This window comes from Nocardiopsis listeri NBRC 13360 (genome assembly GCF_001570765.1).
GTDB lineage: Bacteria > Actinomycetota > Actinomycetes > Streptosporangiales > Streptosporangiaceae > Nocardiopsis > Nocardiopsis listeri.
On the sequence record NZ_BCSH01000014.1, the window covers coordinates 1 to 97,558 of the forward strand.

Consider the following 97,558-nt stretch of genomic DNA (forward strand, 5'->3'; position numbering starts at 1 on the left):
AGGGTTGCCCGGCTTGGCGCGAGCGAGAACGGGAGCGCCGGTGTTGGAGGGGTACCACTGAGGGTGAGGGCGGTGGGGCCGGCTCACCCTCACCATCCCCACCGGATCCGGCTTCTCGGCGGGGTGCTGCTCCCAGATCTACCGATTCACCTTGGCCTCACCCTCGCCTCCACCCCCGGGGATCACTCGTCCAGGGGCTCAGAACTCCACGGTCACGCAGGCCAGCCGGTCGCCCGCCGTGCCCGCGTGGCCCTCGTGGGTCGCGGTGTGCTCGTCGTGCAGGACCAGGGAGTTGGCCTCCCCCTCGCGGAACTCCCAGTCGACCGTGGTGGTGACGTAGGCGTTGCCACTGGAGTCGGTGGTCATGTCCAGCCATACCTCGTTCTCCGGGTTGGCATAGGCCGGGTCGGCGGAGGGCTCGTCCTCCGTCGCGGCCGGGTCGACCTCGTCCTGGTAGTGGGGTCCGGCGTCGGCGGGGTCCTCGCCACAGGGCTTGGTGTGCACGTGGGCGCCGAAGTCCCGGTCGGCCTCCAAACCGGTTCCGGTGAACTGCACGTACGTGGACCCGTCTTGGACGCGTACTTGGACGTCGGCGGTGGCGCCTTCGGGCACGGCGGTCTCGTCGTAGGTGACAGCGCCGGTGCTCTCACTGGGAGGAAGGAAGATCGACGCCGTCACGCTGGGCTCGGCGGTGGGCTGGGCCGAGGGGCCCGCGTCGGAAGTGGAGCCGTCGTTGGTCGTGGGCGCTCCCTGGGCGCACCCGGCGACGAGGAAGGCGGTCAGTGCCAGGCCCACGGCGGGTGAGGTGGTGCGCATGTCGGGACTCCCGAGTGATAGTCGCTTGATGTCCGCCACGTTACCCAATGTGTGTACCTGATAACGGCGGGTGCGGAAATTCTGATGTGCCAGGAGGAACGAAGCGCTCGCGCAGGATGAACGCGTCGAGTCGGGTCCGTTGCCCTGTGGGGGTTCCAAGCGCGTCCCGGCATACTCCGGCGAAGGGGACCGTACCAGTCCGAGGGGCTCGGTCAGGCCCGGGTCGAACGCCACGAGCGCGGCCATGCGCATGGTGGTGGGCGCTGTTTCCACCCCCTCCCAACGGCGAAGACCTCGGGGCGTCGGGTTCGTCCCGAAAGCCGGCAGACTGTGCGTCGAACCCATGACCTCTGCTGAACAGGCGACATGCGAACGATCAGACGCGGCGGCGAACATGAGATCGAGATCAAGAAGTCTCGGTTCATCTGCGCCATGGCCAGAGTGGACGGCGAGGAGGCCGCACGCGCGTTCATCGCCGAACGTCGCAAGGAGCACTGGAACGCCAACCACAACTGCACCGCCTACGTGCTCGGAGAGGACGGTGGGATCCAGCGTTCCAGCGACGACGGCGAGCCCGCCGGGACCGCCGGGGTGCCCATGCTCGAAGTGCTGCGCCACCGGCGCATCACCGACACCGTCGCGGTCGTCACCCGATACTTCGGTGGCACCAAGCTCGGTGCCGGCGGCCTGATCAGGGCCTACGGCAACTCCGTGTCTGCGGCGGTGGAGGAGTTCGGTCTGCTGGAGCGTCGGTCGTTGCTGGTGGTGGACGTCCACGCCGACTACGTCCTCGGTGGGCGGTTGGAGAGTGACCTGCGCGACTCTTCGCTCAACGTTCGCGGCGTCGCCTACGAGGAACGGGTCCGTATCGAGGTGGCCCTTCCCGAGGACGAGCTTCCCGCGTTCGAGGTGCGTCTGGCCGAACTGACCGGGGGCCGTGCCGAGTTCGAGGTCCAGGGGACCACCGTGATCGAGGTGGAACCCGACTCGAACGCCTGAACGTTCGGTGCTCACGTACAGGTAACGAGTGGTGGGCTCCGTGTATCCACCTGACCGCTTCGCGGCTTAGGATTTGCCGTAATCATCATCGTTTCATGGGGAGAGACCGTCAATGCGCAGCTCACGCGTGCCCCAGGCCCTGACCTGTGGTCTCGTGGTGCTGATGGTCGCGGGATGCACCGATGATCCGGAGCCCCCCGAGTCCCCGGCAGAGCAGGAGACCGCCCCCATCCCCAGCGAGTTCGATGGGGAGCCCCCGCCCGGGATCGAAGGTGAGGTCCTGCGCCACCTGCACGGTGAGGACGCGGGTGTCCACGAAATCCTCGACGATCCGATGGGCGTGCGCATCAGCCCTGTGGGCGGAGCCTTCCTCATCAGTTCCGGTGGCGAGGACCGCCACCTACTGCACGACGCCGCAACCGGTGACCTCCTCTGGGAGGGCGAGGCGCGTTTCCGGGGTTTCGACGTCGACACCGAGGGCGACCCGGTCCTGGCCCTGAGCGACACCGACGATCGACCGTTCGTGCTGGACGCCCGTGGGCAGACCCTGTGGGAGCCCGCCGAGGAGGGGGACCGCTACCTGGACGGGCTGGCGGTGCGTCGACCGAGTGAGTGGAGCGCCGAGGAACCCGATGGCGACTACACGGTGCTGGACGTCGACGGCGAGGAACTGTGGACCTACACCCTCGAACCCGAGCCCGACGAAGAAGACGAGGGAGCCGACGAGGACACCGGGGAGTCCGGGGAGTCCGGGGAGTCCGGGGACGAGGAGACCGAAGCGGAACCGGTCGACCCGCTGGGCGTTCCGGTCTCCGCCTGGGATGACACGATCCTGCTCGAGGACGCCGAATCGGGCCTGCACGCCTACTCGGTCGACACCGAGGAGGCCGGTGAGCACCTCTGGTCGTTGGACACCGAGAACGAGGACCTCGACCTGTCCAACGCCCCCGTGAGCGTCCCGGAGGTCCTCGGCCTGTACGAGGTCCCGGACCCCGAGGCCCGGGAGACCGGGGACGAGGAGACCGACGAGGAGGACGCCGATGAGCAGGCTCCCGAGGAGGAACCCACCAAGGACGTCATGCTGCTGCGTTGGGCCCAGCCCGAGGCGCCCTCGACGCTGTCCGCGCACGACGTCGACGACGGCGATGTCCTGTGGACGCTTCGGGAGCCCGGGGCCAACCCCGTCTCCGGGCTCTTCGACGAGGCCGGCGCCCCCGGCGGCCTCTACGACTCCGATACCGCCACCCTCCTGTTGTCCCAGGCCAGCGGCGGCGCTCCCATGGTGGCCGTCGACCTGGTGGGGGGCGAGATCCGCTGGGGTCTGGAGGATGAGGCGGGCGCGATCTCCCCCGCCTTCGCGCACGCCGGGTTCGTCTATGGGGACAACCGTTCCAACGAGGACGGCGACAACCAGTTGGTGCTGGAGGCCGAGACCATGGACGTGGTCGCCGACGAGCTGGACGCCCACGTGGAGGCCGTCACGGACACCGGGCACGCCATCCTCGTCCAGGGCCGACAGCGGTTCGTCTACGGTCCGGGCCCCGGGGTCGACTCCGACGTCGACGGTGAGACCGACGCCCCCGAGGAGGACGCGAGTTAGGGGAGGTTCGTTCTCCGCCTCCGCTTCGGCGCGTGTTCGGTCGCCTTCGTCGGAGGACCACACCCCGGCTCGCCGAAACCGAACCGTGTTCTCTACCATCTCGGAGTATGGACGTTCCAGAGAGCGGGTCCGTCGAGGCCCTCGACCTGGCCGAGGGTTTCCCGGCGGCCACACACGAGCGGTGGCGCGAACTCGTCGCCGGGGTGCTGCGCAAGAGCGGTGTCGCCGAGGACCGCCTGGAGCGGACGCCCGAATCGGTGCTCGCCACGCACACCCTCGACGGGTTCGACATCGACCCCCTCTACACCTCCACGCCGCCGGCGCCCGACCCCGGCTACCCCGGACTGGCACCGTTCACCCGCGGGTACCGCCCCGGTGGCGGTGTGCCCGGCGGATGGGACATACGCGCCCGCCACGACGACGCGGACCCGGTCGAGCTGCGCAGGCGCGTCCACAACGACCTGATGAACGGCGTCTCCTCGCTGTGGATCGGCGTGGGCGGTGACGGTCTCCCGGTCTCCCGGCTGGGCGAGGCCCTCGCCGACGTCTACCTCGACCTGGCTCCGGTGGTGTTGCGAGCACCCGGCCCCGAGGCCTTCGACGCGGCTCGGGCACTGTTGGCGGCGCACACCGACGCCGACGTCCCCGACGGTCGCGTCATCTCCCACCTGGGCCTGGACCCGCTCACCACGGCCGCCCTGGCCGGCGAGCGCCCCGAGGTGGCCGACGCCGCACGGTTCGCCGCCGAACGGGCCGCCCGCCACCCGCACCTCGGACTGTTCATCGCCGACGGCACCCTGGCGCACAACGCCGGCGGGTCCGACTCCCAGGAGATCGGCGCGGCCATCGCCGCCGGGACCACCTACCTGCGCGCCCTCGTCGAGACCGGTCTGGACGTGGCCGACGCCGTCGAGCGGATCGAGTTCCGGCTGGCCGCCAACGCCGACCAGTTCGCGGTGATCGCCAAGCTCCGCGCGGTCCGCGCCATGTGGAACCAGGTACTGGAGGTCTCCGGGGTGCCGGCCGACCGGCGCGCCATGCGCCTGCACGCCACCACCTCGGACGCGATGCTCACCCGCCGCGACCCGCACGTCAACATGTTGCGGACCACGATCGCCTGCTTCGCCGCCGGGGTGGGCGGTGCCGACGCCGTCACCGTCGCACCCTTCGACTCCGCCATCGGGCTGCCCGACGACTTCGCCCGGCGCGTCGCCCGCAACACCCAGTCGCTGCTCATCGAGGAATCGCACCTGGCGCAGGTCATCGACCCCGCAGGCGGCTCCTTCTACGTGGAGTCCCTCACCGGGGACCTGTACCGCGCCGGGTGGGGTTTCTTCCAGGAGTTGGAGCGGTCCGGTGGTGTCGTGGAGGCCATCGCCCGAGGTGAACTGCGTGCCGCCGTCGACGAGGTGTGGGAACGTCGCCGACAGGACCTGGCCACCCGTTCCGCACCGCTGACCGGGCTGAGCGAGTTCCCGAACCTGGACGAGACGCCGCTGGTGCGCGAGACCGACCCCGGTCGGATCGAACCGTCCGCCGAAGGCTTCCCGGTACGCCGCTACGGGCAGGACTACGAGGCACTGCGCGACCGTTGCGACGTCCAAGAAGCCGAGGCCGGTCACCGCCCCACCGCGTTCCTGGCAACGCTGGGGCCGGTGGCGGTGCACACAGCACGCGCGTCCTTCGCCACCAACCTGCTCGCCGCCGGTGGGATCGCCACCGACTCCCCTGGGCCGCTGGAGGACCCGCGCTCCGCGGCGGAGGCCTTCGCCGCCTCCGGCCACCGGGTCGCGGTCATCTGTTCCTCCGACACGGTGTACGCCGAGCACGCCGAAGCGCTGGCACGCGCCCTGAAGGGAGCGGGTGCCCGTCGAGTCCTGCTCGCCGGGGCGCCGCGCGACGCCTACCGTGAGGCGGGGGTGGACGTGTTCGCCCACAAGGGCTGTGACGCCGTCGCCCTGCTCTCCGACCTGGTGGACGTCCTCATCACCGATCCGCCCGTCAGCACCACCGACGCCCAGGGGGCGAGCTCATGATCCCCGACTTCTCCGACATCGCACCGGAGCCACCGGCCTTCACCGGGCAGGGGCCCCATGGCGGCGCCGACTGGCGGCGGACCCTGGAGGAGACGACCGGCAAGGCCGCCGACGCCCTGGAATGGGAGACCCCCGAGGGAATCGGGGTCAAACCGCTCTACACTCCTGCCGACCGGGCCGGCCTGGACTTCGTCGATGGACTGCCGGGCGTTCCGCCGTACCTGCGCGGGCCCTACCCGACCATGTACGTCAACCAGCCGTGGACCATCCGTCAGTACGCCGGGTTCTCCACCGCACAGGAGTCCAACGCCTTCTACCGGCGCAACCTCGCCGCCGGCCAGAAGGGCCTGTCGGTCGCCTTCGACCTGGCCACCCACCGCGGTTACGACTCCGACCACCCCCGGGTCGCCGGCGACGTCGGAATGGCCGGGGTGGCCATCGACTCCGTCTACGACATGCGGCAACTGTTCGACGGCATCCCGTTGGACAAGATGAGCGTCTCCATGACCATGAACGGTGCGGTGCTGCCGATCCTGGCGCTGTACATCGTCGCCGCCGAGGAACAGGGTGTGCCGCCCGAGAAGCTGTCGGGGACCATCCAGAACGACATCCTCAAGGAGTTCATGGTCCGCAACACCTACATCTACCCGCCGACGCCGTCGATGCGGATCATCTCCGACATCTTCGCCTACAGCTCCCAGCGGATGCCGCGGTTCAACTCCATCTCGATCTCCGGCTACCACATGCAGGAGGCCGGGGCCACGGCCGACCTGGAGCTGGCCTACACGCTCGCCGACGGGGTGGAGTACATCCGTGCCGGTCAGCGCTCCGGTCTGGACGTGGACGCGTTCGCGCCGCGGCTGTCGTTCTTCTGGGCGATCGGCATGAACTTCTTCATGGAGGTCGCCAAGCTGCGCGCCGCCCGTCTGCTGTGGGCGCGTCTGGTCAAGGACCTCGGTGGGACCAAGGACAAGTCGCTGAGCCTGCGCACCCACTCGCAGACCTCAGGCTGGTCGCTCACCGCGCAGGACGTGTTCAACAACGTGGCCCGCACCTGCGTGGAGGCGATGGCCGCGACCCAGGGGCACACCCAGTCGCTGCACACCAACGCCCTGGACGAGGCGTTGGCCCTGCCCACCGACTTCTCCGCGCGCATCGCCCGCAACACCCAACTGCTGCTGCAACAGGAGTCCGGAACCACCCGGGTGGTCGACCCCTGGGGCGGCAGTTACTACGTGGAGAGCCTGACCCACCAGCTCGCGACCAAGGCCTGGGCGCACATCCAGGAGGTCGAGAAGGCCGGCGGTATGGCCGCGGCGATCGACGCCGGGCTGCCCAAGATGCGCATCGAGGAGGCGGCCGCCCGCACCCAGGCGCGTATCGACTCGGGGCGTCAGCCGGTGATCGGCGTCAACAAGTACCGGCCGGACACCCCCGACGAGATCGATGTGCTCAAGGTCGACAACACCCGGGTGCGCGCCGAACAGCTGGAGAAGCTGCGCCGCCTGCGCGAGGAGCGCGACGACGACGAGGTGCGCGCCGCGCTGGACGCGCTGACCGAGGCCGCCGGACGCGAGTCCAAGGCGGACGAGGACCTCACCGACAACCTCCTGGCCGCCGCGGTGAACGCCGCCCGGGCCAAGGCCACCGTGGGGGAGATCTCCGACGCGATGGAGAAGGTCTTCAACCGTCACTCCGGTCAGATCCGTACCATCCAGGGTGTGTACAAGGACGAGGCCGCCGGCAGCGCCGACGCCGCCGGGCTGATGGACCGGGTGACGGCACGCGTCGACGAGTTCGCCGAGGAGGAGGGGCGTCGTCCCCGCATCCTGGTGGCGAAGATGGGCCAGGACGGTCACGACCGCGGTCAGAAGGTCATCGCGACCGCCTTCGCCGACCTCGGCTTCGACGTCGACGTGGGCCCGTTGTTCCAGACCCCGGGAGAGGTCGCCGCCCAGGCCGTGGAGGCCGACGTGCACGTGATCGGGGTGTCCTCCCTCGCCGCGGGGCACCTGACCCTGGTGCCGGCGCTGCGCGAGGAACTGGCGGTGCTCGATCGCTCGGACATCATGATCGTGGTCGGCGGGGTCATCCCCCCGGGTGACTTCGAGGAGCTGCGCGAGGCCGGAGCGTCGGCGATCTTCCCACCGGGCACGGTGATCGCCGAAGCCGCCATCGACCTGCTCGACGAACTCGAACAACGTCTGGGAACGGACCTGGAAGGGGAGTGACCGTGACGGCGCGCAGGAGTCGTTCGGTGGACGTGGACGCCCTGGCCGAGGGGGTCCTGGCCGGACACCGGCCGACCCTGGCCCGGGCGATCACCCTGGTGGAATCGCGCCGTCGTGACCACGCGCGCTCCGCCCAGGAGCTGCTGGTGCGGTTGCTGCCGCACACCGGAAAGGCGCGACGGGTGGGGATCACCGGGGTGCCCGGGGTGGGCAAGTCGACCTTCATCGACGCGCTCGGCAGTCGGCTGACCTCGAACGGGCATCGGGTGGCCGTGCTGGCCGTGGACCCTTCGTCCACCCGGACCGGTGGCAGCATCCTCGGCGACAAGACCCGGATGTCCGAGCTGGCGGTCGACCCGAACGCGTTCATCCGCCCCTCTCCCACGGCCGGAACCCTCGGTGGGGTGGCCCGGGCGACCCGGGAGACCATGCTGCTGATGGAGGCGGCCGGGTTCGACGTGGTCCTGGTCGAGACGGTGGGCGTCGGGCAGTCCGAGGTCACCGTCGCGGCGATGGTGGACTGCTTCCTCTTCCTCACCCTGGCGCGCACCGGTGACCAGCTCCAGGGCATCAAGAAGGGCGTCCTGGAACTGGTGGACGTCGTGGCGGTGAACAAGGCCGACGGGCCGCACGCCGACGACGCCCGCAAGGCCGCCCGCGAGCTCTCCAGGGCCCTGCGGCTGCTCCAGCCCGTCCACCCCGAGTGGCGTCCACCCGTGTTGACCTGTAGTGGCCTGACCGGGGACGGGCTGGACCGGGTGTGGGAGGCCGTGCTCGAACACCGGTCCGTGCTGGAACGCGACGGTACCCTGGCCGAGCGTCGTAGCGCCCAGGGCGTCAGCTGGATGTGGGACCAGGTCCGGGATCGGTTGATGGACACCTTCCTACGCGACCGGGAAGTGTCGGATCTCATTCCGGACATGGAGGCGGGGGTGCGCTCGGGGGAGACCACGCCCACCCTGGCCGCCCGCACCCTGCTGGAGACCTTCACGCAGCGTGATGGTGTTCGGGAGGCGGGAACGGAACGTGACCGGCCTGAAGAGGACACCGAAGCCCTTCGAGGACCAGCCGACAACACCGGTTCCGATGTCGTGAAATAACCCAGTGTCAACGGTCGAAACCCGGACACTGGAACGAGGTTCTCGCCCATGAGGCGAAAATTTCTTGCCCGATGCCATTCCCGTCGCGGCGGTTCGCTTATACCGTGTGTGTCCAACGACCGACCAGATCGCTCGGGCACGAGGGAACCCTCCGCACCGGATCGGCTCTGTGGGAGTGGAGCCGGGCCCGGTGGTCGTACCCGGTCGGGCTGCGTATGGTTAAGCGAGGGACCCCTCACCATCTGAACGTGGGGCCGGGAGGAGTGAACGTGCACAGGCTCGGACTGAGCACGCGGGTCGAAAGCCACAGCGTGATCGTCGCGATCGAGGGAGAGCTCGACATCGCGACCGCCGCAGACCTCCAGGAGCACATCGGGACCACGATCGAGGACCACGGTCCGTGGCTCATCCTGGACCTGTCCGCGCTGGACTTCATGGACTCCAGCGGGCTGAACGTCATCATCAACGCCTACCGGGCCGTTCGTGAGCAGAACGGTTCACTGTCGTTGGCCGCTCTGAACGAACGAGTCACCAAGGTCGTCCGCCTGGTCGGCCTGCACCGTCAGGTACCGGTCCACCAGACCGTCGCCACCGCGATCGCCGCGATGGAGGCCCTGGAGGCCAAACGGCAGGCCGGTTAGCCACCGCTCGAACCCGTCGAGGTCCCGTGGCCGCTCCGACCTCGGGACCACCACGGACTTCAAGCGATCGGTCACACCGCGCCCCGGAACCAGAGGGCTCTGCCTTCGTGGTCGGTCCGGTGTGCCTCCGTGGGTGGGAAGACAGGGTAGGGGCCATGCCCCGTGTCCATGCCCCGCTCCGTCTCCGACGTCCTGATCCGCTTCCAGGGCCGAGCCCAGAACGACCCGCGCCAACCACGGTCGCCGGGCCGGTTCCCGGAGCGCCCCGACCGTCCTCGGTCACGGGTGGGCGTTCCGTGGGCAAGAGTCGGTATTGCCGTTCCGGGATAGATTGTGGAGATGAGCGAGCATGTGCCTCCCCCCACATCCGGTCGTCGACATCCGAGGGTCCTGATCGGACGGATCCAGATTTACGCACAGAACGATCCGCGCGGCTATGCCATCAGGGCCTTTCCGTTCCTCCTTCTCCTGTCTTTGGGCGTTCCTCTTCTTGTGATCGGGGCTTCGGGCGCGGACCGGTCGTTTTTTCCATCGCTCCTGTTGTGCGCTCTGGTGCCGAGCGTGATCATGGGCGTGACCATGATCGCCTTCATGCCATGGTTCGTGCGGTGGACGGTGGGGACTTCCACGATCTCTCCGGACACCGACCCGGACGACCTGTTGGCGGGTAAACGTCAGTTGCGCAAGGGTTGCCTGCACGAACGGGACCAGATCAACCGCGCGGCTCGGATCATCGCCGCCCAGGCCGAGACCAAGATGAATTCACCCAAGGCCCTCACCGTGATCGGGGTCATCGGATTCGTTTTCTTCACGGGATTCGCGGTGTTGACCTATCTCGCCTTGGGGTCCGTCCTCGGCTTCTGGTTCCATGCCCTCTTCGCCGGACTGATGGCCTTCTACGTCCTCTTCTTGGCCCCCTGGGCCAAGCGTTATCGTCAGCGCGCCCGAGACTTCGCCGTTCTCTACGACGCCCACCGGCAGGAAAGCCGGTAGGGCGTCTGGCCCGACGGATGCCGGGCCTTTCGCACCGCCGCCCCCGGGGGGGGGGCTTTCGCCACCCGGGGGCGACCCCGCCTCGGACACACCGGCATGTGTTCGTTCCGAGACGGGAGAACCGATCACGGCGTGGTTCAGCGCACGCCGAGCAGGTGCTCCAGGGCCAGTTGGTCCAGACGCTCGAAGTGGTAACCGCGCCGGCCCACCTCGGCCAGGTCCAGGTCCTCCTTGAGCAGGTCGGCGACGCCCTCACCGGGGGCCAGGGTGGACTCGGACAGTTCCGGTACCCGGGCCTCGGCCAGTGCGGCGGCCACCGCCGGATCGGCGCGGAACGCAGCGGCCTTGTCCTTGAGGATCAGGTAGTTGCGCATGCACGCGGCGGCGGACTCCCACACCCCGGACATGTCCTCGGTCCGGGGCGGCTTGAAGTCGAAGTGCTTGGGACCCGCGTAACCGGCCCGCTCCAACAGGTCGACCAGGAAGAACGACTCCTTCAGGTCGCCCGCGCCGAAGCGCAGGTCCTGGTCGTACTTCACGCCCCGCTGACCGTTCAGATCGATGTGGAACAGCTTGTCCGCCCACAGCGCCTGGGCGACACCGTGCGTGAAGTTGAGTCCGGCCATCTGCTCGTGGCCGACCTCGGGGTTGACCCCCACCATCTCGGAGTGTTCGAGGCTGTTGATGAACGCCAAGGCGTGGCCGACCGTGGGCAGCAGGACGTCACCGCGCGGCTCGTTCGGCTTGGGCTCGATGGCGAAACGCAGGTCGTATCCCTGTTCGCGTACGTACGCGCACAGCAGGTCGAACGCCTCGCGCAGACGGTCGAGGGCGGCGTGGTCGTCCTTGCCGGCCTCGGACTCGGCGCCGTCCATGCCACCCCAGCACACGTAGGTTCGCGCACCGAGGGAGGCGGCCAGGTCGATGTTGCGGATGACCTTGCGCAGCGCGTACCGGCGCACGTCGCGGCTGTTGGAGGTGAAGCCGCCGTCCCGGAACACCGGGTGGGAGAACAGGTTGGTGGTCGCCATCGGCACGGTCAGCCCGGTCTCCTCCAGGGCCGCGGTGAACCGGGTGACGATCGCGTCGCGTTCGGCGGTGGTGCTGCCGCGCGGGATGAGGTCGTCGTCGTGGAAGGTGATGCCGTGCGCGCCGAGTTCGGCCAAGCGGCGGACCGCCTCCACGGGGTCGAGCGGGGGGCGGACGGGGTCACCGAAGGTGTTGACGCCCTGCCATCCCACGGTCCACAGACCGAAGGTGAAGTTGTCCTCTGGGGTGGGCTGGTAATCGGACATGGCTGTGCTCCTGGGGGTCGGTCCGAGGCCGGACGCGATCAGTTTGTCTAGAGTCACAACTAATTGTCAACGGGGCAGTGGAAGGTCTCCCGTTTCCATGGAGTGGATCATCACCGCGGCGCCACCCCGAGCCGCCGCGCTCATCCCCAGATCAGAAGGCTCCACTCGACAACCGCCCGCGGCAGGGGCGAAGGACCGTGCCAACGCGGCCCCTCGACACCGCGGGAGCAACCACGGCGCTAGCGGTACGAAGTAACCGCCCAACACCACCGCGCCCGGGTTGACCACGTTGACCAGCACGGCCACCCCGCGGCCCAGCCATTCGCCCGCCCGCTCCAACGCGCTCAGAGTGGTGGGGTCACCCGCCTCGGCGCGCTCCACCGTCGACGCGACCAGGTCGGCGACGTCGCCCCCCGAGGAATCGGGCAGCGCATCGCGCAGGATCGCCCCCACTCCGGCGAGGGCCTCCAGACAACCCCGCCGACCACAGGAGCACTCCGGGCCGTTCGGCTCCAGCTCCAGGTGCCCGACCTCCCCGGCCCACCCACCGGAGCCACGCACCAGTTCACCGCCGGTCAGCACACCCGCGCCGATGCCGACCTCACCGGTCAGGTACACCAGGTCCGGTATGCCCGCGCACGGACCGAACCGGAACTCGGCCATCGCGCCGAGGTTGGCGTCGTTGTCCACCAACACCGGCACCCCGTCCAGGGAACCCCGGACCAGGTCCCCCAGGGGTACGTCCCGCCACCCCAGGTTCGGCGCCCGGGTCACCACCCCCGACGGCACGTCGATCAGCCCCGGAACGGCGACGCTCACCCCCACCAGGCGGCGCCCCCGCAACGCGGGATCCTCCGCGACCTCCCGCAGCGCCTCGGAGATCCTCCGGGCACATTCTTCGGCCCCTTCGGCCCGCGCGTCCAAGGGGACGTGCCGTTCCACCAGCTCGCGGTTCAACAGGTCCACCGCCACCACCGACAGGTAGTCGACGTTGACCTCCAGTCCCACCGCCGCCACCGACCGGTCGTCCAACGCGAGCAGCACCCCGGGGCGGCCCACCCTGCGCTGCGAGGTCTCCCCGGTCTCCCTGACCAGGCCGCGCTCCATCAGGTCGGTGACCAGGTTGGAGACGGTGGTCTTGTTCAGACCCGTGTTCGCGGCCACGGTCGCCCGAGAACACGGCGCCAGCTCCCGCACGGTCCCCAACACCGACCGCAGATTGGTCTCCCGGACGGTCTGGAAGCTCACCCTCTCCAACAGGACCCCTTAGAAAAACCCATTGCCCGCTCCAGGGGCCGCTGATCGGATCCCCATCATGGTGCCTTCCGACCTCTTCCGCGACCAGCCCACCCTCCATGGACGCGGGGTACGGCTCGTCCTGCTCGGCGCCGAGAACGCCGATGACTTCATCCAGGGGATCATCGACCTCGATCCGCGGGTCCGTCGTCTCACCGGTACCCACCGGACCTTCACCGAGGTCGAACTGCGGGCCTTCGCCGCGAGCCGCCCGGACCACCACGACCGGGCCGACCGGCTCATCTACGCCGACGACACCTGCGTCGGTGACTGCGCCCTGATCGACCTCGACCCGGACAACGCCGAGGTGCACTACCGGATCGCGCTGAACAGCATGGATTTCACCGATCGCGGCTACGGCAAGGCCGCCACGGACGCCGTCCTGGAGTACGCCTTCGAGACCGCCGGGATCCATCGGGTGGCGCTGGAGGTGTTCGACGTCAACACCAACGCCCGGCGTTCCTACGAGAAGTCCGGTTTCGTCCGCGAGGGGGTGTGGCGCGAGCATCTGCGATGGAACGACGCATGGCACGACGCGGTGCTGATGTCGATTCTGAACGAGGAGTACGCGCTACGGTCGGAGCATGCCCGTCCCTGACTTCCTCAAGCGCCTGCGCGAACACGTGGGCCACGATCTGCTGCCCCTGGTCGGGGTGACCGCGGTGGTGCTGGACCAGGAGAAGGTCCTCCTGCACCGACGTTCCGACGACGGTCGCTGGGCCACCCCGGGCGGCATCCTGGAACCGGGCGAACAGCCGGCGCCGGCCGTGGTCCGTGAGGTGTGGGAGGAGACCGGAGTGCACATCGAGGTGGAGCGCCTGGTCACTGTGATCACCCAGGAACCGCACACCTACCCCAACGGCGACCAGGTGCAGTTCCTCGACCTGGCCTTCCGTTGCCGACCCATCGGTGGTGAGGCCCGCGCGGACAACGACGAGAGCCTGGAGGTCGGCTGGTTCGCCCAGGAGGAACTACCTCCCATGGCCGACCGCATTCTGGAACGCATCCACAATGCCCGCCATCCCGAAGGCACGCCCTACTACCTTCGGTGAGCCCCGGCGATCACGGCGCCCGCGGCCCGCCGCGCGGGGGAGCGGCCGGACCGTTCCGGTTTCACAGCAGAACGCGTCCTCTGCGGCTGCGGTCCCGGAGCGCGGCCATCCGCCGGACGTTGCCCGGCCGCCGCGACAGCAAGTGGTACACGAACAACGAGGGATCCCGGTCGACCGACGCCCGGGCGGCCATCTCACCCAGGTTCACCCGCGTGTACAGATTCGATCCACCGGCGAACAGCCGTACCGCCGACGCGCCCTCGGGGACGTGCGCCAGACCGTGGTCGTCCGCCGTGTACTCCCGCGCGCGGGCCAACGACGCGCCCAGCCCAGGGACGAGTTCGGCCCCCAGGATCGCTAGGCGCTGCCAGTAGCCGGTGTGTCCGGAGGTGACGTGCCCGATCTGGTGGGCCACCAGGAACGCCATCGCGTCGGGGTCGCGAGGCCGTCCGGAACCGTCGAGCAGGGCGCCGGGAAGTACCAGGTACCTGCGCAGCCCGTGCCCGGAGGCGTCGGTGCGCGGTGACGCCTCCCCGCGCCGCACGTACGCCTCTGGGGTCTTGGGCAACCCCATCTCCCGGCTGAGGGACACCACCACGCGGTACACCTCGGGGAACTGGGTGGGGGAGACACGCACCGATTCCGCGCGTTCGCGGGCGTACCTCAGTCCGCTCACCCACCAGCACACCAACGGCACCGCACCCAAGGCCGTAACGGCCCAAGGGAGCGACCAGAGCGACCACACCAGATGGAACAGGGCGCTCATGGCCGCCACCGACACCACCGTGCACAGGGCGAACAGCGGTCGCTCCCAGGGATGCCGGGGGGACAGCACCACGTGGTCTTCGGAATCCTCGGTGCACAATTCGGGCGCATGGCCGTTGAGGAAGGTCGGCCGCGGCGTGTGGTGATTCCTGGACGTGGTGGCGCGGCCGGTGACCGCGTGGACCGAGCAGGCCGGGGTGGGTGCTCCGGGCGGCGTGGCGTGTTGCATGCTGCTCCCCTCGAGCCGCCGAAGACACGGGGTCACTGTTCCCGGAGCCGCCGGCGGCATGGGATTACTACTCTCTGTACTCGAATATTACGTTCCGCTTCCCTGGGCGTGGTGTGTCGCTGACGGCGTGTTCCCGCGCGGGTGTTCAAGGCGCTCGTCAGTGGTGCTCATACAGGCGCAGTTCGTCGGCGAGGACGTCCAGGAAACGGTCGACCTGGGCGGGGTCGTAGCCCGGCCTGGCCCGAGTGGTGGCGAACTGGGCCCGTTCCACCTCACTCGCGGTGAGGGTGGCTCGGTCCTGACGGCCCTGGAGCAGCACACCCAGCGTGTACTCGGCGCGGTCCAGGAAATCGTCGACCTCCTGCTCGTTGTATCCCGTGGTCAGCCGGGTGGTGGCGAAGCGCTGGTTGCGAATGTCGTCCGGGGTCATCCGGGGGCCGGACGGCACCGGCCGACCGGTCGGGGGCTGGGGGGCGGGTGGTCCTCCGGCGCGGGGATCGTCCGCCACGGGACGCCCGGGCGCCACGGTGGGGGATCGTCTCGGATCACCTCGGGTCGGATGCGGTGGCAGCGGCGGGGGCGCCTGCTGGCCCAACCCACGTCCGGCGAGGTCGGCGATCACGGTGTCGAGGAAGTCGTCCACCTCGTCCTCGCGGTACCCGGGACTCATCCGGGTGGTGCGGAAGCGAGAGTTGCGGATCTCCTCGGCCGTGATCAGAGGCCCCTTGCGCGGTCCGCCCTCCAAGGCGATCAGGGTCGCCTCGATCCGGTCGAGGAGCGCGTCGACGTCCTCCTCGTTGTAGCCCGGGCGCAGGCGCACCGTGTGGAACTTCTTGTCGCGGATGTCCGCCGGTGTCAGAGGCATGGTCCCCATTGTGCAGTTCATACGGGTCGAAGGGGCCGAAACAGGAGCCCATGGGTGGTCAGGTGCCGTCTTGTCGGCCATCCTGTCGACCTTCGAGTCGGTCGGCGAGCAGATCAAGGTAGTCCAGCACCTGTTGGTGGTCCAAGCCCCGCAACACCACGTCGAACTCGGGAGAGCGCAACCGTTCGGCCGAGATCGTGGCCGAGGCGGGTGAGGCGAGGGCGCGTAGACCCTGTTCGATGACGTCGGCGACCTGGGCGCGGTGGAACCCGCGCAGGACGAGGTCGAACTCGGGTTCGGGGAGGGCCGGAGCCGGGGGATTCATGGACCGCATTATGCCGAGGTGGGGTGGCCCGCGCCATGCCGGATGGTGTTTCTGGCCGAGTGTGGACGTAGGTCCCGTTCCGTGCGGAAGGTCGGGTAACGACATGATCGGGTGGCCGACGGAGTGACGCGCGCCACCGAAAAGGCGGTGAACCACCGGTGCTCGCGGCGGGCCCTTCTGTGAAGGACGCTCGTGCCGGCGAACGGTTCACACGATCATCAAAGAATCACTGAATTCGCCGATGTCTGTCACGAATGGTGATTGTCGATCGCCATCGTTTCCTTTCTGAAACCCGGTTTCGCGACCGCCTGTCCGTTGCTTGTGTATTGTTCACATCAAGCAGGCGAACGCGAAGAAATCGGCTTTTCCGGCCCTGGCCTTCGCGGGTCGTAGCCGATCCCGTGCTTCGTTGCGCCAGGTCAAGGGCTTCTGTGTGCCCTGGCCGATCCCCCATCCGACCCTGGTCGAAGCTTCTGTGAGGTCCCCCGCGCGTTGTGGGTTTCGCGGTGGAAATCCCGACCAGACCGGGCCCGATTCCTCTCGGGCCAGGACGATCCGAAAAGGATTGATCTTGAAGAACGCTCGCTTCAGCGCTCGACGTGTGCTTCAGGGCGGTGCGGCCTTCGCCGCTCTCGGCGCTCTCGGTATCGCCACCGCGATGCCGGCCCACGCGGACACCTACGGTTGGGGATACGCCTCCGCCGTCGGCGGTGACGGAGTCTCGGAAACGTACGTCACCCAGGACCAGACGGTCTCCAACTCCTTCTCCAGCGGTATCGGCGGCTGGCTGACCGTCGACGGCACGACCACCGCCACGGTCAACGCCGAGGGTGCCACCGCCACCACGGTCGTCGACTCGGCTCGCGTCCTCATCACCCTCGACGACCTCGAGGACATCCTCGACCCCGAGGCGGATGACGAGGAGGAGGCGGAAGAGGAGATCGAGGAGGACGACGGCGAGACCGACGGGACCGGTGAGACGGACGGGACCGACGAGACGGACGGGATCGAGGACACCAAGGACGAGGACGGTTCTTCGCAGGACCCGGGGGACCTGCCTTCGGAGGGCACCGACCCCGATGACGAAGCCGAGGTCTCCATCCCGGACAACGGCCCCGAGCCGTCGCCGACCCCCGAGCCCTCGCCGACCCCCGAGGCCGACGCGGATGGCGCCGCAGGCACGGTGGACACGACCGTCGACGACGCGGTCGACGAGGTCATCGAGCTGAACGAGGAGAACTCCGAGCTCGTCGATGGTGGTGACACCGTCTTCATCGAGGCCACCGTCACCGGTGCCACGGTGAGCACCTCCCAGAGCTGGGACGGAAAGGTATCCCACCACGCGTTCGAGGGGAACCTGTCCGTGCCGGACGAGGTCGCCACCCTCGCCAACGGTGAGGAGGTCGTGATCGACCTCGTCCCGGTCGTCGATCAGGGTGTCGCCCAGACCGAGGACGCCGGTTTCCTCTGGAACGACGCGTACACCAACCTCTACCTGGCCTTCTCCGTCGATGGTGAGATCGTGAACGGCTACCCGCTCGCCGAGAGCGCCGCGGGTATCACCACCGGTGCGACCGGCGGTGACGGTGACACCGGTGGTGGTGACAAGGGTGATGAGGGCGACGACAGGACCCCGCCGAGGGAGCGCGACAAGGACACGCTGCCGGCTTCGGACGTCAAGGACGTCAAGGACGCCGAGCCGCTGGCCACGACCGGTTCCCCGCTCCTCGGACTGGTCGCCGCGGGTGCCGCGGTAGCCGCCGGTGGTGGCGCCGCCGCCTTCCTCGCGCGCCGCAAGAAGAACGACACCGAGGTGGACGAGACCGCGACCACCGAGAGCTGACCTTTCGCCGCTCGACCATCACGTCGATCGGGATCGAGCGGAGAGGTTCGCCTGGAGCGTCCCTCGTGGACGTGAGGAGGCCCCGGGGCACGCCGTGCCCCGGGGCCTCCTCCGCGTTTCGGCGCGCTAGTCGCGCATGAGGTAGGTGACCAGACCCGTGGCTATGGCGTCGGCGGCGTTCTCCTGCCAGGCGGGGTCGCTCAGGAGCTCCGCGTCCTCGGGGTTGCGCATGTTCCCGGTCTCCAGGAACACCTTCGGCACGGTGGACAGGTTCAGTCCGCCCAGGTCGGTGCGTTCGTCCAGACCCTCATCGGCGAGGTAGTCCGCGTAGGGGATGTCGCTGCCCTCCAGGTATTCGCGGCGGAGGTCTTCAGCGAGCAGGGCGGAGGGTTCCACGATGTCCTCGGTCAACCCGGCCACCTCCCCGGGGGTGATGACGTGGAAGCCGCGACCGGACTCCGGGCCGCCGTCCGCGTGGATGGACACCACGGCGTCGGCCTCCACCTCGTTGCCGATCTCGGCCCGCCTGTCGATGCAGGGGCCGACGCTTTCGTCGTCCTCGCGGGTGAGGACCACCTCGACCCCGTCGGCCTCCAACCGATCCTGGACCAGAAGCGACAGGTTCCAGTTGAACTCGTGTTCGGCGTAACCGTCCGCGGTCTCCGCCCCCACCGTGTCGCAGGCCTTCTCGCCGTTACCGACCTCCACCTGGCTGTTGATCTCGCTCGGGGCCCGGGCGTTGCCACCGTTGTGCCCGGGATCGATCACCACCACCCGATCACCCAGTGGGCCATCGTTGTGGGCCGCGTCGTCGCGGCCCTCCCCGGACCCGTCGTCGGCGCCATCGTCGCCGTTCTCCCCGTTCGAGTCCTCGGGGCCCGGCAGTGGTGGGGCGGCCGTGGGATCACCGCCCGGCGCACCGTCGGCGGGTGCTGAACAGGCCGCGGTCAACAGCACCGCGAGTGAGAGCAGGGCCAGGGCACGTACACGGCCCGGGCGCTCTGTTGGTGCGGAGTCGAGCATGTCCACAACCTAGCGGGTCGACGAGACCTGGCCGTACCCCCGCAAAGGGTGACGAACGTTCCATGTCGAAGGTCCGAAACCGGACAAGGTTCAGGATGTCGTCACGCGAAAAGTAGCGGAGTTCTACCGACCCCTTCCTTCCTTTTCGAAGTGCCGATGACGCGATCGTACTGCGAAGGTTTACCGATCGAGTAAAACTTAACCCATCTCCTCGGTGGCGATCACGCAGTGCAATGTAATGGTTATCGTAATTTGTTCGTGATCATTTTATTCGTGATTTGATCTTTGTCGGTGAGTAGTCTCCCGAAAGAGAACCGGGGAGTAACACGAAGGTTCACCGGCCACCTGTCCCTCTTTGGCTCCAGGTCGAACCCTTCCGGTTCTCGCAGGTAGAGGGCTTCTGAACGCCCTCGCCCTCCCCCGACCGATCCTGGCTCGCGACTCCGTGTCCCGAGGCCTTCCCACCCGCCTTCCGGTGGTGAAACGCGTGGCCAGGCCGATCCGAACCCGGATCGGAAGAATCCGAATGAGGATTGTCTTGCGTAGAACCCATAGCATCACCGCGCGTCGTTTCCTGCGGGGAAGTGCCGCCTTCATCGGTTTCGGCGCCCTGAGTCTGGCCGCCGCCATGCCCGCCCAGGCCGACACCGTTCTGTACGGTTCCGGTACCGCATCGGTCTATGGCGAGGAGACCTACCTGGAAGGCACTCAGCGGGGTCAGGAGGGTTCGGCCGCGGACAACCACTCCTTCCAGGCCGAGAGCTTCCTGACCATCGACGCCGACACCGAGGTCCGGGTGGACGCCGTCGGTACGCACACCAGCGTCGCGGTCAACAGCGCCCACGCCCGGCTGACGCTGGATGACGTCCTGGACATCATGAGTGAGTCGGACACCGAGCTGCTGGCCTCCGAAGGCGACGTGACCACCTTCTCCGAGGACGACACGGTCGAGACCTTCGACGAGCAAGACCTCCTCATCGACGTCGAGTTCAACGACGCCACCATCTCCGTCACCAAGAACTGGGACGGCACCTACACCACCGACTTCTCCCCGGGCACCGTCCAGGAGAACGTCAACGAGCTGGGCATCGACATCACCGTCCTCAGCGAGGAGGGGGAGGATGAGTTCGACGACCGGTACGCGGAGGACGTCGTCTGGGACGGTGCCTTCAACATCCTCTACGCCGAGTTCGACGCCGGTCTCCTGGGCGGGATCGACTTCTACCTGGCGGAGGCCGTCGCGGCCACCACCGACGGAGACCTCGGTGGCGACGACGATGAAGACGACAACGGCGGCGGTGACGACAACGGCGGCGGTGATGGTGACGGTGACGATGACGGTGATGGTGACGGTGACGAAGGCGGCGAGGACGGCAGCGACGACGAAGGGGACGGCGGCGCCGGCGACGGCGAGGACGACGGCAAGGAGCACCCCGGGGACGGTGACAAGGGCGGCGACGAGCAGGGCAAGGACGAAGACCTGGCCCGCACCGGCGCGCCCATCGCGGTCCTGATCGGCGCCGGCGTCGCCCTCGCCACCGGTGGTGGCGCCGCCGCCTACCTGGCCCGTCGTCGGAGGAAGAACGGTGACACGGCCGAGGAGACCGAGGAGGGCTGAGTGAGGAACGTCGCCCCGACCGGTCGCGCCGACTGATGGTGGGACGACCCTGAGGACCCCGGGAACCACGTGGTTCCCGGGGCCCTCCCTTGCGCTCGAAGGCCCACTGGTCCCGGCTCGTGATCGCCCCGCGCTCCACCGACGGTCACCCCGATGTCATGGCATCGTCGTCGCCGGAACGGTTTCCGTTTCGTGATCCAGGGGTTAGGCTCGCGGTGTGGACCGCCATGCGCACAGGTGTTCCACCCGACCCGCTTCCACCCGATCACCCACCCAGACCGGCGAGACCCTCTTCGAACTTTCGCGAAACACCGCGCCCGGCCATCGGATCGGAACGTGCCCCCGGTTCCGGTGCACCGTTACCGGGGCGGCACCGACCCTCGGGTCGGGCATCCCCCGATACAACAGGAGTGTTGTGGTGACTCCCGCCGTACCATCCGCTCGCCGCCTGATCGCCGGCGGAACGCTGTTCGTGGCGCTGGGCGCGCTCGGTGTGGCCTCGGCGGGCCCGGCCGCCGCGAGTCCGCTGGTCTGGGCCAGCTCACAGGCCTGGGTGGCCGACGGTGATCTGGTCACCGGGTACTCCACGGCGATCAGTTTCGGTGGGGAACGCCAGGACGAGTCGACGGCGGATCCCCTCCTCGGGCCGTTGGCCGGGTTCGCCCGGGTCCAGGGTGAGAGTCGGACCGTGGTGGCGGACGGGACCGGCGCGAGCTCACAGGCGAGTGTGGATCAGGCCCGGGTCCGACTCGGGGTGGAGGATCTGGTCGACCTCGGCATGATCGACCTGCCCGACGGTGTGGAGGAGCCTTCGCCGAGCCCCTCGGAGGGGCCCGAGAGCGAGCCCCCGGACCCGGGGGACGACCCGGCGGACAACGAGAACGACGGCTCGCGGACGCCACCCGAACGGGATCGGCAGCTGGCCGACGAACCCACCCCGGACACACCCTTCGAGGAACCTTCTTCCTCTCCCGGTGAGTCCCCGCCCCCGGAGGACGTGGTGATCCTCGACGAGGGCGAAGCCGAGAACGTCTCCACCGACGGCAACTCGATCGAGTTCACCCTTGAGGACGTGCGGTCCACCGCCGCCGCGGACTACGACGGCCGGACCGAGGCCACCCTGGAGTACGGGGAGTTGACCGCCTTCGGTGTGCCGATCCCCGACTTCGAGGGCGAGTACACCGCCGAGGACACCTTGGAGGTCCTCGACGCCGATGGTGGGACCGCCGAGGAAGTTCCCGTCAGCGTCCGCTTCATCGAGCATGAGAGCGGTTTCGCGGACGACCAAGAGGGGTGGCGAGGCGAAGGTGTCCGTTCCGCCCTGACCGTGTGGGTCCAGGTGGGCGACCCCCCCGCGGAGAATGGGTTCGCGGTCGACTTCGCGGACGCGTGGGCGATCGGTTCCACCCACACGACCGAGACGGAGAACGGTGACGAGGGCGGCGAACGCGCGGAGCGCGGCGAGCGGGGAGAGGAGCCCGGCGAGGAGGCGGCGGCTCCGAGCCGCCGGCTCGCGACGACCGGAAGCTCGATCGCCGCGCTGATCACCGCAGCGGTGGTCGCGGTGGGCGGTGGCGCGACCGCGACCTTCCTGGCCCGCAAGCGCACCACGGCGATGGACGATCGCATCGAGGACTGATTCGGCCGGTGTTCCGGTCGAACTCGTGGGACCCGTTCCGGACAGCGTGAGCGAGGATGAAGGTCCCGGTCTTCCCCGGTCCGGTTCGGCTCGCGAGGCCCGCCGGCGGGCCTCACGAGCGCATGAGAGTGGGCGGATCACCCTGTCCAGGTGACCCGCCCAGGCACTTCTTGTCCTCAGTGGCCGGAGCCCGTCCGGCCGCTCCCCCCGGAATCGGCACAGACCGGGGAGATCACTCCGTACGCTGGCTCGGGATACCGGCCAACAGAGCGCGGACCTCGGTTTCGCGGTAGCGGCGGTGGCCACCCAGGGTGCGGATCGAGGTCAGCTTGCCCGCCTTGGCCCAGCGTGTCACGGTCTTGGGGTCCACGCGGAACATGGTGGCAACCTCGGCGGGGGTCAACAGGGGTTCCGCCTCGGGCGTGCGAGTTGACATGTGTACGGCCTCTCCTCCTGGATCTGTGTGCCGATCCTTGAGCCTTTTTCCTGGCACTTGGCCCGGATGTCCAGTATGTCGTCTAAGTCCATACTGGCATCACCCGAGGTGATTGCGCGACCACTCCAAGCAACTTTGCACGTGGGAGGCCTTCGAAAGCCGCCCGTGATCGCGTCACGCTAAGTGATTCTAGCGACACGTTTAGTGGCATGTGGCGTATTCGGTCAAAACTTCGTTCTCAGGCCTCGTTTTTCTCGATCCGGAGTGCCCGAAGTGCTAGGGCAGACCTGACCGAAACCCGGATGCCGAGCTCGGGGGAGAGGGCGAAGCCCTTGATCGGTCGCCTTCTGGAAGGAGATGGGCGGTTTCGCGCCTCGAGTGCTCGTCCGCTTCGGCCAATGGATCTGGTCACGCGGATTCGCGGTGTGGCAAGGGTTCTCGATTACTCAGAGTGCACTCGGTGACCGACTCACTACAGTCTACGTCGATCCCTATCGGGCGTTATGCCCAGTTTCACTACCCTTGATGTCGTGGGCGAATGGAACCCGGTTCCACAACGCCGTCACGTGCGGAAAGAGGCCCGGTCCGGAGCGAGAAACCTGGTGTACCAGGTTGTTCGTCGGCGTGGCGTTCCATCTTTTCCGGCCCGGGATGACGACAAACCGCCATGGGTGTCCACGAAACCCTGATGGATCCATGACCCTCAGTTGGCGTGCTCCAGTGCGCGCACAGACTTCCAACGTCGGGTGATGCGTTGGCGCAGTTCCACCACGCGGCCCCCGTCGCCCTTGGACAGGGCCTCGATCGCGTCGGAGATCTCCGCCACCGAGTGATCCTCGCTCAGGTGGTCGTCGCTGAGCAGATGTGGCAGCCCCCCGTAGTCCAGTTCCAGCAGGGAGCCGGGATGGGCGACCGACTCCAACCAGTCCACGAGTCGTTCGGTCGACCCCGAGACCGCGTGTTCCCCGATGTTCTCCCGCAGCACCGTCATCGTGTGCTCCAGCCGCCGCCGGGCCTGGGCCGTGTGCGTCAGGTACAGCAACGTCCTGGTGGTGTCGGCCGACAACACCAGGCAGCGCTCCCGATGCTCGAAGGGCACGAACCACGGCACCGGTATCGTCCACGTGCTCGACAGGATGAACGGCCTGGTCCGCGCCCCCGACTCGCGCCACTGTCGGTACCCGGTCTCCACCCGTGCCGCCTCCTGCCTGGGCACGAAGGCCTCGACGAGGGGCCCGGGCATGTCCGTGGCGAATTCGTCGAAGGAACGCCAGCAACGCAAGCGGGTCTGCCAGGGGCACACGTACAACCGCTCGTCCACCCGGCGCAGGTAGGCGTCCCCACTCTCCTGGGCGGGAGCGACGACCGGAGGAGTACCGATAGTCCGCCCCAGGTTCTCCGCCTGTTCGGCGGCCAGAGCGTTGATCCGCTTCGGCCTGTCCTCGGACGAGGCGTATTCCTCCCAGTACCGTCGGTCACGCGGGGGGAAGGACGTGATCGGTTGGTAGACACGTAGGTACGCGGTGTAGGGCAGCACGATCGCATCGTGGCACAGATCGTTGCCTCTGACACTCACCGTGAGAAACGCCTGGCGGGACGGGCTTTCGTGCGTACACCACACCCGTCACCCCCGGGTGGCGTAGGCACGGCGCGGTCCGACCAGGTACGGTTGTGTGTGTACGTAAGCTGGCGCCGGTCGTCAGTCGCGTTTGACGGCCATCAGCCTGGTACTGCGGGTTAGTAAGTGATCTGGGGTTCGTCGGAACCCAATCGTTGAGGGGGTCGAGCCAATGGGGCGCGGCCGAGCCAAGGCCAAGCAGCAGAAGGTCGCCCGGAAGCTCAAGTACAGCACCGGCGGGACCGACCTTGATCGGCTGCGGTCGGAGCTGGGTGTCGCTGAGGACGAGGGGTCTCCCTCCGGACCGTCGGGTCCGGACGATCCCTACGCTGAGCCTCACGATGACCTGGTCGACCGTTACGCGGATCTTGCCGATAAGTACTCGGACTCCGACAAGTAGTCACACGTCGCCGAGACTTTCAGGTCGCTCGGAATCAATCGCTGACCTGTAGCGGCCACGGCTTCCCACCGGGAGCCGTCGCGGACAGGTGGATATAGCCGGTGCGAACCACGCAGGTGGTTCGCACCGGCTATATTCGCGTCCGTTTTTCTCACGTCCGCCGGTACTCGCCCTTCAGGGTCGCGAGGCCGGCACCGTTCTTCACGGTGCCCAGACGCCAGGCCGGGACATCCCGTTCGGCGAGCACCCGGAGCGCGCGTTCGGCGTCCGCCTCCGCCACGATCGCCACCATGCCCACACCCATGTTGAACGTGGCCTCCATGTCCTGGCGGGAGACACCGCCCTTGTCGGCCAGGTAATCGAAGACCGGGAGCGGCGCCCAGGTGGAACGGTCCAGTTCGGCCTCCATACCCTCGGGCAGGGACCGGGACAGGTTGGCCGCCAGACCACCGCCGGTGATGTGCGAGTAGGCGTGCACCTCCACCGCCTCGGTCAGCGCCACGCAGTCCTTGGCGTAGACCCGGGTCGGGGTGAGCAGGACCTCACCCAGCACCCCGCCCAGCTCCGGGACCTCGGCGCGCAGGTCCAGTCCGGCGGAGTCCACGATGTGACGCACCAGCGAATAGCCGTTGGAGTGCGGACCGGACGAACCCATCGCGATCACGACGTCGCCTTCGCGGACCCGGTCCGGGCCCAGGATGGCGTCGCCCTCGACCACGCCGGTGCCGGCGCCGGCCAGGTCGTACTCGTTGGCCTCCATCGCCCCCGGGTGTTCGGCGGTCTCCCCGCCGATCAGTGCGCAGCCCGCCTGGTGACACCCCTCGGCGATCCCGCCGACGATCTCCGCGATGCGCTCCGGCACCACCGCGCCGGTGGCGATGTAGTCGGTCATGAAGAGCGGTTCGGCCCCGCTGACCACCAGGTCGTCGACGACCATCGCGACCAGGTCGATGCCGATGGTGTCGTGCTTGTCCAGCTGCTGGGCGAGCATCACCTTGGTGCCCACGCCGTCGGTGGACGTGGCCAGGACCGGGTCCTTGTACTTGGCCGTGTCCAAGCGGAACAGGCCCGCGAAACCGCTGGCGTCGGTGACCTGCTCGGGTCGGCGCGTACGCGCGACGTGACGCTTCATCAGGTCGACGGCGCGCTCACCGGCGGCGATGTCGACACCCGCCGCCGCGTACGCGCCCGTCGTCCCTGTGCTGTCGGCTGCCACGCGAGTTCTCCTCGTGTATTCGGATGATCTGTTCGGTTCGTTCCGCCGCCCTTGTCGAGGGCACGCCGAAGGATCCGGTCGGACGGATGGGCGCGCGGTGGGCGCGAGGGCCCACCGCACGTGGCTACTTCTGGTTCGATGCCAGCGTGGAGCCCTCGGGGGTGCCGCAGGCCTTCTCCAACAGGTACTTGCCCTGGGAGTCGGCGTCGACCTGGAGTGGATACACCCCGTCGAAGCACGCGCGGCACAGTCGGTCCTTGGGCTGTTCGGACGCGACGATCAGTTCGTCCAGGTCCACGTAGGCCAACGAGTCCGCGTTGACGGACTCGGCGATCTCCTCCACCGAGAGGTTCGCGGCGATGAGCTCGGCGCGGGTGGCGAAGTCGATGCCGTAGTAGCACGGCCACAGGACCGGTGGACTGGAGATGCGCACGTGCACCTCGGCGGCCCCCGCGTCGCGCAACATCCGTACCAGGGCACGCTGGGTGTTGCCGCGCACGATCGAGTCGTCCACGACCACCAGACGACGGCCCTCGATGACCTCGCGCAACGGGTTGAGCTTGAGCCGGATGCCCAACTGGCGCAGGGTCTGGCTGGGCTGGATGAAGGTGCGTCCCACGTAGGAGTTCTTCACCAGGCCCTGGGCGAAGGGGATACCGCTGGCCTCGGCGTAACCGACGGCCGCCGGGGTTCCGGATTCGGGGACCGGGATCACCAGGTCGGCGTCCACCGGGTGCTCCCTGGCCAGCCGACGACCGACCTCCACCCGGGTGGAGTTGACGTTGCGCCCGGTGATGCTGGTGTCGGGGCGGGCCAGGTAGACGTACTCGAAGAGGCAGCCCTTGCGTTGGACCGGGGCGAACCGGCGGGAACGGACCCCTTCGCCGTTGATGATCAGGAGTTCGCCGGGGTCGATCTCCCGAACGAACTCGGCGCCGACGATGTCCAGCGCGGCGGTCTCACTGGCCACGACCCAGCCGCCCGCACCGGAGGTCTCGCCCAGACGACCCAGTACGAACGGACGGATGCCCTGGGGGTCGCGCGCGGCGTACAAGGTGTTCTCGTCCATGAACACCAGGGAGTAGGCGCCTTTGACCTGGGGGAGTAGGTCCATGGCCGCGTCGTCCGGAGACTGGCCGTCCTTGGCACGGGCCGCCAACAGGCTGGTGAGGATCTCGGTGTCCGTGGTGGCGCCACGACGTTGGTCGGGCAGCATCGCCGCCAGCTCCGCCGTGTTGATCAGATTGCCGTTGTGCCCGAGGGCCAGACCTCCCTCGCGTGCCGTGTAGAACGTCGGCTGCGCGTTCTCCCACACCGGCGATCCGGTGGTGGAGTACCGGCAATGACCGATCGCGAGGTGGCCTCTGAGCGAGTCGAGCGTCGCCTCGTTGAAGACCTGGGAGACCAGTCCCATGTCCTTGTAGACGACGATCCGCTCTCCATCGCTGGTCGCGATGCCCGCGGATTCCTGGCCACGGTGTTGGAGCGCGTAGAGACCGAAGTAGGTGAGCTTGCTGACTTCTTCGCCGGGTGCCCAGACCCCGAAAACGCCGCAGGCGTCCTGCGGGCCGCGTTCGAGCGGATCGAGGTCCATGGAGAGCCGGCCGTCGGAGTACGACACACGCACAGCTTAACGGTTGGCGGACCGTGACCGATCAACCGGGGTCGAACGTCCCTATTCGTCCGGCCACAGGGGCAGGTGTTCGGACAGGTCGGAACGTACTCCGCTAGCGCGCACATCGTGACCGTTGACCGCGCCCTCCCAATCGGCCCGGCCCAGGGCCAACCGCAGCCAGGTGAGGGGATCGGTCTCGACCACGCCGGGCGGGGTGCCACGGGTGTGCCTGGGGCCCTCGATCACCTGCACGGCCCCGTAGGGCGGCACCCGCACCTCCAGGCTATGCCCCGGGGCCCGGTCGGCCAACACCGCCAGGCTGCACCGTACGGCGGCCTTGAGCAGCGCCCTCGGCGGTTCCACGAGTCGTAGGGCCAAACGCGCGGACGTGGCCACGGCCTCCTCGTCCGAACCGGGGAAGGCGGGTTCGCCCAGGACGGCGAGCTGTTCGTCCAAGGCGACGCGCAGGCGTCGCACGGAACTCGGGGTGAGCGCGGAAGGCATGCCCGAAGCCTACGGGGGTAAGGACCGATATTCGGGTCACCCGCTCATCGCTCCGGTGAACAAGGGGGGCACTTGTCATGTCGAGGGGCCGCCTCCAAGGTGGACGTCGAAGGAGAAGGGGGAGGGATGTGGTCCCATCTCCACATTCCCGGGTGATTCCTGTCTCAATGCGCAGCTGGCCGGCGGGAGCCCGAACGCGGTAGCGTCCCGGTGCGTCCCGGTGTCGTTGAGATTGGGAGGATTGCGAAGGAACCCATGCCCCATTGGTGTTCCTCGCACCGACACAGGCAGATGAACGAGGGGTGACCCGAACCGGACCCGCCTCCCCCATATAGGGTCCAGCCCGGACGAGTCCCACGCTGTCGCGCTGAAGCAGCTGATCAGCGCCCTTAACATCCACCAAGGAAGACCACCGCACCATCGGGAGAACGACGTGCGCCTGCGCTTGCGCCCGCGTGATGACAGTTACTACGAGATGTTCACCGACTCGGCGAACAACCTGGTCATCGGGGCCCGCCTGCTGGTGGAACTGATGAGCGACGGGGCCGACCGGGAAGCCATCACCGAGAAGATGCGTGCCTGTGAGCACGCCGGCGATGACGCCACCCACGCCATCATGCGACGGCTCAACAAGAGCTCGGCACCTCCGCTCCACCGCGAGGACATCTACCGACTCGCCTCCAACCTCGATGACGTCATGGACTCGATGGAGGCCGCCGTCGACCTCATCGGGCTCTACGGCCTCGAACGCCTCCCCAAGGGCATCATCGACCAGATCGAGGTGCTCGAACGGGCCGCCGAACTCACCGCCGAGGCGATGCCGCGGCTGCGGACGATGAAGGACCTGACCCGCTACTGGATCGAGATCAACCAGCTCGAGAACCAGGCCGACCGGATCTACCGCAAACTCCTCGCCAAGCTCTTCAGCGGTGAGTACGACGCCCTCACCGTGCTCAAGCTCAAGGACGTGATCGAGGAGTTGGAGACCGCCGCCGACGCCTTCGAACACGTCGCCAACACCGTGGAGACCATCGTCGTCAAGAACGGCTGACCCCGCCTGCCCACGCTCTCGCGGAGCGTGCTCGCCCCACCGCTCCGCCCGCTCCTCACACCGTGTACGCCTCGAGGGTGATGGCCAGCGCCAACCGGGCGCGGGGGCTGTCCAGGGCCAACGAGGCGACCCCCGCCATCCTGCGCATCCGGTGCCGGATCGTGTTCGGGTGCACCCCGAGTTCCCGGGCGGCCTCGTTCGGATCGCCCATGGCGCCCAACCAGGCGCGCAACGTCTCCGTGTACCGGGTGCCGTGCTCGGTGTCGTGCGCGACGAGGTCGGCGACCGGACCGTCGGCGGGCCGGCGCCCGGACAACGACGCCATGCGCAGCCGGTGCACCAACACCTCGTCCCAGGACTCGTCGTAGGCCGGCACCGGGCGATCCGCACCGATGGCTCGGGAGGCGTGCAGCGCGAGGCTCTCGTCGGCCTCACGGCGGCTGGAGGGCAACCTCGCCAGATCCGCCGGGCCACCGATGCCGGCGTTCACCGTCACGTGCGCGGGCAACCCCCGCGTGGTCGCGGTCAACCACTCGCGGGCGGCCGCCGGATCGGGTCCGCACGGCAACACGGTGTACACGGTGCTGCCGAACACCGTGCTTCGGCCGGGACGTGACCAGCCGAACCCGGTGGTGGCCCGCTCGAACGTCATCAAGGTGGCGGAGTGACGCTCGTCGGGGGTGTGCGCCTGCAACGCCACCACCCGGTGCGCCGTCGCGGCCAGGCCCAGCCTTCCCGCCGCCTCCGTGGGGTCCATGGCACCTTCCAACAGGCGGCTCACCAGGTCGGACTCCACCTGCCGTTCCAGGTCCGCGCTCACCCTGGTGCGCAGCATGTGCAGGGCCACGGTCCGGGCCCCCTCGGCCAGCAGGGTGGAGCGTTCCTCCCCCAGCGGCCGGTCGCACACGACCCACAAGGAGCCGAGGAACTCGCGACCCACGCGAACGGCCACCGTGGTCCGTCCACCCAGGCCCAGGTCCGGTTCCGGGGGCAGGTGGAGCGGCTCGGAGGAGGACGCCAGGTGCGCGGTCACCCCCGTGCGTTCCATGTGGCGTTGGAGCTCGTCCGGCACCCGCCGCCCCAGGATGGTGTCCAAGCGGGCCCGGTCCGCGTCCGTCTGCCGCTGTGAGTAGGCCAGGAGGCGATAACGCGGGTCCTCGATGGTCACCGGTCCGTCCACCCGTTCCGAGATGGTGTCCGCGAGCGCGGGCAGGTCCGCCGGTCCGCGCCCCGCCTCGGTCTCGCCGCCCTCCAACACCAACCCGTAGACCACACCGGCCACCTGTCCCCAGGACACCGACGAGTCCACGACCAACAGGGCCACGCCCCGTTCGCGGGCGTTCGCGGCGGCCTCGGCCTTCCGGTGGTCCTCGATGGACTCCGAGGGGCGCACCAGCACCGCCACGGCACCGGCGCGTTCGGCCAGCTCCACCGCGAGCGAGGAATCGTCCACGCCCACCGCCAGGAGGATGTCCCCCTCCTCTCGGCCGGGCGAACCGGAGTCGTGCAGGGCCACCCCGCGTAGAACCGTGCCCGGGGTGGGGCGCGATCCGACCAACCTGGTTCCATAGGTGCCGAGGATGGTGACCAACCGGTCCAAAAGGACCACAGCGCCCCCTCCATTGTTCCGAACTGACTTCAGCGTAGGTCGAGATTGTGCGTGTCGGACAAAGGGCGTCTCAAGGTTCCAGGGCACACTTTGGTAACAGAGGGCGGACCGCGCCCTCTTGTCGTCGTGCACAGGGAGAGGCCATGACCGGGAAGGGCGCGGACGTTCCGCGTACCGTCATCGTCGTCGGCGCCGGGATCGTGGGCCTGTCGACCGCTTGGTTCCTCCAGCGGTACGGGGTCGGGGTCACGGTGGTCGAGCGAGATACGGTTTCTTCCGGTGCCTCGTGGGGGAACGCCGGCTGGATCGCTCCCGGGCTGACCATTCCGCTGAACGACCCCTCGGTCTTCGGCCACGGGGTGCGCGCGGTCCTGGACCCGAAGTCCCCGCTGTCCATCCCACCGACCACCGACACCGGACTGCTCGGCTTCCTGGCCTCCTTCGCGTTCAACAGCCGCCGTTCCACCTGGGAACGGGCACTGGTCGGCAACACCCCGCTCAGCTCCGTGAGCCTGGACGCCTTCACCGAACTCGTCGAGGCGGGCGTGGGCCTGCAGGACGGGCCCAAGGTCGAGGACGCACCGGTCACCGCGCTGTTCAGTAGCGAGAGGCAAGCCGTCCACCTCCTCATGGAGCTGGACCAGATGCGGGCCTCGGGGCTCCCCCTGTCCTACACGGCGCTGGACCAGGGCGCCGTCCGGGCACAGAGCCCGTTCGTCTCCAACAGCGTCCGCGCCGGTGTTCGGATCAACGACCAACGGCACGTTCACCCGGGTCTGTTCACCCACGCGCTCGCCGACGCCGTGCGCTCCCGCGGGGGCAGCATCGTCGAGGGCTTCCGCGTGACCGGGGTGGACAGGCGTGGGGACGGTTTCCGTCTCCGCTCCGCGCATGGTGAGACCGAGACGGCGGACGCCGTGGTGGTCGCCACCGGCGCCTGGCTCGGCCGTCAGGGCCGCCCTTGGGGCGTCACCGTTCCGCTGCGGGCCGGTCGCGGATACAGCTTCACCGTGCCGACCGACACCCCGGTACCCGGGCCGCTCTACCTGCCGGAGGCCAGAGTCGCCTGTACGCCGCTGGCGGAGGGACTACGAGTCGCCGGAACCATGGAGTTCCGCGACATCGAGGCCCCGATGTCGGAGGGGCGGATCTCGGCGATCGCCTCCTCGGCGGAACCATATCTGGCCGGGGTCGACCTGGCCGGGCGCACCGACGAATGGGTGGGATCGCGCCCGGTCACCGCGGACGGTCTCCCGCTCATCGGTGAGACGCGTATCCCCGGCCTGTACGTGGCCGGCGGACATGGCATGTGGGGATTCACACAGGGCCCGGCCACCGGTCGCATGTTGGCCCGAGCGGTCGCCACGGGCAATCCGCCCGAGGCACTACGCCCCTTCGATCCACTCCGGTGAACGACCATCACGTCCACCGGGCGCCCCGCCGAATCGTCGGCCGGGCGCCCTTCCTCTTCCAAAGGGAGAAACACGATGTCCAACGACAGTCGCGTCTGGATCACTCCGGGCGCCCACCGTCGGCTCACCGTGGAGCTGGCGGTCCTCCAGGGCACGGCGGAACCCGCCGAGGCCGAGAGCATGGGGATCCACCTCGTCGAGGGCCCCGACGCCCGTGAGTCGCGCATCCACAAGATCGAGGAACTCCTCCGGGACGCCGTCATCGGTCAGGCCCCGCCGGACGACGGTGTCGCTGAGCCCGGCATGGTCCTGACCATCCGTTACGCGGACGACCCCGACACGGAGACCTTCCTGCTCGGAGCCCGTGAGGGCGTGTCCGGGGAGGCGATGAGCGTCTACTCGCCGAGCTCACCCTTGGGCCAGGCCCTGATGGGCGCCGCTCGCGGGGAGCAGCGTTCCTACAAGGTGCCCAGCGGCAAGACCGTGAGCGTCACCCTCGTCGAGGCCGTTCCCTACAGCGCCTGACCCGGTAGGGCCGCCCGCCGAGGGCGGCCCGACGGCCTTCCCCGAGGGCGAGGGTTCCTCAGCCGACCCGGCCCTCGAAGATCAGCACGGGGTAGAGGCTTCTCCCCTGTTCGTCGACGAACTCCAGGGTCCATTGGAGGGTCGGGTCCTCCTCGTCGGCCCAGCAGTCCTCGTCCCAGCTTCCCGACTCCTCCGAGGACAGTGCCATGGGTGGGCTGAGGGCCGTGCCGAGAAGCGGCGCGGAGGACTCCGTCAGGGGGTTTCCCACCGCGCAGCCGGTGAGGACAGAACCGGTGTGCAGGTCCTCTCCGGTTCCGTTGGCGATCTCCACGCTCCAGGCGTAGTAGTCGTCGCCCTCCTCCTCGCTCTCCTCTTCGGCCTCCTCCATGGGTTCTTCGCCCACGGGATCCTCATCGTCAGGGTCGTCCATCTCCTCGTCGGACCCTTCCGGGGACTCTTCGTCCATGGGGGCCTCGGATTCCTCCGGGGGCTCCTCGGAGGGTTCCCCCGTCTCCTCGACGGGCCCTTGTGAGGGTTCCTCCTCGGGCTCTTCGGACGCTCCCTCGTCCATGGTCGGTTCGTCGACGGGCCCCTCGTCCTCACCCTCGAGCGACGTCTCATCGGGGGGATCCTCCTCGGCGGAGGCGTCGGAGCGGTCGGGGGCCGGTTCGGTCAGGCGCTCCACGGGGCCCATCGTGACGGTGAAACCATCCTCGAAGCGGTGGCTCTCCCCGAGAGCCGACATGATGGGCTCCGCGGTCGGCTCGTTCTCGTCGGGGGCAGCGGATTCCTCGGGGGGAGCCGGTTCGTCCTCCTCTACCTCGACGGTGGGTTGTTCCCCGACGTCCGTGGAGGGGGAGCCGGGCCGTCCTCCGGCGCCTCCGGAACCGCCGTCGTCGCCGCTCCCGGAATCGTCTTCGGCGGGTGACCGCGTGGGTCGTCCGTCATCGGAGGTCGTGACCGCCTCGGATCCCCAGGAACACGCGGAGATGGCGAGCAGGAGCCCGGCTGCGGGGGCCATCGTGGTGATTCGCATGGGTTCCCCTCCTTCTAATGAAAGGGACGCTATGCTAAAAATCACCACAAAAGGGTCAAATGGCCAGATTCGGACGAAAATCACCAGTCGAGCAACCGAATCGGCTCGGCCGGATCACAGTCCCCGGATCGGACGATTCGGTGCGGTCGACCGGGACAACAACGCGACCAGGTACTCGTAGAAGGCCTCGGCGTCGATGTCCTCGACGACCCGGGCGTTGGGCTCCAGCCCGTGCACGCCCCAGGACATCGCCGAGTATCCGCGGGTCAGCTCCCCGGCCGTCTCCACGTCCACGTGGTAGGGCGAGACCTGCCGGACCAGTTCGGGATGGAGCAGGAGCGCCGCGGTCAGGGAGTCGGGGTGCGTGGTGCCCTCGATGCCCACCGTGCGGTCGAACTCCAGGGTGGCCGCGCACACCCTGGTGAAGAAGTTCGCGAGCGGGGTGCCCAGGGCGGCGATTCGATCCAACCGTTCCTGGTCGAACACCGCCCGACGCAGCGTCAGTGGGTCCCAGGGCACCACGGTGACGTCGAACCCCGCGGCGAACACGGACTTGGCCGCCTCGGGATCCACGTAGAAGTTGAACTCGGCGGCGGCCGTGATGTTGCCCCGACCGTTGTTGGAACCACCCATGACGTACAACGACTTCACGTTGTCGACGAAGGAGGGGTCCTTCGCCAGCGCCATGGCGATGTTGGTGAGCGGACCGATCGCCACGATCGACAGCTCACCGGGGTTCTCCGCCGCCATCCGGACCAGGGCGTCCACGGCGTGTTCGGACTCGGTGGCCAGGCCGGCCACGTCCATGTCCAGCCCACCGGACCCGTCACCGTGCACGTTCTCCGCGCTCACCCACTCGCGCACCAGCGGCCCACGGCACCCCGGGTACACGGGCACCTCGCCGAGTCGCCCGGCCACGTCCAAGGTCAGGAACGCGTTGCGCACCTGCCTCTCGAACCCGACGTTCCCGGCGACCATGGTGATCGCCCGCAGGTCCGCCTCGGGGTCGAGCAGCCCGACCAACAACGCCACGCAATCGTCCTGCGCGGTGTCGGTGTCGATGATCAACGGAGTGGCCACGGGGGTCCTTCCACGAAGATGGGCCGGCCCTCTACCCGAAGCGACCGGTGATGTAGTTCTCGGTGTCCTTCTTCTCGGGACGGGTGAAGATCTGGTTGGTCTCGCCCATCTCGATCAGCTTGCCGGGCTTGCCGGGCGCCGAGAGGTTGAAGAAGGCGGTCCGGTCGGACACACGCGCGGCCTGCTGCATGTTGTGGGTGACGATCACGATCGTGTAGTCCTCCTTCATGTTGTGAATGAGGTCCTCGATCGCCAGCGTCGAGATCGGGTCCAGGGCCGAGCACGGCTCGTCCATCAGCAGCACGGACGGCTTGACGGCCGTGGCGCGGGCGATGCACAGGCGCTGCTGCTGACCACCGGAGAGGCCGGCACCGGGCTTGTCCAGCCGGTCCTTGACCTCCTTCCAGAGGTTGGCGCCGCGCAGCGACTCCTCCACCAGGTCGTCCGCCTCGGACTTGGTCATCCGCTTGTTGTTCAGACGGGCCCCGGCGATCACGTTGTCGTAGATCGACATCGTGGGGAAGGGGTTGGCCTTCTGGAACACCATGCCGATCTCGCTGCGGACCAGCACCGGGTCCACGTCGGGCCCGTAGATGTCCATGTCGTCCAGGAGCACCTTGCCCTCGGCGCGGGCGCCGGGGGTGACCTCGTGCATCCGGTTGAGGGTGCGCAGGAAGGTCGACTTGCCACAGCCGGAGGAGCCGATGAAGGCCGTCACCGACCGCGGCTCGATGGTCATGGACACGTCCTCGACCGCGAGGAAGTCGCCGTAGTAGACGTGCAGTCCGGAGACGTCGATTCGTTTCGCCACAGGATGTTCCTCGTGTTAGCGGGTCTTGGGTGAGAAGAGGCGGCCGATCACGCGGGCCAGGATGAACAGCAGCATGACGATCAGAACGAGCGTCAGCGCCGCGGCCCAGGCCCTCTCGTAGTTGACGGCCCCACCCATGCGGAACTGGGAGTAGATGAACACCGGCAGGTTCATCATCTGTCCGTCGAACAGGTTCCAGTTGATGGAGACCGCCGACGAGCCCGCGGTGAGGACCAAGGGCGCTGTCTCACCGATAACGCGCGCGATGGCCAGCATGATTCCGGTGGTCAGTCCGGCGGCGGAGGTGGGGAGCACGACCTTGGTGATAGTGCGCCACTTGGGCACGCCCAAGGCGTAGGAGGCCTCACGCAGGTCCCGGGAGACCAGCCGCAGCATCTCCTCACTGGAGCGGACCACGACCGGGATCATCAGCACGGTCAGCGACAGCGCGCCCGCCGCGCCGTTGGTGTGGCCCGGGCCGAAGAGCATCATCCACAGCGCCACCACGAACAGACCGGCGACGATCGAGGGGATACCGGTCATGACGTCCACGAAGAACGTGATGACCTTCTTGATCCGCCCCTGGGCGTACTCGACCAGGTAGACGGCGGTGAGCACACCGATCGGCACGGACAGCAGGGTGGCCATGCCGGTGATGGCCAGGGTGCCGACGATGGCGTGATAGACACCGCCCGCGTCCATGCTCGGCAGGACGCCGTTCATCGACACGGTCAGGAAGTACGGGCTGAAACGGTCGAGGCCGTAACCGGCGACGGTGTACAGCAGTGACACCAAAGGCGCCATGGCCAGTAGGAAGCAGCCGTAGACGATGGCGGTGACCATGCGGTCCTTGGCCTTGCGACCGCCCTCCACACGGTTGGAGGCGGTCACGATGATGACCGAGTAGGCCACCGCGGTGAGCAGCGCCCAGGTGATCAGACCGAAGGACGAGAAAGCGGCCAGGACACCGGCGACCACCACGCCACAGCCGACCAGCAGACCGAGCGGGAAGTGGCGGGGCAGGGTGCCCGCGCGAAGATCGGGCTTGGTACCGGACTCGGGTCCGGGGACGGGAGGCTGCGCGGTCGTCGTGCTCATGCGGACTCCTTGTTGCCCCGTGCCACGACGTAGCGGGCGCCCATGTTGACTGCGAGAGTGATGGCGAACAGCACCAGACCTGCGGCGATCAGCGCGGAGACCCCGTAACCGGTGGCCTCGGGGTACTGGAGCGCGATGTGCGCGGCGATGGTCTGGTTTCCGCTCTGCAGCAGGTTGAAGGAGATCGCCAGGGCCGGGGAGAGGATCATGGCGACGGCCATGGTCTCACCCAGTGCCCGACCCAGTCCGAGCATGGCGCCACCGACGATGCCGGACTTGCCGAAGGGCAGCACGGCCAAGCGGATCATCTCCCACCGGGTGGCGCCCATGGCGAGCGCGGCCTCACGGTGGCCCTGCGGGACCTGGTGGAACACGTCGCGGGACATCGCCGTGATGATCGGCAGGATCATGACCGCGAGGACGATGCCGGCGGTGAGCAGGGTGCGGCCGGAGGTGGAGGAGGGGCCGGCGAACAGCGGGATCCAACCCAGGTAGTGGGTCATGCCCTCGTACACGGGCACCAGCTGTGGGGCGAGCACCATCATGCCCCAGAGGCCGTAGACCACGCTGGGGATCGCGGCGAGCAGGTCGACGAGGTAGCCGAGCGTGGCGGCGAGCTTGCGCGGCGCGTAGTAGACGATGAACAACGCGATGCCGATGGCGACCGGGGTGGCCAGCAACAGCGCGATGGAGGCGGCCAGAACGGTACCGAAGGCCAGAGCGGCCACACCGAAGGAGGGGTCCTCCCTGGTGTTGGCGTCCCACGACTGGTCGGTCAGGAAGTTCGAGGTGTTGGCCAACAACGACGGCCAGGCCTGGATCACCAGGAAGGCCGCCACACCGGCGAGGATCGCCAGGATCAGCAGACCCGACCCTCTCGCGAGTCCGGCGAAGACGGCATCGCCGATCCGGCGCTTGCCCCGGGGCGGTGGTGCCGCCTTGGGCGCGTCCGTGGTCGTCATGGGTTCTCCGGTTCGGGAATGATGAGTTGGGCCGGTCTCTGGGGTTCCTCGGTCACACCGATACGGGCATGGCCGAGTCGGGGACTCGACACGGGCGCACGCCGCACCGAATGTGAAGGTAAGCCCCAGAGGTGACCAGTTGTCCCAGGGAAGGTGAACGGAACATGAACGCCGCGTCGCACACCTGTGGCGGTAAGGGGTTCGGTCGGTTAATGTGACGCGTCACACTCGACGGAATCCGTTCCCCTGCGGGGCGTTCGTGCCGTGATCAGCCCTGCCGTGCCGGTGCGTACATGACGTCGGTGTCCCACATGGAGAAACCGAGGCTCTCGTACAGGCGCACGGCGGCCTCGTTGTCGCCGTCCACGTACAGGTGGACCCAGGGCAGCCCGGCGTCGCGCAGGTGCCTTAGCCCGGCCAGCGTCAGAGCGCGGCCCAGACCGGTGCCCTGCCACGCCGGGTCCACACCCACGACGTACACCTCGCCGACGCTCTCGTCGTCGCTGAGCCCCGCCCCGTCGGCGTGGGTCTTGGTCCAGTGGTAGGCGGCGATGTCGCCGTTGGTGGTGGCGGCGACGAAGAAGCCGCGCGGGTCGAACCAGTCCTCGATCTCACGCTGGAGCAGGTCGTCCAGGGTCAGGGAACCCTGCTCGGGGTGGTCGGCGAAGGCGCGGGCGTTCGCGTCCAGCCAGGCCTGCTCGTCCTGTCCGACCACGAAGGGTCGGATCCGCACCTTCTCGGCGACCTCCGGACGCAGTTCGGGTTCGGGGAGCTCGGGAGCCGTCCAGGGGCCGCCCGGCACCTCCGGGCCCAGGTCGCGCAGCGGCATCCGCATCTTGTGGAGTTCACGCGCCGGCTCCCAACCGGCCGCCTCCGCCACCGAGACCGCTCCCTTGGTGCGCCCGTGGGCCCACACCCGCACCCCGCGCGACCCGGCGTCCTCGCGGACCGAGCGCAGCAGAGCCGTCCCGAGCCCCTGACCGCGGTGCTCGGGGTGGACGACGACCTCACCGGAGTCGGGTTCGCCCTCGACGCGTTCGATGAAGGCGAAACCGATGATCGGCCCGGTCGGGGCTGCGTCGCGGAGTACGTGGAAACGGCTGCTGCCGGCGGGCGCCCCGTGCCTGACCCTGAGCACGGTGTGCTCGGACAGGGGGGCGACGCCGTCCACGGCACGGGCCGCTTCGGCCAGGGCCAGTACGGGTTCGGTCAGCTCGGAGGTGAGATCGTCGGTGACTAGCGGGGTGTTCATGAGCGGCAATCCTAGATCCTGTTCGCCGCGTGGGCGCGCGACACCCGTGGTGTGGGCCGGTTCGATCGGTACTCCGGGCCCTCAGCCCTTACGGCGCTTGCCGTGGTAACCACCACCGACCGCGAGTCGGACCCGGCGGGTGGGCGCCAGTGGGGCGGCGAGCAGCAGGGCCAGCAGGAAGGCGGCGAGCAGGATCGCCGGGGTGACCGAGGGTCCCATGTCGCTGTGGTCCGCGGCGATCTCGGTCTCGGTGTCCTCGTCGTCGGAGGATGGTGTCACCAACGGGAGTTCTGCCAGGTCCTCGGCCGAACCCGGCGGGAGTTCGGGCAGGTCGGCCTCACCACGCGGCAGGTCGGGGATGTCCGCCCCACTCGTGGGAACGTCGCCCCGAGGCGGTGTGCGGTCGGGGGTGGTCGACGGAGTCGTCCGCGGGTTCGACGGGGTGTTCGAGGCACGGTCCGAGGGGCCGGAGGAGGCGGACTCCTCGTCGTTCCCGTTCGTCGGGCTGCTGGTGGGGGTCCGGGGCGGGGTGCTCGTGGGCGTCGGCGACGGGGTCTCGTCGGGGGTCTCCGAGGGGGTTTCGGAGGGAGTCTCGGTCGGAGTCTCCGAGGGTTCCTCGGTCGGTTCCTCTGTCGGTGGGGGACTCGGCTCGGGTTCGGTGACCTCGATCGACCAGGTGGCGGCGGCGGATTCGGTGGGTGCGCCCTGGGCGCACACGCCTTCCTCATCGGCGAGTGCGTAGGTCAGAGTCGCGGTGACATCGGTGGTTCCACGCGGGGCCCCGGAGACTTCGCCGATGACGTCGAGGCCGGCACCGCCGGGTACGTCGACGTCGGGACCGACGAAATCTTTCACCGCGAAGTCGGACCTCGCGGGCTCGTCGATGTCCAACCCGAGCAGGCACACCGTGAGATCACCGTTGTTGGTCACCGCGAGTGTGTTGGGCTCGGGGGCCTCACCCAGCTCGACCGTGTCCGACGGGTTGTTGAAGGTCAGCAGCACGTCACCGGGCGCGGCCACGGCGGGGGCCGCGGTGAGGACCAGGGTGGAGCCGATGAAGACGGCACCGAACATCGCGGGGGTTCTTCGGACGAACGAGGGACATGAGGGGGTCGTCGCGGCGGGGACGGGCATCGGGGCGATCTCACTCCTTGCGATGGCGCGCCAGTGTGGCTCGATCCGCGCCCAGGGGTTCCGCCGCGCCAGCCGAGACCCGCCGGGTGCGTCACCGATCCTAAACTCTGCGTCCGCTCGGTTCGAGTCCCCCTTGGCATCCAATTTACCTCGAGGCCCGGATGTTCACGTTCGTCCAGGTGAGCGGCGTCGGACACGACTCCGGGACGTCCACGGTCCGACACGGACGCCCCGGGGTGACGAAGGTCGTGGGTCCTACTCGGCCCCGGACGCCGCGGAGCGGACCGCGGTCAGTTCCGCGGCCTCGGCGGGGGTGTCCGGAACCGCCGCCGTCGTGACCGACCGGTTCGCCGTGTCCGGAACGAACCGGTAGCCGACGTTGCGGACGGTGCCGATCAGCGACTCGTACTCCGAGCCGAGCTTGGCGCGCAGCCGACGCACGTGGACGTCGATGGTGCGGGTACCGCCGAAGTAGTCGTAGCCCCACACCTCCTGGAGCAGCTGGGCCCTGGTGAACACCCGGCCGGGGTGCTGTGCCAGGAACTTGAGCAGCTCGAACTCCTTGAAGGTGAGGTCGAGGATGCGGCCGCGAAGCCGGGCGATGTAGGTGGCCTCGTCGATGACCAGGTCACCGCGACGGATCTCGTCCGGATCCTCGCTCACGGCCTCGGCGGCGCCGACCGCCAAGCGCAGACGTGCCTCGACCTCGGCGGGGCCCGCGCCGGCCAGGACGAAGTCGTCGACCTGCCAGTCCGGGGTGAGCGCCGCGACGCCCCCTTCGGTGAGCACGACCAGCAGCGGACAGTTCAGTCCGGTGGTGTCGATCAGGCGGCAGAAGTTACGGGCCGCCGCGAGGTCGGTGCGGGCGTCGACGAGAATGGCGTCGACGGGGGCACTGGATCCGCCGGTGGCGCCCGAGGCGAGAAGGGCGCCGGCTTCGGCGGGTGCGACCCGTACCGAGTGCAGGAGAAGGCCCAGAGCGGGCAGGACGTGGTCGGACGGTTCGTTCGAGTTCGTCAGTAACAGTAGATGGCTCATGCGTCTCTTCTCGTCGGCCCGCGCGTGGCGGGCGATCGAAGGCGCCATTGCCCCCGGTGGAGATTTGTTGAATACGTCGCCTCCGAGCAACACCAAGGATAATCAACAGATGGCGAAGTGCACTATCAGGTACTGGGCATCGGCGAAGGACGCGGCCGGAACGGCCGAGGACACGCTCGATGCGGACACGTTGGAAACCGCCCTCGACGCGGCGCGTCGACTGCACCCGGACGACCGTTTCCAGCGCGTGCTCGGATCTTCGTCGCTGCTGGTGGACGAACGCCCGGTCGGCAAGCGGGCGCATGGTGAGGTGGCGGTCACGGACGGGACTGTGATCGAGGTCCTACCGCCCTTCGCGGGTGGGTGAGTCGATGGCCGAGGGGCCGAACGCAGGTGTGGAATCGGAGCGGAACATGACGGAGAACCCGACCTGGGCGGGGAAGGCGCGCGTGGTGATGCTGGGTCGGCAGGGATGCCACCTGTGCGAGGACGCGTGGTCGGTGATCACTCGTGTGACGGACGAGCTCGGAGTGGACCGGGTGGAGGAGTCCTTGGACGCGGTCTCGGCGGCCGATCGGGAGGAGTACTGGGACAAGATCCCGGTGACCTTCGTGGACGGTCGTCGGCACGACTTCTGGCGGGTGTCGGAGGGGCGGCTGCGTTCGGCGCTCTCCGGCTGAACGGTGTCCGTTCGCGATCCGCGGGCCTCTTCCCGGTTCCTCGATCCTCCGCCGGATCCGCTTCACCGCGCGCTTTCGCTCACCTGTGTCGTTCGTCCCCATCGCCCCTCGTGCGTCCTTAATGGGGGGAGATGGGCATTTTCGTCTGCCCGGAATGCGGGGTTGTGATGCCCCTATTCCGGGTGGGCGCGAGACGAGTATTCGTGTGAACTCCCCGGGCGGACATCACATGCCACCCCACTTTGTGCGTGCTTTCACAAGCGCGTAATCTGGAGTCCCCGAACATCACGTAGGTCGGGGGAAGCGCACGGATCCGGTGGCCGACGCGGCCGGGGACGGACGCGTCCCGCAACCCCGCCCGAACAGACCTCCCCCTGGAGCGCCCGCCTGTGATCAGTCGCCCGCCTCGTCCCCGGGAGAGGGGCATCCCGGAGGCCACCGTCGCCCGACTCCCGGTGTACCTGCGCGCCCTACAGGCACTCCAGGACCGCGGCACCGCCACTATTTCCTCCGAGGACCTGGCCGGAGCCGCGGGTGTGAACTCGGCGAAGCTCCGCAAGGACCTGTCGCATTTGGGGTCCTATGGAACGCGCGGAGTCGGGTACGAAGTCGAGTACCTCGTGTACCAGATATCGCGTGAACTTGGTCTCACACAGGACTGGTCGGTGGCCATCGTCGGCATAGGCAACCTGGGGCGCGCGTTGGCCAACTACGGGGGGTTCGGGACCCGTGGGTTCCGTATCGCGGCACTGCTCGACGCCGACCCGGAAGTGGTCGGACGGTCGGTCGCGTCCCTGGACGTGAGGCATATTGACAACCTGGAGGAGGTTGTACGTGACAAGGGTGTTTCCATCGGGGTCATCGCCACTCCGGCCGGTTCCGCGCAGGGTGTGGCCGACCGCTTCGTCGAGGCGGGCGTGACCAGCATCCTCAACTTCGCCCCCGTCGTGCTGAATGTGCCGGACGGGGTCGATGTGCGTAAGGTCGACTTGTCCATCGAACTCCAGATCCTCGCCTTCCACGCGCAACGAAGGGCCGATGGCGACGGCCCGGGCGCGGCGGAACGGGCAGGGCTGGAAGTGACATAGACACAGGGTCCTTCGGACCCGTACGGGCGGTGGCGAAGAGCGAGCGTGCGCCGCGTTTCGGGGGGCTGATGGCAGGGGTCCTCGGTCCTACCCGAACATGGAGAGGCATAAAGCCTGCATCAGTGCCTGCATAGGAGTGCGGATGAGTGTCCTGGCCGTGGGGTTGAGCCACCGGAGTTCGCCGGTGACGCTGCTCGAACGTGTCTCGTTGAACGGGGAGACGCGGCGCAAGGCGGTCGGGGAGATGGTCGTTTCCGACGCGGTCAACGAGGCCATGGTGGTCTCCACCTGCAATCGTACGGAGATCTACGCGGACGTCGAGGGCTACCACGGTGGGGTCGCGGCGATCACCGAACTGCTGTCCTGGCACACCGGCGTGAGCCTGGGCGAGCTCTCCGAGCACGTGTACGTGCACTACGACGACCGTGCCGTCCAACACCTGTTCTCCGTCACCTGTGGCCTCGACTCCATGGTCGTCGGAGAGGGCCAGATCCTCGGCCAGGTCCGTGACGCCCTCAAGGACGGTCAGGAGACCGGAACCGTGGGCCGGGTCCTCAACGACCTCGGGCAGCGCGCCCTGCGCGTGGGCAAGCGCGCCCACACCGAGACCCACCTCGACCACGCCGGCGCCGACATGGTCGCCTTCGGCCTCAGCGTCGCCACCCGCGACCTCGCGGTGACCCCCAGCCCCGACACGCCGGTCGCCGCCGTCACCCCGCCCGCGGGTTGCCCCATGTCCGGACAGGCTCCCTCCGAACCGGGCGAGGAGACTCCGCGCACCCTGAGCGCCGTGCTGCCCTCCGGCCCGCTCACCGGTACCGGTGTGCTGGTCCTGGGCGCCGGCTCCATGAGCGCCCTGTCCGCCAACACCGTCGCTCGCCAGGGCGCCCGCACGGTCACCGTCGCCAACCGCACCCACGAGCGCGCCGCCCGCCTCGCCGAGTGCCTCAACGAGGCCTACGACACCGTCGACGCGCGCACCGTTCCGTTCACGGACGCCATCGACGCCCTCGCCGACGTCGACCTCGTCATCTCCTGCACCGGCGCCCAGGGATACGTCCTCACCGCCGACGAGGTGGCCGCCGCCACCGAGGGTCGCACCAGACCGCTGGTCTTCCTCGACCTGGCACTGCCCCGGGACATCGATCCCGCCGTTCGTGAGCAGGACGGCATCCGCGTCGTCGACATCGAGGACCTGCGTCAGGCGGCCTCCGCCGACGAGGCCGACGAGGACTCCGGCCGCTCCAGCGCCCTCGAACTCGTGCGCGGAATCGTCGACGAGGAGGTCGACCAGTTCCGGGCCGTACGCCGCGCCGACCAGGTCGCGCCCACCGTCGTCGCCCTGCGCTCCCAAGCACGCGAGGTCGTCGAGGCCGAGCTCTCCCGACTGAACGGCCGGCTGCCCGACGACCTCGACGACCGTACCCGTGAGGAGATCGGCCGTGCGATGCGTCGCGTCGCCGACAAACTGCTGCACCGACCCACCGTGAGGGTCAAGGAACTGGCCGCGTCCCCGGACGGGGAGTCCTACGAGACCGCGCTGCGCCGGCTGTTCGACCTCGACACACAGACCACAGAGAAGCCGCGGACCCCGCGAAGGACGGCCGCGTCCGGACGGCCCGACACCGCGCGGACCGCACAGGAGAAGGCATGAGCGCCACACCCGCCAAGCTCGGCACCCGCCGCAGCACCATGGCGACCAGCCAGTCGCAGATCGTCGCCGACACGATCACCGAGCGAACCGGCCAGGCCATCGAGCTGGAACTCATCACCAGCTTCGGTGACGTCACCAAGGCCCACCTGACCCAGCTCGGCGGTACCGGAGTGTTCGTCAACGCGCTGCGCGACGAACTGGCCGCGGGCACCATCGACTTCGCGGTGCACTCCCTCAAGGACCTGCCCACGACCCCCGCGGACGGGCTCGTCCTCGCGGCCATCCCCGAACGCGACGACCCACGCGACGCCCTGTGCGCCCGCGACGGGCTCACGTTCGACGACCTGCCCGCCGGCTCCAAGATCGGTACCGGCTCACCGCGCCGCGTCGCCCAGCTGGCCGCGCTGCGTCCGGACCTGGTCTACGTGCCCATCCGGGGCAACGCGGAGACGCGCCTGGGCAAGGTCACCTCCGGTGAACTCGACGCCGTCATCCTGGCCTACGCCGGGCTGGGACGGGTGGGCCGTCGCGACGCCGTCACCGACGTGTTCGATCCCGAACGGATGCTGCCTGCCCCGGGCCAGGGCGCCCTGGCGGTGGAGTGCTCCACCGAACGCGCCGAAGGCGACCTCTCCTACCTGACCGCCGTCGACCACGCGCCCACCCGCGCCGAGGTCGTCGCCGAACGCGTCGTACTGGCCGAACTCGAAGCCGGTTGCGCGGCCCCGGTCGGCGCCTTCGCCGAATACGGCGAGGGCGGCCTGCGGTTGCGCGCGGCCGTGGTCGCCACCAACGGCTCCACCGCCATCCGCAGTGAGCGCACCGTGGAGATCTCCTCCCCGGAGGACCTCGACACCGCGATCGCGCTCGGTCGCGACCTGGCCCGACAGATGATCGCCGAAGGCGCCGACCGCATCGTCGCGGAGGCCTTCGCCGAAAGGGACACCCCCTAGAGACCATCCGGGACAGCGCCGGCCGCTGTCGCGGAAGACCCGCGCGGGTCGCCTCATCCGCAACCGTCCCGGAGACCGCACACCGGGAGGCGGGCGACCCACACACGAGGAGCGAGTACGTGAACGCCAACGCCAACCCCCTGCCGGAGGAACCGCGTCGTAGCACGCGCGAGCCGGGTCACGTGGCCCTGGTCGGCTCCGGTCCGGGAGGGGCCGAGCTACTGACGCTGCGCGGCGCCGAGCTGCTGCGCCGCGCCGACGTGGTCATTCCCCCTCGCGAGCCCGCGGGGGAGGAGCTGGCCGCCTTCCGGCGGGACCTGCTCTCCCACTGCCGCGAGGACGTGTCCGTGGTGGAGGCCGCCGAGTGCGGCGGCGACATCGACACCCTCGTGCTGACCCGTGCCCGTGAGGGGCAACGGGTCGTGCGCCTGTACTCGGGGGACCCGTTCTTCGGCTGCCGAGGAGCCGAGCTCGTCGCCGCCTGCAAGGAGGCCGACATCGAGGTCGAGGTCGCGCCCGGCGTCTCCTCGGTCACCTCGGTGCCCACCTTCGCCGGCATCTCGCTGATGGGAGAGGGCGCTCCCGAGCTGCGCGTCCTGCACGCCCGCCCGCACGGCGGCAAGGAGGTCGACTGGCAGGAGGCCGCGGCCAGTGACGCGCCGCTGGTCATCCTCGGCGCGGACGCCCCCCTGGGCGAGGCACCCGAGCACCAGGGGCCCGGCTTCGACGTACTCTGCAAGACCCTCATCGCCGGGGGCCGTCCGGCCACCACGCCGGTCGCCGTGGTCCGCGCCGGCGGGACCACCAGACAGACCACCGTGATCTCCACGCTGGCCCGGCTGGTCTCCGAACTCAAGTCCACCGACGCCAAGAACCACCACGTCACCGCGCCCGCGCTGATGATCGTCGGCGCCCCGGTCGCCCGCCACGCCGAACAGTCCTGGTACGAGACCCGACCGCTGTTCGGGTGGCGTGTCCTGGTGCCTCGCACCAAGGAACAGGCCCCGGCCCTGTCCGAGCAACTCCACAACCACGGTGCCGTGCCGGAGGAGGTGCCCACCATCTCGGTGGAGCCGCCCCGCACCCCGCAGCAGATGGAGCGGGCCGTGCGCGGCCTGGTCACCGGCCGCTACCAGTGGGTCGCCTTCACGTCCGTCAACGCGGTCAAGGCCATCCGCGAGCGACTGCAGTCCTACGGCCTGGACGCCCGCGCCTTCGCCGGGGTCAAGGTCGCCGTGGTCGGCGACGCCACCGCGCAGGCCGTTCGCGACTTCGGCATCGAGCCTGACCTGGCGCCGCCGGAGGACGTTCAGTCCAGCCGGGGCCTGGTGTCGGTGTGGCCGCCCTACGACGCCGAGATCGACCCCATCGAGAGGGTCCTGCTGCCGCGTGCCGACATCGCGACCGAGGTCCTCTCCGCCGGTCTCACCGATCTGGGATGGGAGGTCGACGACGTCACGGCCTACCGCACCGTGCGGGCCGCGCCTCCGCCCCAGCCGATCCGTGAGGCCATCAAGGGTGGCGGTTTCGACGCCGTGCTCTTCACGTCCTCCTCCACGGTTCGCAACCTGGTGGGCATCGCCGGCAAGCCGCACAACACCACCGCCATCGCGGTGATCGGCCGGGAGACCGAGCAGACCGCCATCGAATTCGGTCTGCGTGTCGACGTCGTCGCACCGAAGGCTTCGGTTTCGGCCCTTGTGGAGGCACTTTCGGAGTACGGTGCCGCCAAGCGCCAAGAAGCGATCGACGCCGGAAAGCCCGTCCTCAAGCCGAGCCAGAAGCGTCGCGGCCGCCGCCGCAAGCTCTGAGCGCGTCCAGACCCACCCCGCCCCTTCCGTCCCACGACCCGGGAGCTCTCCATGACCTTCGGTGACCACGACGCCTCGTTCCCCGTCGCCCGGCCGCGCCGCCTGCGCCGAGGGCAGGCGCTGCGTCGTCTGGTCTCGGAGACCCGGGTGCTTCCGGAGAACCTCGTCCTGCCCATGTTCGTCAAGGAGGGACTCACCGAACCGGCACCGATCTCCTCGATGCCCGGGCAGGTGCAGCACACCGGGGATAGCCTGCGCAAGGCCGCGCACGAGGCCGTCGAGGCCGGGGTCGGTGGACTGATGCTGTTCGGCATCCCCGAACACAAGGACTCCGTCGGTTCGCAGGCCGACGACCCGGACGGTGTGGTGCAGGTGGCCCTGCGCGATCTGGCCGCCGAGGTCGGTGACGACATCGTCGTCATGGCCGACCTGTGCCTGTGCGAGTACACCGACCACGGTCACTGCGGCCCGCTGGAGCACGATGGGCACGTGAACAACGACCTCACCCTGGAGCGGTACGCGTCCGTCGCCGCCGCCCAAGCGGAGGCCGGCGCCGCAGTGGTCGCGCCCAGCGGCATGATGGACGGCCAGGTCGCGGCGATCCGGGAGGGCCTGGACCGGGCCGGCCACGCACAGGTGCCGATCCTGGCCTACGCCGCCAAGTACGCGTCGGTGTTCTACGGGCCCTTCCGGGAGGCCGCCGAGGGCGCCCCGCAGTTCGGGGACCGCTCCGGATACCAGCAGGACCCCGGCAACGTCCGTGAGGCGTTGCGGGAAGTGGCCCTGGACGTGGCCGAGGGCGCCGACATGGTGATGGTCAAACCGGGCCTGGCCTACCTCGACGTGGTGGCCAAAGTGGCCGAGTCAGCTCCGGTACCCGTGTCGGCCTACCAGGTAAGCGGTGAGTACGCCATGATCGAGGCGGCGGCGGAGAAGGGCTGGCTCGACCGGGAACGGGCGATCCTGGAGACCTTGACCTCCTACCGACGCGCGGGGGCCGAGCAGATCCTCACGTACTGGGCCACCGAGGCGGCACGGCTGCTGCGCTGACACGCACAAGGCTCTCGCCCCGGTCGCGGCCTCCGGGTGCCGAGCCACATCGAACCGGCCGCGACCGCACCGAAGTCGACCGGGGAGCTCAGATGGCCGATGTGTTGTACCGCCGGAAGCGTCGCCGCACCACGGACAGCATGCTGGAGTCGGCGTTGCGCTACGCCGAACTGGGCTGGCCCGTGGTCCGGGGCGCGGCCCCGGGGCAGGACCGGTCCTGTACCTGTGACCGCATGGGCTGCCCCGACCCGGCCGCGCATCCGACCACCGCGGCCTGGAGCGTGGAGGCCAGTACCGACTCCGACAAGATCCGTCGTTGGTGGACCTTCGACCCGAACGCGAACGTGGTGCTGCCGACCGGCCGGGTCTTCGACGTGTTGGACGTGCCCACCGAGGCCGGTGTGATGGCCCTGGCACGGATGGGACGCCGGGGCGTGCCCGCCGGCCCGGTCGCGGCCCTGGACTCGCGCTACCTGTTCTTCGTGGCCACCCGTTCCCCGATGGACGAGGACGAGTGGTGGTCGTGTCACCTGGACTGTGTCCCCGAGGCCGTGGAGGAGATGCCGGGCCTGCGCTGGCACTGCCGGGACAGCTTCGTGCTCGGCGCCCCGTCCGCGCTCACCTCGGGAGGCCGCGTCACCTGGATCCGTGCCCCGCGAGACGCCGAGGACCCCGTGGTCCTCCCCGACCCCATCGCGGTGCTGGACATCTTGGCCGACGCCAGCGAGGAGTTCTCCGGGGCCTGAGCCGGTTCATCCCTCGCCGCGGCCGACCCGCAGGGCCAGGGCCGTGCGATCGCGCAACTCCAGTTTGCGCAGGATGCTGGTGACGTGGTTCTTGGCGGTGCCCTCGGTGATGAACAGCGCGCGGGCGATCTCCCGGTTGGTGCGGCCCTCACCGACCAGCCGCGCCACCTCCCACTCCCGGTCGGACAACGCCGCGGGGGCGGCCGGTTCCGGTTCGACGGGGACGGGCACGCTCAACGCGGCGACCAGGCGTTCGGCGGCCGGCCCGCCCAGGACGGTCTGGCCGGCCGCCACCCGGTGGATGGCGGCCACCAACTCCTCGGGCGGCACGTCCTTGAGCAGGTAACCGCGGGCACCGGCGCGCAGACAGCCCAGCACGAGCTCGTCGTCGTCGAAGGTGGTGAGCACGAGCGCGGGCACCCCGGGATGTTCCTCGCGCATCCTGGTGATCAGTCCCATGCCGTCCATACGCGGCATCCTGGCGTCCACCAGGGCCACGTTCGGCGGTGGTGAGGCGGCCAGCAGTTCCAGGGCCTCGACACCGTCCGCGGCCTCGCCGACGACCTCGATGCCCTCCTCGATCTCCAACAGCTTGCGCAGCCCCTGCCGAAGCAGGATCTGGTCGTCCACGACCAGTACGGACACCGTGTTCACAGGCCACCCCCGGCGGCCACGGTAGCGGGACGCTCGGCCGTTCCGGTCTCGGAGGGCACCTCCACCCGCAGCCGGAAACCACCGCCGGTCCGGCTGCCGGCGGACACCGATCCCGCCACCGCCGACACCCGTTCGCGCAACCCCCGCAGACCGAAGCCGGAACAGAGGGCGTCATCGCCCGCCCCGACGCCGTTGTCGGTCACCGTCACCGACACACCTTCGGGGGCGGCCGCGACCTCCACCTCGATCCGGTCCGCGCCCGAGTGCCGCATCGCGTTGGTCAGCCCCTCCTGGAGCGTGCGGTAGCAGACCAGTTCGGCCTCCTCGGGCAGACGCGGCCAGGACCCGACCTCGGTGAAGTCGATACGCACCCCGCCACCGGAGAAGGACTCCGCCATCGTGCGCATGGCGGTGGTTCCGGCGCGCCCCTCCAACCGGAGCGGCCGTAGGGCGCGCACCCAACGCCGGGTGTCGGTGAGCGCCTCACGGGCCAGTTCGCGGGCCTGCTCCACCTCGGTCCATGCGTCCTCGGGGCGGGCGGTGCGAAAGCGCAGTGCGTTGGACAGCGACATGGTCAGGGCGGTGAGGTAGTGCCCGGTGCTGTCGTGCATCTCCCTGGACATACGCGCCCGTTCCTCGGCCACGGTCAGCTCCCGGACACGGTCGGCGTGGCGGCGCAACTCCTCGTGGGCACGCGCCAACTCGCGAAGGAGCTCCCGGGTGCGCTCGGCGCGCTGCGCGGCGACCGACAACGCCACGTAGGCCGCCCCGGACAGCATGGCGAGCATGGTCAGGCCGATGGCCAGGGCCACCCCGACCAAGAGGGGCATTTCGGGGAGGAGGACCGCCGTCATCGAGAACACGATGAGGAGCACCGCGTACCCGAGCAGCCCGGCGATACCGAAGACGGCCACGGCGTTCATCGCGGCCACGCACACCAGTAGGAACGTGGTGTGGTTGCTGATGAACATCGTGCCGAGGCTGAGCAGGAGGAAGAGCACGGTGGTGGTCCGGCCGGCCCATGAGGTCCTCGGGCTCCAGGGCAGGAACGGCCACAGGGCACAGGACAGGACCAGGCCCACCACGCTGGCGACCAGGTAGCCGATGAGCAGGGGGTCCGTCGCCCGCAGCTCCGCCAAGCCACCGGCGAGGAAGCCGACCCCCAACATGAGCATGGTGGTGAGGACTGCCATCCAAAAGAGCAGGTTCAACACTCGCGGGGGGCGGTTTCCACGCAGAGCCACCCAGGAGGAGAGGTCGGGCAGAGCGTCGGACTTCGTCATTTCTCGAGAATAACCGGGAAATGGTCGGTGGGGATCGCGGGAAGGTCATGGTGTCGGCATGTTCGTCGCCATGACCTCCGGCACGTCCCAAAGCCCGGAAAACACGTGACTCCGCCATGTCCGTGGGTCGATGTGCGCCCACACCCTTCCCTTTTACCTTTTCACCCATAGCCGAATCCAGGGACCAGGAAAGGTCGAGGGGAAGATGGAAACAGAAACCACGGAAAGGGGAGGGGCTCCCTTCCCCAGGGTGGGTGTGACGATTTCCGTATTCCTGTCCCTGCTGATGCTCGGGGTCGGTGCCGCGGTCTGGGCGGACCTTCCCCCGATGGTGCTCGGCGGCAAGGTCGATTTCGCCGGCGAACCCACGATGACCCCTCGCCCGCTCTTCGTGGTCGCGATGCCGGCGGTCACCCTCCTCGTCGTGCCGACCTTGGCCTTCCTGCCCGCGCTGGGCGAACGGTTCCAACGGGTGTCGGGGCAGGGGACACCGTGGTCGGAGCCCTCACTGCGGAGGTTCCTGGACCTCCTGCTCCCGCTCTTGTCCCTGGCTCTGGCGGCCCTGCACACCGTGTTGCTCCTGTGGGAGGCGGGCCGTGCGACCTGGCCGTCCAACGACCACCTCATGGTGGCGATCCTCACCTTCTTCCTGGTGGGACTCGGGCTCATCGTCCCGCTGTTACGCGCGGCTCGGGGGAGCGATGATCCGGCCGCCCGTTGGTGGGAGCGGGCGCGCCGGCCGGTGAGCGCGGGCATCGTTCTGGTCGGTTCGGTGACGGGAGCGACCGGGCTCCTTCTGGGGGAACCGGTCATGGCGGCCTATGCGACGGGTCTGATCGGTCCGGTGATCCTCGTGTGCTGTGCCGCTTGCGTTCATCGGAGAACGGGACCGGAAGAACGAATCGAGGAGTGATGCATGAGCACTGACGAAATGATCGGGGTCGAGAAACTCACCCGGTCCTATGGGACGAACACCGGGATCTTCGACATCGATCTGTCCGTCCGCGAAGGGCGGGTCTTCGGGGTGGTCGGCCCGAACGGCGCCGGAAAGACCACGTTGCTGTCGATCCTCGCCGGAACCCGCGCCCCGGGGAGCGGAAGGGTGCGTTCCCACGCGGAGCGGGTTCTGTTCTGCCCGGACGTACCCGACTTCGAACCCTGGCTGACCGCCGCCGAGGTGGTCGAATTCAGCGCCCGAATGGTGGGGGCACCCGCCGGGTCGGCCGAGGTGGCGAGGGCCCTGGAGCGGGTGGGGCTCACGGAGGCCGCGGACCGCCGCAACGGCAGGTTCTCCCGGGGCATGCGGCAGCGACTGGGCCTGGCCGCCGGCCTGGTCTGCCGACCCGACGTGCTCATCCTCGACGAACCGGCTTCCGGACTCGACCCCCGGGGCCGGGTCGACATCCTCGACCTCATCACCGAACTGCGTCGGGAGTGCACCGTCATCCTCGCCAGTCACCTGCTCGGAGACGTCCAGAGGGTGTGCGACGACGTCGTGGTGATCGTCGGAGGACGTGTGGTCCATCAAGGCCCCGTCGCCGACATCGCCGACCAGGGGCGCCCCAACGCCTGGCACCTACGGATCCGCGGGCGGGCCGACCACCTCGCCGAGCTCCTGGCCGCCGAGTCCTGGGTCACCCGGGCGGACGCGGTCGAGGAGGACTGCGTGCTCCTGGAGGCCTTCGACGCGGCCGCGGGCGAGTCGGGGATCCCCCGAGCCCTCGCCGAGCACGGTGTGCCACTGGTCGGCCTCCACGGACATCAGGAGGACCTGGAGTCGATCTTCCTCTCCCTCACGAACAGGACGGACCGATGAACGGCACCCTCTACCGCATCGAAGCCCTCAGGCTGCTGCGCACGCACACCCTGCTCCTGTTGGTCCTGGCCTTCACCGCCGCCGGTGTCGTAGGGCCCCTGTCCGCCTACTTCATGGAGGACCTGCTCCGGTTGGCCGATCCCGAGGGCGAACTGGCGGCGTTGGACCTGAAGGTCCCGACGATGACGGCAGGCGACGCCCTGGGCTCCCACGTCGAACTGGTCGCACCCCTGGGAGCCCTGCTCGTGGTGCTGGTGGCGGCCATGGCCCTGACCGTGGACGCCGGCCCCGGCCGTTCCGTCTTCTACCGGTCCAGGGTGCCGGGGACGGCGCGACTGATCCTGCCCCGGGTCGTCCTGCCCGCGCTCGCCGCCGTCCTCGCGCACCTGGTGGGGGCCCTCGTGGCCTGGGCGTTCACCGCGATGTTCTTCGACGGACCGCCGCTGCCGGCGACCATGCTCGGTGCCCTCCTGGGCGGGGTGTACATGGTCTTCGTGGTCGCGGTGGTGGCACTGGCGTCGTCCCTGGTCCGCAACGCGCTCGCCGTGGTCGGTGTCGCCGTACTGGTGTTGGTGGTCTGCGCCGGGGCCGGGGGCCTGCCGTTCCTCGCCGAGTGGGCGCCCGGCGCCCTGCTCCAGGGGATGGTGCTACCGGCGGTGGGCACGCCGCTCGGCGACCTCCTCCCGGCGATCGCGACCACCGTCGTGCTCACCGTCGGGGCCCTCGCGCTCGCGCTGAACCGGAGCGGTGCCCGAGAGATCTGATTCGTGCCGGTGGGTGAACGGCGGGGGCCTTCTCGGGTCCCCGCCGTTCATGTCTGATTCGTCTCAAATACGCGTCTCGTTGACGACGACGCCGTCGTGGTCGCTGTAGAGCCACTCGCCGGGGACGAACGTGACGTCGCCGAAGGTCACCGGGACGTCCTGCCGACCGGCCGCGTCCTTCACGGACTTGCGCGGGTTGGAGCCCAGGGCCTTCACGCCCAGCTCCAGACCCCCGAGTGCGACGGTGTCGCGGACCGCGCCGTTGATGACCACCCCGGCCCAGCCGTTGCGCACGGCGGACTCCGCGATCATGTCGCCCATCAGGGCGGTGCGCAGCGAGCCGTTCCCGTCCACGACGAGGACGGCGCCCTCGCCAGGGGAGGCGAGGATCTGCTTGACCAGGCCGTTGTCCTCGTGGCAGCGCACGGTGCGGATCGGCCCGGAGAACACGTCGTGGCCGCCGTAGCGGCGGAACTGTGTGGAGCAGCTGCGCAGGGTGTCGCCGTGGTCGTCGATCAGGTCCGCGGTGGTGAAGTTCGTGGCCATGACAGCTCCGGTCGCTGGGAGAGACGGATGGACCCGTCCAAGTTACTCAGCGGTAGAGCCCGGGGCGTTCGTCGGGGTCGCGTGTCTCCTTCGTCGGACCGGACGTGCGCTTCCGTCGGATTTCCGCGTGGTACGGCCCCGTGGGGTTTCGGTTGATGACAGGATGAAGGCTTCCCGTCATTCGACCATGGGAGTTCCGTCACCGGAACGTCGCCCGGCCTTTCCCCTGCCGCTTGAGCGACTCTTCTCCCCCGTACGACCCCAATGGAGAGAGATGGTCTCCGAGATCTTCGCCATCAGTGCCGCCTGGTCGCGAGCCGTGATCGAGTTCGCCGCCGGACTCGACCCCTGGATGCAGTCCGCGGCGGAGCTGGGCACCGACCTGTTCCTCGGTGTCTTCGCGCTCTTGTTCCTCATGGCCTGGTGGAAGGCCCGATCGGTCGACTCGCGCCGGGTCGGACTGGCGCTCTTCGCCCCGGTCGCGACCGTCATCGCCTACTTCGTCAGCGTGACGATCAAGTCGTTCTTCCAACAGATGCGGCCCTGCCAGGCCATGACCGACCTCAGCGTCATCGCCACCTGTGATCCCATCGGCGACTGGTCGTTTCCCAGCAACCACTCCGCGATCGCCGGCGCCGCCGCGGCCGCGATCATCGTCGCCTGGCGCCGCTTCGCCGTCGCCGCGGTCCTCTTCGCCTTCCTGGAGGCCTTCTCTCGGGTCTTCGTCGGCGCCCACTACCCGCACGACGTAACGGTCGGACTGCTGGTCGGCGCCATCGTCGCCACCTTGGTCTCCCTCCTGGCCGCCCGCCCGATGACCTTCCTCGTCGACCGCCTCGCGGAGATCGACGCGCTGCGTCCCCTCCTGCGCGCCAAGCCCCCGGTCCCCGGCCCCGGCCACGAGGCCATTCGGCAGGACACGCACGCCAAGACGTAGACCCCGCCCCGTGTGCCCTGCTCCACTCCCGGAGCAGGGCACACGTCTGTCCACACCCTGTGGACAGAGGTCGAGGCCCCCGACTCTGTGGCATTATTAAAGCAAGTGGGTTTTCCGCTTGATCAGTGATGAAGCCACCCGGAAAGAGGGGGAGAGGCTCGATGCTGCTGAGTTTCCGCGTGGAGAACCACAAGTCCATCCGTGACGAACAACAGTTGCTCCTCACCCCCACCTACGATGACGCGGTCCCGGAAGACGCGGACTGGGAAGCCTGTTCCGTCGCCGGCATCTTCGGTGCCAACGCCTCGGGTAAGTCCAACCTGCTGCACGCTCTCGACTTCATGCGGGAGACCGTCCGCTGGTCCATGAGCCGTTCAGAACCCGGGAGCGGCATCGCGCGTGAACCCTTCGCCCTTGATCCCACATCGAGGGTCGAACCCTCCACCTTCGTCGTCGATCTGACGCTCTCCGAGGTTCGCCACACCTATGGCTTCGCCATCGACGATGAGCGTGTGGTCGAGGAGTGGTTGTACGCCTATCCGAAGCGTCGCAAGCGCGTCCTGTTCGAGCGTGAGGGCGAGGAGTTCGTGTTCGGTGACAGTGCTCCGACCAGTCTCCGACAGGTCAAGGACATCACCGGACCCAACGTGCTGTTCCTGACCGTTGCGGCTCGCGCCGCCAGCGCAGACGTGGAGCAGGTCTACCAGTGGTTCTCTGAACAGCTGGTCTTCGCTGAGGAACGGAGCTCCGGCCCACCCGGTTGGCTGAGGAATCAGCAAGTGTCCGAAGAACAGATGGCCGGTCTGGGTGAGTTGCTGCGGTCAGCAGGTACAGGGGTCCGTTCTGTTGAGTTGAAGGATGGCTCGGCTTCCTTCGTGGTCAGTGAGTCTGGGCTCGGAGAACTGGTGAAATCCCTTGACAGGGATACCGCGAGCGGCGATCCCGAGAAAATGGTTCTGTATTCGTCGATGGGATCAGGGAAGACCCATTCTTGGCTGGCGGCCATCGAGAGGCTGAGAGGGAGCAAGCGATTCACGTCATCGGAACTCTGCTTCCACCATGGTGAGGGAGATTCCACGCGCCCTCTTTCCTGGAACGAAGAGTCCAAGGGAACTCGCACTCTCACCGCTCTCGGCTACGAGGCCCAACGTGTCCTCGAAACGGGGGGAGTCCTGGTGGTCGACGAGATCGACGCCAGCCTGCACCCTTACCTCTCAGCTCGGGTAATCTCCCTTTTCCAGGATGAGAAGCAGAACCCCCACGGTGCACAGCTGATCTTCACCAGCCACGACGCGACACTGCTCGGTCGGATCCGTGGTGAGGAGGTTCTCAGGCGTGACCACATCTGGTTCGTCGAGAAGGATGCCCAAGGCCGGACCACTCTCTATCCGTTGAGTGACTTCAAACCCCGAGGCGATGACAACCGGGCTCGTCGTTATCTCACCGGTCGTTATGGAGCCGTTCCCGATGTGGATGACGAACTCTTCCTGATGGCCCTCCACCGTAGGGCGCAAAGGGAGGAGAGCTTCGAGGCCGAGGTCGATCGCGAGTGAGTAAACGTGCCAAGCGAGAGCGGGAGAGCGCTCTCGAACGCCGTGGCTCGCGTCGTGAGGAACGGAGTGTCTACCTCGTTGTCTGTGAGGGAGAGACGGAGAAACGCTACTTCGACTCCATGCGCGGACACCCTGGTGTCCGGGTCCACACCGTGCACGTCCGTCAGGCCAAGCACCCTCAGAAGGAGCGAGTGCTCCGTGCCGCCAGGGAGGCCGAACGTGCCTTCCAGGTTGGGGTAAGGGGCGTACTCGGTTCGACGATTTCGCACACGGAATCCAGGACGCCCTGGAACGTGCCGAGCGTCTGCCCGCGGGTTCGGATCCCAGTACCGACGTCCACCGGCTCATGCGGGCTCTCCTACGGGAATGAGTGCGGGGTGGGTCACGGTCGCGGTGGAGGGGACAACTGAGACACTGGTGGGGTGGGTACTCAACAGACTTCCGCAGAGCTCTTCCGGCGGGCGGCCGCCGTCGTCCCCGGCGGTGTGAACTCGCCCGTCCGCGCCTTCGGCGCCGTCGGCGGCACCCCGCCCTTCTTCGTCAAGGGCGAGGGCCCCTACCTCACGGACACCGACGGTCGCCGCTACGTCGACCTCGTCTGCTCCTGGGGGCCGCTCGTCCTCGGCCACGCCGAACCCTCCGTGGTGGAGGCCCTCCACGGTCAGGTGGCCGCCGGTACCTCCTACGGCGCCCCGACGCCCGGCGAGGTCGAGCTCGCCGAGCTGATCGTGGAACGCACCGCCGTGGAGAAGGTCCGCCTGGTCAACTCCGGGACCGAGGCCACCATGTCCGCGATCCGCCTCGCCCGCGGCTTCACCGGACGCGGCAAGGTCATCAAGTTCGCCGGCAACTACCACGGCCACGTCGACGCCCTTCTCGCCGCCGCCGGTTCCGGCCTGGCCACCTTCGCGCTGCCCGACTCCCCGGGTGTCACCGGTGCCAGTGCCGCGGACACCATCGTGCTGCCCTACAACGACGTCGAGGCCGTCGAACGGGCCTTCGCCGAGCACGGCGACGAGATCGCCTGCGTGATCGCCGAGGCCTGCCCGGCGAACATGGGCGTGGTCCCGCCCCGCGCCGGGTTCAACGCCCGGCTCAAGGAGATCGCGCACGCCAACGGCGCCCTGCTGATCCTCGACGAGGTCCTCACCGGATTCCGGGTCAGCGCCTCCGGTTGGTACGGCCTGGAGGAGGTCGCCGGCGACCTGGTGACGTTCGGCAAGGTCATGGGCGGCGGACTGCCCGCCGCGGCCTTCGGTGGACGCGCCGACATCATGGACCGACTCGCCCCGAACGGTCCCGTCTACCAGGCGGGCACACTGTCCGGGAACCCGCTGGCCACGGCGGCGGGCCTGGCCACCCTGCGCGGTGCGACCTCGGCGGTCTACGAACACATCGACCGGGTGTCCACACAGGTCCAGGCCGAGGTCTCCCAGGCGCTCGGCGCCGCCGGGGTCGCCCACCGGGTCCAGAACGGCGGCAACCTGTTCACGGTCTTCTTCACCGACCAGGACGTCGTCGACTTCGACACCGCTCGGGCCACCGACACCAAGGTGTTCGCGGCGTTCTTCCACGCCATGCTCGAACAGGGCGTGTACCTGCCTCCCGCCGCGTTCGAGGCCTGGTTCTTCTCGGCCGCGCACGACGAGACCGCCATCGATCAGGTGGTCTCCGCCCTGCCGAAGGCGGCCCGGGCAGCCGCCGAGGCCCAGGGCTGATCACGCCCGAACTCCGCACAGAAGGACTCCCACGATGACCACGACCACCGTCGTCCACCTGCTTCGCCACGGTGAGGTGTACAACCCCGACAAGGTCCTCTACGGACGCTTGCCCGACTACCACCTGAGCGATCGCGGGCAGCGGATGGCGGAGCTGGCCGCCGACTGGTTCGAGGGCCACGACATCGCGGCCCTGTACTCCTCGCCGCTGGATCGCACCCAGGAGACCGCGATCCCGCTGCAGAAGGCGTTCGATCTGCCGGTGACCCTGGACGATCGGCTCATCGAGGCGGCCAACAAGTTCGAGGGAATGACGTTGTCCGGGGCCTCGGCCCGCGACCCACAGGTGCTGAAGCGGCTCTACAACCCGTTCCAACCCTCGTGGGGCGAGCCCTACCAACAGGTCGTGGAACGGATGGTCGACGTGATCAAGGTGGTCCGTCGGGCGGCCTGGGGGCGCGAGGCCGTGTGCGTCAGTCACCAGTTGCCGATCTGGATGGCGCGACGGGCCTCGGAGGGCAAGCGACTGTGGCACCGGCCGGATCGGCGCGAGTGCAACCTCGCCAGCGTCACGTCGTTGACCTTCGCCGACCAGCGTCTGGCCAGCGTCAGCTATGCGGAGCCGGCGGCAGGGTTGTACGTCGATGGGCCGTCCGTTCCGGGTGCCTGATCGATTGTTCGAAGCGTGAGAACCCCAGCGGGGCGGCCGGAACAGGCCGCCCCGAGACCGCGCTTCGCGTAGTTCGTGTCCGTTGAACACGCCCTACCGGATAAGCTGGGGCCACGGGTGCGGTGGATATGCGTGCTCAGTGCCGCCCTCCCCGGGGTCCGCCCCGGTCGCACCGGCCGCGCACGCGAACGCGTGTGAGCCATCGCGAGCCCGGTTACCGCATCCGAGCCGTCAGGTGTTCCGCACCAGTGGTTCGGCATGTCCGTACTCACTCGTCAGCGAGAAGGTGATCCCATGGGTTCCGTCATCAAGAAGCGTCGTAAGCGGATGGCGAAGAAGAAGCACCGCAAGCTGCTCAAGCGCACGCGTGTCGCGCGTCGCAACAAGAAGTAGGACATTCCAGCGGCGAACGTCTCTCCGCGGGCTTGGGCGTGCCCCAGGGCTCGCCTCGGACGCGGAGACACTTCCCCCCTTTGCGTGGCATTGCCCACGACAATGGAATTTTCTGGCTGAAGCGCTGTTGTGCTTCACGGGTCGCGGTCGCCGCTTCACCCCTGGCGGGTGAACGGTCCGCGGGCCTTTCGCACCACCGTCTCCTTTCAAGGAACGTGTCGCCATGGCTCGTGTCGTACTCGTCACCGGGGTCTCCAGCCCCCTCGCTGCCAGGGTCGCCCAGGCCCTGAGTGAGAGGCCCGGCGTGCGCCGGGTCATCGGAGCGGACTCCTCACCTCCCCCGGGCGAACTGCCGGGGATCGAGTACCGGCACGTCGACCTGCACGACGGAAGCCTGGACCGGATCGTCACCGATTCGGGCGCCGACCTGGTCCTGCACCTGGGTCTGGACACGGTGAAGGGCGCCGACCGGGAGGACGACCTCCTCGGCACCATGCGTGTCCTGGGCGCGGCCCAGCGTTCCGATTCCGTGCGCCGTCTCGTGGTGCGCTCCAGCGCCACCTGGGAGGCCGACGACGCGGCCGTGGTGGAGCGGGACACCCGTTCACTCCAACGCCGGCGCCCGGACCTGTCCGTGGCCGTGTTGAAGTTCGCGAACCTCATCGGTCCCTCCGTGGACACCCCCCTCACCCGATACATGGACTACCGGGTCGTACCCACCGTCATGGGTCGAGACCCGCGAGTGCAGTTCCTGCACGAGGACGACGGCGTCGAGGCGCTCACCCTCATGGCGTTGAGCGATCAGACCGGTTCCTTCGACGTCTCGGGGGCGGACGCGGTCCCCCTCTCACACTGTCTGCGTCGCATCGGCGGTCAACGCGTCCCCGTACCGGCCCGTGGCCTGAAGGTGCTGCGCGGTGTGGCCAAGCACGGCCGGATCGGTTACGCGAGTGCCAGCGCCGCCCGCACCGTCAACACCGGCCTGCACGCCGCTCGGCTGGACCCGACCCCGTTGTGCACCGCCCTGGACTGGTCGCCCACCTACAGCTCCATCGAGGCCTTCGAGTCGTACGCGCACAGTCGTGGCGGCGTCGACCGTGGTGGCGCCTCCCGAAGCGGCGGACGCGGCGCCGGGCTGCGTCCGGTGCACGTCATCGCTCTGGCCCGAGCCACCCTGGGCCGCTGACCGACCCTCGCCTCTCTTTCTCCTCTGCGGTGCCGACCGGGTGTCCTCACCGGTCCCGTAGTTCCTCCGCCCATGCCCGCAGACCCGCCGCGAAGCCCGCGCGGTCGCGCTCGGGCAGACGTTCCATAGCGCGCCGCAAGGGCGCCGCACGCGCCGCGACCAGTGCCTCCACCGATGGTCGATAACCCGTGGCCAGGCTCAGCAGGGTGCGTCGGCGGTTGTCCGGGTCCTCCTCCGCGACGACCAGCCCCGCCCTCCTGAGGTCACCGGCCAGTTCGCTGGCGGTCGGCATGGAGACGGCCATGCGCTCGGCCAGTTCACCGACGCCGACGGAGCGGACCACCGCCAGCTGTCCGAGAACCCCGCCGTGGCGCGCGGTCAGCCCGTGTTCGGCGAAGACCGCGGCGACGTCGTCGGGCATGTCCGTGCGGATCCGTCGGAAGTAGACCTCCAGCTGCGGTATCACCCCGAGCTCCGCAACCAGTTCCGGATCGGGGCGTTCGGAGGGTTCTGAAGTGCGGTCCTGTGCCATGTCCATGATCATAAAGATTCGGATGATCAAACTGTTTGTGTATCCGAAGTGACACCTCTAGGCTGAGATCCAGACCACGGTGTCCGCCGGAGTCCTGGCGGTGCCGAGTGAGGAGCGAGTCATGGCAGCCGCCACCCCAGGGCGTACCGACCCGATGTTCGACCCACCGCACCCGTACGGCTACGTGTACGTCGGCGCGAGTGTGTCACCGCCCGAGCGCGGGCCCCTCGTGCGAGGTGACCGGAGACGGGAGGAGGTCCTGGCGGAGTTCGCCGGGCTTCTTCCCGAGGTCGAGGCCCGGCCCGAGGTCGTCGCCACATCCCTCTACGAGGCCGTGTTCATGCCGCCGCTGTCCGGAGCCCCCCGCTACGACGTCGTCGTCCTCATCACGACCGTCTCGACCACGGCCGCCGTCGACTTCTTGGACTCGGAGGCCTATCGGGAACTGGGCGCAGAGCTCGTGATGGTCGCCGGCAACACCCGCCGGATCGGGGAGACCGAGGACGGTTCCGAGGCGACCTTCCTGTTCAACCACTTCACCGCGCCCGACCCGGAGCGCGCCGTCGTGGCCTGGGAGGACCTGGCCCACTGGTACGTCACCGTGATCGGGGTGGACAACAGCACCCTGCTGCGACCACGAGGAGACGCCGCCTTCGCCATGGTCAACCAGGTCCGGTTGCCGGGAGGACCGCTGCGCTTCCTGCTCGCGCAATTCGTTCGGCCGAGTTTCTTCCGGCGGGTGCGCGGTGGGCTGCGAGCGGAGGGGATGAGGGCGATGCCGGTGTTCTATCGGCGCGTTTGAACGCGCTGCGGTAGCCCGGGTCGGGGATGGGGGAAGAGGGGCGGGCTCGAGGGCGAGCGTCGCTCTGCGTGCCGCTCAGCGCCTCTCGGGGAGTTTCTCAGGGGGAGGGCAAGGACTTGCGGTGCCGTACCGCGCGCACCGCGACCGCGCCGGCCACCGCACCCGCGACGGCCGCGGGGACGGCCACCTTCAGGGCTCGGCGGTGTCTGCGGAAGTCGTGGACCGGCCACTGATGGGTCCGGGCGTACCGGCGCAGGTCCCCGTCCGGGTTGACCGCGTGCGGATCGCCCACCAACGACAGCAGCGGCAGGTCGTTCGAGGAGTCGCTGTAGGCGGAACAGCGGGCCAGGTCCCACCCCTCCTTGCGGGCCAGTTCCCGCACCGCCACGGCCTTGGCCGGACCGTGCAAGAGGTCGCCGTTGAGGCGTCCGGTGTAGACCCCGTCGACGCTTTCGGCCTCGGTGCCCAGCGCACCGGTCAGGCCCAGTCGGCGTCGGATGATCTCCGCCAGCTCCACCGGGGTCGCGGTGACCAGCCAGACCGGCCGCCCGGCGTCCAGGTGTCCCTGAACGAGCCGTCGGGCGCCCTCCCAGATGCGGTCGGCCATGGTGTCGTCGTAGATCTCCTCGCAGAGGCCGACCAGGTCCCGCACGTCGTGCCCGGCGACGAACGCCAGGGCGGCCTCGCGCGCGGCGTTGATGTGCTCGGGCTGTTCGCTGCCGGTCACCCTGAACACCGTCTGCCCCCACGCGAACCGCATCAAGTCGCGGGTGGTGAACAGGTCACGGGAGGCGAGCCCACGGGCGAAGTGGTAGATGGAAGCGCCGCGCATCAGGGTGTTGTCCACGTCGAAGAAGGCGGCGCCGGGACCGATCGGGTTCGGGAACGTCGCGTCCAATGGCACGGTTCTCTCCAGGATCAGGTGGGGGAGGTCGCCCTCCGGCGGCCGGGGTGAGGCCCCCGCGTACTGTGAGCCTAGAGGCACGAGGCGTCCCGGTGGGGCCGCTGCACCGCCACGAGAATCCTGGTGATGAAGCTCACAGTGTAAAGGGCGGTTCCGGCCCGCACTCTGCGAGATCTCCCTCGGGGTCGACCCCCCAAAAGTGCACGTTGTGCACATCCACTCGTCAACGTGCATCATCATTGTCGAGATGGTCACGGTAGGTCTGACATTCATTAGCGCGTTGGTCGGCTGGAGCGCCACCGCCGCGCTGACCGCTTATGCCCAACGTCGGCCCGGTATCGCCGCGATCGCATGGTTGATCGCCGCACTGGCCGTCACGGTGGGTCTCAGCGCCGCGGTGATCGGGGTGCTGTTCGACTTCGGCGAGCCCACCTTCCGACTCCTGCAAATGGGTGTCAGTCTCCTCGGGCCCGTCTACATGGCGTGGGGGGCCTTCGAATACGCGGTCCGCGCGCCGAACGCCCGGTTCACCTCACGTCTGTTCCTCAGCGTCTTCACCATCGTTCCCCTGGTGGTGCTGGCCGTCGACCGCGCCAGCGGTCGCTTCGGCTCTTCCTTCCCCCCGCTGGCCGAACACTACGATCTGATCCCGCGCGCGCTCGTGAACGGTGCGCAGGTCTTCGCCGTCGTCCTCCTCGTCACCGCGCTGGTCTCCGTCGCGCGACGCGGCCTCCGCGGCCCCGGGAGGACCGATCTGATCGTTCTCGGGCTGCTCGTCCTGGCCACGCTCCTCTCCGTGGTGGTCGGCCGCTTCGGGCTGGACTCCGTGGGCCCGTTGCTGATGCTCGGGGCGGTCTCCGCGCTGTGGGGCGCCGGAGCACTGGCGGCCAAGCCCCGTCGCGACGTCTACGACGACGAGTACGACGACGAGTACGACGACGATTACTACGACGACGCGGACGACGAACTCGACGAACCGCAGGAGGAGCCCGTGCGCCGTAAGCGCCGCCACGCCGACCCCTATGACGACCACTTCGCAGGGGCCCCGGCGTCCACACCGCCCAGCAGCAAGCTGCGCGGTGTCATCACGATCTACACGCTCGCCGACGGGCAGGGTGAGGGCTTCGACCGGCTGGCCAACGCTGTCGTGGGCGAGGTGTCCGCGCGTGAACCCGACACCCTGCTGTTCGCCTCGCACACGGTGCCCAGCGCGCCGTTGCAGCGCATCGTCTACGCGATCTATCGGGACGAGCTCGCGCAGGAGGAACACGAGCAGCAGCCGCACATGCTGGAGTTCGCCCGCCGACTGCCGGCACACGTGGTCGCCACCAACGTGATCGAACTCTCCCTCTCCGACGCGTCCGCCAACGACGGCCTCGCCGCCATGCTGATGCCTCGTTGACCCGATCCGCGTGATCCCGCCGGAACAGCGGTTTCGTCGTCGGCGCCCCTCTCCGCAACGGGGGGCGCCCGGCTCGTTCATCCTCCGGTCACGTCTCGAAGGTGCCCCACACCGACCCCGGTGCCTCTCGATCGCGTCTCGATGGCTCGGGGACGCAACCAACCCGGATATCTCCGCGTCATATGCGGGGTGACGTACCCTTCCCTACAGGTTTTTCATGACCGGCGCCCTGCGGGTGCCGGTGGCGTGTGACCACGACCGGCCGGACGACCCAGCCGAGAGGCGCGCCGGATCGAAAGCCGGATCGAAAGAAAGTGTGCTGGGATCTCCGATGCGTAAGTTCCTTCTCGTCTTCCTGATCCTCCTCGCGGCTCTCGTGGTGGTGGCGGACATCGGTGCGCGTTCATTCGCGCAGAACGCCCTCGCCGAACGTCTGGCCGACCAGATGGAGATGTCCGAGGATCCGGAGGTGTCCATCGAGGGTTGGGCCTTCCTGCCGCAGGTGCTGAGCGGCACCTATACCGAGGTCGACATCAACGCCGACAGCGCCACGATGAGCGACGTGACGGTCGAGCAGGTCGAGGCCACCGCCTCGGACGTCGAGGCGCCGCTGAGCGACCTCATGGATCAACCCACCGTGATCGCCGGCCAGGTCGAAGGCTCCTTCGTGGTGCCCTACTCCTACTTCAACCCCTACCTGCCCGAGGGCATGACCATCAGCACGGAGGGCGACAGCCCCCGCATCAGCGGTGAGCTCGCCCTGCCCGAGCTGGGTCTGAGCGCCTCGGTGTCCAGCGCCGGTGAGTTCACGGTCGACGGCGACGTCCTCTCCGTCACCCCTCAGGACATCGAGGTCGGTGACCTGCCGATCGACGTCGACGACCAGGTGGCGGGGATGCTCACCTTCAGCGCGCAGGTACCCGAGTTGCCGCTCGGCCTGACCGTCACCGACGTGGAGGCCACTTCCAGCGGTCTGCTGATCACCGGTGCCGGTACCGACCTCCCGCTGATGGGTTCCGAGGTCGCCTGATGGTCTCCGCGATGGAGTCGCTCGGTGCCGAGGAGATCGGCGCCGAGCTGGGCGCGAGGGCCACCCTCGTGCAGATCTCCAGTGCCTTCTGCCAGCCCTGCCGAGCCACCCGCCGCGTCCTGATGGACGTGGCGTCGATGGTGGAGGGCGTGGCCGACGTCGAGGTCGACGCCGAGTCGCACCTGGACCTGGTGCGTCGGTTGGAGGTGCGGGGAACCCCCACCGTCTTCGTCCTGGACGCTTCCGGCCGGATCGTGCGGCGGGCGCAAGGACAGCCCCGCAAGGCCGACGTGATCGCCGCGCTCGGGCAGGCCATCTCCTGGACCCGATAGGTCCGAACCCGGGCGGTCCTCAACGCTCCCCGAGACGCCGTTCTCATATTCCGGAACACCCTGAAAGCCCGTCCGGCCCGGCGGAGCGGGCAATACGGCTTTCCCTGTGATCCAGGACACCAGTGACAATCAGCGGTGCTGCCTGTAACGTCTAAGACGTGACTTCCTTGACGAGCGCGTATCTGACGAAGCGACGGGCGGTTGATTTCTGCCGCGTCGCCGCCGCGCTCTGTCCATGTCCCTAGGGCGGACGGGCCCTCGGCCCCGCCCGTTTCGTGCGATCGGCTTCCTCGGATCTCCACGCACACAGGGATGAAGTTTCATGCGAGTCGAGTTCGACGGGCGTCCGTACGCCCCAGGCACAGAGCGACACATCGACGACCGCACCCTCGTGAGCTCGGAGCGGCAGGCTGCGACCACGTCCGCCCCCACCGCGCGTAGTGCCCTTCCCGCCTTCCACCCGGCCCCTCGCCGGGCGTAGCGGGGTACCCCGAACACATCCCCTCGCCAGGGAACGTCCCCACCAGGGGAAGGCCACGACGACACCCCGGCTTCCGGCAGCAGGGCCCGGAAGCACGACGCATCCGACTCACACGCGACATCGCACAGAAACACAGGAGGTTCCCCATGAGCCGTTCCGACGTCCTCGTGGACGCCGACTGGGTGGAGGCTCACCTGGACGACGCCGACGTCGTTCTCGTCGAGGTGGACGAGGACACGTCCGCCTACGACAAGGGCCACATCCGAGGCGCTGTCAAGATCGACTGGAAGACGGACCTCCAAGACCCGGTCCGTCACGACTTCGTGGACAGGACCGGTTTCGAGAACCTGCTGTCCGCCAAGGGCATCGGCAACGACGACCAGGTCATCCTGTACGGCGGTAACAACAACTGGTTCGCCGCCTACGCGTACTGGTACTTCAAGCTCTACGGCCACGAGAACATCCGTCTGTTGGACGGTGGCCGCAAGAAGTGGGAGCTCGACTCCCGCGAGCTGGTCGAGGACGTCCCCGAGCGGGCCGCCACCGAGTACAAGGCCAAGGAACAGGACACCTCGATCCGTGCCTTCCGCGACGAGGTCGTCGAGGCCATCGGTAACAAGGCCCTGGTCGACGTCCGCTCGCCCGACGAGTTCACCGGCAAGCTGCTGGCCCCGGCGCACCTCCCGCAGGAGGCGGCCCAGATCGGTGGGCACATCCCCACCGCGCGCAACATCCCGTGGGCCAAGACGGCCAACGAGGACGGCACCTTCAAGACCGCCGAGGAACTGCGCGAGCTCTACACCGAGGCCGGTGTGGACCTGGACAAGGACATCATCGCCTACTGCCGTATCGGCGAGCGCTCCTCGCACAGCTGGTTCGCGCTCCGCGAGATCGTCGGCATCCCGAACGTCAAGAACTACGACGGCTCCTGGAGCGAGTACGGTTCCCTGGTCGGCGTTCCGGTCGAGGTGGGGGAGGCCGAGCCCAAGTGAGCGACAGTTGCGGAGCCCCCGAGGGCGGTGTGGCCCTGGCCGACGTCGACGCGGGAAGCCAGGCGGTCATCCAGGGCACGGTGACACGTGACGGGCAGCCGCTGCGCGGTGCCTACGCCCGTCTGCTGAACTCCTCCGATGACTTCGTCGGAGAGGTCGCCACCGGTGACGAGGGGACCTTCCGGTTCTTCGCCACCGATGGTGCCTGGAAGGTGCGGGTGCTGGCCTCGAAGGGCTTCACCGGCGAATACCCCGTCCAGGCGGAGGTCGGCAAGGTCGTGGACGTACAGGTCCAGGCCTGACCGACGGTCGAACCACCGCGGCGCCGGTGCCGACGGAGAGATCCGTTCGGCACCGGCGCCGCGTCGTTTCCGGGGCTCAGCGCTCCCGAGGGTGCGGCGGCTCCTCATCCGGAACCTCGTACAGCTCGGCGAGCTCCCGGTTGATCGCTAGAGCCAGTCTCGCCCGGTCGAGCATCGCCTGGCGGTAGAAGGGGGAAGTGGCGGCGAAGGAGAAGGCGGCGACCCCGAGCCACAGGAAGACGGAGGACCCATCCTGAACCATCGACCTGGCGATCAGGATCACAGAGTTGCCGAGAAGGAACAGGATCATGCCCGAGAAGTACCAGGGGTTCTGCCACCGGCGATTCAGATCGGTGGCCGCAGTGACGGTCAGCTGAGCCGTTTCGGGGTCGGGCGCCGGCGCACCATGGCGCAGGTACGGACGGATCCTGCGCCGTTCCGCGCCGATCGGTGCCTTGTGGGCGAGGGCGCGTTCCCTCCAGTGGGTGCGCCCCCTTCGGTGATTCCAGACATGGCCCCGTGCCACGCAGACCAGGGCGGCGACCATGAGCAGGAGTGAGAACAGGGGCGGGACGAGGGTGGGGCCGGAGATGGGGGACTCCCGGTTATCTGAGGGGCGTGGTCTTCGCCGGCATTATGTCGCTTCACCGGTCGCGCGGATCGTCCGGGTTCCGGCCGACGAGGGAGTCGGGTGAGCGGCCGCTCGACGCTCGGGTTTTCCACAGGTGGGGATCGGTACTGGAAAGCGGCCGGTGGCCCTGCTTCACTGAGAACCACGGCCACGCCGCTCGAAGGTCCGTGCACGCTCCATGTTCGAACGTCGGGCATGGCCGGCCGTGGCAAGCACGAGGGCGCCGGTACGCCGGTGCCCGAGCTTCGACCGCCCAGTGGCCGAAGCCCCCCACATGAACGATTCCCCGGTGGTCCCTCTCTGCCGCCGGCGAGGAGGTGTTCGGACGGTGCCCAGAGCACGGTCGTCGGCGAACGCGGCCCGAGGCGAGACGGGACGCACCTACCTCGGATGGCGGCACAAGATCCTCCTGCCACCACCCGGTCCCGCCCCGCGCCGCCCCGCGCCCTCGGACGCTCGGACGGTCTCCGAGGAGTGGATCGCGGATCAGCGTGACAGCGAGGCGCAGACCAACCGCCCGCTCTACTTCGCACTGCTCGGACTCGCCCTGCCCGCGATCCTGTTCCCGGCGCTGTGGCTGACGCGCGTCCTCCCCGGCAGTCTGGCGTTGGGCGGTGTGTTCGCCTGCGCGGCCATCGCGGCGCCGGTCGCCTTCGCGCTCGTCCAGAGCCGCCAGGTCATCGTCGAACGCCTGGAACGGGCGAGGGAACGGCTGGACGCCGAGCGCGCCGAGCGGGAACGGGTCCTGCGCGAACGGCAACGCGAGCACGCCACCCGGTACACCGAATGGCAGGCGGCCTCCCGTGCCTACGAGGCGCAGCCACGCTGGTACGGCATGACCGTGCCGGTCGGCACCTCCGCGGTGGTCGTGGTGGGCGGGGCGGACACCGGGTGGTCGGCGCTGCTCACCACCATCGGTGTCTCTCGGCTGAGGGAAGGCGGTGACCTCACGGTCGTCGACCTCACCGGGCACGGGGTCGCCCGCGAACTCGTCCGTCTCACCCGTCGTTGCGCCGTGGAACCGCGCAGATGGGTGCTCCCCGCCGACCTGCCGCGGATGACCCTGGGAACCGATCTGGACGCCGGTCAGCGCGCCCGCGTCCTCTCCGCCGTCGCCGCGGCCACGGGACGGGCCGAGGACGTCGACGCCGACGAGACGCTGTTGCTGCGTCTGTTGGAGGTGCTCGGCCGGAACGTGGACATCGCTCGCCTCATCGGGGGTCTGCGCGCCCTGCTCACCCCCGCCGACGACGACGCCGAGGACGATCCGGCCCTGGCCCTGCTCACCGTGGACGAACGCACCAGGGTACGGGAACGCTGCGCGGACGACCCCGCGGTCCGCGAACGGGCCTGGGCCCTGGAGGAGCGACTCAGCCCGTTCGAAGCCGTCGGTACCCGCGCCGATGACGCCGCCTACGCCCAGGTCAAGATCATCTCCACCGACCGTGCCTCCGGGGCGGCGGCCGCGCGAGTGTACGGGACCTACGCGGTGGCGGCGCTCAGCGAGCTCCTGGAGACACGTGAGCCGGGTCCGGCGGTCCCCGGGGGCAGAGCTCCACGGGTACGACCGGATCGAACCCGCACCGTGGTCGTGTGCGGCGCGGAGATACTCCCGGAGGAGGAGGTGGAGCAGGTCCTGGACGCGGCCGAGGACGGCGGTGTCGAGGTGGTCCTGATGTTCCGCGAGGCGGTGCCCGCCGCGGTCCGCCACCTGTCCGATCCGTCCTGCCTGCCGGTGGTGATGCGGCAATCCGACCGGAACGGGAGGGTCGCGCGAGCGGTCGCCGAGGTGGCCGACGGCTTCGGAAGCGATCAGGAGGACCTGGAGATCCACCGGCTCACCGAGGTGATCGGCGAGACCGTCGGTGCTTCGATCACCGAACCCGACGGCGGCGACGAGAACGGTCCCGCCGAGGAGAGCCTCTTCCCCTCTCCGCACACCGAGTCCGGAGCGCTCATCCGCAACGCGGCCGCCGCGATCTCCCCGCTGGACCTGGTCAGGCATGTGAGATCCGCCACGGCCTGGGGTCGGGCCACGGAGCAGGCGGCGGAGACCGACACCACCGTCGCGTCGACGGAGGAAGAGGAGTCCACGGCGCGGATCAGTGGTCTGGACGCGGAGTCGCTCCGGAACCTGCCACCCACCGCGGCTCTCGTCCTGACCTCGGCCGGCCCGGTCCTTGCCGACACCAACCCGGGTATTCTCACCCTGTCCACAGCCACCCTCGCCACCGCCGAGGACCACCGGAACTCCGGTATCGGTAGGGGTGTCGGCCAGGCCGAGGGGCCCGATGGTCCGGGTCCGAAGGCCGAGGAGCCACGGCGTTCCCCGATCGGCGGCACGCGGATCGAACCGCCGGGTGACGGCGCGCGGGGAGCCGGACCCGGATACGCACCCGGGGTCGGGAACGTCCCGCGAACGCCCGAATCGGTGACCGACGACGGGGCCGATCCGACACGGGTCCCACCCAACCTCGGGCCCCCACCCGAGCGGTTGGACTGGCGGGTCTGAACAGCGGTGGACAATAGGCTTGGCCCGACACATCGCCCGCCGCCACAGCGCGTTCGCGCGGGTGATCTAGCGATCGTGGAGATTTGATGAGCGAGCTTTCCTTGCGCGCCCAACTGGCTTCGGTACTGGGCAGGAGCGCGGCAAGCCTGTCCAGGGCCACAGGACGCGGAGACGGCTCCGTTATCGGCGGCCGCGTCGCCCTGAAGGTCGAACCCGAGCTGCTCGCCAAGCTCGCCCAGGGTCGCCGTCTCGCCCTGGTGAGCGCCACCAACGGCAAGACCACCACGACCCGTCTCATCTCGCAGGCCCTGCGTGAGTTCGGCGACGTGGCCACCAACGAACACGGCGCGAACATGCCCACCGGGCACATCACCGCGCTGGCCGCCAATAAGGCCGCCGTCAACGGTGTGCTGGAGGTCGACGAGAAGTATCTTCCACAGGTCATCAAGGCGACCAATCCCGCCTTCGTCGTACTGATGAACCTCAGCCGCGACCAGATGGACCGCGCCTCGGAGATCAACCTCCTCGCGAAGAAGTGGCGCACCACCCTGTCGCAGACCAACACCCACGTGATCGCCAACGCCGACGATCCCCTCGTGGCATGGGCCGGTCTGGGCGCCTCCAGCGCCACCTGGGTCTCCGCCGGCCAGCGCTGGAAGGAGGACTCCTGGTGCTGCCCCGAGTGCGGCGCCCACCTCAAGCGCGAGGTCGATCCGCACTGGGAGTGCCCCGAGTGCGGCCTGGCCCGGCCTCGGGCCACCTGGGCGGTGGACAACGACTCCGACACCCTCATCACCCCCGAGGGGCAGCAGATCAAGCTCCGCCTCAACCTGCCGGGTGACGCCAACCGCTCCAACGCGGCGATCGCCGCGGCCACCGCAGCCGCCTACGGCATCCACCCCGAGCGCACCGTCGAACGCCTGCGTGAGATCACCTCGGTGGCCGGCCGCTACACCTCCGTGGTGACCATGGGCGTCGAGGTCCGCCTCCTGCTCGCCAAGAACCCTGCCGGGTGGCTCGAGTCCTTCGCCGTCCTCGACCCGCCGCGGGTTCCGGTCATCCTGGCGGTCAACGCCCAGGTCTCCGACGGTAAGGACACCTCCTGGCTGTGGGACGTGGACTACAGGGTCCTGCGCGACCGTCGGGTCTTCATCATGGGTGAGCGTCGTACCGATCTCGCCCTGCGGCTGGAGACAGACGAGGTCCCCTTCGAGGTCGCCGAGCGGGTGGACGAGGTTCTGGCCAAGCTCAAGGCCGACCGCCCCGACATCACCAAGGTCGACGTCATCGCCAACTACACCGCCTTCCAGCAGATCCGCACCGCGTACGGCCGCATCCAGTAGGAGACCCAGCCATGTCGAACAACAGCAGCGCTCTGCGGATCGTGTGGATCTACCCCGACCTGCTCAGCACCTACGGGGACCAGGGCAACGTCCTCATCCTCAAGCGTCGCGCCGAGCTGCGCGGCATCCCGACCGAGGTCGTGCAGGTCAACTCCAGCGACTCCGTGCCCGAGCAGGGCGACATCTACCTGCTCGGCGGTGGCGAGGACCGGCCGCAGATCCTGGCCGCCGAGCGCCTTCGAGCCGACGGTGGTCTGGCTCGGGCCGCCGCGCGCGGTGCCTGCGTCTTCGCGGTCTGCGCCGGTTACCAGATCATCGGTGAGAGCTACGGCGACAACGACGACAACCCGCTCCCCGGCGTGGGCATCCTCGACATCCGCAGCGGCCGTGGTCAGAGCCGTGCCGTGGGCGAGATCGTCGCCGACGTCGACCCCGCCCTGGGCGTGGGTCGGATCACCGGGTTCGAGAACCACCAGGGCCGGACATCCATCGGCCCGCAGGCCCGCCCGCTGTCCACCACGGTGAAGGGCGTCGGCAACGACGACCGTACCGAGGGCGCCTACCAGGGCCAGGTGCTCGGCACCTACCTGCACGGGCCGGCGCTGCCGCGCAACCCACAACTGGCCGACCTGCTGCTGCGTTGGCGGGTGGGGCAGTTGAACCCGTTGCCTCCGGCCTGGGGCGAGCGTCTGCACGAGGAACGCCTGGCCGCGGCTCTGCGCTAGAGAATCGACCGGCCCGGTGGGAGAGACCCTCCCATCGGGCCTTCGTGTGTCCGGAGTCGGTGGCGCCCTTGTCGGGGCCCTCTCGAGCAGGGCCGGCGAATCGTGCCGACCTGACCCGAGGACCTACCGGTCGGTCGATTCCGCTCATCCGCGTCCCCCGATTCGTTCGTGCCGCCAGGCTTTCAAGGGAAAAATGAGGAGTGGGTCGGGCTTCGCGGGTGGTAGCCGGGAAGGAATGGTCGACGACCCTCCGTGGTGAGGGTTGGATTTCGGGCGAGGGTGGGCAAACGGGGCACAATTTCGGAATGATCTGACTGTGGTATGTGTCACATGGATATGAGTGCCACCGATTCACCCCCAGGTTCCGTCGGCCGTTTCGGACGGTCCGTACGTGTCCTCGCGATCCCCGTCGCCGTGCTCGTGGCGGCCGGTGGGTGCACGGCGGCATTGGCCGCCATGGGCGGGTTGCCGACCCCCGATGTGCGGATCGTGGTGGGAGAAGAGGATCGCGACCCCGCGGCAAACGGGTCGGAGCAGGGTGCGGGGACCGAACCGGGATCCTCACCCTCGCCCTCCGCGGAAACGACGGAGGAGCCGAAGCGGCCGGAGGCGTCCGGTCCGGGGCGACAGACGGACTCTTCCGAATCCGTGCCGCTGTCCTCCTTCAACGGATCCTCGACGTCGGTCGGTCCGTTCCGGGTGGAGGTCGAGGTGGCCTACACCGACAGCACCATCACCGACGGGATGGGCACGAACGCCACCGCCCCGTCGGGCATGACGTACTACATCTACCGGCTCAACGTCACCAACGAGGGTTCCTCACCGGCGATCTTCGACAGCTACGGCACCCGAGGCCACTCCCCGGACGGGACCTCCCACAACAACGACGTGGAGGCCGAGGTGACCGTGGCCTGGGACTACTTCTGGGACGAGATCGACCCCGGCACCACGGTCACCACACACCTGATGTTCCTGGCGCCCGAGGGCACCGAATTCTCCTACGTCGAGGTCTCCGGACAGGGCGACCTACGACCTTCCTGAGCCCCTATCGCGGTCGGCGCCGCAGATCGATCTGGGCGTTGGCCCCGGTGTCCGGGTCCACGATGACCTCCTGGCCGGCGGCGATGCCGTCCGCAGTCAGAACGGCGTCGGTCGGCGCCGTCCGCTTGACCAGCCCCAGCGCGATCGGCCCCAACTCGTGATGGCGTGCGGAACTGCCCACGCGGCCGACCCGACGCCCCTCCAGTTCGATTTCGGAGCCCACCACGGGGAGCCGCTCCCTGGTGCCGTCCAGGTGCAGTAGCACCAGGCGGCGCGGGGGACGACCCAGGTTGTGCACCCGGGCCACCGTCTCCTGCCCGGGGTAGCAGCCCTTCTCCAGATGCACGGCGGAACCGATCCAGTCCATCTCGTGCGGGATGGCGCGCTCGTCGGAGTCCAGGCCGGCCCGAGCCCGGTGCGAAGCGATCCTGTGCGCCTCATAGGCCCACATGCCGGCCGGTCGGGTTCCCGCGTCCGTCAGCTTCTTCGCGGTCGTCACGAGCTCCTCGGAGGGCACGAACAGGTCGATCTCGTGCTCGGTGGTCCGGGTGACCGGACCCTCCACCACCGCCAGGGCCTTGTCCCGGTCCGGGCCGAGCAACGTCAACACCGAGAGCGAGTCCGAGAGGTCCTCGACCTCCACCCGCAGCATGAACACCATCGAGTCCAGGAACCGGGCAGTCTCGGCGGCCTCACCCGGCTCGGTGTGCATCCAGGTGGACTCACCGTCGTCCACCATCGACAGGTGGTGCCTCAGTCGGCCACGCGCGTCCATGATCAGTGACTCGGTGCCGGCGCCCGGGGCCAGGTCACGGGTCAGCTGGCTGGTGAGGTCGTTGAGCCAGCCGAGACGGTCGGGCCCGCTCACCCGCACCACACCCCGGTTGCTCCGGTCGACCCAAGCACTGGAACGTTCGATCGCGCGGCCCTCGTGCGAGGGGTCGCCGTAGTGCGCGGCGACGTCGGTGTCGGGGGTCTCGGCGCTCACGGCACCGGGTGTGGTCAGCAACGGCGAAGTCATACCGCCGAGGGTATCCGCCCCGTCCAAGAGGACACAGGGGTGCGATTGACCTGGGGATACAGATCACAGAAAATCACTTGCCCGCCACCGTCCAGGAGACGTAGTTTGGCGGCACGCAGGAAAGGAGGTGGTCCAGAACATGATTGACCCTAGGACCGGCGAGGTGGCCGTCCGCTAGGACGACGCCGAGCATTCGCTCGACGTACGTCGCAGGCGAATCCCAGACGGACACCCGAACCCCGGGCTGTCGGACCTTGTCCGATCCGACCCTTCTCGTAGGAGCCGGCCCGGGGTTCGTCCATGTCCAGACCCCGAACGGGCCTACTTGCCGTCGTTCGGCTCGATCTCGGCCACTCGCTTGAGCTGGGCGGACATGTACGACTGGAGCCCCAGGTCGCGGGCGGCCAGGTCCCACGCGTAACCCAGGGTCTGGCTTCCGTCGTTGAACAGCCCGTACAGGCGGTGCGACCCCTGTACCTCCAGGCCGGTGATGGTGCGCACGAGCCCGGCGCTTCGCATCTCCACCCGGTTGGCGAACACGTTGCCCTCGTAGGACTCCAGGTAGCCCTCGTTGTGGGCGATCATCGCTTCGATGTGGACGATGTTGTTCTCGTCGTCCGCCGCGTACCGAGCGGTGTCCTCATCGGAGAGGGCACGCCAGTAACCCGATTCCTCGGTGATCAGCTCGCCGGTGGTCCCGTCCGAGTTCATCCGCCAGGCCTTGGCACTGTAGGCCACATAGGGCAGCCCCGCGCGCGGGACGAACTCGACCTCCTGGCCGAACTGGAACTTCTCCTCTTCCACATATCCGGCGACGCCGACGCCCTCCCAACGTCCGAACAGGAAGGACAGTTTCGCCAGATCAGGGTGTACCGCTGCGTCCATAACCCCCGAGAGTAGCGCGCGACGGAGGCGTCGGTGACCGCCCGCGCGAAGGTACCCGTCACCGCCATCCTCGGGCCCCGGACCGGACATGCCCAATTGGCCCGGCTTTCTCGGAGAACTGGTAAAGATGGTTGACGGACGCGGTGGGTCCTTGGGGCTCGGATCCGCACCGCGATCCCCCGACCTCCGACACGATTTCCGAACACGATTCCAAAGGGGCTGCCTGTGTTACTGGTGATCGGTTCGGCGTTGCTCGTCGTCGCGGTGGTCCTGGCGCCACTGGCCTTCATCGCCCTGCGTCGCTGGCGGCGTCAGCGTGGTCTCGCGCTGCTCCTTCCCGCCGCGGTCGCCGAGCACGAAGGCAAGCGCGTGACCCTCACCGGCGTGGCCGCGCCGGGTCCCGCCGGTGCCATCGAATCCGGACTGGCGGGTGTCGAGTGCGTCTGGCACGGTCACGAGGTCCTGCGGCACTACCGGCCGTTGGCCCGTGGCCAGGCGGACGGGCAGGTCGGTGAGCGCGCCTGTGACTCCATCGCCGACTACGGCTCCGATGACCTCTTCGGTCTGGTGGGGGAGGGGCGCTCGGGGAACGCGCAGCGCATCTTCGTCGACCCGGCGGGCACCGAACCGCAGGACGCCGAACTCTGCCTCAAGCGCCAGGTCGGCCGTCCCCAACCCGGTGTGGCCGCCGCCGCGGACGACCTCCTGCCCAGGGTTCGAGGCCGCATCTCCGGTGTCTTCCGGGGCGAGACCATCGAATTCGAGTACCGCGAGTGGATCATCCGTACGGGTGCTTCGGTGCGCGTCACCGGACGCGTCCACGCGCGTGATGGCCGGGTCGTATTGGCCGGCTCGGACGAGGACCCGCTCACCATCGAACACGGTGTGGTCGACCGGGCGACACGGGTCTCCCCACGTCGGACCGAGGCCCTGGGTCTGTCCGTCGGGTTCCTGTTCTCCGTCATCGCGGGAACCGTGCTCCTCCTGATCGGCCTCTCGGTAGGCTGACGGACATGTCTCGCTCTTTGGTGATCAAGGTCACGGCCGGCGCGGATGCTCCGGAACGGTGCAATCAGGCGTTCACGGTCGCGACCGCGGCGGTGACCGCAGGCGTCGAGGTCTCCCTCTGGCTGACCGGGGAGTCGGCTTGGTTCGCCGTCCCCGGACGCGCCGAGACCTTCGAACTCGAACACGCCGCCCCGTTGCAGGACCTGCTGGCCGCGGTGCTGGCCGCCGGCCGGGTGACGGTGTGCACCCAGTGCGCGGCCCGACGCGACCTCACCCAGGACGACCTGATCGACGGCGTGCGCATCGCGGGCGCGCAGAGCTTCGTCGAGGAGACCCTCCAGGACGGGGCCCAGGCGCTGGTCTACTGACCCGCCCTCCGATGACCCGCCCTTCGAAAACGACGGTGCCCGTACCACCGTTGGAGGTACGGGCACCGGTGTCGTCGTGGGGCGTTACTTCTTGCCCTGGTTGGCGACGGCCTCGATGGCGGCCTTGGCGGCCTCCGGGTCGAGGTAGGTGCCGCCCGGGTTCGTGGGCTTGAAGTCCTCGTCCAGCTCGTAGACGAGCGGGATGCCGGTGGGGATGTTCAGCCCCGCGATGTCGGCGTCGCCGACCCCGTCCAGGTGCTTGACCAGCGCGCGCAGCGAGTTGCCGTGCGCGACGACCAGGACGGTCTTGCCCGCGGCCAGCTCCGGGACGATGTCGTCGTACCAGTACGGCAGGGCGCGGTCGAGCACGTCCTTGAGGCACTCGGTACGCGGCAGCAGCTCCGGCGGCAGGAGCTCGTAGCGGACGTCGTCGGACTGCGAGTAGGGGTCGTCGTCGGCGATGGGCGGTGGGGGAGTGTCGTAGGAACGACGCCAGGTCATGAACTGCTCTTCGCCGTACTCCTCACGGGTCTGAGCCTTGTCCTTGCCCTGAAGGGCGCCGTAGTGACGCTCGTTGAGGCGCCAGGAGCGCTCGACCGGCAGCCAGTGCAGGTCGGCGGTCTCCAGCGCGAGGTTGGCGGTGCGGATGGCGCGCTTGAGCAGCGAGGTGTGCAGCACGTCCGGGGTCACCCCGGCGGACTTGAGCAGCTCGCCGCCACGGCGGGCCTCGTCCTCGCCCTTTGCGGACAGGTCCACATCCACCCAGCCGGTGAACAGGCCCTTCGCGTTCCAGACACTTTCACCGTGTCGCAGCAGTACCAGAGTTCCCATGGGGGCAAGCCTAGTCACTCGAAGTCCCGGCCGGTTCGGCCAGGTGGGCGAAGGCGCGCAGATTCCGGGTGTCGTGGCCGCGTTCGAGGCGCCACTTCCACTCCTTGCGGATCGCCGAGGCGAACCCCAGCTCCAGCGCCGTGTTGAAGTTCTCGTCCGAGTAGGTGAGCACGCACCCCAACAGCCGGTCGACCTCGTCGACGCCGACACCGCCCAGGGGGAGCCGGCCACGGATGTACACGTCGCCGACCTCGTCGGAGGTGAACGCCATCCCGTACATGTCGGAGCCGCGTCGGGTCAGCCACTGGTAGAACCCGGCGTGGTTCTCGTCCGGTCGCCGGCAGAAGAACGAGGTCAGGGTGAGGCTGTGCGGACCGACCTCCAACCACACCAGGGTCTTGAGCTTGGCCGTGCCCGGGATGGTGACCAGGAAGGAACCCTCACGTGGACGTTCGACCTCCAACTCGGCCTCGCCCACCGCCTGTTCGATCGCCTTGATCGCGTTCTCGCGCGCCGTCGTCTCCGCCACGTGCGTTCCCCTCTCCTTCACGGACGTCCCCGTCATCGGCATGCCGCCTCGGCCAGCGGGAGTGCGCGCGGGGTCAGTGCCGACCGGTAGACGTCCAGCAGGTCATCCACGGTCCGCGACCAGCTCAGGGTGGCCGCGTGCTCCGGTGCGGCCTCCGCCAGCCTGGCATGCCAGGCCGGTTCGCGAATCAACCGGTGCAGCTCGGCTGCGTAGTGGCGCGGGTCGTGTCCGTCCACCAGGACACCCGACACACGGTCGGAGACGGCCGTGGACAGGCCACCGACGCGGGCCGCCACGACCGGGGTGCCACAGGCCTGTGACTCCACGGCCACCAACCCGAAGGACTCCGAGTAGGAGGGCACCACCGTCACGGTCGCGGCCCGGTAGAAGTCGGCCAGGCGTCGACGGTCCTGTGGCGGCTCCAACCGCACCACGTCGGCCACTCCGAGTGAGCGGGCCAGGTCGGTGAGCATACGGGGTTCGTGCATTCCCCCGCCGGACAGGCCGCCGACCACGCCCACCACGAGGCGGTCGCGCAGGGAGGGCTCCTGTTCCAGGAGTTCGGCGGCGGCGCGGATGAGTACGTCCGGGGCCTTCAGTCGTTGTACCCGGCCGACGAAGAGCAGCAGGTGGGTGTCCCGGTGCAGACCGATTCGTTCCAGGGCCTCGGCGCGGGAACCGGGCGAGAAAGTGTCCAGGTCCACGCCGGGTGGGATCGTATGGAGCTGTTCGGGCCGGGCGCCGTAGAAGTCCGACAGCTGAAGGGCCTCGTCTTCGGTGTTGGCGATGAGCCGGTCGGCCTGGCGGACCAACTGGTCCTCGCCGCGTACCCGGTCCTCCGGTTCGGGGGAGTCGCCTTCGGCCAGGGCGGCGTTCTTCACCCGGGCCATGGTGTGCATCGACTGCACCATCGGCACGCCCCACCGGCGCGCGGCCACGACCCCGGCCTTGCCGGACAGCCAGTAGTGGCCGTGCACGAGGTCGTAGTGGCCCGGTTCGGCCTGCGCCTCGGTCCGCATCATCCCGAAGATGAACGGACACAGGTGTTCGGCGAGGGTGTTCTTGTCCAGGCGCCCGTAGGGGCCTGCGTGCACGTGTCGCACGTTCACCCCGGGGGCGAGTTCGACCACGGCCGGCAGCGACGGCTTGGTGGCCCTGGTGAACACGTCCACCGCCACGCCGCGCTCCGCCATTCGGCGTGCCACCTCGACCACGTAGACGTTGAGCCCACCGGCGTCACCGGTGCCGGGCTGGTCGAGCGGGGAGGTGTGCAGGCTCACCGTCGCGATCCTCGAGGGGACCGCAGCCTGATCACCCAACGGAACGGGTCCGGACACCGGTGGTCCCTCCAGGTCGCGTGTGCGGGCAGTAGTCGTCAACAGCGACGAAGGTACACACTGTTCCCGACCGGCCTGTCCCAGGGGGCGGGGTTGACCCGGGCAGGGGTCAGGGGGCGGACGCCCAGCCGGCGACGAGGAAGTCCGCGACATCGGGGAACGTGCGCTTCCAGGTGCGCAGATCGTGGCCGCCTCGGGGCCGCAGGGTGGTGACCGTCATACCGTGCTCGGTGAGCAGACCGGAGAAGCGTTCGGCCTCTCCCTGGATCCGCCCTTCTTGGAGCGGAGTGTGGTCATCGCGCCCCTCGACCAGCATGAAGCGCAGGTCGCGCACCTCCTCGGGTCCGAGGAGGTGGTCGGGGGAGTGGGGGCCGGTGTCCGTGCCGAGGACGCCGTGCGGGTCGTCGACCCGGAAGTACCCGGCCCAGCTCACCACCTGTGAGTACAGGGCGGGGTTGCGCAGGGCGAGTGCGGCCGCGCCGTAACCGCCCATGGAGAAACCGCCGATCGCCCTCAAGGAGCGTGGACGAGGATACTCCCCCTCCACCGCGGTCACGGTCGGTCCGGTGACGAAGCTCTCCAGGGCGAAGCTCCCGTCGTGGGCGTCGGCCCACTCGGTGGTGGACCCGTCCTCGACCTGTCCGTGCGGGGCGGCGATCACGAACTCGACGCCGCTGCGGCACATCTGGCGGTCCATCAGGTCGCCCACACCCGCGTCCATCAGGGTCCGGTGACCGGAGGAGGATCCGTGCAGAAGGTAGAGCACGGGAAGGTCGGCGCTGTCCGGTCCGGGGGGTCTGCGGATCCACACGGAACGGCCTTCGCCCCCGGTGGCGGCCGTGTCGGGGAGGGTGACCACCTCGTCACGGCCGGGTTCGTCGCAGACCGCGACGTCGCCCGGGCGGGGCAGCGCCGCCGGGGTGGAGTCGGCGTCGGGCGGGACGCGCATCCGGCCGGTGGCGAGTTCGGGTTCGGTCTCGGACAGGTGGTGTCCGATCCGCTCCACCAGCCGTTCCGGCGGGGCGGTGGCCAGGGACGCGGCGACCACGGCCACGGCACAGGAGGCGAGGAGCACGGTGGCGCGTCGGGAGAAGGAGACGAACACGTCGCAACCTCAAGGGTCGGGGGCAACCGGTGACCGCACGCGAAGCGGCCAAGGGATATCACCCATTGTAGTCATCGCAATCCCCTCCGTGTGCGCGGGTCTTCGGGTGTTGCTGTGGAGGTTCCCGGTCCCGGACGTCGACCGGTTCTCGTCGGCGCCTCAGACCGACACGGGGTGCCGCAGTCGAAGCGTCTCCGGGTATGGGCGAAGGTAGGTCTGTTCGCTCGCCCACGTGACGTCCTCCGCCGTGCAGTGGTGTCGCAACAGGGCCACGGGCAGGCTCAGCGGAGCGTTGCCCCGCCGATAGTCCTCGATCCCGGCCAACAGGTCGTGCCTGCGCGTGTCGTCCAGCAACGGACTGATCATCCCGAAGACGTGCTGGAGGGCGTTGGCGTGCTTGCCACGACTCGTCCTGACGGCCAACGCCCGATGGAACGCTTCGGCGTAGGTCGCCGCCGCCCGCTCGCGGTCGTGCGCGCCGGCCTTCGCCACGACCCGCCCGGTCTCGCGGTACCCCTCCGGGGAGTGCGCCATCAACTGGAGTTTGTGCCGCGCATGGAACGCCACCAGGTCGCGTACGGCCCACTCGCCCTCGATGAGGGCGCGCAGCCGTGCGTGCGCGAACACCCGTTCCACGAAGTGCTCACGAAGCGCGGGGTCGGACAGGCGCCCCTGCTCCTCCACCGGCAGTGCCGGCAGCAGCGTGGTGAGCCGCTCGGCGAAGGCGCCGCGGCCGGTGCCGCGCAGCCGGTTCCCGTCACCGTCGAAGACCGGCAGGGAGAACAGGCCACAGCTCGGCGACTTGTTCTTGAGGACGTAGCCGTCGAGTCGGGCCAGTCGACCGAGGTGTCGGTTCGCGACGTTCGAGAGATCGTCGGAGTGGTCGGTTCCGGTCGCACTGGAGATGACTCGGGCCGCTCCCTCGGAGTCCTGTAGGCGCAGGGTCGGGCGAGGGACCCCCAGACCGATCTCCGCTTCCGGGCATACCGGGAGCCAATCCACGTGCCGGTTCAGTTCGTCGGTGAGGAAACGGTTTCGCGAGTGACCGCCGTTATAACGCACAGAGGCGCCGAGCAGGCAGCTGGACACTCCGACGACGGGGCGAACGAACGTATCCATTCCGGGGCCCTACCCGGTGGAGCCTGTCGTAACCACCGGTGATCCCTTTGCGTAGTGTGTTGGTCACCTTGAGTGAAGGAGGTCTCTTGGTCGCTCCCGTGCTCGTGCTCTTCAGCCAGGATCTTCGCCTGAACGACCACCCCGCGCTGACCACGGCCCTGGGAGCCGGCGGACCGGTGGTTCCGCTCTTCGTGCTCGACCACGCCCTACTGCGGCGCGCGGCCCGCAACCGGCTCGCCCACCTCGCCGAGGCCCTCGTCGACCTGCGTTCGGGACTGCGCGCCGTGGGCGCGGACCTCGTGGTCCGCCGGGGTGACACGGTCACGGAGACGTTCGCCCTCGCCCGGGAGGTCGGCGCCGGGACCGTCCACCTGAGCGCGGGCGTGAGCCGCGTGGCCGACCGGCGGCTCAACCGGCTCCGTGAGTCCGGGCTGGACGCGCGTACCCACGCCGGGCTGACCGTAGTGCCACCGGGAGAGATCACCCCGACCACCGGTGACCACTACAAGGTGTTCACCCCCTACTGGAGGGCCTGGGAGGGCGCCCGGTGGCGGGAGACCCTGCCCGCTCCCGAACGGGTCCCCCTGCTCGAAGGACTCGACCCCGGACGCCTGCCCGCACCCGACGACCTCTCACGCGAAGGTGTGGGAGCCCTCTCCCCGGAACGACAGGCGGGCGGATGGACCCGGGCGCGTGAACGACTCCGTGCCTGGCTCGACTCGGGGGTCGCCGACTACGGTGACCGGAACGACGACCTGGCCGGCGCGGCGACCTCTCACCTGTCCGCCGACCTGCGCTTCGGCTGCCTGTCCCCGCTGGAGGTGGCCCGCGCCGCACGCGATCTCCCAGGGGGTTCCGAGTACGTTCGCCAACTCGCCTGGCGCGACTTCCACCACCAGGTCACCGCGGCCTTCCCCGACATCACGATTCGGGACTACCGTCCTCGCGATCGCTGGTGGCGGGAGGACCCCGACGCCCTCGCCGCCTGGAAGGAGGGGCTTACCGGGGTGCCCATCGTGGACGCCGGAATGCGCCAACTGCTTCGCGAGGGTTTCATGCACAATCGCACCCGGATGATCACCGCGTCCTTCCTCACCAAGACCCTGCGCGTTCACTGGCGGGAGGGGGCCGCGCACTTCGACGCCCACCTGACCGATGGTGACGTGGCCGACGACTACGGCAACTGGCAGTGGGTGGCCGGAACCGGCAACGACACCCGACCCGGTCGGGCCTTCAACCCCTCCCGGCAGGCCAAGAGGTTCGACCCCGAGGGTGTCTACGTGCGCAGGTACGTGCCCGAACTCGCCGACCTGTCCGGTGCCCGCGCCCACAGCCCGTGGTCGGAGGGGGCCGGCGAAGGCGTCGAGGGGTATCCGCCTCCGATCGCCGACCCCGGCCGATGGTGAGGAGAGACCGGAGCCGGCGTGCGACTAGGAGTTGTAGTGACCGCAATTGGGGCAGGTGCGCACCCCGGGGTTGAGGTACTCACCGCATCTTTCGCACAGGCCCACGATGGGTTTGTCGTGTTTGGGGGACATGTGCGGTGCCCCCTGGTGAACGGACCTCAAGGGTCATCCTTCCGTTTCGGCCAGTCCGTCGATGATGTCGTCCAAGACCAGTGACCGGTTCGAACCCGACATCAAACGCAGTTCCCGGAGCGCGGGAACGGTGTCGACGCCTTCGGGGCCCGTCACCGTGCATACGCGCATGCAGTGCTGGGTGGGGGGCCACCAGAAGTCCCGTTCGTCGATGGGGGCGATGCGGTACACCGTCGCGGGGTACTGGGACGGCCTGCTGGGTGAGTGCCATTGCTGGACACGGGCGAGGACGAATCCGGTGATCAGGGAATCGAAGACGCCGTCCGACGCCAGATCGGTCAACGCGTCCTTGTCGCCTTCGGCGCGGCAGGCGTCACACCCGGCGAGTTCCGCGCGCAGGAGCCAACGGGCACGCGCGTGACCCACCTCTGGGTTCTTGAGCTTGCTCGGATGCCGGTGTCCCATACACGGGAGCGTACGATGCCCGGGGAGCCGCGACAGCCGGACCCCGTGGGGATCCCGATGTCCGCGCGGAGCGTCGGCCGCAAGGCCCCGGACGTCGCCCGACGTCGGGGCCGAGGAACGCGCCGACCCGACCGGGGGGGCGGGGCGCAAGCACGTTTCGGACCCTGTCATCGAGGACTCGATACCCTTGCTCACAAGCCATCTTGAATTAACGTGGGGGTGCCACGGGCGGTAGTACTACCCATCGTAGACTTGTGAGCATGAATCGGCTTGGCGAACTTGAACGCGCGGTGATGGATGTACTGTGGGCACGCAACGAACCAATGACGGTTCGTGAGGTCGGCAAAGCGCTCGCGGAGCGGGACCTGGCGCACACGACCGTCATGACCGTGCTCGACCGACTCGCCAAGAAGAAGGTCGTCACCCGGGCACGTGAGGGTCGTGCGTGGCGGTACCGTCCGGCAGCCAGCCGTGAGAACTACGTGTCCGAGTTGATGTTCGACGCACTCGGTCAGACGGTCGACCGTGACGCGGCCCTGGCCGCCTTCGTCCAATCCATGGACGGCCAGGAGGCTGAAGCGCTCAGGCGCGCACTCGCGGAAACCGAGCAGCCAAGGAACTAGTCCGAATGGTCAGTGCCGCACTCCTCACTCTCGTCGCGGTCAGCTGCCTCATCGCCATGGAAGCTCTCCACCGGGCGAAGTGGCCTTCCCGCGGTCCCTACACGGCGGTCATCGCCTGGCAGGCCCTCGGCCTGGCATGGGGTGTATCCACCATCGGCGCGCTGCTGGCCTACGGTCTCTCCTCGTACCGACTCGGTGCCGCCGGCGGCAGCATGGCCATGCTCGCCGACCTGATCAGCGGGGATTTCCTGCTCGCCGAGTTCTCCCAGGGGCTGGAAGGCATCAGCCACCTGGCCGCCATCACGCTGGCCGTGATCCTCACCCTGGTCCTGTTCTGCGGACTGGTGGCCTCCTTCATCCAGGTGCTGCGCGTTCGCAGACGCCACCACGACCTCCTCGAGCTCGTCGCCAGCGACCACCCCGACGTCCCCGGCGCCCGAGTGGTCGACCACCCCGCGGCCGCCGCGTACTGTCTGCCGGGCGTCCTGCGATCCCAGGTGGTCATCAGCGCGGGCGCCCTGGAAGTCCTCGACAACCGTGAGCTCGCCGCGGTCCTCGCCCACGAGCACGCCCACCTGCGTCAGCGTCACGACCTCGTGCTGCTGCCCTTCTCCTCCCTCAAGCGGGCCTTCCCCCGCGTACACCTCGTGCGCACCTACTACGAGAGCGTCGCGCTGCTCATCGAGATGTGCGCCGACGACCAGGCCGTGCGCAAGAGCTCCTCGCGCGAGTTGGCCATGGCGCTGCTGCGTTTCGGCGCCGCCGGGGCCGCGCCCGTCCCGGCCGGCGCGATGGCGGCCGTACGTCCCGCCGAACCCTCGGTGATGCGCCGGGTCGACCGTCTCCTGCGTCCCGACGACGAACTTCCGTACCACGCGGGCGCGGTCATCATGGGCTCCTCCGCGTTCCTCCTGGCGACGGTCACCTGCCTCTGGAACATTCCGGTCTGACCCGCCGGGCACGATTATCGACGCCGATCCGTTTACCGTGGAGAGCGGGCGGACCCCCGTTCGATGACGCGTAGCTCTGGAGTGAGTCTTGTTTTACTGGATCTGGCAGCTCATCTACCTGGTGACCTTCGTGGCCAGCCTCTACGCGTTGATCGAGGCGCTGCGGACACCGGCGCAGGCCTTCGAGATCATGGACAAGCAGACCAAGAAGCTCTGGGTCATCCTGACCGGTGTGGCGTCGGGGCTGTCCCTTCTCGCGGTGCTGAGCGGAACGGGCATGTTCGTCATCCTGGGTCTGGTGGCCACGCTCATCTTCCTGCTGGACGTGCGTCCCGCGGTCAAGGGCATGGGCGGTAACCAGAACAACGGTCCCTACGGTCCTTGGTAGGGGTCCGAACCTCGGCTCTCCGATGGTCGCTCGGCGGGCATGACCTGCCACATGGCCTCCGCGTAGGCGGGATCGCCGGTGTAGTCGGAGTGGCCGAGGATCTCCGGGCGGCGGGCCTCCCCGGGGAGCGCGTCGTAGGAGCGTGGGTCCGGCAGTGGTTCGACCGTCGACACGACCACCTCCTCCCCTCCCGGGCCGAAGCGGCGTACCGGTCCCGCGATGGCGTCGGTGACCCGCCACAGGTTGCGCCAGGACGACACCCTCCCCTCCAGATCGGTGAAGGCCACCGGTCCGAAGTAGGCGGGGAAGTAGCGGGAGTACAAGCGGTCCAACGGGGACCCGTGGGTGATCAGCGAGACCCGGTCGGCGCACTGCTGCGGCAACTGCCACACCGTGGCCGCAGCCAACACCGAACCCTGCGAGTGCCCGGACAACACCACCGCGGTGTCCTCGTCGGCCATCCTGCGCACCCTCGCCGTGAGCTGGGGGACGGCGCGTTCGGCGTAGGACGGTGGCGCCAGCGGGTGGGCCGCCCGTGGCCAGAAGGTGCCCACGTCCCACACCGCTCCCACGGCTTGGCGGGTCGGCCGGTCCCGGTAGGCACTGCGGCCGATCCACACCAACGCCACCAGGGCGGCTCCGCCCAGCAGCGACCCCACGGCCACCAGCGCGTCCAGTGCGTCCTGGGCCACGCCCCACAACCCACCGGCGACCGTCATGGGGGCGTCCAACGAACCGGCCTCCAGGTTCCCGGTGGCGATCGAGTACAGGGCCAGCCCCACCAACGGCACGACCGGTAGCAGAAGGGCGCCCAGGATCTTCGGTATCGCTTCGGTCATCCGACCCACGGCGCGGGCACGTGCGATGTCCCACGTCCGTCGGTCCCGGACACTGCGCGAGTACAGCGCGGTGACCTTCGGCAACTGGGCCCGGACCGCCCCGCGCAGCCACAGGGCCAGGACCACCACCACGATCAGCACGATGATCGCCTGGAAGGCGAAGGCCAACTGCAACCAGGAGTAGGCGGTGGGCGGGGACAGCACCAGACAATCGGCCTCGGGGGCTTGCATCGAACCGCAGCCGCTCAACCACAGCGACCCCTGATAGACCAGGGCCGCGGAGAAGGCGCCGCCCAGAAGGGTGCCCAACGCCGCGGTGGACGGACCGGCCAGCCCCCGCATGGCGGTGTGCCGGTGTGGTCGGTCCACGGAGAACAGCACCAGCGCCGCCACCAGCAGAAGCACCACCAAGGTGCCCTGCACTGCGAAGAGGGTGTTGAGCATGGTCCCGCTGCCCGGAAGCGGTCCCTCGATCACCCACCTCGGCCGTGGCCAGACCGTGTACACCACGACGGCCGCGGTCACCCCCAGGGTGGTGTCGCGCAGTACGCGACACAGTCGGTCGGCGCGCGCGTTCCACCGAGCGTCCTTGCCCGGGACCAACACGCTCAACGTGCTCAGCAGTGCCACGAGCGCCAACAGGCCGGCCAGACCCGCACCGACCGTCCACAGACCCGGACCGTTCGGAATCGGGGCTCCGCGCCCACCCAGGTCGTGCAGCAGAGGCGGCAGAAGCAGCAGCGCAGCCACGGTGCCCACCGCGATCGCGACGTGCGCCGACCTCAGCCGCGCCATGATCTCGCTGTTGCGCCAGAAGTCGGGGTGGCTGAGCGGGGCGTCCTCGGAGTACCGAGGTGGTACCGGCCCGGTCACCACCTCGTAGTCGGCCGCGGTCCGTCGGGACAACCGCCACAACACCACCACGACCACCGCCGGCAGCACCGCGCCCACCAGCAAGGACCTGCCCGGTGCGGACAAGGGGGAGGACGCGGAGGCGAGGAAGGCCAACCACGGCCGCGCCCGCACGCACTCCTCGCCTTGGCCGACGCACTGCCAGGCGAGCAGGTCCATCCCCACCCCGGCGGCGGCCAGGACGATGAGCATGGTCAACGAGAGCGCCAGCAGTCGTACCCCGGCCCCGTAGGCGATGTTGGCCACCCGGCGGGTTCCGGTCTGGCCGTCGTCCATCCGTCCCGGCCGCATCCAGTAGGCCACGTTGAGCATCATGAACGGCGTCAACAGGAGCCAGAAGGCGCGTGAGGAGGCGCCCGAGGTGAGATTGCCCCAGGCGAAGATCTCCCGACGCACCCCGGGCAGGGTCTCGGTGTCCGGCTTTCGTCGCCATCGGAAGAACCCGGCCAGCCGGTCGCCGCCCACACGCATGGCGGGCTCGACGTCCAAGAGCTCCTCCGCGTGCCCGCCACTCACCCCGTGGACACGCAACTCCACGCGGTCTCGGGCACCCGAGGGCGCGACGTCGGGCCGGGCGGGGACGTGAGGGACGGACGCGCGGGTGGGGTTCTCGTGCAGGGGTTCGGCTGTGTCCGGCATGTCAGCATCCTGCCACGCAGAGTCGCCGTGCAACAGCGGGTTCCGCAGGCCTGTGGACGACTCGCGGGGCCGGAACCGGTCCGCGAGGGTCCGTGGCGGACCACGGGACGGTTCACTGCACCCGCGACTCGTCCTCCACGCCCCAGGTGTTGCATGCCCCCGGTGACTGCTCCTCCCACCCGGAGCGGGTCCAACCGACACTGTTCTCCGGGGAGCCGTGTGTACGCTTCTCGTCCGGCTCGCCCTCCCGGTCCGCGGTCGCGGACGCGTCGTCCAACAGCACGTCGAGGTCGTCCTCGGCCAACGGATAACTCACCCGCACCGAACCCAGGAACGCCCCCGCCAGACAGTTGGCCTGAAGCTCACTACGGCGCGTCCAGGTGTTGCGGCCGGCGTCGTCCTCCTCCAACCGGCGCTGTTCGTGGTAGTACTCCAGCAGCCCGGACTCGCCCTGCACGTGGTGGGCGTACTCGTGGGCCAACAGCGACGCGTACACCACGCTCTCCTCGGCCCCGTTCCACTTCTCGACCACGTCCTCGGTACCGATGTAGATGGCACCTCCGGCGCGACAGTAGAAGGCGCCGGCCGCGGACGGATAGGCGCGGCAGGGGCTCACCCCGGGCTCGGTCCAAAACACCCGGTCCGGTGGGCTGAAGGCGATCCCGGCCCGCTCGAACTGGGTCTGCCAGACATCGTCCAGACAGTCGGCGACCTGGTTCAGGAACACCTCCATCGAGGCCGGTTCGTCCACGTCCACGTCCGGTACCGGACACGGCAGGGGGCTCAGCCTCCCCGTCTCGTACAGCGGGTTGGCGAGCAACGCCACCTCCCCGCTGGGTCGGTCCGGCACCGACCGGCCCGGCGCCCCCGACCGTCCGGTGGGGGAGTCCGGGAACGGGCCAACCTGCCCGGGCTTGTCCTCACCGCTCTCGGCGCGCTCCAGCACGGTGTCGACACCGGTCCCCGCGTCCTTTTGGGCGGTGGACCACGACAGCAGCGACAACGCCAGTACGGCCACCAGAAGGCCGCAGACCACGCTGAACACCCGACGATTGTTCCGGTGCATCCGGCGCGCACGCGCCAGCCGGGAGAACTCGTCCGGTCCGCCGTGGTCCCAGGCCGCGCTCACCGCACCAACTCCTCGCGGGCCTCCCACGTGTTGCAGGCGGCCGGATCCATGCGATCCCACCCGTGCGCGGTCCATAGTCTGCCGTTCTCCGCGGAACCGTGCGTACCGGTGCCCTCGTGGTCGGAACGGCGGACGACGTCGTCGAGGATGTTCTCCCGCTCACTCTCCTGGTAACCCAGGGACTCCTCGGCTGAGCCGACGAACACCCCGCCCAGACAGTTGGCCTGGAGCTCGTTGCGTCGGGTCAGCTCGTCGGCGGTCTCGTCGTCGGAGTTGGCCCGCAGGGCGTGGAACTCGGCGAGCATCCGCGACTGCCCTTGTACGTGGTGACCGTACTCGTGGCTGAGCAGGAAGGTGTACGCCTCGGGTTCCTCACTGCCGCCCGAAGCCGCCACGATGTCCTTGACGCCCAGGTACAGGCCCTGGTTGGCCTGGCAGTAGAACGCCGCGGTGCCCTCGCTCGGGAAGGGGCCGCATGGACTGTGTCCCTCGTCGTACCAGTAGACCCGGTTGGGTGAGTCGAACGACAGCCCGGCCTCGTCGAAGTAGCCGGCCCAGGCCGTGTCCAGACAGTCGGCGATCGCGTGCACGAACACCTCGACCGAACGGGGGTCCCGCTGGTCCAACGACGGAGGGGAGCACGTCACCTCGCCCAGCTCACCCACCGCGTACAGCGGGTTCTGCCCGAGCGGGTCGTCGATCGGCGCGTCCGAGTGGTCGGCCGGCCATCCCTCCGAATCCGCGGACATCAGCTCCGTGGGATCGGTGCCGACGGGGTCGCCCCAGGCCGGTTCGGCGCCGGGAAGCATCGCGGAGATCGCGAGGAATCCGGTGAATCCGACCGCGGCCAGTCCCGTGCCGAGGGACAGGGACACCCCTATCCCCATCCGCTGTAGGAACCCACGGCGCTCCGCCCAGGGATCGAGGTCCGGGTCCGGTCGCGGTCGCCTCACCACACGCCCACGTCCGTCCGTTTCAGGGGCGTCCGGGAACACCGGATCACGACGTCGCGGAGGGTGCCCCCTGGGCACGGCCCGGGGGAAGACCGGATAGGCTCTCGCGTCATGTGGTGGGTCGGCTCCCTGCGCCAGGCCGTCGCTTGGGCGACGGCCCTGCTCGTGTTCTCCTCGCTGGTCACAGCGGTCACCTTGGCGTGGCCGAGAGAGGAGGCGCACGCGGCGGCGGCCGCACCGATCACCACAGTACCGGGGCACGCTCCGGCGGGAACCGTGCCCCATGCCGCCGACGAGGGTTCCATCACCAACCAGATCACCCTCGAACTGGACCGACACGGCGTACTCGGCGGCGAGGAGGACATTCGATTCGAGGGGGAGCCCCCCGAGACCTTCACCCGCGCGCTGACCTCCACCATGATCTACGACACCGACCACGACCGTCGGTTCGAGGTCGACGACGTCACCGCGGTCGACGCCGACGGCGCCACCCTCGACGTCGAGACCGAGGAGACCGGTGGCGCCCTGCTGGTGCACATCCCCACCGCGGACACACGAGGCGTGCGCCTGTCCTACCGGGTGGGCGGCACCGTGAGCGAGGTCGCCCAGGGCGTCCAGTTGGAGTGGAGGGCGGTGGGCGCCTACAGCCACCCGGTCCGCACCACCGACGTCACCGTCAACGCCCCCCTGCCACCGGAGGCCCTGTCCTGCCTGGCGGGCGAACCCCGCAGTTCCATGTACTGCACCGCCTCCGACATGGGCGGCGAAGCGGTCGTCGCGCACTTCCTCCAGGCCGACATGGGCCCGGACGACCGGCTCGACATCGTCGTGAACTACCCGCCCGGCACCGCCGAGGGCGAACCCATCCTCACCCGACGCTGGTCCCTGGCGTCGGCCTTCGCGGTCACCCCGGCGACCGGAAGCGTCTTCGGCCTGTTGCTGCTGGTCCTGGTGGGCGGCCTGATCGCCCTGATCCGTATCCGAGGCCGGGACGAGCGCGCGCTACGCCGTGAGGCCTCCCAGGGCGACCACGCCCCGATCGAGCCCGGTGAGCACGGTCGTCTGCGCTTCCACGCCCCAGACGGGGTCCACCCCGGTCAGATCGGCACGCTGGTGGACGAACGCGTGGACATCGCCGACCTCACCGCCGGTGTCCTGGACCTGGCCGTGCGCGGATACATCCGGGTGGAGGAACTTCCGCACGAGCACTTCACCTCGGTGGACTGGCGACTGGTCCGCCTGGACGGCCCCGCCGGGGAGAACCTGCTGGCCTCCGAGTGGCTGCTACTGGACGCCCTCTTCGGAGAGAAGCGCACCGTGCGCATGTCCCAACTCGCCTCCCCTCGGCACTCCACGGACTTTCCCGCCAGGATCGACCGGGTCCGGGACGAGCTGTACCAGGACATGGTGCGACTGAAGTGGTTCTCCCGCTCGCCCAGCCGGGTCCGCGGTGTCTGGACGACGGTCGGGATGGTCACCACCGCGGTCGGCGTCCTGTCGACGATCCTCCTCGCGGTGTTCACACACGCCGCCTTCACCGGGCTGGCCGTCGTCATCGCGGGCGCGGCCATCACCGCCGGAGCCCAGTACATGCCCGCGAAGACCAGACTGGGCAGCTCCGTGTACGCGCACACGATGGGTTTCCGCGACTACCTGCTGAGCTCGCGCGCCCAGACCGTACCGTCGGGGCAACGAGTGGAGCTGTACTCGCGCTACCTGCCCTACGCGGTGATCTTCGACGACGTGGAACGTTGGGCCAACATCCTGGCCGGCGCCGCGATCGCCGACCTCGAACCGGAGGAGCTCGACGGCGACGGCCTGCACTGGTACACGGGCCCGCTGGAGTGGCGGATCGAGGACTTCACGGACTCCATCACCACGTTCGTGTTCACCCTCACCGGTGTCATCACCAACACCCGTCGCACCGGGCTGCTCAACCAGCTGCAACGATCGAAGTAGGAACGCCCCGGGCGGGGACGACGAGAGTCGACGAGAACAAGAGGGGGAGCCCATGCGCGCGGTCGTGCAGCGGGTGTCGCAGGCTTCGGTGACGGTGGACGGCGAGGTCGTCGGGGAGATCACCCGGCCCGGGCTCATGGCGCTCGTGGGCGTCACCCACACCGACACCGAGGCCGAGGCCGCCAAGATCGCCCGCAAGCTCTGGACCCTGCGGATCCTGGCGGACGAGAAATCCTGCTCCGACATCCAGGCCCCATTGCTGGTGGTCAGCCAGTTCACCCTCTACGGAGACGCCCGCAAGGGCCGCCGGCCCACGTGGCAGGCGGCGGCCCCGGGACCGGTCGCCGAACCCCTCGTGGACGCCGTCGTCAAGGAACTGCGCGACCAAGGAGCCGAGGTCGCCACCGGGATGTTCGGCGCGCGGATGTCCGTCGACCTGACCAACGAGGGGCCGTTCACCGTCGTCCTGGAGGTGTGACCCGGACAGCCACGTGAGCCGGAGCGGGCAGGTCGTGGCGTAGGTCCGGGGTGGCGATCGGCGGACCGAACACCGTGCGCATCGGCGGTACGCCTACCTACGAGATCCTCGCACGCGCCGTGCGAAGGCATGAGAAAGGCCCCGGGCGGCGACGAAGCAGCCGCCCGGGACACGGGGGGTCGAAGCTCGGTGGAGTACCGGCGCGGGGAATCCGAAGGGGGACCACCCGTGCCCGGAGCTACTCCACCTCGACGGTCACCGGCTCGAACTTGTAACCGAGCCCGCGCACCGTGACGATGTACCGGGGGCTGCTCGGGTCCTCCTCGATCTTGGCCCGCAGCCGCTTCACGTGCACGTCCAAGGTCTTGGTGTCACCGACGTAGTCGGCGCCCCACACCCGGTCGATGAGCTGCATCCGCGTGAGCACGCGCCCGGCGTTGAGCAGGAGTACCTCAAGCAGCTCGAACTCCTTCAGGGGCAGCTGCACGTTGTCGCCGAGCACCGTCACCACGTGCCGCTCCACGTCCATGCGGACGGGGCCGGCCTCCAGGATGACACTGGTCGGTGCCTTGACCTCGCCCCGGCGGCGCAGCACCGCGCGGATCCGCGCCACGAGCTCGCGGGAGGAGAACGGCTTGGTCACGTAGTCGTCGGCGCCCAGTTCCAGACCGACGACCTTGTCGATCTCGGAGTCCTTGGCGGTGAGCATGATGACGGGGACGTTGGACTTCTGGCGAAGGGTGCGGCAGACCTCGGTGCCGGACAGACCCGGCAGCATGAGATCGAGCAGTACCAGGTCGGCCCCGGTCCGGTCGAAGGTCTCCAACGCCACGGTGCCGGTGGGGGCCACCGCGACCTCGAAACCCTCCTTACGCAGCATGTACGACAGGGCGTCGCTGTAGGACTCCTCGTCCTCTACTACGAGTACACGCGTCACTGTGCCGTCTCCTGGTGATTGTCGTTCCGGGACGTGTCGAACTCCCGGCTCTCCGGTCTGGGCAGACGCAGAGTGAACGTCGACCCCGACCCCTCCTTGCTCCACACGCTCACTTCTCCACGGTGGTGGGTCATGATGTGCTTGACGATCGCCAGGCCGAGACCGGTACCACCGGTGGCCCGGCTTCGAGCGGCGTCCACACGGTAGAACCGCTCGAAGACTCTCTCCAGATCCTGTTGTGGGATACCGATCCCCTGGTCGGCGACGCTGATGTCGACGCTGGACCGGGCGATCCCCACTGAGACCGCCACCCGGGTGTTCTTCGGGCTGTAGGCGACGGCGTTCGTTATCAGGTTACGCAAGGCGGTGCCGAGCATGGCTTCGTCACCCAGCACGGTCAGCCCCTCGGCACCGCTGCCGACCAGCTCGATCCCCTTGGCGTCGGCGGGCATGCGCGCCGCGTCGATCGACTCCTCCACGATGGATTCCAGGTTCACCGGAACCGGTTCGGCGATAGGTTCGGCGCCCTGGATACGGGAAAGGGTGATGAGGTCCTGGATGACGGCGGTCAGGCGGGAGGCCTCGGTCTGCATGCGCTCGGTGAACCGGCGGACGGCCTCCGGGTCGTCGCTCGCGTCCTGTACGGTCTCCGCCAATAGGGACAGGGCGCCCACCGGGGTCTTCAGCTCATGCGAGATGTTGGCCACGAAGTCACGACGGACCGCCTCCAAGCGACGGTGCTCGGTCTGGTCCTCGGCCAGGACGAGCACCAGGCCGGTGCCGCCCAGCGGTGCCACCCGCACGGCGAAGGACGTGGCGTCGGGGCCGAACTTGCGGACGGCGACCTCGATCGAGGTCTCACGGATGACCCCGTCCCGACGGACCTTGCGGGCCAGCGAGAGGAGTTCTCCTATGACCAGTTCCTCGCCACGGACGATCCCGAAGGCCCGGGCGGCGGAGGAAGCACGCAGGACCCTGTCCGCGGAGTCCAGCACCACGGCGGAAGAGGGGAGGGCCGAGAGTACCTCCGCGATCCCCGGGGGGAGGCCGTTGCCCTCCTGGCGCGGACGCGGTTCCAGTTGTTCCGCGCGCGACCGGAAAAAGCGACCGGCGACGATGACGCCCATGACGACGCCCAGCACGAGTCCGATGATGCCGGTTACGGCGGCGAGAAGTTCACCTTGCACGATTCGATCGTAAACGTGCCGACTAGGGCTTTACTCGGCAAGGGCACGCGACACGACCGAGGTTCTTCAATCGTTCACCGACTCTTGGCCGATCCTTCAAACCCACACTGGGAGCATTGACCTTATGCGCGATACGTACCACGAGGACCTTGACAGCCTGAGTGAACGCCTCGTCGAGATGACCAGGCTCGCCAGGCACGCCGTCGCGCGTGCCACCACCGCGTTGCTGGACAGTGACCTCACCGCGGCACAGGAGGTGATCTCCGGGGACGAGGCGATCAACCGACTGGACCAGGAGATCGAGGACACCGCCTTCAGTCTGATGGCGCGGCAACAGCCGGTGGCCTCCGACCTACGGACCATCATCACCGCCCTGTACATGCGTGGTGACCTGGAACGGATGGGCGACCACGCCGTCCACCTCGCCAAGATCGCCCGCCGCCGTCACCCGGACTCGGCCATCCCCAAGCCGGTTCGTTCGATCGTCCTGGAGATGGGCCATGAGGCCGAGCTGTTGGTCACCAAGGCCGGAGAGGTGATCTCTGAGAGGGACCCCGACACCGCCCTGGAGTTGGACAAGGACGACGACAAGATGGACCGGCTGCGGCGCAAGCTGTTGCAGCGCATCCTCGCACCGGGCTGGGAGTACGGGGTCGAGGCGACCATGGACGTGACCCTGGTCGGTCGATTCTACGAGCGTTACGGCGATCACGCGGTGCACGTCGCCGACAACCTGATCTACATGGTGACCGGAGAGAAGCGCGAAGATTACGAACCCGAGGAGTGACGGCCTCGTAGGTCGTCATCCGAGGTGATGGGGCCCTGGGACTTTCGTGTTCCAGGGCCCTTCGCGTGGGCGGGGGAGAATCAGGGGCGACTCGGGGGAGGGCTTGGTGTGGGCTTGACCCCGGGGGCGGTCTGGATCCGGACCGGTCAACGTCGGATCAACCCCGTCCGAAATCGTGATCTAAATCGCTACGAGCGCTCGCGGGGCGTGTTCGTGCGAGGGCGAACCCTACCCCAAGAAGGTAGCCCTGATGTCACGCTTCGGCTGGCCAGCGGGGGTTCCAGCCCTCTCCGAGGTGTTCCGATCGGGCATCCGAGGCTGCTCGGGTACACTTTGTCAAGCCCTAAAAAGTGTGGCTTGACCTGCGTGTTCGCAAAGCCAATAGGTACGTTAAGTCACAGATTCATGGTATCCTTGGTGTAGCGGAAGGGGTACCTGTCACATGGCTTTCAAGGTCGGCGACACTGTTGTCTACCCCCATCATGGGGCTGCTCGTATTGAAGCGATCGAAACTCGCACTATTAAGGGCGAGGACAGAACCTACCTCGTTCTGAGGGTTGACAAGGGCGATCTGACGGTGCGAGTGCCGGCTGCGAACGCCGAGGATGTCGGCGTTCGTGACGTGGTGGGGCAGGAAGGCCTGGACAAGGTCTTCGAGGTGCTGCGGGCACCGCACACCGAAGAGCCCACCAACTGGTCGAGGCGCTACAAGGCGAACCTGGAGAAGCTGGCGTCCGGCGACGTCAACAAGGTCGCCGAGGTCGTGCGTGACCTGTGGCGACGGGACAAGGAACGTGGTCTGTCCGCCGGTGAGAAGCGGATGCTCGCCAAGGCGCGGCAGATTCTCGTCAGTGAACTCGCGCTCGCGGAAAAGACCAACGAGGACAAGGCCGAGGCCATCCTCGACGACGTTCTTACGGGCTGATGGTCGCGGAATCACGTAATTCATGACGAAAATGCCTCGGGTGGGCGTCGGGACCGACGTCCACCCGTTTTCTCCTGGAAGAACACTTTATCTCGCCGGTTTGGAATGGCCTGGCGAAGATGGCGTGAGTGGCCATTCCGATGGTGATGTCGCCGCTCATGCCGCATGCGATGCGTTGTTGTCCGCCTGCGGACTCGGAGATCTCGGATCCAACTTCGGAACCTCCGATCCTCGGTGGAAGGGCGCCTCGGGTGTGGCTCTGCTCACGGAGACCGTCTCACGCGTGCACGCCGCCGGTTTCGAGATCGGCAACGTGGCTGTCCAGATCATCAGCAATCGCCCCAAGTTCGCGCCCCGGCGCGACGAGGCGGAGAAGACGTTCTCCGAGGTCGTGGGCGCGCCCGTGAGCATCTCGGCGACCACCACCGACGGTCTGGGCCTCACCGGCCGGGGTGAGGGCATCGCGGCCGTCGCGACCGCTCTCTGCGCACCCAAGGACTGAACCGAACGCACCACCACCTGTGGCCTCCACACCCGAACGGGTGTGGAGGCCACACGTGTTCGCCCGGGAAAGAGGGCCGGTGGCGGCGGGGGAGTAGACCGGGCGGTGGGTGGTGGACGGTGGGCGAAGGGCGAGGGCCGGCGGAGTGGCGGATGGAGTCGGGGTGGGCCGGTGGAGGCCTGTATCCGGCCCATGACTCCAGCCGTGGCCCTAAGTCCGAAACCCTCCTGAACTGGTGAGAGCGCGGGCTACCTCTCCGGGCGGGATGCGGGCTAATCGCGCCCCAGGACTCATCGGGGCCCAGCAGGACTCACCGGGACTTGGGGGACTTCGTAAGGGGCAGGGGACAGGGGCAAGGAATCCAAGAAGACTTGCATGGGCTTACAGGGGCTTGTAGAGACATGCAGAGAGTTATCCACAGGTTCGTTCCCTCGACCTGGTGGTGGGGTC

At 68.8% G+C, this 97,558-nt stretch carries 96 protein-coding genes; 55 read left to right on the top strand and 41 right to left on the bottom strand.

Features of this window, described 5'->3' with window-relative positions; translation table 11 throughout:
- Positions 1-198 precede the first annotated feature (198 nt).
- Positions 199-816, bottom strand: coding sequence for a superoxide dismutase family protein (locus NLI01S_RS05405; protein ID WP_067600373.1), 618 nt, complete (start codon positions 814-816; stop codon positions 199-201).
- Between the two features lie 366 nt (positions 817-1,182).
- Between NLI01S_RS05405 and NLI01S_RS05410 the strand changes: the two genes are divergently transcribed.
- From NLI01S_RS05410 to NLI01S_RS05440, 7 genes are all read left to right on the top strand, one after another.
- Positions 1,183-1,815, top strand: a complete 633-nt coding sequence (locus NLI01S_RS05410) for a YigZ family protein (protein ID WP_067600149.1) — start codon at positions 1,183-1,185, stop codon at positions 1,813-1,815.
- Between the two features lie 112 nt (positions 1,816-1,927).
- Positions 1,928-3,415, top strand: a complete 1,488-nt coding sequence (locus NLI01S_RS05415) for an outer membrane protein assembly factor BamB family protein (RefSeq protein WP_067600152.1) — start codon at positions 1,928-1,930, stop codon at positions 3,413-3,415.
- A 107-nt stretch (positions 3,416-3,522) separates the two neighbouring features.
- Positions 3,523-5,451, top strand: a complete 1,929-nt coding sequence (locus NLI01S_RS05420) for a methylmalonyl-CoA mutase family protein (RefSeq protein ID WP_067600155.1) — start codon at positions 3,523-3,525, stop codon at positions 5,449-5,451.
- Positions 5,448-7,682, top strand: a complete 2,235-nt coding sequence (gene scpA, locus NLI01S_RS05425) for a methylmalonyl-CoA mutase (RefSeq protein WP_067600158.1) — start codon at positions 5,448-5,450, stop codon at positions 7,680-7,682. The genes NLI01S_RS05420 and scpA overlap by 4 nt, the downstream gene beginning before the upstream one ends.
- Complete coding sequence (gene meaB / locus NLI01S_RS05430; RefSeq protein ID WP_067600160.1) at positions 7,679-8,782, top strand: methylmalonyl Co-A mutase-associated GTPase MeaB; 1,104 nt, start codon at positions 7,679-7,681, stop codon at positions 8,780-8,782. The genes scpA and meaB overlap by 4 nt, the downstream gene beginning before the upstream one ends.
- A gap of 269 nt (positions 8,783-9,051) precedes the next feature.
- Positions 9,052-9,423, top strand: coding sequence for an STAS domain-containing protein (locus NLI01S_RS05435; protein ID WP_067600163.1), 372 nt, complete (start codon positions 9,052-9,054; stop codon positions 9,421-9,423).
- 552 nt (positions 9,424-9,975) lie between these two features.
- Complete coding sequence (locus NLI01S_RS05440) at positions 9,976-10,416, top strand: hypothetical protein (RefSeq protein ID WP_223809126.1); 441 nt, start codon at positions 9,976-9,978, stop codon at positions 10,414-10,416.
- A gap of 137 nt (positions 10,417-10,553) precedes the next feature.
- On the opposite strand, the gene xylA is transcribed toward NLI01S_RS05440, so the two are convergent.
- Both xylA and NLI01S_RS05450 read right to left on the bottom strand, forming a co-directional pair.
- Positions 10,554-11,711 carry a xylose isomerase gene (gene xylA / locus NLI01S_RS05445; RefSeq protein WP_067600166.1) on the bottom strand — a complete coding sequence of 386 codons (1,158 nt, stop codon included), beginning with the start codon at positions 11,709-11,711 and terminating at the stop codon, positions 10,554-10,556.
- A gap of 66 nt (positions 11,712-11,777) precedes the next feature.
- On the bottom strand, positions 11,778-12,968 hold the full coding sequence (locus NLI01S_RS05450) for an ROK family transcriptional regulator (protein WP_067600169.1): 1,191 nt from the start codon (positions 12,966-12,968) through the stop codon (positions 11,778-11,780).
- Between the two features lie 58 nt (positions 12,969-13,026).
- Here NLI01S_RS05450 and NLI01S_RS05455 point away from each other — a divergent pair, with 58 nt between their 5' ends.
- Both NLI01S_RS05455 and NLI01S_RS05460 read left to right on the top strand, forming a co-directional pair.
- Positions 13,027-13,605 carry a GNAT family N-acetyltransferase gene (locus tag NLI01S_RS05455; protein ID WP_067600172.1) on the top strand — a complete coding sequence of 193 codons (579 nt, stop codon included), beginning with the start codon at positions 13,027-13,029 and terminating at the stop codon, positions 13,603-13,605.
- Positions 13,592-14,059 (top strand): NUDIX hydrolase, encoded by a 468-nt coding sequence (locus tag NLI01S_RS05460; RefSeq protein ID WP_067600174.1) that lies wholly within the window; start codon positions 13,592-13,594, stop codon positions 14,057-14,059. Before NLI01S_RS05455 ends, NLI01S_RS05460 begins: the two co-directional genes overlap by 14 nt.
- A gap of 61 nt (positions 14,060-14,120) precedes the next feature.
- Here NLI01S_RS05460 and NLI01S_RS05465 read toward each other — a convergent pair whose 3' ends face one another.
- The 3 genes from NLI01S_RS05465 to NLI01S_RS05475 all read right to left on the bottom strand — a co-directional run bounded on the left by NLI01S_RS05465 (position 14,121) and on the right by NLI01S_RS05475 (position 16,243).
- Complete coding sequence (locus NLI01S_RS05465) at positions 14,121-15,053, bottom strand: M48 family metallopeptidase (RefSeq protein ID WP_223809127.1); 933 nt, start codon at positions 15,051-15,053, stop codon at positions 14,121-14,123.
- Positions 15,054-15,210: 157 nt separating this feature from the next.
- Positions 15,211-15,927 carry a DivIVA domain-containing protein gene (locus NLI01S_RS05470; RefSeq protein WP_067600177.1) on the bottom strand — a complete coding sequence of 239 codons (717 nt, stop codon included), beginning with the start codon at positions 15,925-15,927 and terminating at the stop codon, positions 15,211-15,213.
- Between the two features lie 49 nt (positions 15,928-15,976).
- A complete protein-coding gene (locus tag NLI01S_RS05475) occupies positions 15,977-16,243 on the bottom strand; it encodes a hypothetical protein (RefSeq protein ID WP_067600180.1) in 267 nt (88 codons plus the stop codon).
- Between the two features lie 571 nt (positions 16,244-16,814).
- Here NLI01S_RS05475 and NLI01S_RS05480 point away from each other — a divergent pair.
- Positions 16,815-18,086 (top strand): hypothetical protein, encoded by a 1,272-nt coding sequence (locus tag NLI01S_RS05480; RefSeq protein ID WP_223809128.1) that lies wholly within the window; start codon positions 16,815-16,817, stop codon positions 18,084-18,086.
- A gap of 126 nt (positions 18,087-18,212) precedes the next feature.
- Here NLI01S_RS05480 and NLI01S_RS05485 read toward each other — a convergent pair whose 3' ends face one another.
- Complete coding sequence (locus NLI01S_RS05485; RefSeq protein ID WP_067600383.1) at positions 18,213-19,109, bottom strand: N-acetylmuramoyl-L-alanine amidase; 897 nt, start codon at positions 19,107-19,109, stop codon at positions 18,213-18,215.
- A 538-nt stretch (positions 19,110-19,647) separates the two neighbouring features.
- Here NLI01S_RS05485 and NLI01S_RS05490 point away from each other — a divergent pair.
- Positions 19,648-20,727 (top strand): hypothetical protein, encoded by a 1,080-nt coding sequence (locus tag NLI01S_RS05490; protein ID WP_067600183.1) that lies wholly within the window; start codon positions 19,648-19,650, stop codon positions 20,725-20,727.
- Between the two features lie 418 nt (positions 20,728-21,145).
- The gene (locus tag NLI01S_RS05495; protein WP_307600580.1) at positions 21,146-22,366 is read left to right on the top strand and encodes a hypothetical protein; all 1,221 of its coding nucleotides are present in this window, start codon (positions 21,146-21,148) and stop codon (positions 22,364-22,366) included.
- 232 nt (positions 22,367-22,598) lie between these two features.
- Here NLI01S_RS05495 and bldC read toward each other — a convergent pair whose 3' ends face one another.
- Together bldC and NLI01S_RS05505 are read right to left on the bottom strand one after the other, a co-directional pair.
- Complete coding sequence (bldC, locus tag NLI01S_RS05500; protein ID WP_013155387.1) at positions 22,599-22,802, bottom strand: developmental transcriptional regulator BldC; 204 nt, start codon at positions 22,800-22,802, stop codon at positions 22,599-22,601.
- Between the two features lie 703 nt (positions 22,803-23,505).
- A complete protein-coding gene (locus NLI01S_RS05505) occupies positions 23,506-24,339 on the bottom strand; it encodes a hypothetical protein (protein WP_084392342.1) in 834 nt (277 codons plus the stop codon).
- Positions 24,340-24,592: 253 nt separating this feature from the next.
- Between NLI01S_RS05505 and NLI01S_RS05510 the strand changes: the two genes are divergently transcribed.
- Positions 24,593-24,820 (top strand): DUF3073 domain-containing protein, encoded by a 228-nt coding sequence (locus NLI01S_RS05510; RefSeq protein WP_067600188.1) that lies wholly within the window; start codon positions 24,593-24,595, stop codon positions 24,818-24,820.
- A gap of 151 nt (positions 24,821-24,971) precedes the next feature.
- Here NLI01S_RS05510 and purM read toward each other — a convergent pair whose 3' ends face one another.
- The 3 genes from purM to NLI01S_RS05525 all read right to left on the bottom strand — a co-directional run bounded on the left by purM (position 24,972) and on the right by NLI01S_RS05525 (position 28,155).
- Positions 24,972-26,036: a phosphoribosylformylglycinamidine cyclo-ligase gene (gene purM, locus NLI01S_RS05515; protein WP_067600191.1), complete on the bottom strand. Its 1,065-nt coding sequence runs from the start codon at positions 26,034-26,036 to the stop codon at positions 24,972-24,974.
- 124 nt (positions 26,037-26,160) lie between these two features.
- Entirely contained in the window at positions 26,161-27,657 is a 1,497-nt protein-coding gene (gene purF, locus NLI01S_RS05520; protein ID WP_067600194.1) for an amidophosphoribosyltransferase, read from the bottom strand.
- A 54-nt stretch (positions 27,658-27,711) separates the two neighbouring features.
- Positions 27,712-28,155 carry a sterol carrier family protein gene (locus NLI01S_RS05525; RefSeq protein WP_067600197.1) on the bottom strand — a complete coding sequence of 148 codons (444 nt, stop codon included), beginning with the start codon at positions 28,153-28,155 and terminating at the stop codon, positions 27,712-27,714.
- 433 nt (positions 28,156-28,588) lie between these two features.
- Here NLI01S_RS05525 and NLI01S_RS05530 point away from each other — a divergent pair, with 433 nt between their 5' ends.
- Positions 28,589-29,206, top strand: a complete 618-nt coding sequence (locus NLI01S_RS05530) for a DUF47 domain-containing protein (protein ID WP_067600200.1) — start codon at positions 28,589-28,591, stop codon at positions 29,204-29,206.
- Between the two features lie 55 nt (positions 29,207-29,261).
- Here the strand turns inward: NLI01S_RS05530 and NLI01S_RS05535 are convergent, their stop codons facing one another.
- On the bottom strand, positions 29,262-30,815 hold the full coding sequence (locus NLI01S_RS05535) for a PucR family transcriptional regulator (RefSeq protein ID WP_067600203.1): 1,554 nt from the start codon (positions 30,813-30,815) through the stop codon (positions 29,262-29,264).
- A 143-nt stretch (positions 30,816-30,958) separates the two neighbouring features.
- Here NLI01S_RS05535 and NLI01S_RS05540 point away from each other — a divergent pair, with 143 nt between their 5' ends.
- Together NLI01S_RS05540 and NLI01S_RS05545 are read left to right on the top strand one after the other, a co-directional pair.
- Entirely contained in the window at positions 30,959-32,227 is a 1,269-nt protein-coding gene (locus NLI01S_RS05540) for an NAD(P)/FAD-dependent oxidoreductase (protein ID WP_067600206.1), read from the top strand.
- Positions 32,228-32,302: 75 nt separating this feature from the next.
- Entirely contained in the window at positions 32,303-32,752 is a 450-nt protein-coding gene (locus NLI01S_RS05545) for a GreA/GreB family elongation factor (RefSeq protein ID WP_067600209.1), read from the top strand.
- Between the two features lie 58 nt (positions 32,753-32,810).
- On the opposite strand, the gene NLI01S_RS05550 is transcribed toward NLI01S_RS05545, so the two are convergent.
- The 8 genes from NLI01S_RS05550 to NLI01S_RS05585 form a co-directional block, all read right to left on the bottom strand.
- A complete protein-coding gene (locus NLI01S_RS05550; RefSeq protein ID WP_067600212.1) occupies positions 32,811-33,788 on the bottom strand; it encodes a hypothetical protein in 978 nt (325 codons plus the stop codon).
- A gap of 114 nt (positions 33,789-33,902) precedes the next feature.
- Positions 33,903-34,868 carry a nucleoside hydrolase gene (locus NLI01S_RS05555; RefSeq protein WP_067600215.1) on the bottom strand — a complete coding sequence of 322 codons (966 nt, stop codon included), beginning with the start codon at positions 34,866-34,868 and terminating at the stop codon, positions 33,903-33,905.
- Between the two features lie 31 nt (positions 34,869-34,899).
- Positions 34,900-35,679 carry a phosphate ABC transporter ATP-binding protein PstB gene (gene pstB, locus NLI01S_RS05560; RefSeq protein WP_067600218.1) on the bottom strand — a complete coding sequence of 260 codons (780 nt, stop codon included), beginning with the start codon at positions 35,677-35,679 and terminating at the stop codon, positions 34,900-34,902.
- Between the two features lie 15 nt (positions 35,680-35,694).
- Positions 35,695-36,777, bottom strand: coding sequence for a phosphate ABC transporter permease PstA (gene pstA / locus NLI01S_RS05565; RefSeq protein ID WP_067600221.1), 1,083 nt, complete (start codon positions 36,775-36,777; stop codon positions 35,695-35,697).
- Positions 36,774-37,739, bottom strand: a complete 966-nt coding sequence (gene pstC, locus NLI01S_RS05570; protein WP_067600224.1) for a phosphate ABC transporter permease subunit PstC — start codon at positions 37,737-37,739, stop codon at positions 36,774-36,776. The genes pstA and pstC overlap by 4 nt, the downstream gene beginning before the upstream one ends.
- A gap of 268 nt (positions 37,740-38,007) precedes the next feature.
- Positions 38,008-38,991: a mycothiol synthase gene (gene mshD / locus NLI01S_RS05575; RefSeq protein WP_067600227.1), complete on the bottom strand. Its 984-nt coding sequence runs from the start codon at positions 38,989-38,991 to the stop codon at positions 38,008-38,010.
- An 81-nt stretch (positions 38,992-39,072) separates the two neighbouring features.
- Complete coding sequence (locus NLI01S_RS05580) at positions 39,073-40,065, bottom strand: hypothetical protein (RefSeq protein ID WP_067600230.1); 993 nt, start codon at positions 40,063-40,065, stop codon at positions 39,073-39,075.
- A gap of 315 nt (positions 40,066-40,380) precedes the next feature.
- A complete protein-coding gene (locus NLI01S_RS05585; RefSeq protein ID WP_067600390.1) occupies positions 40,381-41,163 on the bottom strand; it encodes a winged helix-turn-helix transcriptional regulator in 783 nt (260 codons plus the stop codon).
- 109 nt (positions 41,164-41,272) lie between these two features.
- Between NLI01S_RS05585 and NLI01S_RS05590 the strand changes: the two genes are divergently transcribed.
- The 8 genes from NLI01S_RS05590 to NLI01S_RS05625 all read left to right on the top strand — a co-directional run bounded on the left by NLI01S_RS05590 (position 41,273) and on the right by NLI01S_RS05625 (position 49,145).
- Positions 41,273-41,530 (top strand): MoaD/ThiS family protein, encoded by a 258-nt coding sequence (locus NLI01S_RS05590; protein ID WP_067600233.1) that lies wholly within the window; start codon positions 41,273-41,275, stop codon positions 41,528-41,530.
- 46 nt (positions 41,531-41,576) lie between these two features.
- The gene (locus NLI01S_RS05595) at positions 41,577-41,843 is read left to right on the top strand and encodes a glutaredoxin family protein (RefSeq protein WP_067600393.1); all 267 of its coding nucleotides are present in this window, start codon (positions 41,577-41,579) and stop codon (positions 41,841-41,843) included.
- A gap of 389 nt (positions 41,844-42,232) precedes the next feature.
- Entirely contained in the window at positions 42,233-42,931 is a 699-nt protein-coding gene (locus NLI01S_RS05600) for a redox-sensing transcriptional repressor Rex (protein WP_067600236.1), read from the top strand.
- 142 nt (positions 42,932-43,073) lie between these two features.
- On the top strand, positions 43,074-44,585 hold the full coding sequence (locus NLI01S_RS05605; RefSeq protein WP_067600239.1) for a glutamyl-tRNA reductase: 1,512 nt from the start codon (positions 43,074-43,076) through the stop codon (positions 44,583-44,585).
- The gene (gene hemC / locus NLI01S_RS05610) at positions 44,582-45,538 is read left to right on the top strand and encodes a hydroxymethylbilane synthase (protein ID WP_067600241.1); all 957 of its coding nucleotides are present in this window, start codon (positions 44,582-44,584) and stop codon (positions 45,536-45,538) included. Before NLI01S_RS05605 ends, hemC begins: the two co-directional genes overlap by 4 nt.
- A gap of 119 nt (positions 45,539-45,657) precedes the next feature.
- Positions 45,658-47,349, top strand: a complete 1,692-nt coding sequence (locus tag NLI01S_RS05615; protein ID WP_067600243.1) for a bifunctional uroporphyrinogen-III C-methyltransferase/uroporphyrinogen-III synthase — start codon at positions 45,658-45,660, stop codon at positions 47,347-47,349.
- A gap of 51 nt (positions 47,350-47,400) precedes the next feature.
- Positions 47,401-48,399, top strand: coding sequence for a porphobilinogen synthase (gene hemB, locus NLI01S_RS05620; protein ID WP_067600245.1), 999 nt, complete (start codon positions 47,401-47,403; stop codon positions 48,397-48,399).
- A gap of 92 nt (positions 48,400-48,491) precedes the next feature.
- Complete coding sequence (locus tag NLI01S_RS05625; protein WP_223809129.1) at positions 48,492-49,145, top strand: bifunctional DNA primase/polymerase; 654 nt, start codon at positions 48,492-48,494, stop codon at positions 49,143-49,145.
- A 6-nt stretch (positions 49,146-49,151) separates the two neighbouring features.
- Here the strand turns inward: NLI01S_RS05625 and NLI01S_RS05630 are convergent, their stop codons facing one another.
- Positions 49,152-49,799: a response regulator gene (locus NLI01S_RS05630; RefSeq protein ID WP_067600248.1), complete on the bottom strand. Its 648-nt coding sequence runs from the start codon at positions 49,797-49,799 to the stop codon at positions 49,152-49,154.
- A complete protein-coding gene (locus tag NLI01S_RS05635) occupies positions 49,796-51,082 on the bottom strand; it encodes a sensor histidine kinase (RefSeq protein WP_067600251.1) in 1,287 nt (428 codons plus the stop codon). Before NLI01S_RS05635 ends, NLI01S_RS05630 begins: the two co-directional genes overlap by 4 nt.
- A gap of 256 nt (positions 51,083-51,338) precedes the next feature.
- Between NLI01S_RS05635 and NLI01S_RS05640 the strand changes: the two genes are divergently transcribed.
- Genes NLI01S_RS05640 through NLI01S_RS05650 form a run of 3 tightly spaced genes read left to right on the top strand, consistent with a single transcriptional unit; the run spans position 51,339 to position 53,662 of the window.
- On the top strand, positions 51,339-51,995 hold the full coding sequence (locus NLI01S_RS05640; protein WP_067600254.1) for a hypothetical protein: 657 nt from the start codon (positions 51,339-51,341) through the stop codon (positions 51,993-51,995).
- Positions 51,996-51,998: 3 nt separating this feature from the next.
- Positions 51,999-52,898 carry an ABC transporter ATP-binding protein gene (locus NLI01S_RS05645; protein WP_067600257.1) on the top strand — a complete coding sequence of 300 codons (900 nt, stop codon included), beginning with the start codon at positions 51,999-52,001 and terminating at the stop codon, positions 52,896-52,898.
- On the top strand, positions 52,895-53,662 hold the full coding sequence (locus NLI01S_RS05650) for an ABC transporter (RefSeq protein WP_067600260.1): 768 nt from the start codon (positions 52,895-52,897) through the stop codon (positions 53,660-53,662). The genes NLI01S_RS05645 and NLI01S_RS05650 overlap by 4 nt, the downstream gene beginning before the upstream one ends.
- A gap of 63 nt (positions 53,663-53,725) precedes the next feature.
- Here NLI01S_RS05650 and rraA read toward each other — a convergent pair whose 3' ends face one another.
- Positions 53,726-54,208: a ribonuclease E activity regulator RraA gene (rraA, locus tag NLI01S_RS05655; RefSeq protein ID WP_067600263.1), complete on the bottom strand. Its 483-nt coding sequence runs from the start codon at positions 54,206-54,208 to the stop codon at positions 53,726-53,728.
- 274 nt (positions 54,209-54,482) lie between these two features.
- On the opposite strand from rraA, the gene NLI01S_RS05660 reads away from it, so the two are divergent.
- The 6 genes from NLI01S_RS05660 to NLI01S_RS05680 all read left to right on the top strand — a co-directional run bounded on the left by NLI01S_RS05660 (position 54,483) and on the right by NLI01S_RS05680 (position 60,665).
- Positions 54,483-55,145 carry a phosphatase PAP2 family protein gene (locus NLI01S_RS05660; protein ID WP_067600266.1) on the top strand — a complete coding sequence of 221 codons (663 nt, stop codon included), beginning with the start codon at positions 54,483-54,485 and terminating at the stop codon, positions 55,143-55,145.
- A 161-nt stretch (positions 55,146-55,306) separates the two neighbouring features.
- The gene (locus NLI01S_RS05665; RefSeq protein ID WP_067600269.1) at positions 55,307-56,698 is read left to right on the top strand and encodes an AAA family ATPase; all 1,392 of its coding nucleotides are present in this window, start codon (positions 55,307-55,309) and stop codon (positions 56,696-56,698) included.
- Positions 56,699-57,120: 422 nt separating this feature from the next.
- Positions 57,121-58,416 carry a glutamate-1-semialdehyde 2,1-aminomutase gene (gene hemL / locus NLI01S_RS05670; protein WP_084392331.1) on the top strand — a complete coding sequence of 432 codons (1,296 nt, stop codon included), beginning with the start codon at positions 57,121-57,123 and terminating at the stop codon, positions 58,414-58,416.
- A gap of 34 nt (positions 58,417-58,450) precedes the next feature.
- Positions 58,451-59,086 (top strand): histidine phosphatase family protein, encoded by a 636-nt coding sequence (locus tag NLI01S_RS05675; protein WP_067600272.1) that lies wholly within the window; start codon positions 58,451-58,453, stop codon positions 59,084-59,086.
- 294 nt (positions 59,087-59,380) lie between these two features.
- Positions 59,381-59,479, top strand: a complete 99-nt coding sequence (locus NLI01S_RS25090) for a 30S ribosomal protein bS22 (RefSeq protein WP_013155353.1) — start codon at positions 59,381-59,383, stop codon at positions 59,477-59,479.
- Positions 59,480-59,702: 223 nt separating this feature from the next.
- Entirely contained in the window at positions 59,703-60,665 is a 963-nt protein-coding gene (locus NLI01S_RS05680; RefSeq protein WP_067600275.1) for an NAD-dependent epimerase/dehydratase family protein, read from the top strand.
- Between the two features lie 46 nt (positions 60,666-60,711).
- Here the strand turns inward: NLI01S_RS05680 and NLI01S_RS05685 are convergent, their stop codons facing one another.
- A complete protein-coding gene (locus NLI01S_RS05685) occupies positions 60,712-61,197 on the bottom strand; it encodes a MarR family winged helix-turn-helix transcriptional regulator (protein WP_223809130.1) in 486 nt (161 codons plus the stop codon).
- A gap of 121 nt (positions 61,198-61,318) precedes the next feature.
- On the opposite strand from NLI01S_RS05685, the gene NLI01S_RS05690 reads away from it, so the two are divergent.
- On the top strand, positions 61,319-61,999 hold the full coding sequence (locus NLI01S_RS05690) for a hypothetical protein (protein WP_067600281.1): 681 nt from the start codon (positions 61,319-61,321) through the stop codon (positions 61,997-61,999).
- A gap of 97 nt (positions 62,000-62,096) precedes the next feature.
- On the opposite strand, the gene NLI01S_RS05695 is transcribed toward NLI01S_RS05690, so the two are convergent.
- Positions 62,097-62,903, bottom strand: coding sequence for an HAD family hydrolase (locus NLI01S_RS05695; RefSeq protein ID WP_067600284.1), 807 nt, complete (start codon positions 62,901-62,903; stop codon positions 62,097-62,099).
- Positions 62,904-63,150: 247 nt separating this feature from the next.
- Between NLI01S_RS05695 and NLI01S_RS05700 the strand changes: the two genes are divergently transcribed.
- The 6 genes from NLI01S_RS05700 (at position 63,151) to NLI01S_RS05720 (ending at position 67,442) form a co-directional block, all read left to right on the top strand.
- Positions 63,151-64,305 (top strand): putative quinol monooxygenase, encoded by a 1,155-nt coding sequence (locus tag NLI01S_RS05700; protein ID WP_067600287.1) that lies wholly within the window; start codon positions 63,151-63,153, stop codon positions 64,303-64,305.
- A 331-nt stretch (positions 64,306-64,636) separates the two neighbouring features.
- Positions 64,637-65,335, top strand: coding sequence for an LmeA family phospholipid-binding protein (locus NLI01S_RS05705; protein ID WP_067600289.1), 699 nt, complete (start codon positions 64,637-64,639; stop codon positions 65,333-65,335).
- Positions 65,335-65,667, top strand: a complete 333-nt coding sequence (locus NLI01S_RS05710) for a TlpA family protein disulfide reductase (protein ID WP_067600293.1) — start codon at positions 65,335-65,337, stop codon at positions 65,665-65,667. Before NLI01S_RS05705 ends, NLI01S_RS05710 begins: the two co-directional genes overlap by 1 nt.
- 158 nt (positions 65,668-65,825) lie before the next feature.
- Positions 65,826-65,912 (top strand): putative leader peptide, encoded by an 87-nt coding sequence (locus NLI01S_RS26715; RefSeq protein ID WP_355267795.1) that lies wholly within the window; start codon positions 65,826-65,828, stop codon positions 65,910-65,912.
- 382 nt (positions 65,913-66,294) lie between these two features.
- On the top strand, positions 66,295-67,140 hold the full coding sequence (locus NLI01S_RS05715) for a sulfurtransferase (RefSeq protein WP_067600297.1): 846 nt from the start codon (positions 66,295-66,297) through the stop codon (positions 67,138-67,140).
- Complete coding sequence (locus NLI01S_RS05720; protein ID WP_067600299.1) at positions 67,137-67,442, top strand: DUF1416 domain-containing protein; 306 nt, start codon at positions 67,137-67,139, stop codon at positions 67,440-67,442. Before NLI01S_RS05715 ends, NLI01S_RS05720 begins: the two co-directional genes overlap by 4 nt.
- A 76-nt stretch (positions 67,443-67,518) precedes the next feature.
- On the opposite strand, the gene NLI01S_RS05725 is transcribed toward NLI01S_RS05720, so the two are convergent.
- Positions 67,519-67,989: a hypothetical protein gene (locus tag NLI01S_RS05725; protein ID WP_067600302.1), complete on the bottom strand. Its 471-nt coding sequence runs from the start codon at positions 67,987-67,989 to the stop codon at positions 67,519-67,521.
- 412 nt (positions 67,990-68,401) lie between these two features.
- Between NLI01S_RS05725 and NLI01S_RS05730 the strand changes: the two genes are divergently transcribed.
- The 4 genes from NLI01S_RS05730 to NLI01S_RS25955 all read left to right on the top strand — a co-directional run bounded on the left by NLI01S_RS05730 (position 68,402) and on the right by NLI01S_RS25955 (position 73,694).
- Positions 68,402-70,585, top strand: coding sequence for a hypothetical protein (locus NLI01S_RS05730; protein ID WP_067600306.1), 2,184 nt, complete (start codon positions 68,402-68,404; stop codon positions 70,583-70,585).
- Between the two features lie 86 nt (positions 70,586-70,671).
- Complete coding sequence (locus tag NLI01S_RS05735) at positions 70,672-71,928, top strand: Mur ligase family protein (RefSeq protein WP_067600309.1); 1,257 nt, start codon at positions 70,672-70,674, stop codon at positions 71,926-71,928.
- 11 nt (positions 71,929-71,939) lie between these two features.
- Positions 71,940-72,653 carry a type 1 glutamine amidotransferase gene (locus NLI01S_RS05740; RefSeq protein WP_067600312.1) on the top strand — a complete coding sequence of 238 codons (714 nt, stop codon included), beginning with the start codon at positions 71,940-71,942 and terminating at the stop codon, positions 72,651-72,653.
- A gap of 648 nt (positions 72,654-73,301) precedes the next feature.
- Positions 73,302-73,694: a DUF4352 domain-containing protein gene (locus NLI01S_RS25955; protein ID WP_190318370.1), complete on the top strand. Its 393-nt coding sequence runs from the start codon at positions 73,302-73,304 to the stop codon at positions 73,692-73,694.
- A 4-nt stretch (positions 73,695-73,698) separates the two neighbouring features.
- Here NLI01S_RS25955 and ygfZ read toward each other — a convergent pair whose 3' ends face one another.
- Positions 73,699-74,715: a CAF17-like 4Fe-4S cluster assembly/insertion protein YgfZ gene (ygfZ, locus tag NLI01S_RS05750; RefSeq protein ID WP_067600319.1), complete on the bottom strand. Its 1,017-nt coding sequence runs from the start codon at positions 74,713-74,715 to the stop codon at positions 73,699-73,701.
- A 321-nt stretch (positions 74,716-75,036) separates the two neighbouring features.
- Positions 75,037-75,600 carry a nitrobindin family protein gene (locus NLI01S_RS05755; RefSeq protein ID WP_067600322.1) on the bottom strand — a complete coding sequence of 188 codons (564 nt, stop codon included), beginning with the start codon at positions 75,598-75,600 and terminating at the stop codon, positions 75,037-75,039.
- Between the two features lie 225 nt (positions 75,601-75,825).
- On the opposite strand from NLI01S_RS05755, the gene NLI01S_RS05760 reads away from it, so the two are divergent.
- Both NLI01S_RS05760 and NLI01S_RS05765 read left to right on the top strand, forming a co-directional pair.
- Entirely contained in the window at positions 75,826-76,608 is a 783-nt protein-coding gene (locus NLI01S_RS05760) for a hypothetical protein (RefSeq protein ID WP_067600324.1), read from the top strand.
- Positions 76,609-76,613: 5 nt separating this feature from the next.
- Positions 76,614-76,976: a DsrE family protein gene (locus NLI01S_RS05765; RefSeq protein ID WP_067600328.1), complete on the top strand. Its 363-nt coding sequence runs from the start codon at positions 76,614-76,616 to the stop codon at positions 76,974-76,976.
- An 84-nt stretch (positions 76,977-77,060) separates the two neighbouring features.
- Here NLI01S_RS05765 and NLI01S_RS05770 read toward each other — a convergent pair whose 3' ends face one another.
- The 5 genes from NLI01S_RS05770 to NLI01S_RS05790 form a co-directional block, all read right to left on the bottom strand.
- Positions 77,061-77,807 (bottom strand): phosphoglyceromutase, encoded by a 747-nt coding sequence (locus NLI01S_RS05770; protein WP_067600331.1) that lies wholly within the window; start codon positions 77,805-77,807, stop codon positions 77,061-77,063.
- Between the two features lie 10 nt (positions 77,808-77,817).
- A complete protein-coding gene (locus tag NLI01S_RS05775) occupies positions 77,818-78,336 on the bottom strand; it encodes a YbjN domain-containing protein (RefSeq protein WP_067600334.1) in 519 nt (172 codons plus the stop codon).
- 32 nt (positions 78,337-78,368) lie between these two features.
- Positions 78,369-79,673: a D-inositol-3-phosphate glycosyltransferase gene (mshA, locus tag NLI01S_RS05780; protein WP_067600337.1), complete on the bottom strand. Its 1,305-nt coding sequence runs from the start codon at positions 79,671-79,673 to the stop codon at positions 78,369-78,371.
- Positions 79,674-79,782: 109 nt separating this feature from the next.
- Entirely contained in the window at positions 79,783-80,778 is a 996-nt protein-coding gene (locus tag NLI01S_RS05785) for an alpha/beta hydrolase (RefSeq protein WP_067600340.1), read from the bottom strand.
- A gap of 159 nt (positions 80,779-80,937) precedes the next feature.
- Positions 80,938-81,897: a YbgA family protein gene (locus NLI01S_RS05790; protein ID WP_067600342.1), complete on the bottom strand. Its 960-nt coding sequence runs from the start codon at positions 81,895-81,897 to the stop codon at positions 80,938-80,940.
- Positions 81,898-81,983: 86 nt separating this feature from the next.
- Between NLI01S_RS05790 and NLI01S_RS05795 the strand changes: the two genes are divergently transcribed.
- A complete protein-coding gene (locus NLI01S_RS05795; protein ID WP_067600345.1) occupies positions 81,984-83,303 on the top strand; it encodes a cryptochrome/photolyase family protein in 1,320 nt (439 codons plus the stop codon).
- A gap of 24 nt (positions 83,304-83,327) precedes the next feature.
- Here NLI01S_RS05795 and NLI01S_RS26720 read toward each other — a convergent pair whose 3' ends face one another.
- Together NLI01S_RS26720 and NLI01S_RS05800 are read right to left on the bottom strand one after the other, a co-directional pair.
- The gene (locus NLI01S_RS26720; RefSeq protein ID WP_358503562.1) at positions 83,328-83,435 is read right to left on the bottom strand and encodes a zinc-ribbon domain-containing protein; all 108 of its coding nucleotides are present in this window, start codon (positions 83,433-83,435) and stop codon (positions 83,328-83,330) included.
- A gap of 33 nt (positions 83,436-83,468) precedes the next feature.
- Positions 83,469-83,900, bottom strand: a complete 432-nt coding sequence (locus NLI01S_RS05800; protein WP_067600348.1) for a hypothetical protein — start codon at positions 83,898-83,900, stop codon at positions 83,469-83,471.
- 260 nt (positions 83,901-84,160) lie between these two features.
- Between NLI01S_RS05800 and NLI01S_RS05805 the strand changes: the two genes are divergently transcribed.
- The 3 genes from NLI01S_RS05805 to NLI01S_RS05815 all read left to right on the top strand — a co-directional run bounded on the left by NLI01S_RS05805 (position 84,161) and on the right by NLI01S_RS05815 (position 85,861).
- The gene (locus NLI01S_RS05805; RefSeq protein ID WP_084392335.1) at positions 84,161-84,523 is read left to right on the top strand and encodes a BlaI/MecI/CopY family transcriptional regulator; all 363 of its coding nucleotides are present in this window, start codon (positions 84,161-84,163) and stop codon (positions 84,521-84,523) included.
- Between the two features lie 5 nt (positions 84,524-84,528).
- A complete protein-coding gene (locus NLI01S_RS05810; protein ID WP_067600354.1) occupies positions 84,529-85,473 on the top strand; it encodes a M56 family metallopeptidase in 945 nt (314 codons plus the stop codon).
- A gap of 88 nt (positions 85,474-85,561) precedes the next feature.
- On the top strand, positions 85,562-85,861 hold the full coding sequence (locus tag NLI01S_RS05815) for a DUF2516 family protein (protein ID WP_067600356.1): 300 nt from the start codon (positions 85,562-85,564) through the stop codon (positions 85,859-85,861).
- Here the strand turns inward: NLI01S_RS05815 and NLI01S_RS05820 are convergent.
- The 3 genes from NLI01S_RS05820 to NLI01S_RS05830 form a co-directional block, all read right to left on the bottom strand.
- Positions 85,846-88,251, bottom strand: coding sequence for a hypothetical protein (locus NLI01S_RS05820; RefSeq protein WP_084392336.1), 2,406 nt, complete (start codon positions 88,249-88,251; stop codon positions 85,846-85,848). The genes NLI01S_RS05815 and NLI01S_RS05820 overlap by 16 nt on opposite strands.
- Before the next feature lie 112 nt (positions 88,252-88,363).
- The gene (locus NLI01S_RS05825) at positions 88,364-89,317 is read right to left on the bottom strand and encodes a neutral zinc metallopeptidase (protein WP_223809131.1); all 954 of its coding nucleotides are present in this window, start codon (positions 89,315-89,317) and stop codon (positions 88,364-88,366) included.
- A gap of 59 nt (positions 89,318-89,376) precedes the next feature.
- On the bottom strand, positions 89,377-90,267 hold the full coding sequence (locus NLI01S_RS05830; RefSeq protein ID WP_067600359.1) for a neutral zinc metallopeptidase: 891 nt from the start codon (positions 90,265-90,267) through the stop codon (positions 89,377-89,379).
- Positions 90,268-90,444: 177 nt separating this feature from the next.
- Between NLI01S_RS05830 and NLI01S_RS05835 the strand changes: the two genes are divergently transcribed.
- Together NLI01S_RS05835 and dtd are read left to right on the top strand one after the other, a co-directional pair.
- Positions 90,445-92,292, top strand: a complete 1,848-nt coding sequence (locus tag NLI01S_RS05835; RefSeq protein ID WP_067600361.1) for a DUF2207 family protein — start codon at positions 90,445-90,447, stop codon at positions 92,290-92,292.
- A 52-nt stretch (positions 92,293-92,344) separates the two neighbouring features.
- On the top strand, positions 92,345-92,770 hold the full coding sequence (gene dtd, locus NLI01S_RS05840) for a D-aminoacyl-tRNA deacylase (RefSeq protein ID WP_067600363.1): 426 nt from the start codon (positions 92,345-92,347) through the stop codon (positions 92,768-92,770).
- Between the two features lie 238 nt (positions 92,771-93,008).
- Here the strand turns inward: dtd and NLI01S_RS05845 are convergent, their stop codons facing one another.
- A complete protein-coding gene (locus NLI01S_RS05845) occupies positions 93,009-93,707 on the bottom strand; it encodes a response regulator transcription factor (RefSeq protein ID WP_067600365.1) in 699 nt (232 codons plus the stop codon).
- The gene (locus NLI01S_RS05850; protein WP_084392341.1) at positions 93,704-94,894 is read right to left on the bottom strand and encodes a sensor histidine kinase; all 1,191 of its coding nucleotides are present in this window, start codon (positions 94,892-94,894) and stop codon (positions 93,704-93,706) included. Before NLI01S_RS05850 ends, NLI01S_RS05845 begins: the two co-directional genes overlap by 4 nt.
- 124 nt (positions 94,895-95,018) lie before the next feature.
- Here NLI01S_RS05850 and phoU point away from each other — a divergent pair, with 124 nt between their 5' ends.
- The 3 genes from phoU to ispF all read left to right on the top strand — a co-directional run bounded on the left by phoU (position 95,019) and on the right by ispF (position 97,108).
- The gene (phoU, locus tag NLI01S_RS05855) at positions 95,019-95,681 is read left to right on the top strand and encodes a phosphate signaling complex protein PhoU (protein WP_067600367.1); all 663 of its coding nucleotides are present in this window, start codon (positions 95,019-95,021) and stop codon (positions 95,679-95,681) included.
- A 442-nt stretch (positions 95,682-96,123) separates the two neighbouring features.
- Positions 96,124-96,606, top strand: a complete 483-nt coding sequence (locus NLI01S_RS05860; RefSeq protein ID WP_067600369.1) for a CarD family transcriptional regulator — start codon at positions 96,124-96,126, stop codon at positions 96,604-96,606.
- Between the two features lie 31 nt (positions 96,607-96,637).
- Positions 96,638-97,108: a 2-C-methyl-D-erythritol 2,4-cyclodiphosphate synthase gene (gene ispF / locus NLI01S_RS05865; protein WP_190318371.1), complete on the top strand. Its 471-nt coding sequence runs from the start codon at positions 96,638-96,640 to the stop codon at positions 97,106-97,108.
- Positions 97,109-97,558: the final 450 nt, after the last annotated feature.

What these genes read in the sequence shown, in the direction of transcription:
- NLI01S_RS05405 (WP_067600373.1), bottom strand. Translation starts at nt 816, where the DNA reads ATGCGCACCACCTCACCCGCCGTGGGCCTGGCACTGACCGCCTTCCTC.
- NLI01S_RS05410 (WP_067600149.1), top strand. Translation starts at nt 1,183, where the DNA reads ATGCGAACGATCAGACGCGGCGGCGAACATGAGATCGAGATCAAGAAG.
- NLI01S_RS05415 (WP_067600152.1), top strand. Translation starts at nt 1,928, where the DNA reads ATGCGCAGCTCACGCGTGCCCCAGGCCCTGACCTGTGGTCTCGTGGTG.
- NLI01S_RS05420 (WP_067600155.1), top strand. Translation starts at nt 3,523, where the DNA reads ATGGACGTTCCAGAGAGCGGGTCCGTCGAGGCCCTCGACCTGGCCGAG.
- scpA (WP_067600158.1), top strand. Translation starts at nt 5,448, where the DNA reads ATGATCCCCGACTTCTCCGACATCGCACCGGAGCCACCGGCCTTCACC.
- xylA (WP_067600166.1), bottom strand. Translation starts at nt 11,711, where the DNA reads ATGTCCGATTACCAGCCCACCCCAGAGGACAACTTCACCTTCGGTCTG.
- NLI01S_RS05455 (WP_067600172.1), top strand. Translation starts at nt 13,027, where the DNA reads ATGGTGCCTTCCGACCTCTTCCGCGACCAGCCCACCCTCCATGGACGC.
- NLI01S_RS05460 (WP_067600174.1), top strand. Translation starts at nt 13,592, where the DNA reads ATGCCCGTCCCTGACTTCCTCAAGCGCCTGCGCGAACACGTGGGCCAC.
- NLI01S_RS05465 (WP_223809127.1), bottom strand. Translation starts at nt 15,053, where the DNA reads ATGCAACACGCCACGCCGCCCGGAGCACCCACCCCGGCCTGCTCGGTC.
- NLI01S_RS05470 (WP_067600177.1), bottom strand. Translation starts at nt 15,927, where the DNA reads ATGGGGACCATGCCTCTGACACCGGCGGACATCCGCGACAAGAAGTTC.
- NLI01S_RS05475 (WP_067600180.1), bottom strand. Translation starts at nt 16,243, where the DNA reads ATGAATCCCCCGGCTCCGGCCCTCCCCGAACCCGAGTTCGACCTCGTC.
- NLI01S_RS05485 (WP_067600383.1), bottom strand. Translation starts at nt 19,109, where the DNA reads ATGCTCGACTCCGCACCAACAGAGCGCCCGGGCCGTGTACGTGCCCTG.
- bldC (WP_013155387.1), bottom strand. Translation starts at nt 22,802, where the DNA reads ATGTCAACTCGCACGCCCGAGGCGGAACCCCTGTTGACCCCCGCCGAG.
- NLI01S_RS05510 (WP_067600188.1), top strand. Translation starts at nt 24,593, where the DNA reads ATGGGGCGCGGCCGAGCCAAGGCCAAGCAGCAGAAGGTCGCCCGGAAG.
- NLI01S_RS05525 (WP_067600197.1), bottom strand. Translation starts at nt 28,155, where the DNA reads ATGCCTTCCGCGCTCACCCCGAGTTCCGTGCGACGCCTGCGCGTCGCC.
- NLI01S_RS05540 (WP_067600206.1), top strand. Translation starts at nt 30,959, where the DNA reads ATGACCGGGAAGGGCGCGGACGTTCCGCGTACCGTCATCGTCGTCGGC.
- NLI01S_RS05545 (WP_067600209.1), top strand. Translation starts at nt 32,303, where the DNA reads ATGTCCAACGACAGTCGCGTCTGGATCACTCCGGGCGCCCACCGTCGG.
- NLI01S_RS05550 (WP_067600212.1), bottom strand. Translation starts at nt 33,788, where the DNA reads ATGCGAATCACCACGATGGCCCCCGCAGCCGGGCTCCTGCTCGCCATC.
- pstA (WP_067600221.1), bottom strand. Translation starts at nt 36,777, where the DNA reads ATGAGCACGACGACCGCGCAGCCTCCCGTCCCCGGACCCGAGTCCGGT.
- pstC (WP_067600224.1), bottom strand. Translation starts at nt 37,739, where the DNA reads ATGACGACCACGGACGCGCCCAAGGCGGCACCACCGCCCCGGGGCAAG.
- mshD (WP_067600227.1), bottom strand. Translation starts at nt 38,991, where the DNA reads ATGAACACCCCGCTAGTCACCGACGATCTCACCTCCGAGCTGACCGAA.
- NLI01S_RS05580 (WP_067600230.1), bottom strand. Translation starts at nt 40,065, where the DNA reads ATGTTCGGTGCCGTCTTCATCGGCTCCACCCTGGTCCTCACCGCGGCC.
- NLI01S_RS05585 (WP_067600390.1), bottom strand. Translation starts at nt 41,163, where the DNA reads ATGAGCCATCTACTGTTACTGACGAACTCGAACGAACCGTCCGACCAC.
- NLI01S_RS05590 (WP_067600233.1), top strand. Translation starts at nt 41,273, where the DNA reads ATGGCGAAGTGCACTATCAGGTACTGGGCATCGGCGAAGGACGCGGCC.
- NLI01S_RS05595 (WP_067600393.1), top strand. Translation starts at nt 41,577, where the DNA reads ATGACGGAGAACCCGACCTGGGCGGGGAAGGCGCGCGTGGTGATGCTG.
- NLI01S_RS05605 (WP_067600239.1), top strand. Translation starts at nt 43,074, where the DNA reads ATGAGTGTCCTGGCCGTGGGGTTGAGCCACCGGAGTTCGCCGGTGACG.
- hemC (WP_067600241.1), top strand. Translation starts at nt 44,582, where the DNA reads ATGAGCGCCACACCCGCCAAGCTCGGCACCCGCCGCAGCACCATGGCG.
- hemB (WP_067600245.1), top strand. Translation starts at nt 47,401, where the DNA reads ATGACCTTCGGTGACCACGACGCCTCGTTCCCCGTCGCCCGGCCGCGC.
- NLI01S_RS05625 (WP_223809129.1), top strand. Translation starts at nt 48,492, where the DNA reads ATGGCCGATGTGTTGTACCGCCGGAAGCGTCGCCGCACCACGGACAGC.
- NLI01S_RS05635 (WP_067600251.1), bottom strand. Translation starts at nt 51,082, where the DNA reads ATGACGAAGTCCGACGCTCTGCCCGACCTCTCCTCCTGGGTGGCTCTG.
- NLI01S_RS05645 (WP_067600257.1), top strand. Translation starts at nt 51,999, where the DNA reads ATGAGCACTGACGAAATGATCGGGGTCGAGAAACTCACCCGGTCCTAT.
- NLI01S_RS05650 (WP_067600260.1), top strand. Translation starts at nt 52,895, where the DNA reads ATGAACGGCACCCTCTACCGCATCGAAGCCCTCAGGCTGCTGCGCACG.
- rraA (WP_067600263.1), bottom strand. Translation starts at nt 54,208, where the DNA reads ATGGCCACGAACTTCACCACCGCGGACCTGATCGACGACCACGGCGAC.
- NLI01S_RS05660 (WP_067600266.1), top strand. Translation starts at nt 54,483, where the DNA reads ATGGTCTCCGAGATCTTCGCCATCAGTGCCGCCTGGTCGCGAGCCGTG.
- NLI01S_RS05665 (WP_067600269.1), top strand. Translation starts at nt 55,307, where the DNA reads ATGCTGCTGAGTTTCCGCGTGGAGAACCACAAGTCCATCCGTGACGAA.
- NLI01S_RS05675 (WP_067600272.1), top strand. Translation starts at nt 58,451, where the DNA reads ATGACCACGACCACCGTCGTCCACCTGCTTCGCCACGGTGAGGTGTAC.
- NLI01S_RS25090 (WP_013155353.1), top strand. Translation starts at nt 59,381, where the DNA reads ATGGGTTCCGTCATCAAGAAGCGTCGTAAGCGGATGGCGAAGAAGAAG.
- NLI01S_RS05680 (WP_067600275.1), top strand. Translation starts at nt 59,703, where the DNA reads ATGGCTCGTGTCGTACTCGTCACCGGGGTCTCCAGCCCCCTCGCTGCC.
- NLI01S_RS05685 (WP_223809130.1), bottom strand. Translation starts at nt 61,197, where the DNA reads ATGGCACAGGACCGCACTTCAGAACCCTCCGAACGCCCCGATCCGGAA.
- NLI01S_RS05690 (WP_067600281.1), top strand. Translation starts at nt 61,319, where the DNA reads ATGGCAGCCGCCACCCCAGGGCGTACCGACCCGATGTTCGACCCACCG.
- NLI01S_RS05700 (WP_067600287.1), top strand. Translation starts at nt 63,151, where the DNA reads ATGGTCACGGTAGGTCTGACATTCATTAGCGCGTTGGTCGGCTGGAGC.
- NLI01S_RS05705 (WP_067600289.1), top strand. Translation starts at nt 64,637, where the DNA reads ATGCGTAAGTTCCTTCTCGTCTTCCTGATCCTCCTCGCGGCTCTCGTG.
- NLI01S_RS05710 (WP_067600293.1), top strand. Translation starts at nt 65,335, where the DNA reads ATGGTCTCCGCGATGGAGTCGCTCGGTGCCGAGGAGATCGGCGCCGAG.
- NLI01S_RS05715 (WP_067600297.1), top strand. Translation starts at nt 66,295, where the DNA reads ATGAGCCGTTCCGACGTCCTCGTGGACGCCGACTGGGTGGAGGCTCAC.
- NLI01S_RS05725 (WP_067600302.1), bottom strand. Translation starts at nt 67,989, where the DNA reads ATGGTCGCCGCCCTGGTCTGCGTGGCACGGGGCCATGTCTGGAATCAC.
- NLI01S_RS05735 (WP_067600309.1), top strand. Translation starts at nt 70,672, where the DNA reads ATGAGCGAGCTTTCCTTGCGCGCCCAACTGGCTTCGGTACTGGGCAGG.
- NLI01S_RS05740 (WP_067600312.1), top strand. Translation starts at nt 71,940, where the DNA reads ATGTCGAACAACAGCAGCGCTCTGCGGATCGTGTGGATCTACCCCGAC.
- ygfZ (WP_067600319.1), bottom strand. Translation starts at nt 74,715, where the DNA reads ATGACTTCGCCGTTGCTGACCACACCCGGTGCCGTGAGCGCCGAGACC.
- NLI01S_RS05755 (WP_067600322.1), bottom strand. Translation starts at nt 75,600, where the DNA reads ATGGACGCAGCGGTACACCCTGATCTGGCGAAACTGTCCTTCCTGTTC.
- NLI01S_RS05765 (WP_067600328.1), top strand. Translation starts at nt 76,614, where the DNA reads ATGTCTCGCTCTTTGGTGATCAAGGTCACGGCCGGCGCGGATGCTCCG.
- NLI01S_RS05770 (WP_067600331.1), bottom strand. Translation starts at nt 77,807, where the DNA reads ATGGGAACTCTGGTACTGCTGCGACACGGTGAAAGTGTCTGGAACGCG.
- NLI01S_RS05790 (WP_067600342.1), bottom strand. Translation starts at nt 81,897, where the DNA reads ATGGATACGTTCGTTCGCCCCGTCGTCGGAGTGTCCAGCTGCCTGCTC.
- NLI01S_RS26720 (WP_358503562.1), bottom strand. Translation starts at nt 83,435, where the DNA reads ATGTCCCCCAAACACGACAAACCCATCGTGGGCCTGTGCGAAAGATGC.
- NLI01S_RS05800 (WP_067600348.1), bottom strand. Translation starts at nt 83,900, where the DNA reads ATGGGACACCGGCATCCGAGCAAGCTCAAGAACCCAGAGGTGGGTCAC.
- NLI01S_RS05805 (WP_084392335.1), top strand. Translation starts at nt 84,161, where the DNA reads ATGAATCGGCTTGGCGAACTTGAACGCGCGGTGATGGATGTACTGTGG.
- NLI01S_RS05810 (WP_067600354.1), top strand. Translation starts at nt 84,529, where the DNA reads ATGGTCAGTGCCGCACTCCTCACTCTCGTCGCGGTCAGCTGCCTCATC.
- NLI01S_RS05820 (WP_084392336.1), bottom strand. Translation starts at nt 88,251, where the DNA reads ATGCCGGACACAGCCGAACCCCTGCACGAGAACCCCACCCGCGCGTCC.
- NLI01S_RS05825 (WP_223809131.1), bottom strand. Translation starts at nt 89,317, where the DNA reads ATGCACCGGAACAATCGTCGGGTGTTCAGCGTGGTCTGCGGCCTTCTG.
- NLI01S_RS05830 (WP_067600359.1), bottom strand. Translation starts at nt 90,267, where the DNA reads ATGGGGATAGGGGTGTCCCTGTCCCTCGGCACGGGACTGGCCGCGGTC.
- NLI01S_RS05835 (WP_067600361.1), top strand. Translation starts at nt 90,445, where the DNA reads ATGTGGTGGGTCGGCTCCCTGCGCCAGGCCGTCGCTTGGGCGACGGCC.
- dtd (WP_067600363.1), top strand. Translation starts at nt 92,345, where the DNA reads ATGCGCGCGGTCGTGCAGCGGGTGTCGCAGGCTTCGGTGACGGTGGAC.
- phoU (WP_067600367.1), top strand. Translation starts at nt 95,019, where the DNA reads ATGCGCGATACGTACCACGAGGACCTTGACAGCCTGAGTGAACGCCTC.
- NLI01S_RS05860 (WP_067600369.1), top strand. Translation starts at nt 96,124, where the DNA reads ATGGCTTTCAAGGTCGGCGACACTGTTGTCTACCCCCATCATGGGGCT.
- ispF (WP_190318371.1), top strand. Translation starts at nt 96,638, where the DNA reads ATGCCTCGGGTGGGCGTCGGGACCGACGTCCACCCGTTTTCTCCTGGA.